This is a genomic window from Methylobacterium sp. CM6257 (genome assembly GCF_054611515.1).
This window is the reverse complement of the sequence record NZ_CM137735.1, coordinates 2134303-2243359: the sequence shown is the minus strand read 5'-3', so window position 1 is coordinate 2243359 and position 109057 is coordinate 2134303. Positions and strand designations below refer to the sequence as shown.

Sequence of the window (109057 nt, the reverse complement as noted above, 5' to 3'; positions counted from 1 at the left end):
ACCCGCACTGCGTGCTCCTGCTCGACGAGATCGAGAAGGCGCATCCGGACCTGTTCAACATCCTGCTGCAGGTCATGGACCATGGGAAGCTGACCGACCACAACGGCAAGCAGGTCGATTTCCGCAACGTCATCATCATCATGACGTCGAATGCGGGTGCCTCGGATCTGGCGAAGGCGGCCTACGGCTTCACCCAGACCAAGCGTTCCGGCGACGACGTCGAGGCGATCAACCGGCTGTTCGCGCCGGAATTCCGCAACCGCCTCGACGCGATCATCTCCTTCGGCCACCTGCCGAAGGACGTGGTGGCGAAGGTGGTGGACAAGTTCGTCCTCCAGCTCGAGGCGCAGCTCGCTGACCGCAACGTCACGATCGAGCTGTCGGACGAGGCCCGCGACTGGCTGGTGGAGCACGGCTACGACGACGCGATGGGCGCCCGCCCGATGGCGCGGCTCATCCAGTCGACGATCAAGACGCCGCTCGCCGACGAGGTGCTGTTTGGGAAGCTGAAGGACGGCGGCGCGGTCCGCGTGGTCGTGCGCAAGCCCGAGGACGGCGAGGCCAAGACCGGTGCCAAGGACAGCCTGGGCTTCGACTTTCCGGCCGGCCCGGTCACGCCCAAGCCTGAGAAGGACGTGACCAACGCCGCCAAGCGCCACAAACGTGCCAAGCCCCGCACCGCTTCGCGGAAGAAGGCGCCGAAGGACAACAAGGGTGGCGGTGGCAGCTCGGGCGGCGGCGTCCGGACCGTGCCGAAGGTGCCACTCGTGCGCGCCTAATGGTGTGCATGCCGGCCGGCGGCCTTCCGGACTCGGGGGCCGCCGGTCTATGACCGCCGCGACGCGCATGCGCCGCGGCGAGGAGGCGCCCGATGACTGACAACCTGCACGAGGGACCTCTGTCCCCCGTCGCGCAGCCGGCGCCCCCCAAGAAACTCACCCGGCGCGAGGAGCGGCGCCGGCGTCGCCAGCGGCGCCGCCGCGGCGAGGAGGTGCTCGCCTGGGTGCTCGTGCCGTTCATCTGCTTCGGCATCTACTGGGGCATCAACGCCGGCTTCGACTTCTTCGGCACCTCGCCGGGACAGGTCTGGGACCAGCTGATGCAGGTCAAGACCATGATGGAGAAGCGCTCGAGCAGCCAGGGCGCGCGCGGCTAGCGCTCTGCGCGGTCCGGCGCGCCGGGATGGCGGGTCACGGACGGTTCCGAGCGGGTGCGCCATGAAACCGACCCGACGTTCGATCCTCGCCTCGGCCCTCCTGGCAGCGCCGGCGTTCCGCGTGGGCGCCTGTGGCGGAACCGTTGTGATCGTCGGCGCCGGATCGGCCGGACTGGCGGCCGCGGCCGCCTTGCGGGCGGCTGGACAGGGCTTCACCCTGGTCGAGGCGCGGGACCGGATCGGCGGACGCGCCTTCACCGACAGGGCCCTCGGTCCGGATTGTCCGTTCGATGCCGGCGCCGAGTACATCCACTGGGCTGAGCACAATCCCTGGGCGCCGATTGCCCGGGCGGCAGGTGCTCGCTTTGCCCGCGAGGATGGCTGGGCGCGCACACTCACGATCGACGGCCGCCCTGCTACGGAGGCCGAGAGAGCCAGCCGGCGCGCCGGTTTCTCGGGGCTCGACGCACTCCTGGCTCCGAAGGGCGGTGACACCTCCCTGGCCGAGGCGGCCCGGGCCGGCGGACCGAATGCCGAGCAGGCGGCGGCGGGCCTGAGCCGGCTCTCCCTGGGCGAGGATCCCGAGCGGATTTCGGCTGTCGACTACGATCGGCTGTGGTCCGGCACTGACCTCTGGGTCGACGGCTACGGCGATTTGGTCGCGCGGCATTTCTCCGACCTGCCGGTCAGCCTCGGCTGCCCGGTGCGCGCGATCGACTGGTCCGGCCGGGATGTCCGCGTCGAGACGGCCCGCGGCACGCTGTCGGCGGCGGCCGTCATCGTCACGGTGCCGGTCGGGGTCCTGAAATCCGGGGCGGTGACGTTCGCGCCGGGGCTGCCCGATGCGACCCGGACCGCCCTCGATGGGCTGCGGATGGGCGCCTACACGAAGATCGGCCTCCGCCTGGATCCCGCGAAGGTCGATCTGGTCGCCCTTGGCGACGCGGTGTCGGTCGCGACCGGCGGTCCGACGCTCTACTTCGAGATGGGACCGTTCGGCCGTTCCCTGGCCGTGGCCAATCTCGGCGGCGACCTCGCGCGGGACCTGTGCCGTGCCGGTGAGGCGGCGGCCGTCGCTCTCGCGACCGAGCGCCTCGCCGCGATCCTGGGTACGAAGGCTCGGGGCGCCGTGCTGGCAGGGCGGCTCGCGGGCTGGTGGACGGATCCGCACGCCCTCGGATCCTATTCCATCGTGGGGCCGGGGCATGCCGCGGCCCGCGACCGTCTGCGCGAGCCGGTGGGCGGCCGGGTGTTCTTCGCCGGCGAGGCGCTGGCAGGCGGCGGGGCGATGACGGTCGGCGGGGCGACGCTCGACGGCGCGCGCGCCGCCCGCGATGTGCTGAAGGCGCTCGGCGCCTGATTGGCCCGCCCTGCGCCGAGCGGGGTTCGGGTCGCAGCGACACGCGCTTACCCGGGGACCGCGCCGCTCGGAACGGTCAGCGTCGGCGCCCTGACGGCTGCACGGCGCCGGATCGAGGCCACCGCCAGGGGCTCCTCGCGCCCCCGCAGGCTGTGGGCGCCGAGATCCTCCATCACGAGATCCTCCGGCAAGGGGCCGAGCCGCCGGAGGAGATCGGCCGACACCAGAACCTGGACGCCGAGAGTCTTCGACAGCGCCTCCAGCCGTGCAGTCGTGTTCACGGCATCGCCGAAATACGCGATCTTGTGCCGCTCCAGCCCGATCTCGGCGGTAACCACGGGGCCGCAATGCAGTGCGGCTCGAAACTCCGGCACCTGCCCGAAGCGCCTCCGCCAAGCCTCGGCGTCTTCGGTGAGCCGCGCGGCGAAATCGAAGACGCAGCGAAGGCAGGCGGCATCGCGGAGGCCTCGCTCCATCGTCCAGGTCACCAGCGCCAAATCGCCGATATAGTCGTCGATCGATCCCCGCGCGCGCGAGACCGGCAGGGCCAACGCGTTGAAGATCTGCCCGAGGTAGGCCTGTGCCTCCCGGTCGCCGTGCCGGTCGGCGAAGCGCGTCGAGCCGGTCACGTCGAGGAACAGGAAGATCCGCTCCTCGCTGATCGGGCGATGGTATCGGCCGATCAGCAGGTTGGCGAAGACGCCCGGACCGATCAGGTCGCGGACCCGGAAGACGAAGACCGCGAGGGCCGAGATGCCGAGCGCGTAGAGCAGGCCCGTATCGGACATCAGCATTGCGTTGCGCTCGCTGTACATGAACCGGAACAGGCGGTTCAGCACGGTGCTGGCGATCGCGTTACTCACGACGATCGTCACGATGTAGAGCGCCACGGTGGCGAGCAGAAACAGCGGCGTGGCGAGCTGCCGGATCCGCTCGCGCAGGTCCGGGACCAGGAGTCGGCGCTCATAGAGCAGGATCGGCGTGCCGATGATCGCGCCGCGGATCGCCGAACCCGTCAGCGGGCCGACCTCGAAGATCGTCCCGTAGAGCAGGCCGGCCAGGGCTCCCAGAGCGGGCGCCACGAGGTAGAACCAGGGTGGGCTGAAACGCATGGACGCGTCCTTCACCCTCTCGCGTGAGCCGGCCGCTCGGCGACCGTCTAATCCAGCCGGAGGGCGTGGACCGAGAACAGCCCCTCCGGATCGGTCCAGACCTTCAGCCATGTCCAGCCGGCGCGTTCCGCGAGCGCCCGGAAGGTCTCGACTGTGTACTTGTAGCTGCTTTCAGTGTGGATCGTCTCGCCTTCCGCAAAGGCGAACGTGTCGGAACCTACCCGCACGGCGTGCGCATCCCGGGCGACGAGGTGCATCTCGATGCGCGACGCCTGCCTGTTGAACACGGCCCGGTGGGTGAAGGCGTCCAGGTCGAAGCGGCCGGCGAGCTCCCGGTTGATCCGGGTGAGGAGATTGAGGTTGAACGCCGCCGTGACGCCGGCGGAATCGTCGTAGGCCTGCTCCAGGGTCGCGGTGTCCTTCACGAGGTCGACGCCCACGATCATATGGGCGCCCTCCCCCAGGATCCGCCCGAAGCGGCGCAGCAGATCCTCGGCCTCGGCGGGCTCGAAATTGCCGATGGTCGAGCCCGGGAAGAACCCCGCCCGAGGCAGGCCGTCGAGGCTGTCGGGGAGGTCGAAATCGCGCGTGAAGTCGGCCACGACCGGCTCGACCCGAAGCTGCGGCAGGTCCGCCTTCAGGGCCTCCGCCTGCGCGCGCAGGAACGCGCCGGAGACGTCCACCGGCACGTAGGCGGCGAGCGTATCCAGGTGTCGGAGCAGGCGGCGGAGCTTCGCCGTCGAGCCGCTGCCGAACTCCACCAGGGCGGCTTTCGCCGGCAGCAGGGCCGCGATCCCCGGCCCGCTCCGGTCGAGGATGCCGATCTCCGTACGGGTCGGGTAGTATTCCGGAAGCCGCGTGATCGCCTCGAACAGGTCGGATCCGGCGGCGTCGTAGAAGTATTTCGGCGAGAGCGCCTTCTGGGGTTTCGATAGCCCCTCTCGGACATCGTCGAGGAAGGCCAGCGCGGCCGTTTCCAGCGCGACCGGAGTCGCGTCGGGGAAGGTAGGCTTGATGGTCAAGGCGGACTCCGGGGCGCGTCAGGCGGTGTCGGCGAGGCGCAGGCCCGTGAACTGCCAGCGCTGGTGCGGATAGAAGAAGTTGCGGTACGGCAGCCGGGCATGGCCTTCGGGTGTGGCGACCGACGAGCCGCGCAGCACGAACTGATTGGCCATGAACTTGCCGTTGTACTCGCCGAGCGCCCCCGGGAGCGGACGATAGCCCGGATAGGGCACGTAGGCGCTGCGGGTCCATTGCCAGACGAGACCGAACGCGTCCGGCAATCCGCCGTCCCGGGCCGCAACCTCCCACTCGAACTCGGTCGGCAGGAAGCGGCCCGTCCAGCGGGCGTAGGCGTCGGCCTCGTAGTAGCTGATGTGGGTGACGGGTGCGTCGAGATCCACCGGGCGCTGGCCGCCGAGGGTCATCGTGGCCCAGCCGTCACGGTCCCGGCGCCAGTAGCCCGGCGCCTCCCAGCCCTCGGCCGGTCCGGCATACCAGCCGTCCGAGAGCCACAGCTCGGGCTTGGCGTAGCCGCCATCCTCCATGAAGGCGAGCCACTGCCGGTTCGTCACCAGGGCCTTGTCGATCCGCCCGGCCGGGATCAGCGTCTCGTGACGCGGCGACTCGTTGTCGAACGAGAACCCCTCCCCCGCATGGCCGATCCACGCGATGCCCCGGTCCAGGCGGGCCTGGCCGGCCTGCGCGGTGGCGCTCGGGAAGCGCCAAGCCGGGTCGTAGGCGGGGCTGAGCGGGTTCTGCGCGAAGGCGTGCAGGATGTCGGTGAGGAGAAGTTCCTGGTGCTGCTGCTCGTGGTAGAGCCCGATCTCGAGGATCGGCAGCACGGCTCCCAGCGCACTTTCGGAAGCCTGGCCCAGCAGGGTCTCCACTGCCCGGTCCACATGCGCCCGGTAGGCCGTGACCTCCGCCATGGTCGGCCGGGTGATCAGGCCCCGCTGGATGCGCGGCTGACGCGGGCCGGCCGCCACGTAGTACGAGTTGAACAGGTAGTGCAGCCGCTCGTCGTAGATGGCGTAGCCCGGCAGGTGCTCGCGGAGCATGAACTGCTCGAAGAACCACGTCACATGCGCCCGGTGCCACTTGGTCGGGCTGGCGTCGGCCATGGACTGGACCTGCTGGTCCTCGGGGGAGAGCTGCGCGGCACGGCGCTCCGTCTCGCTCCGCACATGGCGGTAGGCGGCGATCCAGGCTGCCCGGTCGATCGGCCGGGCCGTCACAGGGGGCGGCGGGAAGGCCGGCGCTCCCCGATCTCGTCCTTCGTCCGGACGCAGTGCGGCCGTCGCTGCCATGACGATTATCCCTTTTTCGGGCGTGCCCCGGAACGGTTTCCTCAGTCCAGGGCCAGCGCGCAGAAGATATGTCCCGGCCGTGGTCCGACAACCTCCGCCGGAGATTGTCCGGACCGACGGCTGCGCCGGCTCCTTCGCGCGGGAGGCGTGGCGGTTAACGGGAACGGTTGGGGATCGCGGGTCTTTCTCTCGCCGCAGTGAGATCGCCTTAACCCTCGACGCAGAGATTCGGGATGCTCATGAGGAGTCCGGGGTTCCCATGCGGATCGATCTGATGGCCGGGGCCAGCCTGTCCGCCGCCGCGCTGCGCGTCTCGCCCGAACCGACCATCCTGGTTTTCGATTCTGGGCTCGGCGGCCTCACCGTCCTCGACGCGGTCCGGCGCGCCCGGCCGGATGCCCGCTACGTCTATGTCGGCGACGACGCCGCCTTCCCGTATGGCCGACTCGGCGAGGCGACCCTCGTCGCCCGCGTGCTCGCCGTCATGGAGAGGTGCGTCGCGACGCACCGCCCCGACCTCGTGGTCATCGCCTGCAACACCGCCTCGACCCTGGTCCTGCCGGCGCTGCGCCAGCGCTTCACCACGCCGTTCGTCGGTGTCGTGCCGCCGATCAAACCGGCCGCGGAGGCCACGCGCTCACGGCTCGTCTCCTTGCTGGCCACGCCCGGCACGGTGGCCCGTTCCTACACGCGCGATCTGATCGCGACCTATGCCAGAGCCTGCGCGGTGACCCTGGTCGGCTCTCAGAACCTCGCTTCCTTTGCCGAGGCCGAACTCGCCGGCACCCCCGTGGACGATTCCGCGCTCGCGGCCGAGGTCGCCCCCTGCTTCGTGATCGAACCGGATGGCCGGCGCACTGACGTGGTCTGCCTGGCTTGCACCCATTATCCCCTCCTGCTGCCGCGCCTGGAGGCTCTCGCCCCCTGGCCGGTCACCTGGATCGATCCGGCTCCCGCGATCGCTCGGCGCGTCGTGCAGCTGATCGGTCCCGTCCCGCGCGATGCGGACCGGAACGGGGCCGTGCTCGGCGCCTTCACGGCCGGGACCTGCCTGACCGAGCCCCTGCGCACCGCCCTGGCGGCCCGCGGGGTCGGCGAGATCGCCGTCGAGGCGATCCCGCTACCGATGCAGTAGGGGTTCGGCTTCAGAGCCTCCGCGGACGCATGCGTGGCAACCCGCTCAGCGGGCGCGCACGGTCGCCTCGATCGGGCCGGCGCCGGCGTCGGCCTCGCTCGGGGCGATCAGGTGGACGAACAGCATCCCGGCCGCCACGATCAGCGCGAGCGCGAGGATGCGCCACAGTTCCAGGACGGGTGGCTCGGCCGGCTTGTTCGTCTCGCTCGACATCGCGTCCGCATCCTCGCTTCCGGGCCCGCGGATGGGACACCCGGAGGATGAACGGTTCGTAAATCACGCCTCCGAGCCCGCCGGCTTCGGCGGTCGCGTCACGCGGCCACATCCGCCACGACGGCGACCTCGCAACTGTCGGCGCGCAGGCGCCAATCGATGACGCACGCGCGCTCGCACAGCAGCGCCTTGGCCTGCCACTCGGCGGAGACGTCAGAGTAGGCGCGGATCAGGATCTTCCCTTGTGGAACCCTGTGATCGTGACCGGCGTCGTCGCAGACGATCTTGTAGAAGGTGACGAGATAGGCACGCATCGGTAGGGCTCCGCACAGGTGCAGGCGACCTTTCGCGCGCGCCGCGCCGGACGCCTTGATCCGGCGCAAAGACGTCCCTCGTCGTTCGTGATGTGCCTCGCAATCCCACTCCGATGCGGCCTGCATCGGCTCGGCAGCGTCGCCGGCTGTTTGGTCCGGGCATCGGGGCACACGACACGCCTTCCCGGACATGCTCGATGCCGAGCAGTCCGACCGCCGTTGGATCGCGGGTCTTCAACATGTGGTGTCGGTGACGAGGTCGGCCTCTGAGCGCCGGGCAATCGCCCGGGCCGGCACGCGGACGGCTGGCGCTTGAGGTCGGCCATTCACAGTTGAAATCCACGCGATACCAAACATTGGGCATAAGGGCTGAAACGGTCTAGCTTTGGCCGTAATCTCCGGCAGTATTGGATTCTGAAGTTGGTGGTCCCTGGTCAGGGGGTGCCCGATGTTCGAGAATCTGTTCTGGGGGGCGTCGCTCGTCGCGCTGATCGGGTCTGCGGCGCTGGTTGCAATCGGAGCCACCCTGCAGCCGCGCATCGATCGGCGGGATGACGCGGATCGCTACCTTCCCGATCCACGCCGGATCTTCGGACGCAAGCGGCGCTGGCGTCGAGCCCCGCGCATCGCGCGACGCATCGGATCGCTCCCTCTGCGGTGAACCGCAGGATCTACGCCGCCGGGCGAACGGCACCGTCGCACCAAAGACGTACATCTCCGGGTGCGTCCCTCGCGGGTAGGGTCGGACCGACTGCAAAACGGCGGTTGTTATGCCGTACGAGAGGACCCGGAACTGATGAGCGTGCGTCAGATTTGCGATCAGGTCAGAGTCACCGAGCAGGCGTTCACGGCGGCGCTCGGCAACATGCGGGCAGCCGGTCTCCGCGAGGCGCTGACCCGCGAACTCCAGGAGATGGAAGCGGCGGAGATTGAAGGCGGACAGGACGAGGCCTCGGCGCGGTCGGCCTCGTGGAAGCGCGTCAAGATGCTTCATGGTCTCGGCTATCCGGTCGATTTCGGCTGGCTCCACGCCGCCGCCGGTCGCCCCCGCTAAGCCGGGGACCGCAAGGGACGATCCTTCCAAGTCCCGCGGACCGGCACCCCGCTCGCCGCCGGGCCGTTAGCAGTTTCGGCCGGTGAGGCCCGGTCCGCCTCGAACACTGCCTCCGCCGTGCCGCGCAGAGGCAGCGCTTCCCAAAGACCGCTGTTTCGAGGAACACCTCCAGAAAGTTCCGGCTCCAGGAGCGGCGGGTCCCACCTCCTTCCTGCCCCCTTCACGGCGACGCGCGGCCAAAATGCGCCGCCGCGGCTGGATCAGGTCGGCCCGTTCGTCCGTTGTGCCTGCCAGGCGCCGCAATGCTTTGCCGGCACAACTCTTCTCTGGAGCGGGACACGACATGCTGGCTTGGTTCCGGGCCCTGATGCCGAAGGAGGATCGGTTCTTCGACCTCTTCGAGCGTCATGCCGCGACGCTGGTCGACGGTGCGGCGGCGCTCCGCACGCTCCTTGACGGCACGCAGGACGTCCCCACCGCGTGCTCCGCCATCGCGGCGCACGAGAACGAGGCCGATGCCATCACCCGCGACGCGCTCCTCGCGGTGCGCAGAACCTTCATCACGCCCTTCGACCGCGGCGACATCCAGGCTCTGGTCGGCTCGCTCGACGACGCCATCGACCAGATGCTCAAGACGGCCAAGGCCGTCCAGCTCTTCGAGGTGACGGTCTTCCAGCCTGAGATGCGCGAGATGGGCGCGATCATCCAGGAGGCGGCGCGCGTGACCGCGGAGGCGCTTCCGAAGCTGCGGGCGCTCGGCGAGAATGCCGCCGCCCTGAACAGCCTGACCGAGCGCGTGATCGAACTCGAAGGCCGCGCTGACGATCTGCACAATGCGGGATTGAAGGCGCTGTTCAAGGCATCGCGTCAGGACCCCATGGCCTTCCTGGTCGGGTCCGAACTCTACGATCATCTGGAGAAAGTCATGGACCGGTTCGAGGACGTGGCGAACCAGATCAGCAGTATCGTCGTCGAGCACGTCTGAGCCGACGAGCTGAACGCATGACGCTCCTCGTCATCCTCATCGTCCTCGCGCTGGTCTTCGATTTCCTGAACGGCCTGCACGACGCCGCCAACTCCATCGCGACCATCGTGTCGACCCGGGTGCTAGCACCCCGCTACGCCGTGTTCTGGGCGGCGTTCTTCAACTTCGTGGCTTTCCTAGTCTTCGGCCTGCACGTCGCCGGCACGGTCGGGTCCGGCATTATCGACGTCACGGCGGTGGACGACCGGGTGATCCTGGGCGCGCTTGGCGGCGCCATCACCTGGAACCTGCTCACTTGGTATGCCGGCATCCCGTCATCGAGCTCGCATGCCCTCATCGGCGGCCTGCTCGGTGCAGGAATCGCCAAGGCCGGGACGGGGGTGATCGTCTGGCATGGCGTCATCGCCACGAGCGCCGCCATCGTGCTCTCGCCGGCGCTGGGCTTCGTCCTCGGGCTGCTGCTCATGCTCGCGGTGTCGTGGCTCTTCGTCCGCTCTACTCCGACTGCCGTCGACAGGCTGTTCCGGAGCCTGCAGTTCGTCTCGGCCTCGCTCTACTCCCTCGGGCACGGCGGCAACGACGCGCAGAAGACCATGGGCATCATCGCGGCGCTGCTCTACGCCCATGGCGAGACCGGGGCGTTCCACGTGCCGCTCTGGGTGGTGCTGTCCTGCCAGACCGCCATGGCGCTCGGGACCCTGTTTGGCGGCTGGCGCATCGTGCACACGATGGGCTCGAAGATCACGCGCCTGTCGCCCATACAGGGGTTCTGTGCCGAGACCGGCGGCGCCGCGACCCTCTTCGCCGCGACGGCCTTCGGCATTCCGGTCTCGACCACCCACACGATCACCGGGGCGATCGTGGGCGTCGGCGCGGCCCGCCGGGTCTCGGCGGTGCGCTGGAACGTGGCCCAGGGGATCGTGGTCGCCTGGGTGATCACGATGCCCGCCGCCGCCCTCGTCGCGGCCCTCACCTACGCGGTATCCGGCTTCCTCTTGCCGTAACGGCCGGACCCGGGCTGGGCTCACCCGCGAAGGTGCCAGCCCGCGTGCCGGAAGCCGCCCCGGCGATAGCCGCCGCGCCACGCGAACCGGCGGCGCCAGCCGTAATGGTCGATGATCCTGTCGAAGGCGTCGGCCGTCCGGCCGCGGGTCAGGGTGCCAGGCGGCGGGCGAAGATCATCGGATGTTGGTGGATCGTGCGAAAGCCGAGCGCGGTGAGCGTATCGACGATGTCCTGCGCGCTGCGTCCGTCGATCTGATGAACCTCCATCGCGATCTGGCCGATCCTGGCCGGGGCTGCCTCGATCCCGTCGACGATCTCGTACTCCGACCCCTCGCAATGGATCTTCAGCAGATCGACCGGCCGGCCGATCGCCGCGAGAGCCGAAGCGATGGAGACCGCGCGCACGCGGATCTTGGCGGTCGTCGCGACGGGCCGATGATCCACCCGTTGGAACAGCGTGTTGAGGTGCGAGCGCTCCTGCAGGAAGAGGTCGACCTCGCCGTCGGCGCCGCCGACGGCAGCGTTGATCACGCGAACGTTGCGCAGCCTGTTGCGCTCTGCATTTCGCGCGATGCGGGTGCAGGCGGCGGGGTCCGGTTCGTAGGCGACGACAAGACCGTCAGAGCCGGCCTTCCTCGCCGCCATCACGGCGAACGACCCGAAGCCAGCTCCGATGTCGAGGACGGTGTCTCCGGGCCTGATCACGATGCCATGCCGGAGATAGTCTTCCTGAATGACGTTCTCGAACACGGCATACCACTCGTGCCGATGTGCGCGGAGTGCGAATTCCAAGCCCTTGCAATCCGCCACATAGTCTCGGCGTTTGAGCCGAAGCAGATCGATCACCATCGGAAGCGGATGCGGGCTGTGTCGCGAGATGCTGATAACCTGTTGTAGCTTCCGGCGCAGATCCATGATCTATTCCTGGGCTCGACGAGCTGCTCCGCGGCGCGCGCGTCACTCCCAAACGCTCCGTTCCCGAATCCGCGCGCGCGGGTGCGGCCTGATAGCCGGGGGCGAAGTTTGCGTCGCGGATCGCGGCCCGCATCGCCGCGTAAGCGTCGTTGACGAGCGACGTGCGCTTCTCGCCCTCCTCTGACGCGGCCTGCCCGCGCGACCCTGCCTGGAGCTGCCCCGCATCATCTGCACGCTCCCTTATTCCGGAAAGCCTGTCACCGTCCCTGCGCTTGGCAGAGCGCGTTGACCGAGCCTCGATCGGTGATAACTCGGCATGCAAGCTTGCATGGAAGATGGCGCACTAGAAGGGAGTGGATTTCTGTGATTGCGCCATCATGGCTGCCGGGGCGCTGTCTCGGGCCGTGCCGGCCATGTCCTGCTCCGGTTCAGCGGTGCCTGTCCGGCTGCGGGCGATCTGATCGGCCGTCTCGGGCTCGCTCTGGGCGTTGCGGTGGATCAAGGGTTGGACCGGTAGCCGCGCAGGCGGTCCGGCCTCCTTGGCCGGGCAGCTGGTCCGCTCCGCCTTCGTCCCTTTGCCGCCTCCCCGCACACTGTCCCGTTCTCACGCCCACGGAAAATTTCCATGAAGACCTACATTATCGCCGCCATCCCCGCGGACGGCATCGGCGTCGAAGTCATCGCGGCCGGTGTCGAGGTGCTCGACGTCCTTGCCGATAAGACCGGATCCTTCCGCTTCAGGTTCGATCACTTCGACTGGGGCTCGGACTACTACAAGACGCATGGCGTGATGATGCCCGCGGACGGCCGCGAGCAGATCAGGAATCACGATGCGATCTTCTTCGGCGCGGTCGGCGCGCCGGACGTGCCCGACCACATCAGCCTCTGGGGCCTTCGGCTCGCGATCTGCCAGCCCTTCGACCAGTACGCCAACGTCCGTCCGACGCGCATCCTGCCGGGCATCACCAGCCCGCTGCGCCACGTCTCGGGCCCGGAACTCGACTGGGTGATCGTGCGCGAGAACTCGGAAGGCGAATATGCGGGTGTGGGCGGCCGGGTCCACCAGGGTCATCCCAATGAGGTCGCCACCGACGTGTCGATGATGACCCGCAATGGTGTCGATCGCATCATCCGCTACGCATTCAATCTCGCCCGGAGCCGTCCACGTAAGCTCCTGACCGTGGTCACGAAGTCGAACGCCCAGCGCCACGCGATGGTGATGTGGGACGAGATCGCCGCCGAGGTCGCCAGAGATTTCCCCGACGTGACCTGGGACAAGATGCTGGTCGACGCGATGACCATGCGCATGGTGATGAAGCCCGAGACGCTCGACACCATCGTGGCGACCAATCTGCACGCCGACATCCTGTCGGACCTTGCGGCGGCCCTGGCGGGATCGCTCGGCATCGCCCCGACCGCCAACATCAATCCGGAGCGGACCTTCCCGTCGATGTTCGAGCCGATCCACGGTTCGGCCTTCGACATCACCGGCAAGGGCATCGCCAACCCGATCGCGACCTTCTGGACGGCCTGCCAGATGCTGGAGCATCTGGGCGAGAAGCCGGCGGCCGACCGGCTGATGCGCGCGGTCGAGCGGGTGACCGCGGATCCGAGCCTGCACACGCCCGACCTGGGCGGCACCGCGACGACCCGGCAGGTCACCGATGCGGTCATCGCGGCGATCCGGGGGGACAACGCGTAAGACGCGGATCCGGTGGGATCGGAAGGATTCGCGGAGCCCGGGTCGGTCGGCCAATTCTCGCGCCCGGCGCGAACCGTCGGCTGTGTCTCCGGTTGGATCTTCGACAGGTTTGGAGGTCCGATGGCTGATCCGTCCGACGTGAAACGCGCCCCGGTCCGAACCAATCGCTATGGCCTGATCGTCGCCGCTCTCCTAATCGCGGCGCTCGTCGCCTACGGGATCTACTTCATGATGATCCCGGCCCCACTGCCGCCCGGCGCCCATTGATGCGCCCGGTGCGAGCCTGGCTGCCGCTATGGCCCGCACCGCGCTTCACCGCCGACGGCAGGGCTGGCGATCCTGGCCAGTGCGCAATCGGGCCACCGATGGCGTGAGGCTCGGTGGTGTGCGTCACGACCGGCTCTTGGCCGACCCGCGTTAGAGGTCAGCCCATCAATGTTCCGATGAGGACGTTGCCGCAGGCCAATTCCGAGAAGGCGGCCGCATCCAGAGACGTGAGGAATTTCGCCCATGCCGAATGACCCGGGCCGGGCTGCAGGCGCAGGACATCCAGCCGTCACGGACGTGGCGCAAGCTAGAGGGCTATGCCCCGTTCAACTCAGCCGTGATGGGCGCGCCCGTGCCGCGCGGGCTTTCGAGAAGGAGCGTCTGCGCGCCCGCGAACAGCGCGCACGCGTCCCAGATCGGCCATGCCGATCGGCCGCGGCGCCTCCTCATCCGTGAATGGCATGTGTGAGTGGGTATCGCCGTAGTAGTCCGCCCCGCTCATCCCGAAGCTTCCGGCGGCCACAGGGCCGTCCGCCAGCGGCTCACCGGCTGAGGCGGCCGTGCTGAGGCAAGCGAGGAACGCGGTGGCGAGGATCAAACGCATGCGTGGACTCCTATAGCAATGGTGAGCCGTAGTGCGAGCGCGGGAATCGCCTTGGTGCGGGTGCGAGGCCCATCAAGCGCGCGGTTCCGCCTCGATCCGGTCACGGGGCGGGGCGCGTCCGATCTCACCAGCGATGAGCCGAGCGGATGCGCAACGCGGCCCGGCGGAAAGATGGTTGGCGGTGGTTACCGGGCCGTGTGGTCGCCGGGCGCGCTTCTGTTCGTCTGCGGGACTCCGACCGTGCGCCAGGCCCGCGCCGCTGGACAGGGTGCTCCCTTTTCAGGGCTGCGCTTCAGGGGAGAGAAGCCGACTCCGCATGGAGCGTGGCGCAGCGGCGGCCACGAAAAAGCCCCGCGCGGCAGCGGCCGGCGGGGCTGAAGGAATAGGACGCGCGGTGCGTTACGCCGAGCGACTGTTTGCAGGATAACAGTTTTTCGCGTGATGGGAAGCTGTCGCGGTGACAGCATGAGTGAAATATCATCCGGGTATTCTCAAATTTACACCAATGCCCGCCTCAGCGTAGCTGGGCGGGCTTGAATTCGATGAGTGCGGCGCGAAAAGTCTGTTTTCTGCCAAATCGGCCGATGGTGTAGACTTAAGATTGCGTCTTGAGGTAGGCGATCACGTCGTTGATCTTCTTGTCGTCGGGGTAGCCCTGGAAGATCATTTTGTTGCCGGGCACCTTGGCCTTCGGGTTCTTCAGCCACTCGTGAAGGTTGGCCTCGTCCCAGGTGATGCCGGAATTCTTCAGCGCGGCGGAGTAGTTGTAGCCCTCGTAGGTGCCGGCCTTGCGACCGACGACGCCCTTCAGGTCCGGACCCACGCCGTTCTTCTGGAAGTTGTGGCACGCCTTGCAGGGCGCGAACGCCTTCTCGCCGGCGGCCGCATCTCCGGCCTCCTGGGCCTGCGCGGAGAGCGGGATCAGGACGGCGAGGACGGCGCCGAGAACGAGTGAACGCATGTAAACTTCCTGTTGTCTTTGATACGCTTCGCGCTTTTGACAGGACAAATGCTTGATGCAGGCGGGGAATGTGGGCGGCCGGGTAAGTTATACTATTGGGCGCATCAAGCTATTTAAGGCGCCGTCCCCGACCACGGGATGCTCTATCCCGCAGAGGCTCGGCAGCCATCCGATGCTCGACCGCGACACTTGCAGTGCCGGGGCGAACCCGTCGCGGGCCCGGAAGGCGGCGGAACGCAGAATGCATTCAAGCTTGGCATGTCGAAGTGTTGACGTCCGCCGTGGCGCGGTAATCCGCCTCCCGTAAAAAAATGGAGCTTGACGCCCGGCTGAGCGCGGAGCGCACGAAGAGAACCGCCACGGCGTCTAAGGTGAGCTGTGCACGTCTCCGCACAGGTGCTGCGTCGCGACTACGCTGCCAGCGGAAGCCAGATCGCCGTTTGGCGCATCTCCAAGACCTTTGTCGGCCGGCGCCATCGCTGGGCGGGCCTCTCACTGCCAGTGCAGCAATCCGACCGGCGAGGATCAGCGTCGTCAGGCTGAAGCGAGCTGTGTCGTCGGCTGCGGGGCATCGCCCGTCATCGGCTGTGCACCAAGCCTCCGGCTGCGTCTGCTGCGAGCCGATGCGCCCGAACGGCGACCGTGAGGCCTCTGTGGGGGGCACGCGCGGACGTGAGGCACGAAGATTTCCGCACGAAAACGCCCCCGCACGCCAGCAGGGCGACCCAGGCCAGCCCCGAGCGGGTCCTGCGCAAATCCCCTCAGAAACAACAAAGCCCGCCAACGACTTGGCGGGCTGCTGTCAGGCAATTGGCGCCCAGGAGAGATGCGCACGGAGTGAGCAAGATCAATGACTCGCTCGCGGGTGGGACAGTCCGCGTTCCGACGGGATCATGACGTTTTTCGAACGCGTGTCCCACCGTCTGAGGCCACCCACACGGCCGGCAGATCGGTTGCCCCTCCCCCGCCATGCCTCAATCGCAGGTGCGGGGCGGCCCTTAGGCCCGTTGCATCTCCGCTCGGGGGCTCAATCGCAGAAGCTCGGATCGGCGAGCATAGGCGACACCGCCCAGCAGGATCAGGAGCACAAAAGCGGGAAGCGGCATCAGGGCCGGGTCACCAGCAAGCAGATGGCTGCCGACCGCGCCGACCATCAGGACCGAGAGCAACAGCGCGCCGTACCCCGCACAGCCGCGCGTCCAGAGCAGGATGGCGCCGATGAGCTGCACGGCGCCAACTGCGTACATGAACCACACCGGGTAGCCGAAGTGGGTGAAGCCTGCGACTTCGAACGGCACGGCGGCGAATTTCATGCCGGCTGCTGCCAGAAATACGGCCGTCAGCAGGCCGCGCAGCAACACGCTACCGATACGTCGCCGATCCCAGACTTGAACCATCGTCATCCCCTCGTCCCTGCCAGTGCGGGTCACCTGTGACAGCTCACACGATGTGCGCCGGCAGCGCCGCTGTCTGTGCGCACTGGAGGAGGGCAAGGGCCAAGCCCGACATTATGGACCAGGCCATGATGTGGCCGGTCGCGGTCGTGCCCTTGGTCACCATCTTGGTGGCCATTGGTTGTCCCCTCGGTCGTGTGGCTGTGAATCAGCCGTCCTGGGGCGACCGTATGGCTAAGCTGGATTGCGTCCGCATTGCTTCGATTGTTGCGTCACAAGTTAGCGCGTTCGAGAATAACGATCTCGGCTTGGGCCAGTCTGCCCTTGATGACGAACGGGAGGGTGCAGCCATGAGCCTCCTCACTCAGCTCGCCGTCGCTCGTGAGATTGCCCGGGCCGAGGAGGCCATCTTTCGCCTTCTCGGCAGTATCGAGACTGGCGTCGCGACCGGGCGAACAGCAGAGGCCTACAGGGCGGCCATGCGCCGTCACGGGCGCACGATCCTCGACGCCGGCGGCCCGGACGCCCTTGCGGCCGCCCTGAACCGGATCAGCAAGGCTCCGGGCCGTGAGGCTGAGCGCCGCGCCCTGCTCACCGAGCTGTGGGCCGGTCTCGACGGTGCGCGGGAATGACATCCGACCTTCCGATCCACGGCCTGAAGGGCCACCACGTCCCGCAAGCCTGATGCTGAGCTGATCGTGGAGGTTGGCGGCCAAATCCGTCGCGACGCGCTCGGATCCTGTCGGGTGCCGGCCTCCGCCATGCCGATCCCGGGGAGGCCTTTGCGGCCTCAGGGCGTCCCGTCGGTCGGCTATCAGATCGTCTCGTAGGCGAACAGGATCGCAATCACCGACAGGCTGACCAGCCCGAGGACAAAGCAGACGTCGGCGCAGCGCTCCAGGCTGACCGCAGGGCCGTTTTCGGCCTCAAGGCGGATCGAAAGGTAGGATGCGATGGCGCTCACCAGAAACAGGATGGCGGTCAGGGCGGCGGCCTCGTCGACGTGGCTCGGCCCAATCCATCCCTCGGCGATCTTCACCAGCCCTATCAGTGTGGTGCAGACGCCGACCATCGTTCCCGCATTGGGCAGGATGTGGCGCGAGAGGCTGTCCTCGCCGGATCTGCGTGTCCCCTGCCCTCTGGTCATGCGCCCCCGCCGCTGTGCACCGGTCGATTATCGGCTCATCTTATCCGCCTGAGGAGGATCGCTATGAAGCGCCCGCTGACCACAAACTTCGCCGCGCCGCCTCCGAGCCAGCCGCCTCAGGTGGTGCCGGAGCAGACGCCGGTGCCGACCTGGCGCGAGGTCGCCCCTATCGTGGCTGCCCTGATTTCGACCTTGGAGGCCGTCGAGACAGGGCCGAAGGCTGGGCCAGCGATGAGGGTTCACCGCTCTGCCATGCGCCGCCAGGGTGAGGCCGCCGCAGCGCTGGGTGGCCTCGAGGCGATGGAGGCGGTTCTGCAGCAGGTTGCGGGCGCCGACCCTACTCGTGCCGAGCGGCGTCTCGCCTTCATCCGCGAGGCTTGGGTCGGTCTAGCAGGAGAGCGCCCATGATGGATCGCGCTGCCCACGCGGACCGGAGACCGCTAGCGCTTCGGTCCGCGCCCTTCTCGATGACATCGAGCGCCCCGGCCGCCATCGCTTTCCGGTCCGCTCTCAAGCGCAAGGGAGCCGAGGCTGCCGGCGCGGGTGGCGAGCGTGTGCGAAGCTTAGGGTGACCCGCCAGGATGGTGCCCATGACCCCGCGCGCGCCGCCTGCAACGCTGGGATCGAGGCCGACCGTCAGATGGCGCTGATCGCGACCAAGACGATTGAGTCCCGCGATGGTTCGGGGATCGTGTGCGACCGGGCTGCGGTTGCTGCGCTTCAGGGCTCCCGCAGATGGCCCCGAGGTGGTGTTCCTCGACCCCCGGCCGGACACGTGCAATGCCTCGTCGCGACGATTGCGGCCGAGGTGCGGAGCTACTTCGTCCTCTTGAGGGTTTCGAGAAGGACCTTGGCTGTCGGACCTGACGAGGCTGGGTTCTGTCCTGTGATCAGCCGGCCATCAATGGCTGTGTGAACGCCCCAGTTCCTGACTTTGGAGAAGATTGCGCCGAGCCTCATAAGTTCGTCCTCGACCAGGAAGGGGACAACCTTGGTCAATCCGACCTCTTCCTCCTCGCCATTGGTGAAGCCGGTCACAGTCTTGCCCTCGACGAAGGGCTTGCCGTCTGGTCCTTTAACGTGACGTAATGTTCCCGGGGCATGACAGACCAACGCGAAGGTCTTGCCGGAGGCAGCCAGAGCTTCTAATAGCCTGATCGAGTTCTTGTCTTCCGCCAAATCCCACATCGGTCCATGGCCGCCGGGATAGAAGACGGTATCGAAGTCTTCCTGTGTGACGCTCTCAAGGGGAACCGTCGATGCGAGCTGCGCAGTCGCGGCTGCATCGGCTTCGAAGCGATGCGTAATCTCGGTTTGGAAGCTGGGCTCGTTGCTCTTCGGATCAAGCGGAGGCTGGCCCCCCTTCGGGGAAGCGAGCACGATCTCGGCACCGGCATCCTTGAACACGAAGTACGGCGCCGCCAGTTCCTCAAGCCAAAAACCTGTCTTTCGGCCTGTGTTTCCCAGCTGATCGTGAGAGGTCAGAACCATAAGGATCTTCATGATCAAGGCCTTTCTTCTGAGATGCAGGGCGAGGCTGACGGCTCTCCGTGTTTGGGATGAAAGAATTCAATAGGATGCGACCGTGCTCGGTGGCTTTATGTCTATCTCATCATCTGCTCTGTGTCCTGCGGGCGGCGCTATTGGCGACACTGGACTGTGCAGTAACGGTTGGGGCGTTCTGGGGGTGATTTCAGCGTCCTGCGCCGTCGGGTCGGGTCAGAACTCGCAATCTCGCCGGAAACTATACCGCCCCATTTTCGCATGCAATTGATGCCTGCATTCGGGCGGACGCACTGAAGTGGACACTGAACACAGCGCTGAAACGATGCCGCAAATCGCTTCCGCGCGCTCCTCGCGCGCGTACTGCTCCGGAGGCCGTGCCGCCCGAACCGCCGCGGCATCGCCCAGTGCAGCGCCTCGGTTTCCCGCGCCCTCCGTGGCAACCCTACCACGTCGCGCATCTGAACGACGGTTGCGCCCCTGGCGTAGTACGACGTGCTCAGACAGCGCCAAGCATACACCGCCGGATTGCGCGACGCGCTCCGGTTGTGGGTAGAAGCTGAGCAGCTACTAGGTTGTGCGGCTTCAAAGTGCCGGGGGTAGGTCTGGGCGTGGCGTGCGATCTACGACAGCTCAGTTTCGATGTATTCTTGGGTATTGGCTGTTCTGGGCCGCTTGGCGGTGGGGATTTTCGCCAACATTTTGGCAATATGCGAGCGCAATCTTTCTTTATTTGGATCCCCGGATATATCGGCGAGTGCCGACAGCTGCTCAATCGTCGCAAGCATTGCAGCCCCCTCAAAATTCCGGCCAACAACTCAGCACATAGCCGCTAATCTCGCGTGATGTGGGGACATCAAACCGCGTTGGTACTGAATAGGGCATTTTTTAAGGGTGTTGACAAGTCGGAATACCTACCCGAAGCGGCCGAACGGATATCTTTATTCCGTTCGGGAGCCCCCCTAGCATGAGGTCGAACTACGTAGGCGGTCGCACCAGCCGCCCTTTGTGACGACCGTGCATCAGGAGGCGGCATTGTTCCCACGCTTCTTCTTCGATGTGTCGAACGGCGAGGACGGGATCTCGGATGAGGAGGGCGTCGAGGCTGCGGACCTCGGTGAGGCGCTTACTGAAGCGCAAAACGTCATCGCCGAGATGGCGGATGATGTGATCAAAGCTGGTCCGGGCCGGTCTTGGACGCTGATCGTGCGGGATGAAGCGGGATCGATTGTGGGTCGCCTGCCGATCAACCGTTGAAACGGCTACTGGCCCGACGAAGAAGGTGGCGCCGTCTGCCGAACCTTCTCCGTGGTTTGTGGTGAGGGTACGCGCTCGTGCGGTTGCCTTACGGCAGAGCAGCGATGGGCCATTCGGCCCTGGCCGCGGCGGGCCTCGTGTTGGTCCAGGTCCTGCAGACCCTCAACATCGTCGGCCCGGTCGGCGATGTCGAGGACCACCGGTATGGAGCGGCGGAAGGCTCCTGCGAACCCGACGGCCAGCGGAGCCCGGTCCTGCTTCCCCGTTGGAGTGTCCGGAGTCCGCATCAGCAGGGGAGCGAGGATGTCGGCGGTCGCTACGGCCTTCTGGAATGGCCGGGTACCGATGGGGCCACAGCGGATCCTGTGGGGACAGCCGCGAGCCTCCGCCGCTCCGCCGCTGTTCGGAACGCCTCGTAGACCAGTAGGCCAAAGCCAGCGGCAATCAGCAATGCCGGCACGGGGTTGGCCCGCACGTCGGTGATGAACCGCTCGATTGTCTGGCTTGCGGCCTGCCCTGACTGTCGCAGGTCAGTGAAGTTGCGCGGTATCCCCGGCCGGTTCAGTCGTGCCTGCAGATCGGCCAAGGTTTGGTCCAGTCGCCCACGGCTCGCCTCAACGTCCCGCTCCAGATCATCGGGGGAGGTGCTCATGCGTCCCTGCTCTCCGTGAGAATCTGTGCGTCCTGCTTGATCTGCCGCTCCGTGCGCGTGGGCTCAAGCGTGGAAAGTGAAGCCTTGCTGCGCCCAAACAGTCCCAGCCCAAGCGCGAGCAGGAGGAAGATGCCACCTACGATCAGCGCTGCAAGGGCATCCGATTGTACGAGGACGGCGACGCCCTTTACCAGGGCTAAAAGCAGCGTAAACAGGCCCGCGATGGCGAACACTGCCGCCATGAGCATTATGCTGAGACCAAGGGACAAGCGATGAACGCCCTGCGCCATCTCGGTGCGAAACAGCGTAATCTCACTGCCGACAAGGTCACGAAACTCACGGATCACATCGCCGACCAAGGCTGGGATGCCGCGTACTCCTGGCTCGACCATCCCGGCCTCTCAGAGGTCTGGCGTTGGAAGGACGTCGACCGGCACCACGGCATGGGAGCGTGGGATCGGTCGGCCACCCTGAGCGTTCAGGGTGCGAAACAGCGCGAAGCCAGCCAGAACAGCCGCGGCGGTGGCCAGAGCAGGCCGGCGTCGGACTGCGGCGTGGACCTCGTCGTACATCTCCGCAAAGGAGCGGCGGGAGATGCCCTCGGCGAACTCGTCGACGCCGAGCGCAGCCTGATCGAAGAACTCTTTCAGCTGCGACAGCCCTTCGAAGCTGGTGCCAGTATCACGGATGGCGCCACCAACATCCGACACGAGTCGCGCCGCGTCGGCTCTGCGCTTCTCGACATAACCCTGCGCCTGATTGCGCAGCACATCTGTAAAGCTTCGCGCTTCGTCGGGTTTCGGACCGGCGGTGCGTGGCCGACGATCCTGAGCACCGTTTGGCATCGATCAGTTCCTCTGGGGTACTCCGGACCAGAGGGAACCGTAGCTAGCCCATACAGTTCCGCCCAACCTTTCACCCAACTTCATCCCTCGGGTTGAAAACCGGCCCTCCCGATTAGGCCTCAGCAATCGCGTCTGGCAGACGCATTGCTTCCGGGAATGGATGGCTGTGTTCCACCTCGAATGCTCCATCCACCGCCGCTGCGTGAGCGGACTCTCGGTCGCGAGCGAGCAGATCGTTGCCCCGACGGCTGTTGAGGCGATAGCTGGCGCCGATGCCCGGTTTGCACGCCTACTCGCCAATCGAGCGGGATGCGCGACCTTGAGAGACGATGCCGGGCGGATCATCTGGACCAAGCGGCGGACGAGCGGACTCAAGACGTAGCCGCTGCTCCTTCGCAGCGCTGGCCAACGGCGGGCAAGAGGGGAGTCGCGGATCCCTTGATGAGGTCCGCGTTGCCCCATACTTTAGTCTGCGGCGGACTGACGCAGGTTAAGGATAGCGGACGCCCAATGCGGCATACACCCACGATTATGGTCGGGCGCTTCAATCAAGGTCTTCGTGTCGAAGCTCAGCTTTGTGGGAAGGGCCCAAGACCGTGGGCATGGGCGATCTACGGGGCAAACCCATGGATTGCCATTGAGCGCTCGGAGGCGATGTTTCCCAGTCCTGAAGCAGCTAAACGGGTCGGCACCTTGGTGGCCGCGCAACTTGAGCTAGGATCGAAGGAGCGGCGCCCCAGTCTCCACTGAAGCGATACAGCTCGGACCGAATGGGCTATGCTGGCTGGATGAGCGCCGGGGAAACCAAGATCGAAATGCTTCGGCGGCATGTGCGCGAGGGCGCGGAGCATGTCACCAAACAGCGCGCGCTCGTTGCTCAACTGAGAGCGGACGGGCTGCCTGTCGAGGAGGCTGAGGCCCTTCTCGCCACCTTTGAAGAGCTTCAGCGCCAGCACGAGACTCATCTCGCTGCAGCTGAAGGGGCGTAGCGCATACCGGCAGGATAGCTGCCGAGGTGAGAATGTCGAAATACCTGCCCGCCTTCGCGATGGGGTCAGCAACGGGGCGACGTGAGGAGCGCTGAAGCGGCAGCGGTGACATGCACCGAGACGCCCAAATTGCATCAGGCCGAACCTGCGCGCCGAGATCCCGAAGACAGCCGTCAGCTGCCGGACGGCGAGTTACGGGACACCAATGCTCCAGTTGCCGCCCGCATCGTCATTGGCAGGCCGGGCGCGACGCCTTGGTCAGCCACGTGGCTCGCGAAGCTCTCGCAATATGTAGCTGTCCTACGGCTGCTTCACGTCAGCGCCTATTCCACAACCCCTCGGGCAGTTTGGGAGTAGGACGGTCGCCCGCTGCTTCAAAGGCCTTCAGCGGCACGCCGGTTCTGAACCGATCGTACCGGCGGCCGATGGCGTCAAGCTCAGTTCCAGTCGCCCTCTCGACAGAGGGGCGAAGCTCCTCGCTGACGACACGGAACAACCGTTCTCGAAAAATGGCATCTGGCTCCGGGTCGCTCATGCATCACCTATGGTTGCTTCGCTCTCAACGCCTCTTCCAAAAGGCAGCGGATCGGTTCGACAGTCCCCTTCAGGAAGGGTCAACCAAGACAAAGCTTTGGGGTTTGGCTGGCTCCGCCGGCTTGGCAGCAGCCTCCCGGAGGGTCAGTTGGGTGAAGGGTTTAATCTCCCAGGTCTCGCCGTTCTTAAACAGCATCGCGACCGGGTGCCGATCCTTCACCTCGAGGATTGGCAAGGTCGCTTCCGGCTGGATACGGGTGCCAACCTTCACGGCTGGATCATGGTCGGCTGAGCGGATCCACAAGATCTCGTCCATCGCTGCGACCCCTCCGTTGGAATCAGCCGGACAACCCTATCCTAAAATCCGGCTTTCTATGTCAGATAATCCTACATCTCAGTGCTCAGTCAGAAGAGCATCCACGCCCACCCGCTCAGCATCGGGGGGATGAGCCGCGTAGCGGGCGTGGAGGCCGACCGAAGCCGACCTGTCCAAGGTAACGTCGGGCAAATCGGCTGGTCACTAACCTGTGATGGTGGCGCCCCTCACGAACGCCGCTCGCGCATTCGGTGCGAGCGAGCAGACCGAGCGCCGTCACGAAGCGCTCGGCTGGATCATGTCGCACATCTGGCAGACCCGCGTTCAATCGTTCGGAACGCAGCCGCCCCAGAAATTGCTGTAGTGTGCGCCATAGCCGCAGGTGCTGCCGACGTAGACGAGGCGACGGGGTCCCCACCAGCGATATCCGCCGAAGCCACCGCCGAAGTGACGGCCTCCGAAGCCGCGGCCTCCGAAGCCGCCACCACCGAAGTGGCCGCCACCGAAGCCGCCGCCACCGAAGCCGCCGCCACCGAAGTGACCGCCCCCGCCACCGAAATGGCCGCCAAAAGCAAGCGCGTCGGTCGCCGCGAACATGCCGACTGGAGCCGCCAGGGCGGCGGCAGCGAGCACAGTTTTGAGTGTCTTACTGATCATCACGCTCTCCGATATATTGCCGAGCGGCTCATCCGCTTGGGTGATTAAAGGCATAGAGATCGGTGCAAATACTTATGTGATCCGCCTCACACGCGAACAAATTCGAAGCTTGGCTATGCATGATGCGTCGCTTCGCATGAGGACGGGCACGTCAGCCAAGTCCATGATTGCGCGGCAGCGATAAGGGCCGCGTGTTGACGGCCTTCGTGTAGAGGTACGGGTCCCGCTTTGTGATGCGGGCGACAAGCTCAGTCGATCAGGGAAGCGAGGCGGCAGGGCCGTGGCTCGGTGGCCAGGTACGGCACCCCGCCAACCCCCCGGCGTTGGCTGATCCGTACCGCCCGGCCGACATGCCGTGTTCGACACGCACCATTTCGCGCCGGCGTCTTGGCGTTGATCCGCACTGTGCGACCTGCCGAAGAGGCGCCGAGGCGTTGCGGGCGACCTCGGCCGACCAGCGTGGGCGAGAGGCCTCGCGGGTGGTAGGGCGGGTCGAGCCATGCGCAGGCGGTTTGCGGCCCTGCGCCGATCCGACGGGACGCTCGACGCGCCCGTGCACAAGGCGACCGTCAAGGCTCAGAGCGGGGCAGAGACCCTCGAAGCGGTCAGGCGCATTCAGGTCGGCATGAGCGGCTCGGATGCAAGCCCGATCTACCTGACGGATCCGAACGGGGACCTGATCTGGTCGCTGCGCCGGGGCGGCGTCTGAATCTAGCGCGGCACTGCGGATCTGCCGCGTCCTCTGCGAGTTGGCGGCCTATAGACCGCAGGAGGCTCGCCCATGCCACAGATGTTCGACTGGATCTTCTTCGCCATCGTGCTCCCGTTCCCCGCCTTCCTGCTCTGGGACTGGTTCCGGACCAACGGGACATCCAAGCGCGCCAAGCAGCTCTGAACCTGATCGCCGGTCCTGAGGATCGCCTTCGTCGCTGGCTCGTTTTTCCCATGCGCCATTCCGAGCGCGACAGGGAGGCTGGCCATGGTAGACAACCTCTTTAGCCAGACCGGCGGAGCATCCGGCGGCAGTGCTGGCGCTGCCGATCACGCCAGGGACACGTTGCGAAGAGCGACCGGCAGGGCATCAGATGCGTGGGACAATGCCGCGCGGTACGGCTCCCGCTACTATCGGGAAGGCAGTCGCGCAGTCGGTAACATGGACACCGGCACGATGACGGGCCTGTTCATCGCGGGCGCAATCGGCTTCGGTCTCGCTTGGCTGGTGTTCGGCCAGCACTCGTTCTCAAGCGACTACGTCGCAAGGCGCATGAGCGCGAGCAGCGAACGGGACTACTAGAAGCGGTCTGGTCGGCATTACCGGCGGAGGGCCCATGCTGTCGCGCCTACTGCTCATCACCGCCGTGCTGGTCGCGGCGTCAGAACCGGTGCCCTCGAGCGCCCAGGACGGCCCTGCGCCACGCCCGGAGGGCATGGCACTGACGCCGCCCTGGACCGGCATGGCCCTGACCTCGGCGCCTGCCCGGGCTGTGGCGGCTCTACCGCCGGCCGTGGCGGCCCAACCGGTTGCTCATCGCGTTGACGGGCTGCCCCGGCGCCAACCGAGACGGCTCCTCGGCGGTGCGTTCCGGAGCTTGGACGGCCAACTCCCCAACCAGCGGACCGGGCCGATGCATCAGCACGTCGTTCACGACATCTGCATCGGCTGCTGAAGACCCCCGACGCGGAAAGGCCCCCAGGACGGATACGGGGAGCGGACCTCGTGCGACGTCGACCAAACTGGCCGACCGCGATCGCGATGGACTTCGGACGTCCGGCAGGATCAGAATACGAGCGCGAAGCAGGTCGTGCTGAAGCTGCCCGAGATCGAGGTGCAGACGGCGCCGGGAAAGAATTTGGCGCTGGCCTGCAAGGAGTCGGAGATCGACGAGCAGAATTGCTGCCGTCGGCGTAAGGAGTATGGCGGCCTCAATGCCGTTATGAGCTGACGGTCTGCCTCGGTTAAGGCCCGCAACAATCATGCGCGGAAGACGACGTCACGTTATGGATTCCTCATGCTTCAACTGTGTTCGCGTCGCTCTCCGGCCTTCCGTGAGCGAGGCGGGCGCCTGCGGTACGCTGCGCTCAGCCCTCGGCCTCTCCACCGCCTGAGACCGCTTTAGCGGCTTCCATTCGGTCCGCGAGCTTGCTCATGGCCTCTTTCACGATGGGCGGCCATGACACGTTGTTGTCATGGAGGAACTGAGCAGCGCTTATCAGGACCTTGATCCTCGCGGGGGAGACCGAGCTCTCAGCGAGCTGAGACGTCATCAGCTGCTCTGCGAGCGCCGTCACGAGTCGGAGGGTTTCGTCGAGATCTGCGGGCTCGGCGTCGTTCATCTCAGCTACCCCTTCGCCTTCTCGGTGAGGATCTGGGTCACGGCAACAACTCGGTTATGTTTAGCGCAAAGCCGAAGATGAGGCTCGCCGCCCCGAACATCGCGACCGTGAGCCACCACGCCACTCGGTCGAACAGACTGGGCTTGGGTCCACTGGCAGGCTCTGGCTTGATCCGGTCTCTGGAATCAATGAGCAGCCGTGTCAGGCATTCGGGAAGGGGGCGCGCTGACCGATCAGAGGTGTGTTGATCCTCGTCCGCCACAACCCGCTCCCTCAGTTCGCTCCGTCGTGATCCTCGCGATGCCCTGCGTGGCCCTTGTGAGTGTGGCAGAGACCTTACCGAGGCGCAAAGATCGTCATGTTGTTGTTGATCTGGTACGCGGCCGTTGGCGGCGTGTTGACGAACCGCAGATAGATCGGGCTCTCGCCGAGGATCGCGCCGAACGCTGCTGTCACCTTGAGGGGGAAGCAGCGCGACAATGCAGCGGATGCTGCCTCCTCGTAGCGCTGCTGCGTGTCTCGGTCGCCGACCAGGCGGCGTGCGGTGACGAGGGGCTTGCCGCGGATGGCCCCCGTCTTGTCGAGACCGAACCGGTAGGCGATCAAGGAACCCTCGGTGCCGGGCGGCACCGTCCAACATGCGGCCATCGCGTTGCGGAATTCGGCCCAGTTGTTCACGGGCGCGGGCTGAGATTGTGTCGACGGCGCCGCCATCGTGATCGGCGCCGCGAAGAACAGCATCGCTAACCTGCTTGCCATTGGCGCCTCTACAAGGACTGTTCCCGCTTCGGGACTTCTACTGCGAGGCAGCGGACCGGGTGTGCGGGCAGACGATAGCAGCCCCGAATTGTAACCAGCTGAACCGTGCCAACCCGAACTCGCCAGTTGGCGAGGCATTCGATTCAGGCGCGGCAAGCGCGCAGCCGGACTGGCTCGACACTCAAAGAAGCCGGACTGCGAGGAGAACGCCCATGGCCACGAAGCCTGAACGGATCGAGTTCGCCCAAACTGCCCTCGACGCCTACATCCATGCCGAGGGCGCCGCCCGGCGCTGGGTAGGCGGCGTGCCGGCCTGTGATGTCGTGGATCTCATCACGGATCTCCTGCTCCTCGCGAAGGCCAAGGGCCACGACCCCTGCTCAGTGCTTAACAGGGCCAAGAGGCACCTGGAGGCTGAGGCCGCAGAGCGCTGCTGAGCGAGGCCAGCAGCACCTCTTAGCCGGAAGGCCGATCATGAGCCCTTCCGAACCTGATCGCCTGATCTACGCCAGTCCGAATGGCGACCACTGACATCTGCTGTTCGATCCCACGGCCGGGCACAGCTTCGTTCGGCATACCGGCAACGTGGCCTCGGGCGGGCATGTGATGGATTTCAGTCTTGTGACTTTCCTCGCATCTGGCCGCAACTGGCTGTCAGCTTCCGAAACGATGGAGCTTACAGAGGGCGAATGAAGTTCAAGACATTCGGGACCGTGCATTTGAACAGGCGTTGCTCGGAGCCGCTTTCATGCCGTTCGGGAGCGGGATGGTAGCGATGGTGAGCGGGCTGCTGAAGTAGATTGTCCGTCGCGAGCGCGAGCCATCGCCTTATGGAACAGGCGACTTGGGTGAGGCGCTAAGTCTGACGTGTGGGCCTTGACCGAGCTTCAATGGCGCAGTCGGCCCCGTCGTATGAGCACAAAAAAGACAGCCAGAGCTACAGCGTTCACGGCCAAGCCCCAGCCATAACTTTGGAGCGACTGAGCGTAGATCGGGTGGCCGAGCTGTCCGAGTCCTACGAGCGCGCCAACAACGGCCAAGGCGGCAAACAGAAGGGCAAAGACCAGCATGACTCTCCCCCTCCGAAGCACGTCAGGATCATAAATCAAGACGGTCAATCGGCCTCTGGTTCCAGTGGGTCGCGCCTTTCCGCCGCTGGCCGCCATCGCGTAGGCCCGACTATGCCGAGAGCTGCCGTAGCGATCACTGTCGTACGTGCCCCTCGCCGGGCCAGCCCGCGAAGCGATCGCGGTTCTACACGGTATCGCGGATGAGGCTACCGGACAGGCGATCCCAGCCGCGTCGGTGGAGCGCGACCAGCCAAGGGTGGTGTTCCCGAGCACGCCGCGGATTGGCTCCTGGTGACCAATCATCCTCCGCACCGTGATCGCCGTCGTGATTTATAGAGGCGCAGGTGGTGGAGAGTCTTCACCATGCTGGCTCGCACCGCCATCAGCGTCACCGCCCCGGCTCTCCTCATCGCCTGATGGGCTACGCCGTCCCTGGCTCAGCCCGCTGCCAACGGTGGGCCGAAGCTTCTCATTCATGGCAACTCTTGCGGCCCGGGCAACAGCGCCCCCCTGCCGCCGAACCCCCGCCAGCCGAACGATGTGCGCTCCCTGGCGGCCCTCGTGGCAGCCTTTGCTGCATCCAATCCGTCGAGTGCGGCTCCTGTGGTAGAGCGTCCCGGCCAGCCCGTGGTCAGATCGGCGGCGGGGCTGAGCTGGCCGATGTCCTGCGCTCGGCCGAAGTTCCGCATTACGAGAGGCTCATCCCGGGGCGGACGGATCCCTGCGGGTTGAGATCTCAGCGGGCACCCTGCGAGCAACGCGATGCCAACCAACGTGGCCGACCCTGTGAAGGCTACGGCGGTGCACCACCAGAACAGGACATCAAGCATGGCTGGGCACGGTGCTCCGGTTCCGTGCCGATGCTTCTGGGCGCATGGTAAACGGCCCGTTGAGTGACGGTGACCCGCCCCGGTACATGCCTGGGGCGGGTTCCCTTCGGATCTCTGGAGTGTCCAAGCTGCAGCCGATCTCGCGACCGCAGCTCAGGTACGTGAGCCCGTTTCGGCGGGGCTTGTTCTCAGTGGTGCCGCTTGATGATGACGGTCTTGCCGTGATGATGGTGGTGATGGTGGAACATCCCGTGGTGGTGACCGCCCCTCTTGATAATGACCGTTCGGGCTGAGGCAGGCGCTGCCGAAATGACGGCAGCGAGGGCCAGGGCAGGGACCAGTGCGGTAAAGGCCTTGAGCATGGATTTCTCCGGTTTGGCGCCCCGCAAACGCTCTTAAGGCTAAGCTTGTTCCATGCGCACGGCGGCCTTGGTGGGCTCCTGGCCTTGCTGCAGACGGGCATCCAGCGATCTCCGGATCACGCCCGGGTCGGTCACCTCGGTGTCGCGCAGCTGTCGGGCCTCTTGGGTTGCGAGAAGATCGCTGCCCCTGCTCTCCCGCTTGTCGCCGGAACCGCGCCCGAGCGGACCGGCTGCCTCGATAACCTCAGGAAGGTTCCTGCCGAGAGGCAGATGGATCGCGTTCTCCGCAGCAGTCAAGCAGCTGAAATATGCGTGACCAGCACGCGACACTTGAATCGTGTCATCTAGCGGACAAAGGCTTGTGTTGCGCTCTAGAGTTCCGAGCAGACCACTTGACTTCTGGAAGTAACTATCCCGTTCGTACGTACTATACGTAAAGGGGTGTCAAATGAGCGAGACCACAGCCATCTCACGGAACACTCGCATCGAACGGGCTGTCGAGGTCGCGGCCGCCTACGTGGCGAACAACAGCGTTCCGGCCGCTGAGTTGCCAGTTTTGATCGCCAACATCTACTCTGCACTATCCGGCCTCGACCAGGGTGGAGCATCCGAAGCTCCGGCAATCGAGAAGCCGACACCAGCTCAGATCCGGAAGTCGATCACGCCCGATGCGCTGATCAGCTTCATCGACGGCAGGCCCTACAAGACGCTCAGGCGCCACCTTGGCGCGCATGGGCTGACCTTCCAACAATATCGCGAGCGCTACGGCCTGCCTCGGGATTACCCCTCAGTGGCCGCCAGCTACTCCGAGCAGCGCTCCGCAATGGCTCGCAGTATCGGCCTGGGCCAGCCGCGCCAGAAGACGGCTGCGAAATCCGCACGCCCGGTCGAGACCGTCGCCGGGGCCTCGGAGGCGCGCCGGCGCAGGAAGGCCGCTTGAGGCTCTCGGCCCGACTGAGCTGGCGATGGCTGTGCCGTCCCTGCTACAGCGGTAGCTCCCCTTGCTGATGCGCCCGGGGTGTTCGCGACCCCCACGGCGCTGTTGCGGGCGGACACGCGGCGACAGGCGGTGTGCGGGCCAGTTCCCCGCGCGCCGCCCGCGATGCCTCGGCCGAGCGGTCGCGTGAGGGTCGGCGTGGCGGGGGAACTGGACACCGCAAGCGCCGGCCCATGGCCTGTCACTGCAGCTGTCGCGTGACGGCGTTGGCGCGGATCCAGCCGGGCGCCAGGATGTCGCCGGCTTCGGTGATGATCCACGGCTGGGCGTCGCCAGCAGCCATAGCCTCGGTCGCGGCCGCAAGCGCCGCGCGCAGGGTCGGAAAAGAGTGACCTTGCGCAGTATGGGCCGGATTGCGACTGGACCAGAGGGTGAGTTCGGCGGGCTTGTTGAGGTCGGACGATGTCATGGGCGTGCTCCGCTCGGTCAGAGCGAGGCCTGTGTTGTGCGTGTCAAGGGCGGGCTACGGCTCGTAGGCGAATGCGCCCGGCCTATGGCACGGTGAGGTACGCTCGCAGCCCACAAGACATGGGTGTAAGCTGCTGGAGACTCAAGCTCTCTTGGGCTGTGGCCGGGGCACGATAATCTCGACACTCTGGCCGGTCATAGGATTGAGGATCGGCATGGCGGCCGTCTCCGGTGAGTGTGCCGGCAGAACGTTGGGAGGTGCCGGCGGGATCACGGCGGCCCGTGCAAGTGCGCACAATTGGTGAACGGTCCGTTCACCTTGGTTCCTTGTCGGCTGCCGAGCCCTCCGTTGCTCGAACGGCCGAGTTAGCGCCGCAGTGCCTCGATCCAGGCTTTCACCGGATCTACGACAAACGCCACATACGCCGCCCACGTCCGCGCCCAACCACCCAAGGGCAGGTCGGCATCTGGCCGGGCCGCCATCAGGGCTGCCACGTAGGCATCCTCGTGCGGCTTGCACTCGTCCAGGGCGTTGCGTTCGCGTCCCGCCCGGCTGCCGTGCTCGGGCTGACGATCGTACGCTTGGCGCACGCAACCGTGCCAAGCCCGCTCGAGAGCCGGCAGGCCGGCCGGCTCAGCCGCCAGGGCCGAGACCGGCCCACTACCGGTGAGCGCGACGACCAAGGCCAAGCCCCGGATGTGAGCCGACCGGCTACTCATCGTGGGAAGCGCCGGCCGACTGCGCGTCGATCGAGGCAGAGGCCAAGAATGTATCGCCTGTGGCCTGACGCAGCTCGTGACGGGCCACGCCATCCGCCAGTGCCGCCAAGGCAGCCATCAACACCAGGGCGAGGGCAACTCGGATCAGGATCGGACGGGTCTGCATAGGCGGCATCCAGGGACACCACTGCGTAGCAGAGGCACGTCAGCCCGGCTGCCGCGCCCAGGGCACACCGGGTACGGAATGCGAACACCCCGCCCTGCTGCCTAGGAACGGAAACACCCTTTTTCACACCAGAATCGTGTCCGCACGCCCAATTGTCCGCCGAACAGATCCTCGGAAGCGGAGCAGTTCGTCCGGGTATTCGCTTCGCCGTCCGCGGCCTCACAGGATGTGGCGTAGATCTGTTCCACGGTATCGAGGACCGAGTTTCGATACAGCGGAAGGTGCTGGCGTCCTGCCCCTGGCAGGCGGTCAGCATGCTTCACAGGGCGGCCAGCGCCAGTAGGGTCTTGAGGCGTATGGCGAACCGTCAGGTCGCGGTGCCGCTCCAGGCTGCCGCTGGCCGGAGGCGGCGACGGCTGCAACATCTGCCGATCGGGCCCGAGCGGCCGCTGTCGCAGGGGCAATTGCGACTGAGCTGGCGCGTGCAGTCCACCAGCTCGGCGAACGAGGGCAGGCCGTAACCGCTGAAGCGCTCTACCCGCAGGCATGCCACAACTGCATCGAGGCGCTCCAGCTGCGCGCTGCAGCCGGCGCCGAGCGATACCTCAGGACCGAAGGACGGGCCGGATCAGATGATCTTCTCGTTTCCTGAGCGACAAGCCGCGACTGCCGCGGTCGAGGGGAACGCCTCGACTCCGCCCTAACCGGCCTCCATCTTGCGCGCATGCCCGGGCAGCAAGGCCGAACATACGAGCCGTCTACGTCCGCAGGGGGTTCCTGGCGTAGCGACTTGCAGGCTCGGCGCCCCCTGTCTCTGATGGAGACCGGCTTCGAGCGGCGACGCGGCTTCGGCCCGAGCTCGGCATTCCAGAGGAGAGGCCCATGAAGAGATTTCTCGTCCTGTATCTCGTGCCTTCCTCGGTCGTCGAGAAGTGGAAGAGAACGGATCCGGAGTCGCGTGGGCCGGCCGAGGAGAAGATGCGGGCGGCGTGGGACGATTGGATGCGCGAGCATTCCGGGACGGTGAGCGGCACCGAAGCCGGCGGCAAGACGAAGCGCATCTCGTCTGACGGCATCTCGGACACCAAGAACGACATCATGCTGTACGCGTTCGCCGAAGCGGAGTCGCACGAGGCGGCTGCGCGGATGTTCGAGCAACATCCGCACCTGCAGATCCCCAATGCCTCCATCGAGGTGATGGAGGTCAGGGCGATGACCGGCACGTGAGCGGTGAGCGTGCGGCTGACGCTCCGACCTAAGGCACGCCATCCCGGCCCGGCCTGAAGAGGGCTTAGCTGCGTCGCCGCAGCGCCCGCCCGAGGATCCGGACGTCGGAGGCCCGGTCAGGGCCGACGTCGTCCCCCGGCGCGGGCCCAACTAGGGGGGGCGGCTCGCTGCGTTGGGATCAGCGCTCCCGGGTTCGATGAGGTGGTCAGAGAGGGGCAAAAGACCTCAGCCTTTGCGAATTGCCGCGCGGGTCGTCTGTGACCTTTGACAGCTGGACCTTGATCAGGGGATGGCACGGCAAATCGTCGGGAGAGTCCTTGCCGACATGCCGATCCGCACGGTCTAGGAGCGCTTGACGGAGGCGCGCGCTCGGATGGCTGTGGCGTCGGCTTCCCAGAGTGATTGCCGTCACAGTACGCACCGGCCCCCCGGTTCAGAGTGCCCCCTCGCCCCCAAGTCGTCTCGGCACGGGACGACAGAGCAGGGAGCCCGATCATGGACCCGTTCGCTCTTATCGATGCCATGCTGGAGCGCCCCGCGCGTTCTCACCTCGTCTCGGCTCTGGACCTGTTCGATGCCGTTCGGCAGGCTTTGATGGACACGCCCGGATACGATCGGCACATGCGGTTGGCGGAGCAGTTTCGATCCGCCGACGGCTGCTTTACGGCCTTCTGCATCCGCGACGAGGCGCTCGGGAGCGCCAGCAAGACCGGCGTCAGTTTCGTGCTGGCCGACATGGAAAGCCTGTCGGAGAGCAGATTGCGGGACGGCTTGGCCGCCGTCATGACGAAGCTTGTCGGCAGGTTGCTGCATGAGCGCGGTTTCGGCGGTGGGACCGCCATCGCCTGAGACCGGGCGGGCGCACCTCAGCAGCTTCATCGTGCGGCTCATAGGGTTGGCGGGCATATCACCGCGACCGCGGGCGGGCATCCGATCCACTTGGGCGCGTTCGTTCGGCGCGAGGAGGCCCGCCGCGGGAGCGATGTGCTGGCCGCGTAGGCGATGTCACGGCCGAACCGGACCACCACGATCAGGGTGATCAGGGCAGTGCCATGGGGCCAACACGCTGACACACCTTGTGCTCCCCCGAGAACGTATCAGCCGCTCTTCGCCGCGAACTCCCAGACCGGCACGCCCCATTGCTGGCCCGGTCCGTTCCGATAGGCCGAGGTTCGCTCGAACAGGATCCGGTTGGCCTCGACGCTGCGCACCGGCTCGGCACCGATCATCAGCGCGCCGCAATAGTCCACCCGGATCGTGCCGTGCTGCGGGTGGACGCCGAACAGCTGCGGCGCTGTCCAGCCGAGCCGGTACGCCTCGGCACCGAACTGGTCGCAGAAGCCCAGCGCGCTCTCACGGATCCCGGCCCACTTGGTCGGCGCGAGATGCCGGCATGGCGAGGCGTGCGGGGACAGGCGCTCGATCTGGTCGCGCCACGAGGCGACGGCGGGCGGGAGGTCGGACATGCCGGACGCCGTACGGCCGAACGGTTGCCGAAGCGGAAATCCCGCCGCGGCCAACCGGGCGGGCGGAGTGGGTGCGGCTCTGGGTCTGGGTTGGATGTGCTCGAAGCTGCGCAGTTCTCGATGACAGTCTAATTCGCACTATCTCGACTTGTCAGCGGCTGAAAGGTCTATAAGATCTGTGCAGTTCGACCACGGGCGGATTCATAATGCGAATTCTGCCGACGCGCGATGGCTCTTGGACTGTCCATCGGGGTGCCATCGCAGTCATCACCGGTTTGATCCAGCTGCTCGAAAGGGGCCGACAGCGGGCTGTTGATTGTCCTGTTGCCCAGGATGCTGTGGCAGCCCTGCACGCCAACGGGATCATGGTGACTCCATGCGGGGACGAGTTTCAGCACTGGCAGATGGGCGACTTCATCATGACGGATGCCGATCTGGTCCGATTTGCCGTGAGCAGGGGGCTCATAGCCGGCGATTAGGTAGCCGCGTTTGTCCTCTCCAGGAGGTACCTCTATGAGCGCAAACACGCCGGCCCACCGCCGTCAGGGCGAGGACGTCGACACAACGGATCAGCTCAGCAGCCCGGTCCTGCTTGGCATGGCGGTGGCCAGCTCGGTCGTGGCCGCCCTGCTGATCCGGCTGGTGATCGGGTAGAGACGAGAGCGCATACGAAAAAGCCCGCTGCGGTGAACCGGGCGGGCAGAAGGTGGAGTCTCGCGAGGAACGTCGCGTGACTCGGACCAGCGCCAAGCGGTTCCATCAGGTGAGCCCACGGCGCCGGGGCCGGATCTGCCGCCCTGAACTGGCGCACCGTCGAGTAGCGGCGTCCAGAGTAGCCCGCCGCGGGATTTCGCGGGCGCGGCGGCTTACGTGGGTCGACCCAAGGTGCATCGTAAGGGGGGTAACAAGCACCTTCCCCGATCCAACTACCAATCCAGCATGACGCCTCCCTGCGGGTCGATGTTGATCTAGCGCAAGCAGGTCTGCCGATTGGATGGTGGCGCATCACCAAATTGCGCGCCGGGCCGGGTTCCGGGCAATCAAAAACCCGCCGCAGCGAGGCCGGGCGGGTTGAGGTGGCGCCGGGTCTAGAGCACCAATTCTAGAATACCATATCCAAGCATATCGGTGCCAGCATACAGAGCTGCTAAGCCTGACGGGCGCAACAGATTGTCAGGAACTAACCCACATCACTGTCGTTGAAACAGGCCTAGACAAGAAAACGGCCACCCAGGTGAGCGGCCGAAAGTCTAGGGAGGAAATGCCCAGTGACAGGGCCGCGATGCCGCACGCGTATCGCACCGCAGTACAGTAAACGCCGGCCGGGCGCTTCGTTCCCGGCTGGCGAACTCTGTATTGATGCAAGTTGAGGCCGGATTATGGCCCGGCGGGCTCACGGCCAGCCTGCCCAAATCCTGACATCGCATTCCGCTGGGCGATGTACGCCCTATTGATGCGTGCGACGGCGATTCGGTTCGGGCCTGCGGCAAGAGATCTGCTGCCGTGACTGGTGGTGCCCGATCCACTAATCCCAAGAGGCCACGCGGCGGCTCAGCGCCCTGGCGATCCCTTGCCGTCCCCGCGGTACCCGGCGCAGCGACGTACGCTCCAGAGCGGCGACAGCAAGCCCGATCCCGGCGGATACGCCCGACAGGCTGATGAGAAAGCCCGCGGTGATCATTCGGCCCCCGGCCCACTGACAGCGCCGGCCGCAGCGGCGCCCAGTGCGGCTGCCACGGCGGCGAGGATGGCGGCTTCGATCATGGCTGAGGCCCTGGCTGATCCTGGCCAGCTGCAGGTCCAAGCCCGCGCGGCACCGGCAATAGCTTGCTGGCCGACGGTTAACGGATCGTTAAATCTGGTTTGCTGCGTCCCCAGTGAGCCAGCTCCGCTGTCCATGAGGGAGTCGGCTCTTCCTCCCGGTTGCGGTGCGGGGACCGTTCTGCGTCATGAGGATGAAGGCGGTGTTCATAACCGCCGGGCCCGATCTGCTTCTCCGGCCGCGACTGCCTCGACCTCGACTGCAGCAATGATGTTCTCCCGTTCCGCGACCTGACGAAGGGCACTCCCGGCGGGCATGCCGTCGTGCTCGGCCATCGCCGGCATGAGATCGCGCCGGTACGCTTCAGGCGCTCAAGGGGGATGTGGAGCTATTCGGACATGGTCGGACTCAGCCCGGCGCGCCGGTCGCGGCCGAGAAATGCGCGTCCGAGTGGCAGTTGATGGCGATATCTGGCTAAGCCGACGGAAGCCACGAGAGCGCAACTTGTACGCGGACTGCAGGCCGGTCTCGGATGGCCCGCGAGGTACAGACAAATCCCGCACCTCAGAAACAACAAAGCCCGCCAACGACTTGGCGGGCTGCTGTCAGGCAATTGGTGCCCAGGAAAGGACTCGAACCTTCACCTCTCGCGAGACTGGTACCTGAAACCAGCGCGTCTACCAATTCCGCCACCTGGGCTCGCCGTCGGCCATCGGCCGGCGACGGCTCCGTTTAGGCAACGGAGCCGTCGCCGTCAATCGGGATTTCAGCCTCTCGGCCACTCCCGGATGTCGACGAAGCGCCCGGCCACCGCCGCCGCCGCCGCCATGGCGGGGGAAACGAGGTGCGTGCGCCCGCGCGGACCCTGCCGGCCTTCGAAGTTGCGGTTCGACGTGGAGGCGCAACGCTCGCCCGGCCGCAGCTTGTCCGGGTTCATGCCGAGGCACATGGAACAGCCCGGCTCCCGCCAGTCGAAGCCAGCTGCCTTCAAGATCCTGTCAAGACCCTCGGCTTCCGCCTGCGCCTTCACGAGGCCGGAGCCCGGCACGATCATCGCCGAGACGCCCTCGTGCACCTTGCGGTCGCCGACGATGCGCGCGACCTCGCGCAGGTCCTCGATGCGCCCGTTCGTGCAGGAACCGATGAAGATCCGATCGAGGGTGATGTCGGTGATCTTGGTGCCTGGCGTGAGCCCCATATAGGCCAGCGCCTTCTCCTTTGACTGCCGCTTGTTCTCGTCGGTGATCTCGGACGGGTCCGGAATGCGGCCCTGGACCGAGATCACGTCCTCGGGGCTCGTCCCCCAGCTCACCAGCGGCGGGAGGTTCGCGGCGTCGAGGCGCACTTCACGGTCGAAATCGGCGCCCGCATCGGTGACGAGGCTCTCCCAGTACCGGCGCGCCGCGTCGAAAGCCGCGCCCTTGGGGGCCTTCGGCCGGTCCTTCACGTACGCGAAGGTGGTCGCGTCGGGCGCGACCATGCCGGCCCGGGCGCCGCCCTCGATGGACATGTTGCAGATCGTCATCCGCCCCTCCATCGAGAGGGCGCGGATCGCCTCGCCGGCATATTCGATGACGTGGCCGGTTCCGCCCGCGGTGCCGATCTCGCCGATGATCGCCAGGATGATGTCCTTCGCGGTCACCCCCGGCGGCAGCGTGCCGTCGACGGTGACGCGCATGTTCTTGGCCTTCCGCTGCACCAGCGTCTGGGTGGCGAGGACGTGCTCGACCTCCGAGGTGCCGATGCCATGCGCCAGCGCCCCGAAGGCGCCATGCGTCGAGGTATGCGAATCACCGCACACGATGGTCTGGCCGGGCAGCGTGAAGCCCTGCTCGGGGCCGATGATGTGGACGATGCCCTGGCGCCGGTCGAGGGCGTCGTAGAACTCGATGCCGAAATCGCGCACGTTCTCGGCGAGCGCCTCCAGCTGGGTGCGGCTCTCGGGGTCGTCGATGCCCTTCGTGCGGTCCGAGGTCTGGACGTTGTGGTCGACCACCGCCAGCGTCTTCTCCGGATGGCGCACCTTGCGGCCGGCCGCGCGAAGTCCCTCGAACGCCTGCGGGCTCGTCACTTCGTGAACGAGGTGCCGGTCGATGTAGAGGAGGCTGGAGCCGTCCGGCTGGACATCGACGACGTGGTCGTCCCAGATCTTGTCGTAGAGGGTGCGCGGGCTGGTCATCGGTTTTCGTCTTCAGGGATGGGGCGGTGCATGGCTCTCGCGATGATGCGTCGTCCTTAGTAGGCATCGCGCGCGGTTTTCGAAAGGGGCGAGCCCTGTTCCGGTCAAATGGCCGCCCGGTGCCGGCGGCCGGATGTCACCGCCGCGCCGCCGCCCCGACTGGCGCCGCACCCTGCGCAGGCCGTATGCCGGGAACGGGAGCCGGCCGCACCGGCGGCCGGCCGAGAGAGGCCGCGCAACGGCCTGATGTGGGAGTGAACGATGCCTGATGCACCGGCCGAGATCCTGATCCTGCGAAAGATGCACCCGCTCGTCGAGACCGCCTTCGAGGGACGGCTCACCGTGCATCGACTGGCGGGAGCCGTGGACCCGGAGGCGATGCTGGCCGAGATCGGCCCGCGGATCCGCGGCCTGTGCGTCGGCGGCCAGGTCGGCGTCGATGCGGCCCTGATGGACCGGCTGCCGAACCTCGAACTCATCGCGAATTTCGGGGTCGGCTACGACGCCGTCGACGCCGTGGCGGCGCATCGGCGCGGCATCATCGTCACCAATACCCCGGACGTGCTCACCGACGAGGTCGCCGACCTCGCGGTGGGACTGGTGCTCGCGACCCTGCGGCGGCTCCCGCAGGCTGACCGCTACCTGCGTGCCGGCCACTGGCCCAAAGCCCCTTTCCCGCTCACGGCCTCCCTGCGGGGGCGGCGGGTCGGCATCCTCGGGCTCGGCCGGATCGGCCGTGCGGTCGCGATGCGCCTCGAGAGCTTCGGCGTCGAGATCGACTATCATGGCCGCCGCCGGCAGGCGGATGTGCCCTACACCTATCACGACAGCCTGATCGGTCTCGCGCGGGCGGTCCACATCCTGATCGTGGTGGCGCCCGGGGGCGCCGATACGCGGGGCCTGGTAGATCGAGCTGTGCTGGAAGCGCTCGGCCCCGAGGGCATCCTGATCAACGTCGCCCGCGGCAGCCTCGTCGACGAGGCTGCGCTTATCGCCGCGCTGAAGGCGGGCACCATCCTGGGGGCCGGCCTCGACGTGTTCGAGAACGAGCCGCATGTGCCGGAAGCCTTGGCCGCCCTCGACAACACGGTCCTTCTCCCGCATGTCGGTTCGGCCTCGGAGCACACCCGTGCCGCGATGGCGCAGCTCGTCGTCGACAACGTCGTCTCGTGGTTCGAGGGGCGGGGCCCGCTGACGCCCGTCACCGAGACGCCCTGGAGACCGACCGCGTGAGACCGTCACAGGCCGCCCTGCTGGCCACCCTGGCCCTGATCCCATGGCCGGCGGCGGCCCAGGACACGTTTACGCCAATTCCCGATCCGGGTACCCCGGCGGAGGCGCCCGCGCCGCTCGCCGCTCCTCCGGCCCCGCCCAGCCTGCCCGAGAAGCTCGGGGAGGTGCCCGGAACCTGGGATCTGTCCCGCGACGGCACGAACCGTCGCTGCGTGATGACGCTCACCCTCGACAACGGCGAGGCCGGCCGGCGGGTCAATTTTCCGGCGGGCTGCCGGCGTGCCCTGCCGGTCATGAACGGAGTCGCCGGATGGCTCTTCGTCGACGGGGCGGTGCGCCTCGTCGACCGCAACGTGCGTCCGATCCTCGATTTCGCCCGACGGCCGGACCAGCGCAGCCTCGTCGCCCGGGCGGAGAGCGGCGAACACTACAGCCTCGTTCCCCTCGACATCGCGGCGATGCGTCCGGGTGGCGCGACGGCGGACGCCCTCGGGATCGGGACCGAGCCGGCCCCGGCAGCCGCCGCGAGCCCGACCCAGCTGAAGGCTGCGGCTCCGGTTCCGGCCGAGCTGCAGCCCGCCTCGACGGCGACGGCCGGTCCAGCACCGGGCGTCTACGCCCTGGATCGGTTCCAGGCGCGCGATACCTGCCGGATCACCCTCGACGGGACCGGCGGCGGCGTCCGCATCGTCCCCGGCTGTCACGACGGCGGCCTGGAGGTGTTCGATCCGATCCGCTGGCGCTACGCCAACGGCCGCATCACGCTCACCGCCAAGCGCGGCCACAGCCTCGACCTGGTCCCGAACGGCGACGGCCGCTGGCGGCGCGACCCGGAGGTGGGGACCACCTTCATCCTGCGCCGCGTCGACTGAGCGCGGCGCAAAGCGGCTAGCGGGATCCTCCGCGGCCGTCCTGGACCGGCAGCATCCGCTCCAGCAGGCCGTCGCGGCGGATCACGAGGTGCCACGCCGTGCCGGCGATGTGCAGGAGCACCAGGGCGTAGACGAACCACTGCCCGACGACGTGGATCGCCTCGGCCACATTCTGGGCCGCGTCGTCCTTCGGCAGGCCCGGGACGGTGAACAGCCAGAAATACGGGGTGTCGCGGCCCGAGAACGCGCTCAGCAAGTAGCCGCTGACCGGCATGATCAGGAAGATTGCGTAGAGCAGGTAGTGGTTGATGCGGCCGATCAGCGTCAGGAGCCGCGGCGCCTGAGGATCCGGGGGCGCGGGCCGGATCATCCGCCAGACGATCCGCAGCACGACGATCGCCAGGATGGTAAGGCCGACCGATTTGTGCAGCACGAACATGCTGCCCTTGGCCGGCGAAGGCGGCAGGCTGATCGCCACCCAGGCCAGCGGTAGAATGGCCAGCACCAGGGCCGCATTCAGCCAGTGCAGCACCTGCGAGACGGGATGATAGCGCGGCAGCCCGGAGGCCGTGACGTAGGTGGCGGGATGCGGCGCGGGCGCAACCTTGCCGGCCGTGATCGGAGAACCTGACATGATCCCTCGCGGGTAAGCGTGGCCCGCGCGGGGATCTAGGGCTGCCGACCGCTCGGGGGAGTATACCGCTACTCGGGTGGCCGGGCCTCGCCCGCGCCCCGCACCCCGAGCAGGGCCGCCAATTCGCTTGCCGCCGCGCCGAGCCGGGCCGCGACGGTCTCGTCGATGATCCGCCCGTCCACCATGTCGTCGGACCCCGCATAGACGGATGTCGGTGCCACATGGGCCGCGAAGAACCCGAACAGCGGCCGCAATCCGTGCTCGACCACCAGGGCGTGGCGCAATCCGCCGCCGGTGGCAGTCAGCGCCACCGGCATTCCGGCCATCCGAGCGGGGTCGACGAAGTCAAAGACGTGCTTGAACAGCCCGGCATAGCCGCCTTGGTACACCGGCGTTCCGACGATCAGGGCGTCCGCGCCTTCGATGGCCTCGATGAGCTGGCGGGCCGGCTCGGACAGCGCGTCGCGCTGCGTGGCGCCGAGGCCGGGACCGGCGTCGAGCAGGTCGTAGACCGCGAGATCGATCCGGCGCAGGCGCCCGAGCTCGGCGCCGAGCGCCTCCACCAGGATGCGGGTGCGCGAAGGCCGCTTGGAGCTGCCGGAAAAGGCGACGACGCGGGGACGGCTCGGCGCAACGCTCGACTCGACACTCACCAGAAAACCTTCCGCCGCAGCACGCCCCGACGCGGGACATCGAACACCCTGGCGCATGCCCGGCACGCGACCCGAACCGCGCCGAGGGTAGCGCATTCCGGCCCCGGATGAACCCTCGGCCGTGCGCGTGCCGCGGCCGCGACGATCGGTCGGCCCGCCGCCTCAGGCCCGCAGCCGCCAGACATGGCTGCGCTTGATCTCGGCATCCTCCAGGGACCGCGAGACCGGCACCGCGTAGGTCGCCAGGCAGTCCAGCCGCTCGTGCGGCAGGTAGGTGCGGCCCGGATCGCCGATCAGCACCGTGACGCCCCGCGCCTGCAGGCCGGAAAGCCAGCCGGTCACAGCCTCCGCCAGATCGCGCTCATAGAAGACATCGGCCGCCAGCACGAGATCGGCCTGCGGCTCGGTGCCGAGGAGATCGGTCGAGACCGGATCGATGAGCCCGGCGACGCCGTTGGCGGCGGCGTTCAGGCGGATCGCCGCCATGGCGAACGGGTCCAGGTCGCTGGCGGTTACGTGCCGCGCCCCCGCATGGGCCGCCGCGATCGCCACGAGACCGGATCCCGATGCGAAATCCACGACCCGGGCGCCGCCGGCAATCGCGGGATGGTCCAGGATGTAGCGGGCGAGCGCCTGTCCGCCCGCCCAGGCGAAGGCCCAGAACGGCGGCGGCAGCCCGATCGCCTGCAGCTCATCCTCGGTCTTCTGCCACAGTTCAGTCGCCTCGTCGGCGACGTGCAGATGGATCTCGGGCGCGTGAGGGACAGGCCGCAGGCGGGTATTGGCCCGGATGAAGCCGGCGGGATCGTCGGGGGCGCGCATGTCAGGCCTCCAGCAGGTCGCGCCAGACGGCGCGGACGCCGTCGGAGACCGCAGCCTCGGTGAAGCCGCCGGTTTCGATCCGCGCCCGCGCCGCCGCTCCGAGGCCGGCCACGAGCCCGGGGTCGCCGCTGAGGCGCACCAGGGCGTGCGCCAGGGCCGGCGCGTCGCCCGGCGGGACGAGCAGCCCTTCGACCCCCTCGCGCACCAGGCTGCGGCAGCCCGGAACATCTGACGCGACCAGCGCCCGGCCGCAGGACGCCGCTTCCAGCAGCGTCCGCGGGAGCCCCTCCCCGCCTCGGGACGGCAGGCACGCCACGTGATGGTCGGCCCAGACCGCGGCGACGTCGGTGGTAGGCCCGTGCCAAGCGACGCCGTCACGGCTCCAGTCCCGCAGCGTCGCCTCGGCGATGGCGCGGCGGTTCGACGGGTCCGGTGCGCCGTACAGGGCGAGTTCCACCGGTGCCCCCTGCGCGCGGGCGAGGCGCACCGCCTCCACGGCGACATCGATCCCCTTCGACCAGAGCATGCGGGAGACCACCGCGACCCGGAGCGGCGGCATGGCCGGCAGTGGCTGCGGCCGGTAGGCCGTGGGGTCGACCCCGGCGCCCCCCACCACGGTCACCGACTGCTCCAGGGGATCGAGGCCGAGGGCGCGCGCGTCGTCCGGGTTCTCGAACAGGAAGCGGGTGCGCGTCGAGGCGAGCGGGCCCCGGATCAGGGCCCGCAGGGCGAGCCGAGCGGCGCGCCCGATCCGGTCGCTCCGGGCACCCATGAGACCGAGACCGGTCAGCGCGTAGACGCGGGCCGGGATACCGGCCAGCGCGGCCGCCGTGCCGCCGACGAGGATCCCACGCAGGGCGATGCAGTGGACGATATCGGCGCGCAGCGCCTTCAGGATCGCGGCGAGCTGCCCGGCCGCGTAGCCGGCGGCCATCGGGTTGAGGCTCGCCCGCTCGGCCTCGAGGGGCACGACCCGCGCGCCCGTCGCCTCGATGGCGGCGCGGTGCGCCCGCACCCGGGTCACGACGGCGACCGAGAGTCCCATGGCGATCGCGGCCCGCGCCAGCGGCAGGAAGTGTGAGGCGAAGAACCAATCCTCGGTCACCACGAAGACGAGGCGACGCATCGGTACGGGCAGGGTTTCGCGGGCGATGTCGGCGTCCATGGGCTCCCTCTAACACGCCGCCGCGAATCGTCCTGCGACTGATGCGCTGGCCCGGAACGGCACTCCCGCGCGGCCGGTTGACCAAGGCCTTCCCGCCGGGTGCCGAGCCCGGCGGCGTACACGGGAGCGGCGGGTCATGGCGTGTGACGAGACGGCAGTGAGCGGCGGAAACCTGCGCGCCGCGGCCGAGGAGGCGGGGCTGGTCTATGTCGACGACAGCCGGCCGGGCCTGACGCGCAGGCGCAGCGGCACCGGATTCCGCTACCTCGACGCGAAGGGCGCCCCGGTCCGGGATAAGGCCGTGCTGGATCGCATCCGGTCGCTGGCGATCCCGCCGGCCTACACGGATGTCTGGATCTGCCCCCGGAGCAACGGCCATATCCAGGCGACCGGCCGGGACGCCAAGGGCCGGAAGCAGTATCGCTACCACCCGGAGTTCCGGCAGGCCCGGGAGGCGAACAAGTTCTCGCGCATCATGGCCTTCGCGAACGCGCTGCCGGGCATCCGCCAGCAGGTCGACGCCGACATGCGGCGCCCGGGCCTGTCGCGGGAGAAGGTGCTCGCCACGGTGGTCCATCTCCTCGAGACCACGCTGATCCGCGTCGGCAACGACGATTATGCCCGCACCAACAAGAGCTACGGCCTGACCACCCTGCGCGATCCCCATGTCCGGATCGAGGGTGCGGCCCTGTCGTTCCGCTTCAAGGGCAAGAGCGGCAAGACCTGGGATGTGTCCCTGAAGGACCGGCGGGTTGCCCGGATCGTGAAGGCCTGTCAGGACCTGCCCGGACAGGAACTCTTCCAGTACCTGGATGCGGACGGCGCGCAGCGCGACGTCACCTCCTCGGACGTGAACGCGTATCTGCGCGAGATCACCGGCGAGGATTTCACCGCCAAGGACTTCCGGACCTGGGCCGGCACGGTTCTGGCGGCCCTGGCGCTGCGCGAGTTCGAGAGCTTCGACAGCGAGGCGGGGGCCAAGCGCAACATCCGGGCGGCGATCGAGAGCGTCGCGGGCCGCCTCGGCAACACGCCGACGATCTGCCGCAAGTGCTACATCCACCCGCAGGTGCTCGACTGCTACCTGGAGGGCGGCCTGCTGTTGCAGGTGAAGGACGCGGTCGAATCGGAGCTGAGCGAGGACCTGTCACGCCTCCGGCCGGAGGAGGCGGCGGTTCTCGGCCTGCTCCAGGCGCGGCTCGCGGCGGCCGAGGACGGCGAGCGGATCAAACCGGCGCCGGGACGCGGCCGGAGCAAGGATAAGGCGCGGGGCAAGCCGTCAGCCAAGGCACCGGCCAAAAAGGTCGAGCGTGCCGGGAAGAAGAGGCGTGCTTCGGCACCCCCGCGGGCTGGCGCCGAGGCGCAGGTCGAAGCCGCCTGACCGGGGGCGGCCCCGCGCGGGGCCGCTCGGAACGCAGGGTCAGTGCCGGGACTGGTTGTCGTTACCCGACGGGGAGCGGCTGTCGGTGCCGCGTCGGGCCTGATCGCCGCTGTCCACCACCGGCGCCAGCCCGAGCTGGCGGGCGAGCGATACCAAGTCCTTCAGCCGCCCGGTCTGGGTCTTCCGGCGCAGGTTGAGCCGATGGGTCTCCACCGTGCGCACGCTCAGCGCCAGGCGCCGGGCCACCTCCTTGTTGCTGAAGCCCGAGCTGAGGAACCGCAGCACCTCGGCCTCGCGCGGCGTGAGCCCGAGACCGTCCCCCTGCTCGGCCGGCATCCCGGCCGGCTGCTCAGGCGGAACCAGGCAGTCCGATCCTTCCGCGAGGGCGAGCAGCGCAGCCCCGAGTTCCCGCGGGGATTTCGAGCGCGCCACGAAGGCGTCGGCGCCAGCGGCCAGGAGCGCACGCAGGTCGTCGGCGGTCAGGGCTCCGAAGGCCACGAGCGTCCGGAGTTCGGGCTGGCGCTCCTTCAGGCCGGCGATCCGGGCGATCCCGTCCGCGAGCCGGATCTCGTCGAGGAAGACCAGGGCAACCGCGTTCCCGGCGCTCGCCTGATCCAAGTCCTCTTCGCCGATCGTGTGGAACTCCGGCATGTGCTCCAGAGTGGCGCGAACAGTCGCGCTCAGGTCCTGCGGTTCATCCAGGATCAGGACGCCAACGGCCGTACTCATGACCTCGCACCTCTTTACTCCCGGCTTGATACAGGGGGCCGGGATCGGGAGCGAAGTTCCAAGATCCATTCCAGGAACCTGTGGTGAATATTAATCTTTATATTGGCAAAATTGCGAGATTTCCGGCACTATTCTGCCTTGCGGTGCTCCGGACTGGGACAAGCCGTGATTCGGCGAATCTGAGGTGTGTCGATACGGGGCAGCGCGGCTGTTTCAGCGCGCGACAGTGAAGGCCCCGCCCTGGTACGGAACGACGCGGTTGCGGCCGCCGCTCTTGGCCGCATACAGGGCGATGTCCGCGCGCTTGATCAGGTCCTCGATGCTGTCGTCGTCGATCCAGGTGCTGACGCCGAGGCTGCAGCTCAACCCGATCATGCCCATGCTGCCGCGGATTCGCAGGGCCTGGACGTTCGCGCGCATTCGCTCGGCCCGTGCGGCCGCTTCGGAAAGACAGCAGCCCGGAAGCACGATGCCGAATTCTTCTCCGCCGAGCCGGCCGGCAATGCCCTCCCCGGCGATCAGGTCGGCCACCGCCTTGATCGCCACGTCGCCGACATCGTGTCCATGCTCATCGTTGATCCGTTTGAAATGGTCGATGTCGAGCAGGATTGCCGAGATCCTGCCGGGGTGCCGATTCTGATCGGCCGCGCTGCGCGCCCGGTTGAAGAACGCGCGGCGGTTATAGGAACCGGTGAGCGGATCCGTTTCGGCGAGACGGATCAGTTCCTCCTGCATCGTGGTGAGGCGCTCGGCCGCGCGCAGCCGGGCGTTCAGTTCCTGGGCGCTGGGCGGCTTCTCGATGAAGTCGTCGGCCCCGCTGTCGAGGGCTTCGGCGAGGCTGCGGACATTGCGGGCTGACGACATCGTGATAACGTGCAGCGGTCCCCGTTCCTCCGAGAGCAGCCGCGCGGACCAGCAGAGTTCCAGCCCGCAGAGCGGACGCACCTCAAGGCTCGTGATCAGGACGCGGACCGAGGGGGTTGCGGCGAGAAATTGCAGCGCCTGCTCGGAATCCGTGAAAGCGTGCACGGCATGGCCCCGCGGCTCGATCAACGAGGCGATGATCTGAAGCACGACGCGGCTCGAATCGACGATGACGATCTGCATGACGCGGCTCGGAAGCGATGTCCATCGTGTACGCCGGAAGACTTAACTCACCCACAACGGGCCAAATTCCAGCATGAGCGTGGTGATAACCACTCCAGATCAGCGCTATATCGTCGTCCGTGGCCGTTTGTGGCGGCGCGCCAATCCTGGCCTGACGCCGGAAAGCCGGCAGGCGCTGGTCACCCGGCTGATGGCGGCGCGCCGGGCCGTGAAGGCGGCCAAACGGGCTGAGCGGGCCGGCGAGGCGGGCGCCGCGGACGCGCTCGCCACCGCCCGGGACGCGGTGGACGCGGTCAAGACCGCTCTGGGTGAGCGCGGTCCGGTCTGGTGGCAGGACGGCGCGCCCGACCTCAACCGGCGGCTGGTCCGCAATACGCCCTATGCCGAATGGTATGCCGCGCTCAGCGCCGGGGAACCTGAACAGCGATGACGCGCGCTCCTGTGGCACGGCTGTCCCCGGCCGCGCCGCGGCGTCGCCTCTCCGGGCTGGTGGCGTTGATGACCGTGAGCGTGGGCTGCGCCGCCGGTGGCGACGCGATGCCCGACACGGTCGGAATCCCGTAGGTGCCGTAGCTCCAGGGCGCCGGGACGATCTGGGTCGGGCGGGGCACCCGCGTCAGAGGCGCGCCGATATAGGTTCCGCGCACGAACTCCCCGGCGAAACCGTCATCGCCCGCATAGGCCGGCACGTAGACCTCGCCACCGCGGAAAGTCTGCGCCGAGGCCGGGGTGACCAGGGTGAGGGCGAGGAGCGTCAGAAGTGTCCGGGTCGCCATGGGACGGGCTCCGATGCGCGTCGGCGCGACCGGGTCGCGCAGGAAACAGGGGAACAGACCGGACCACCCGTCGTTCCGGGCCTCCAGCCGCGCAGACTGCGTAAGCGCCGCGCTATGCCCAGCCGGCTTGCCGCGGGGTGGTCCTCGGGGCCCTGCAGGGTCAGCGGCAGGTGGTGATCCGCCGGACGACCCAGCCCTCGCCCTCGATCCAGAGGCGGCGCCGCGCCCTGCTGCAGGTTGTGTCGTCCTCCCGCTCCACCGCGGCGGCCGGATGGACCTGGGAGCCGGCGTCGGCGACCTTGGTCTCGCTCGGTCCGGCCGCGGCCTGCGCAGCGAGGGGGGCGAGAAGGAGGACGGCGCTGGCCACGCCGGCTGCAATCATACGGATCTTCATAGCGGGTCAGAACGCTCTGCGGCCGTGCTTGGGGGATCGCTCCTTGAATGCGCGGGCGGCCGCTTCGGTTTCATCGGCGACCGTCGATGGTGTGGGCCGTCTTATCGCTGACCGGGGCCGCCGCGGCGCGGCGGCAGGTTCGGCGCGCGGCGCTTAGCTTTCCCGGCTTTCGCGGTTAAGGAGGAACAAACCCGGACACGACGGCGCCCGGAGGCCCCTGATCGGGGGCTGCGAGGTCCGGTCCACGAAGCAAGGGTTCATGAGCAAGCCGAAGCCTCCGACCAACGCGCTCCTGACTCCGGAGAAGCGCGCCGAGGACGTGGATCAGACGATCCGTCCGCTGAGCCTGTCCGAGTTTATCGGGCAGCGTGCGGCGCGGGCCAACATGCAGATCTTCATCGAGGCGGCGAAGAAGACCGGGCAGGCGCTGGACCACGTGCTGTTTGTCGGCCCGCCGGGTCTGGGCAAGACCACGCTCGCCCAGATTGTGGCGCGCGAGCTTGGGGTGAACTTCCGCTCGACCTCCGGGCCGGTGATTGCCAAGGCCGGGGATCTGGCCGCGCAGCTCACCAACCTGGAAGAGCGCGACGTGCTGTTCATCGACGAGATCCACCGGCTCAACCCGGCGGTCGAGGAGATCCTCTACCCGGCCATGGAGGATTACCAGCTCGACCTGATCATCGGCGAAGGGCCGGCGGCGCGCTCGGTCAAGATCGAGCTGCCCAAGTTCACGCTGGTGGGCGCCACCACCCGGGCGGGGCTGCTGACCACGCCGTTGCGCGACCGGTTCGGCATTCCGATCCGGCTGGAATTCTACGAGATCGACGAGCTGGAGCAGATCGTGGCGCGCGGGGCGCGGGTGCTGGGCCTGGGCATGTCGGCGGAGGGCGCCAACGAGATCGCCCGGCGCGCGCGCGGCACGCCGCGGATCGCCGGGCGTCTGCTGCGGCGGGTGCGGGACTTTGCCGTGGTGGCCGAGGCCGAGACGGTGACGCGGGCGATCGCCGACCGGGCGCTGCAGCTGCTCGACGTGGACGGGGCGGGTCTGGACGTGATGGACCGCAAGTACCTGAGCCTGATCGCGACCGCGTTCGGGGGCGGACCGGTGGGGATCGAGACGATCGGGGCGGCCTTGTCGGAGCCGCGGGATGCGATCGAGGACATCATCGAGCCCTATCTCATCCAGCGCGGCTTCGTGCAGCGCACCCCCCGCGGCCGCGTCCTCACCCGCCACGCCTACCGCCACATGCGCTTGCCCGAGCCTAAGCGGGATCCGAATGGCCAGTTCGGCTTCTTAAACGGGGACGAAGACTGACGTTGCCCGGTCCACTCTCTATGCGCAGGATTCAAGTCTGGATTTCGCGGCGGTCATAAGTCGTTGAGGTTGCTCCTGGGGGCGGCCGATGCGTGATTGTGCGCTGCGTCATGAGCAAGACCCTGTCGGCGCTGCAATTTTCTGCGGCTGTCGCGATACTATAGCCACGCTTGATCGCGCGGCGCGAACGAGATCTGGCGGTGAAAAATCGCCTCCCATCGTGGAACAGCGCCAAAACGCGCCAGTTGTGGAGGCGACCGCGCCAAGTCCGCGCGGCGCTGGCGAGGCTGTCGGGATCGAGGCCCTGCCCCTCGGCTCGCGACAGATCTTCGAGCCATCAAGAACAACGTCAGGGATAAACTTCCGCCATGAAGAAGATTACGCTTGCCGTCCTCGGCCTGTCAGCTGCCGCGTTGTCGGCGCCAGCCTTCGCGCAGGACGCCCTTCCGATCCGCGTGTCGCCCTTCGCCAATCAGGAAGGCGTCGGGGCCGCCGCGACCGAGACCCCCGCGTTCCGCGCCGAGGCTCTGCGGTCGGACGCTGCCAGCATCGAGGCGAGCCGCATCGCCCTCCAGCGTTCGCGCAACCCGCGGGTCCGCAACTACGCCAACCGCGTCCTCGTCGAGCGCAGGGCAACCACCGACGCGCTGCTGCCCCCCAACACCTCCCTGTCGCGCAACGGCTCCGTGGTCTCGGACAATCAGGGCATCCGGACCGACCTGAGCAACCCGGTCGGCCTTGTGCTTGCCCCGGTGACTGTCGCCGCCAACATCGGCACCGGGATCGTGGGCGGGGCCCTGGGCGCCGTCGGCCTCGTCGACAACAGCCCGGCCGAGCCCGGCCGCCGCGTGGCTCTGGGCGAGCGGGGGCAGGCTCGCCTGGCGCAGCTCCAGTCAGCGCCGAACGGTCGCGCCTTCGACCGCACCTACATCGACCAGCAGGCGCGCTCCGACGCCCGCACCCTCGCTCTGTACGATGCCTACGCGAAGTCCGGCGACAACGCTCAGGGCCGCCGGTTCGCCACCGAGGCCCTGCCCTACATCGCCGACGAGCACGCTCATTCGGCGAGCCTGGCGGCCCGCATCGGCGGCTGATCGCCGACGCAGACCCGACCACACGAGGGCCGCCTCGGCGGCCCTCGTCGTGTTGCGTCCGATCTCGGCGGGCCGCTAAAGGACCCGCATGAGCGCGTCCGAGCCCGTGATCAGTGACCCGGCGGAAGGTGGCGGCCCGCCGCATCGGCTGGGGGTACGCGTCTACTACGAAGACACTGATTTCTCGGGCTTCGTGTACCACGCCAGCTACCTGAGGTTCCTGGAGCGCGGCCGGACAGAGCTGCTCCGCGAACTCGCCGGCGACCAGTCCGACCTGCACCGCGAGGCCAGCGGACTCGTCTTCGTGGTGCGCCGGATGAGCCTCGACTTCATCCGCCCGGCTCGAATGGACGATCTGCTGATGGTCCTCACCCGCACGCGCGCTCTGCGCGGCGCTTCGATGCAACTGGATCAAGAGGTCCGCCGCGGCGATGAGCTTCTGGTTGCGGCGGAGGTCACGGTCGCCTGCGTTCGCGACGGTCGCGCGGTCCGCCTGCCGGATGCCCTGCGGCAGCGCTTCGCCTCCGCTCCGGCCGGTGAGCCGTCAGCCGGCCCGTGACGGATCGGTCTCGCGGATGACCCGGGCGAACGCGTTGACGATCGTCATCGCATCGTACTCGATCGAGACGAGCTGGTAGCCCATTCCGACCATCTCCCGTGCCCGTGCGGGCGACGGCGCGAAGGCGCAGGGAATCTTGCCCGCTGCCCGCGTCTTGCGCGCGATCTCGGCGATCGCGGCGCTGACGGCGGCACCGAGCGGATCGAAGGCCGCGCCCTTCGAAAGGGCGATCGATAGGTCGGCAGGACCCACCAGCACACCGTCGATGCCCGGCACGGCAAGGATCGCCTCGAGCTCCGCGATCGCCCCCTCCGTCTCGCACATGGCGATCGTCAGGGCGCGCCCGTTGGCCTCCGCGAGGTACTCGGAGCTGTCCCGGAGGCTCGATAGCCACATGGCACGGTCTGGGCCCCAGCTCCTCTGGCCGATCGGCGGGAACTTCGCGGCCGCGGCGAGGGCCCGGGCGTCCGCCACCGTGTTGATCATGGGGGCCACGACGCCGGCGGCTCCCGCATCGAGCATGCGCGAGACCATGGCGAAGTCGCCCACCGGCACGCGCACCAGAGCCGACTTTCCGGCGAGGGCCACCTCGGTAATCGCAGCGCAGCAGGATCGATAGTCGTAGGCTCCGTGCTGCTGGTCCAAGAGAACCGCGTCGAAGCCCGCCCGCGCCAGGGCGCCGGCCACCATCGGGTCCGCGATCATGGACCAGCCGAGGAACCGCGCCGGGCCGGTGGGCAGCAGGTCAGGCAGGCTGGGAACGGGGAGGGTCATGCGCGTCCTGTGTGCCTCGCAGGGCTCGCGACTCGGCGCCGCTGGGGGGACCATAAGGGAGCCGGTTTCGGCAGGTCCAGCCCGCTGCCCCCGTTCGAACAGCCGGATGCCTCAGGATCGCCGGGATCGAAACCGATCCTTAACCCTGCCGCGGCCTTAACGGAGCCGATGCCATGGCGGGGCGCGGGGGCCGCCGACGGCCCTTACTTTCGACAGATTCGCGGGCGACAGCGTTGAAATCGCTCACGGATCCGGCGGACGCGGGCCTCGCCCGGCGCATCGCGATCCGGAGCAGGAGACCTCGACGGATGAACCCAGCCGACGCGATGCAGGCCGCGCCTGTCGCCGACATGACGCTGCTCGGGCTGTTCCTGCAGGCCCACTTCGTCGTCAAGATCGTGATGATCGGGCTGCTCAGCGCCTCGATCTGGTGCTGGTCGATCATCGTCGACAAGACGCTCCTCTTCCGCCGGACCCGGGCCGAGATGGACGCGTTCGAGGACGCGTTCTGGTCCGGCCGCTCCCTGGAGGAGCTGTTCCGCTCGTTCAACGACCGGCCGGCCACGGGCCTCGCCGCCGTGTTCGTGGCGGCCATGCGGGAGTGGAAGCGCTCCTTCGAGGGCTCGGGCCGGCAGATCCAGTCTCTGTCGCAGCGCATCGAGAAGCAGCTCGACGTGACCATCCACCGCGAGGTCGAGCGGCTGGAATCGCGCCTCCTGTTCCTCGCCTCGATCGGCTCGGCGGGTCCGTATATCGGCCTGTTTGGCACGGTCTGGGGCATCATGACCGCGTTCACGTCGATCGCGGCCTCGAAGAACACATCTCTTGCGGTCGTCGCCCCCGGCATCGCCGAGGCACTGTTCGCCACCGCGATCGGCCTGTTCGCGGCGATCCCGGCCGTGCTCGCCTACAACAAGCTCCAGGCCGAGGTGGCGAAGTCGCAGTCGCGGCTGGAGGGCTTCGCCGACGAATTCTCCGCCATCCTCTCCCGCCAGATCGATGAGCGGCTCCCGCTCGCCGCCTGACGCTGATCCAGAGGAGACCGATCCATGGGCATGGCAGCGGGCGCGTCGCAGGGCGGCAAGCGGCGTCGGCGCAGGGGCCGGCGCGGTGGCGCCATCAATGAGATCAACATGACGCCGTTCATCGACGTCGTGCTGGTGCTCCTGATCATCTTCATGGTCGCGGCGCCGATGATGACCGTGGGCGTGCCCCTCGATCTGCCGCAATCCAAGGCCTCCCCGCTCAATTCCGACGTGAAGCCGATCACCCTTTCGATCCGCCAGACCGGACAGGTCTTCCTCGGTGAGGACGAGCTCACCGACGACATGATCGTCCCGAAGCTCACCGAGACCGCCAAGACCGGCACCGAGGAGCGGGTCTTCGTGCGCGGCGACAAGCGGGTCGATTATGGCCGCGTGGCGCAGGTGATGGCGATCGTGACCGGCGGCGGCTTCAAGAAGGTCGCCCTCGTCACCGAGCCCGAGCATCAGTAGGGCCGCGCCGTGGAGTTCCGCTTCGACCGCAAGGAACCGGGTGTCTGGATCTCCGCCGGCACCCACGTGGCGCTCCTCGCGCTGGCGCTGTTCAGCGTCGCGGCCCCGGCCCTGCCCGAGGCCCAGGAGGGCGTGCCCGTCGAGGTGATCACCGAGAATCAGTTCTCCGAGATCACGAAGGGCGAGCGGCAGGCCGACAAGCCGATGCCGAACGCCACCTCGCGCGCCGACCGCAAGGCCGAGAAGTTCGAGGATCGCGAGCCCGAGAACGCCAAGACCGACGCGCCCACCGCCCCCACCCGCACGGCCGAGATGAAGCTCGCCAATGCGGAGGAGATGCCGCTGCGCGGTGAACCGGACCCGCAAGAGGCCGCGCAGGCCGCCAAGGCCGCCGAGAAGGCCGCGCAGGAGAGGCGCGACGCCGAGAAGGCGGCCGCCAAGGCCGCGGAGAAGGCGGCCGAGAAGGCCGCGGCGGAGAAGGCTGCCGCCGCCAAGGCCGAGGCCGAGAAGCGCGAGCAGCTCGAGAAGCTGATCGAGAAGCAGGAGGCCGAGGCCGCGGCGGCCGCCCAGAAGGCCGCCGCCGCGAAGAAGGCCGAAGCCGCCAAAGAAGCGGCCAAGAAGGCCGCCGACGCGAAGGCCAAGGCCGAGGCGGAAGCCGAACGCCAGAAGGAGATCGCGGAGGCCAAGGCCGAAGCCGAGCGCGAGAAGGCGGAGGCCGCCGCCAAGGCGAAGGCTGAGGCCGCGAAGGCCGAGGCGGCCGCTAAAGCCGAGGCCGCCGCCAAGGCGAAGGCCAAGGCCATGGCGGACGCGAAGGCCAAGGCCGACGCCGAGGCCAAGGCGCGCAAGCAGGCCGAACTCGCCGACAAGTTCAACGCGGGCGACATCCGCTCGATGCTCGCCTCGAAGGCGCCGTCACAATCGACCGGCGCCACCGGCCACACGGTGCAGAAGGTGGCGGCGCTCGGCGCCGCGACCGGCAACGCGCAGCGCCTCTCGCCGTCCTTGCGGGATGCTCTCGTCGGCCTGCTCCAGCAGCAGATCGAGCGCTGCTACTCGGCGCCTCCCGGGGCGGCTCAGGGCGTGGTGCTACCGGTTCTCGACATCCGCCTGAACCCGAACGGTTCGCTGAGCACGGAGCCGCGGATCATGCGCGGGGGGGCCAGCGCGGTGGACCAGTCGATCGCGCAAGCTGCGCTCCGGGCGGTCCGCCGCTGTGCGCCGTACAACATACCGGCCACCTACGCGCCGTATTACAACGACTGGAAGGCCATCAACGCGGAGTTCGAGTTCACGGCGACCTGAGGCCGCCCAGCCCGTCCCCTGCCCTCACCCGAATCCTCGTCTGATCGTCACTCGGATCCGACCCACCATGCTGCACATGCCCTCCGTCGGGCGCGTCCCGACGTCCTTTGCCGCGCGTCTGATCGCGGCCATCGCCCTGCTGACCGCGTTCCTGGCAGCCCCGGCTCAGGCGCAGCTGCAGCTGCGCATCGGCGGCGGCAACTTCCAGCCCATGCCGATCGCCATCGCGGATTTCGGCGGCGACCCGAGCCTCGGCGGTCTCGTCTCCGGCGTGGTCACCAACAACCTGCGCCGCTCAGGTTACTTCACGCCCCTCGATCACGCCCGCTTCCCCGAGCAGCCGAACTTCGACGCGGCCCCGAACTTCGAGAAGTGGCGGGCCACCGGAGTCCAGGGCCTCGTCACCGGCCGCGTGGTTCGCGAGGGTGGCCGGCTCAAGGTCGAGTTCCGGCTCTGGGACGTGACCTCCGGTCAGCAGATGACCGGCCAGCAATACGGCACCGATGCCGCGAATGCCCGGCGCACCGGCCACCTGATCTCCGACGCGGTCTATACCAAGATCACCGGCCTCGGGCCCTGGTTCGACAGCCGCATCGCCTTCGTGGACGAGACCGGCCCGAAGGAGAACCGCCGCAAGCGCCTGATGGTCATGGATCAGGACGGCGCCAATGTCCGGGCGATCACCACCGGCGAGATGTCGATCGTGGCACCGCGCTACTCGCCCGCCACACAGGATATTGCCTTCATGGCGCAGGCCACCGGCCATCAGCCACGGGTCCAGGTGATCAATCTGGAGACCGGTTCGCGGCAGGCGCTGGGCAACGTGGACTCCATGAGCGCGAGCCCGCGCTTCTCGCCGGATGGGCGCAAGCTCGTCATGAGCGTGCAGCAGGGCGGCAACGCCGACATCGTGACGATGGACATCGCCTCGAAGGCCCAGCATTCGATCACCAACGGCATGGCGATCGACACCTCGCCGACCTACTCGCCGGATGGGTCGCAGATCGCCTTCGAATCCGACCGCGGCGGCTCTCAGCAGGTCTACGTGATGGGCGCGGACGGCTCGAACCCGCACCGCATCACCTTTGGTCCGGGCTCGGCCTCGCAGCCGGCCTGGTCACCGCGGGGTGACCTGATCGCCTATACCCGCCAGCGCAACGGCGGCTTCGCCATCTGCGTGTCGAAGCCCGACGGGACCGGCGAGCGCGTCCTCACCGAGGGCTTCCACAACGAGGGGCCGACCTTCGCGCCGAACGGGCAGTACGTGCTGTTCTTCCGCGATCCCGGCGGCCAGGGTGGCGGCAAGCTGTTCATGGTCGACATCACCGGCCGCGTTGAGCAGCCGGTCCCGACCCCCGCCTACGCCTCCGACCCGACCTGGTCGCCGCTCCTGGCGGGGCGTTGAGCGCGGGCGGTCCGACGTTCCGGCGGCGGCCGCCTGCCCCATCAGACTCGCTCATGATGAGGTGCGAGGCTCGCACGAGGCTTCCAGCCAGCCGCGCATCCCCGGAGCCTCCTGCGAGCCTCGCACCGCTCGCGCCTCAGGATGAGGACTTGCGCAGGATCATCCCGGCTTCACCTCTGCACCATCAGCCGGTCGCGCGCACGCAGCGCCGGGAACAGCCAACCCCAGAGCAGCGCGACGCCAATCGTCGCCGCGCCGCCGGCCACGACCGCCGGGACCGCACCGATCGCGGCGGCGAGCACCCCGGATTCGAACTCTCCGAGTTCGTTCGAGGCCCCGATGAACACCGTGTTCACCGCCGAGACCCGGCCGCGCATGGCGTCGGGCGTCTCGCCCTGCACGAAGGTCTGGCGCACGTAGACCGAGATCATGTCGGCCGCGCCCGTGACGAACAGGCAGGCCATCGACAGCGGCAGCGAGGTCGAGAGGCCGAAGGCCACAGTGGCGGCGCCGAACACCGCGGCGGCCCGGAGCATGCGTAGGCCGGCGTGCCGGCGGAGCGGGCGGTTGGCCAGGAGCACCGCCATGGCGACCGCCCCGAAGGCCGGCATGCTGCGGAGCGCGCCGAGGCCGAGGGGCCCGACATGCAACACCTCCCCGGCGTAGATCGGAAGCAGAGCCGTCGCGCCCCCGAGGAGGACCGTGAACAGATCCAGGCTGATCGCCCCGAGGACCACCGGCTGCGACCGGATGTAGTCGATGCCGGCCGAGAGCGCCGCCCAGGTGATTCGCGGCCGCTCGCCGACCGGCGCAGGCCGGAAGCGGATGAGCCCTGTCAGGACGCTGGCCAGGGCAAAGCTCGCCCCGGCGCTGCCGAACACCACGGACGGTCCCAGCGCGTAGAGCAGGCCGCCGAGGGCCGGGCCCATCACCGAGGCGCTCTGCCAGAGGGAGGCGTTCCACGCGATGGCCGAGCTGAATTGCAGGCCCGGCACGAGCGTCGGCAGCAGCGCCTGCAGGGCCGGGTTGGCGAAGGCCCGGGCCGTGCCGACGAGGATCACAAGGGCGTAGATCGGCCAGACCTCCTGGAAGCCTGCCAGTGCGTAGGCGAGGAGGCCGAAGCTCGCCGCGCTCTGAAGCGCGAAGGCCGCAGCGCCGACCAGGCGGCGGTCATAGGCATCCGCGACATGGCCGGTGATCAGCGCACAGAGAACCGCCGGCAGGAAGCCCGCCAGACCCACGAGGCCGAGCGCCAGGGCGGAATGGGTCAGGTCGTAGACGAACCAGCCGATCGCCACCGCCTGCATCTGATAGGCGAGGCCCGTGAGAAAGCGGGCCGCCCCGAACAGCCGGAAATCGCCGATGCCGAAGACGGCCCAGCCGGAGCGATCATGTGCGGACATACCCCCTGCTGCGCGGGACAGGCGGAAGAATCAAGCCTGACGGTAAGGGGTGCGCGGCGGATGTCGGTTGTCCCGCGATGTCCTAATGCAGCACCAATCCGGGCTTGCGCGGCGTCGCCACGGCCGACGGTCCGGACGGCCGGGTCTCCGGGAAGGAGTCGCGCCGAGGCTCTTCGGCTAGATCGATCGGGAAGGTGCAGGTGACGCAGGTTCCGCTGCCCGGCGCCGTCTCCAGCAGGACCCTGCCGCCGTGCAGCTCGACGAAGGACCGCACGATCGACAGGCCGAGGCCGACCCCCCGGTGGCGCGTGCCGAGGGTGTGGCTCTCGAAGCGGTTGAAAACCGAATCGGCGATCTCCGGCGGCATGCCGCGGCCGTAATCGCGTACACTCAGGAGAAGCTCCTGGGCATCCCGCCGGGCATGGACCTCCACGCGCTGCCCGGCATCCGAGAAGCCGACGGCATTCGAGAGCAGGTTGAACAGGATCTGGCGGACCCGCTTCCCGTCTGCGTGGACGCTGCCGATATCCTCCGGCACGTCGAGCGCGAGGGTGATGTGCGACTCGGCGAGCCGGTCCTCGATGCCCCGCACGGCCGCCTCGACGGTCGCCTGGACGTCGACCTCTTCCCGCTGCAGCTCCAGCGAGCCGGCATCGATCGAGGCGAGGTCGAGGATGTCGTTGATGATGACGAGCAAAGCCGCCGAGGAGCGCATGATGTGGTCGGCGTATTCGCGCTGGCGCTCGTTGAGCGCGCCCACCGTCTCGTCGCCGAGGAGCTGGGTGAAGCCGATGATGTTGGTGAGCGGGGAGCGCAACTCGTAGGAGACGTGGTGCACGAAGGTATCGCGCAGCTGCGCGGCCTTCTCCAGCGCGTCGTTCTTCTCGGTGAGCGCACGCTCGACGTTCACGCTCGCGGTGATGTCGATCAGGGTGAGGAGCGTCGCGCCCTCCGGGAGAGGCTGGGCGGCACAGTCCAGAACGGTCCCGTCCACGACTTCCAGGCGGCACGACCGGGCGCTACGCGATTCCAGTCCGACCACCGCGTCGCGGATATCGAGCCACGGTTCCTCCGCCGGGGCCAGTGACCGGCAGGCGGCGATGACGGCATCGACGTGCGGGCGCTCCTCCACCATGGCGGGATCGAGCCGCCACACGGTGCAGAAGGCGCGGTTGGCGAGCGTCAGCCGCCCGTCGGCTCCGAACACGGCGACCGGCTCGGCGAGGGTGTCCAGCGTCTCCGCCTGGAGCCGACGCAGAGCGTTGTAGCGGGACTCGGCGTTCAGGCGATCCGAGACATCGTCGAACAGATAGGTGAGGCCCCCCTGCGGGTTCGGGTCCGCAACGACGCGCAGCGTCCGGCCGTCCGGCAGGTACCACCAGGTCTGGTTCGCTTCCGCGGCGCGGTAGGCGGCGAGCACCCCCTGCTTCCAGCCGCGAAAATCCGCGTGCTCCTCGAGCTTCCGCTCCGCCCGCAGGTGATCCAGGATCTCGCCGTCGGAGGGGCGGCTGTCGAGGAAGGCCTGATCGAGGTCCCAGAGCTGGCGATAGGCGGCGTTGTGGAAGATCAGCCGCTGCGACACGTCGAACATCGCCACCGCGGTGGGCAGCTGGTCCAGGGTGCGGACATTGGCGTTCATCTGCCGCTGCAGGTCGGCGCGGACGCTCTCCAGCTCGGACACGTCGATGGCGATGCCGACCCGGCCGCTGTCGAGACTCGTCTCGAACACGTCGAGCATGCGCCGGCTGCCGGCCACGATGGCCGAGAGGCGCGGGACGCTCCGGGTCAGGCCGGCGGAGCGGGCGGCCTCCTCACGGGCGATGGATTCCCGGGCCGGGCGGTCGAACAGCTCGATGCCGGAATCGAGCGCGTCCTCGCGGCTCTCGGCCTCAACGGCGGCCACGTAGGCGGCGTTGACCCAGCTCAGGCCCCCCTCGCGGTTGCGCCGCCAAACCGGCTGCGGGATCGCGTCAAGGAGGCCGGAGAGGGCCGACAGGCCCCTGCGGGTCTCGTCCAGGGTCGCGCGCAGATCGGCGATCTCGCAGCGCTCCTGGCTGGTCTCGCGCAGGCGCAGGAGCGCGCGGCCCGCCACCGCCTGACCGTGCGCGTCGATGCTGCGGCCGGTCTGCGTCTGGAGGCTCAACGCGAAGCTCGTGCCGCGCGCCCGAAGGGTCTCCACCGCGGCCTCGATGGCGGCAGCGTCGGAGGGGACGAGCCACGTCCCGAAGGCGAGCACGCGACGGGCATAGCCCGAAGTCGGCCGCTCGCCGTAGATGGCCAGGCTGATGTCGCCCTCCACCACCGGCTCGCTGCGCCTGTCCCAGGTGACGATGATCTGCCGCTCGGCGTTGAGCAGCATCTCGGCGCGGTCGTGGGCGCCGCGCAGGACGTCGAGGGCGCTGGCGAGTTCGCGCTCACGACGGGTCCAGCGCGCGCGCTCGTACAGATGGAGCAGCGAGAGGATCACCGCGAAGACGACGAGGCCCGCGAAGATAGCCAGCGCCGCCACGCTGTGGATCTCGCGCGCCGGACGGGCCGCCGCTGCCTCGGGCAGTTCGGCCAGCGCCGCGCTCGCTGTAGTCAGGGCGAGCGCACCCACGCAGATTCGAACGTGTGTCGCACGACCGACACCCATGGCTTGCCCTGCCCCCGCCCCCGATGCCGGCCCGAGCGGCGCGCGTCTTCGCGCAGCGCAGAACGCACCGTTCCCGCGGCGATTCTTCCGAACCGGCGCGGCCCCATCGATCTAAGATTCGCCAGCACTCTACCGTGCGGCGGAATCGCCCCGGAAGGGGAACGAAGCGTGGCAATAGGTCGGCCAGGTACAATCGCTCGTTAACGACACACAGAAGACACAGTTCGAACCCGCATCCTCCGCTTGACAAACGAAGTGGCCCGACGCAGCGCGCCGGGCCTCGAAGGGTCTGTCGGATCGCCGGTCCGGGCCGGGACCGGCCTGGAGAGATTACAACTCACAGTTCGGCGCGGGACCGCGCCGAACCCAGGCTGTTCCGTCCTCAGTAGCGGTAGTGCTCGGGCTTGAACGGGCCGCTCTCGGAGACGCCGATATAGGCGGCCTGATCGGGGCGCAGCTTCGACAGCTTGGCGCCGATCTTCTCCAGGTGCAGCGCCGCGACCTTCTCGTCGAGCGCCTTCGGCAGGGTGTAGACCTGCTTCTGGTACTTGCCCGGGTTGGTCCAGAGCTCGATCTGGGCGAGCGTCTGGTTGGTGAACGAGGCCGACATCACGAAGGACGGGTGTCCGGTGGCGTTGCCGAGGTTCACCAGGCGACCCTCCGACAGGAGGATGATGCGGTGGCCGTCGGCGAACTCGATCTCGTCGACCTGCGGCTTGATGTTGGTCCACTTCAGGTTCTTCAGGCCGGCGACCTGGATCTCGTTGTCGAAGTGGCCGATGTTGCAGACGATGGCCCGGTCCTTCATCGCCCGCATGTGCTCGATGGTGATGATGTCCTTGTTGCCGGTGGCGGTCACGAAGATGTCGGCGCGCGGGGCGGCATCCTCCATGGTGACGACCTCGTAGCCTTCCATCGCGGCCTGCAGGGCGCAGATCGGATCGACCTCAGAGACGAGCACGCGGCATCCGGCGTGGCGCAGCGACGAGGCCGAGCCCTTGCCCACATCGCCGAAGCCCGCGACCATGGCGACCTTGCCGGCCATCATCACGTCGGTGCCGCGGCGGATGCCGTCCACCAGCGACTCGCGGCAGCCGTAGAGGTTGTCGAACTTCGACTTGGTGACCGAGTCGTTCACATTGATGGCCGGGAAGAGCAGCTTGCCCTCCTTGGCCAGCACGTAGAGGCGGTGGACGCCCGTGGTGGTCTCCTCGGAGACGCCCTTGATGCTGTCGGCGAGGCCGGCGAACCAGCCCTTCGGCTTCTCGGCGAGCTTCCTCTTGAGGAGCGCGAAGAAGATCTCCTCCTCCTCGCTGCCCGGCTTGTCGAGGAAGGCGGTGTCGCCGCGCTCGGCGCGCAGGCCGAGATGCACGAACATGGTGGCGTCGCCCCCGTCGTCGAGGATCATGTTCGGCATGCCGCCGTCATGCCAGTCGAACAGGCGCGAGGTGTAGTCCCAGTACTCCTCCAGGGTCTCGCCCTTCACGGCGAAGACCGGGATGCCGGCGGCCGCGATGGCGGCGGCGGCGTGGTCCTGGGTCGAGTAGATGTTGCAGGAGACCCAGCGGATGTCGGCGCCGAGCGCCTTCAGGGTCTCGATCAGCACCGCGGTCTGGATCGTCATGTGGAGCGAGCCGGCGATCTTGGCGCCCTTCAGGGGCTGCGCCGCGCCGTACTCCTCGCGGACCGCCATCAGGCCCGGCATCTCCGTCTCGGCGATCGAGATCTCCTTGCGGCCATAATCGGCCAGCCCGATGTCCTTGACGATGTAATCCTTGGCCATGAGTCGATGGCTCCGTGTTCGCGTTGCGGTTCGGGGCCAGCCCCTACCACCTCGCGGGTTATGAAGCAATCAAGACATAAAGATGTCTTTATGCGTTCCGCTCGGCGGAGCGGCCGCGGAACCGTCAGCCCCGCTTCGGCCCTGAGGCCGCGTGGACTCGGTCGGCGGCTCGGCCGCGCAGGTGGCGAATGCGGCCCTCGAAATAGTCCCTGTTCATGGTTTCCCTCCGATCCACCGAGCACCGCAGGGGCGCATCGCGTGCGTTGGGGCGCGACGATGCCGGAAGGCCACGGTTCCAGGGCGGCGTGACGGCGCCCGGTCCCGGGTGGCGATGCGCGCGCGTGACTCTGCTCCGTCTCGCGACCCGTCAGATCTCGATCTCAGTACCTACTTCGACCACCTGCCGGGTCGGCACGCCGAAGAAGGCGCCCGTGCGCTCGGCGTTGCGCTGCATGAAGGCGAACAGGTTCTCGCGCCAGGGCGACATGCCCCGCTTGTCGTTCTTGGGGATTACCGTCTCGTGCCCGACGAACACGGTCATGTCGTCGAGCACGTGGGCCGGCAGATGGCGGGCCTCCACGGCGCTGGCGAGCCCCTCAAGGATCGACGCTTCCTCCATGAAGCCGTAGCGGAGGATCACGCGGTAGAAGTCGGGCGCCAGGATCGTCACGTGCGCGCGCTGTTCCGCCGGGACGGTGGGCGTCTCCTCGTAGAGTGCCGTGATGATCAGGATGCGTTCCATCAGGGCATGATTGCGCTCGACGAAGCGCGAGAGGTGCAGCGGGATCCCGTGCTCCGCCGCCGACAGGAACGCTGCCGTGCCTGGCAGCCGCAGCAGGTCGCGGTGCTGTAGGCCGGTCAGGAAGACATCCTCCGGCAGCCGCAGGGCGACCCGCGCCGCCTCCACCAGCTCGTTGCCCTTCTTCCACGTCAGCATCATCAGCGCGACGGCGCCGGCGAGCAGCAGCGGAAACCATCCGCCCTCCGTGATCTTCACGCTGTTGGCCGCGAAGAACACGGTGTCGATGACGAGGAAGAAGCCGTTGACCGCACAGACCAGGAGCGGGTTGTAGCCCCAGCGCAGGGCGATCAGCGCCGCCAGGATCGTGGTGATGCCCATGAGCATGGAAACCGCGATGCCGTAGGCGCCGGCCAGCGCGTCGGACGAGCCGAACATCAGGACTGCCGCGAGGGTTGCGACGGCGAGCAACCAGTTCACCATCGGCACGTAGATCTGGCCGCGCTCCTCCCGCGCCGTCTGGACGATGCGCATGGCCGGCAGGAAGCCGAGCTGGATGGATTGCTGGGTCAGCGAGAACACGCCCGAGATGATCGCCTGCGACGCGATGATCGTGGCCATCGTGGCCAGCGCGATGAGCGGCAGGTGGCCCCAGGCGGGCGACAGGCGGAAGAACGGGTTCTCGATCGCGTCCGGCGCGGAGAGCAGCAGCGCACCCTGACCGAAATAGTTGAGCACAAGCGCGGGCAGCACGAGGCCGAACCAAGCCGTGCGGATCGGTCTGGCGCCGAAATGGCCGAGATCGGAGTACATGGCCTCGCCGCCGGTCACCGCTAGGAAGGCGGCGCCCAGCATCGCGAAGCTCACGTGCCAGCCCGCATGCAGCATGAAGTCCGCGGCCCGGAACGGGTTCAGGGCCGCGAGCACGTCGGGATCGGCAATGATGCCGGCGATCCCCAGAAGGCCGAGCACGACGAACCAGACGAGCATGACGGGTCCGAAGACGCGGCCGATGGCGGCCACGCCCTTGTGCTGGACCAGGAACAGCGCCAGCAGGATCGCGATGGTGATCGGCACCACGTAGGGCCCGAGCGCCGGGGCATCGACCTTCAGGCCCTCGATGGCCGAGAGCACCGAGATGGCCGGCGTGATCGCCCCGTCGCCGTAGAGCAGCGCCGCCCCGACCAGCCCGACCACCAGGAGCAGCGCCTTCCAGGTCCCCGGCCGCGCCTGCCGGGCGCCGAGCAGCGCCAGCATGGCGACGATGCCGCCCTCGCCGCGGTTGTCGGCCCGCAGGATCAGCACGGCGTATTTGAGCGAGACGATCAGGATCAGCGACCACAGGATCAGCGACACCGCCCCAATGGCCGCCGCCGGCACCGCCGCCCCGCCCGCAGTCGCGGCCTTCACCGCCTCCTTGAACGCGTAGAGCGGGCTCGTGCCGATGTCCCCGTAGACCACACCCAGCGCGCCGAGGATCAGGGCAGGCCTCAGCCTGCCACGCGCCAGCTCGCCTGTTTCGGTCCCGGCCTTGGAGGCGGGCCGTGCTGCGGGGGCAAGGGACTGACTCAACACATGGCTCCCGCAGGACGCTCCCAGAGCAGGGCGCGCCATACCCGGCAAGACTTGGCGACTGCAGCCAACCCGTCCAGCGGCCCGTCAGCTTCGTCGGACCGATGCCGGCCAGCCGACGTCAGACCAGATCCGCGAGGCCCGCGGGACAGGCGTCACCGCGTTTCAGGCAGAAGACCGGCGCATCGGCATGGCGGGCGATCGACGCCGCCACAGTGCTGGCCGGCGCCGGCGCGCCTTCGCTCTCGCTGACCGCCACCGCGAGCAGCGTCACACCGTGCAGGCGCAGGGTCTCGCGGGCGGTGAGCGCGTGGCTGATCGCCCCGAGGTAGCTGCCGGAGACGAGAATCGCCGGCAGGCCGAGCGCCCGGAGCCAGTCGAGGCCGGTCGCCGTCTCAGTCACTGGGCTCATCAATCCGCCGACGCCCTCGATCAGCAGCGTCCCATCCGTGCAGGCGATCTGCGCGCGACACCATGCGACGAGGTCCGCGAGTGCCACGGAGCGGCCCTCCAGCACTGCGGCCTGGTCGGGCGAGAGCGGCGCGGAGAACCGCCAGGGTGAGCAGCTCTCGACGGTGTCCGCATCGACCGGAAGGGCCTGCGCATCCAGAAGGCGGGCGGTGTCGCTCTCGGCGAAACCGGGATCGCTCAGCGGCGGCACGCCGCTCGCGAGCGGCTTCAGGGTCCGGACGGGCCGACCCCGTTCCCGCAGGCGCCGGGTCAGCGCCGCGGTGACGTAGGTTTTGCCGATCTCGGTCCCGGCCCCGGCGATGAAGACCGCCCGCGCGGGCATGCCGGCCTCAGGCCTGGAGGCTGCCGTGGCAGTGCTTGTACTTCTTGCCCGAGCCGCATGGGCACGGCTCGTTGCGCCCGACGCGGCCCCAGGTGGTGGCATCGTTCGGGTCGCGTTCCAGCACGGCCCCATCTGCCGCCAGCCCCTGCGCCGCGAAGCCAAAGGCCGGGCCGCCGCCGCCGTCGCTGCCCGAGCCGCGCCCGGCGTAATCCATCTCGTTCTCGCCGGTGACCGGGTCGAGATGCTGGGCGAACATCGGGGGCAGTTCTGGAGCCGCGCCCGGGAAGTCTCCCTGTTGCGGCTCCTGGTACATGATCTCGACCCGCGAGAGCTGTGCCGTGACCTGCTCGCGCAGCGCCGTCACGAGACCGTTGAAGAGGTCGAACGCCTCGGACTTGTACTCGTTGAGCGGGTCGCGCTGGGCGAAGCCGCGCCAGCCGATCACCTGCCGCAGGTGGTCGAGCGTCACGAGGTGCTCGCGCCAGAGATGGTCGAGGGTCTGGAGCAGCACCTGCTTCTCGATATAGGCGGTGACCTCGGCGCCGTTCTTCTCGGTCCGGGCCGCGTAGGCCTCCTCGGCCGCCTTGAGCAGGCGCTCGCGCATCTCCTCGTCGGCGATGCCCTCTTCCTTGGCCCAATCCTCCACCGGGACGTCGAGATTGAGAATCTCCTTCACCTGCTCGCGCAGACCGGCGACGTCCCACTGCTCCGCGTAGGCGTTCTCCGGGATGTGGCGGGCCACGAGGTCGTCGATCACGCCCTCACGCATCTCGTCGACGGTCTCGCGGACGCTCTCCTGGCCCATGAAGTCGCGGCGCTGCTCGAAGACGACCTTGCGCTGGTCGTTCATGACGTTGTCGTACTTGAGCACGTTCTTGCGCATGTCGAAGTTGCGCGCCTCGACCTTCTGCTGCGCCTTCTCGATGGCCTTGTTGATCCAGGGGTGGATGATCGCCTCGCCCTGCTCCAGGCCGAGCTTCTGCAGCATCCCGTCCATGCGGTCGGAGCCGAAGATGCGCATCAGGTCGTCCTGAAGCGACAGGTAGAACTTCGAGCGGCCCGGATCGCCCTGGCGGCCGGAGCGGCCGCGGAGCTGGTTGTCGATGCGCCGCGATTCGTGGCGCTCGGTGCCGATGATGTAGAGGCCGCCCGGCAGGTCCTTCTTGCGGCCCGCCGCAGGATCGGCCGGCTCGCCCGAGGCCAGCACCTTGGCGCGGTTCTCGGCGATCTCCGCCTTGATCGCCTCGATGGCAGCGTTCCTCTCGGGACCGTCGGCGAGGTGCCCCAGCTCCTTCTCGATGCGCATCTCGAGATTGCCGCCGAGTTTGATGTCGGTGCCGCGGCCGGCCATGTTGGTGGCGATGGTGATCGCGCCCGGCACGCCGGCCTCGGCCACGATGTAGGCCTCCTGCTCGTGGAAGCGGGCGTTCAGCACGGCGAAGCGCTTGGTGACGCGGCCCTCGCGGGCGGCGGCGTAGACGTCGGTCAGCGCGTTCGGGTCGGAATAGTCGAGCAGCGTGTAGCCATGCTTCTTCAGCAGCTCGGCGAGGTGCTCGGACTTCTCGATCGAGCCGGTGCCCACCAGGATCGGCTGGTGGCGGGCATGGGCCTTGTCGATCTCCGCGATGATTCCCGCGTACTTCTCCTCGACCGTCCGGTAGACCTCGTCGTCCTCGTCGACACGCTCGACTTCCTTGTTGGTCGGGATGTCGACCACGTCGAGCTTGTAGATTTCGGCAAACTCGTCCGCCTCGGTGGAGGCCGTGCCGGTCATGCCGGCGAGCTTCTTGTAGAGGCGGAAGTAGTTCTGGAAGGTGATCGAGGCGAGCGTCTGGTTCTCGGGCTGGATCGTGACCCGCTCCTTGGCCTCGAGCGCCTGATGCAGGCCCTCCGAGTAGCGCCGGCCCTGCATCATGCGGCCGGTGAACTCGTCGATGATCACCACCTCGTCGTTCTTGACGATGTAGTCCTTGTCCCGGGTGAACAGCGTGTGGGCGCGCAGGGCCTGGTTCACGTGGTGGACCAAGGTGACGTTGTGCGCGTCGTAGAGATCGCCCTCCTTCAGGAGGCCGGCCTCCCGCATCGCTTCCTCGACGAACTCATTGCCCTCCTCGGTGAGCGAGACGGTGCGCTGCTTCTCGTCGAGGTCGTAATATTCCTTGCGCAGCCGCGGCATCAGCGCATCGACGGCGACGTAGAGTTCCGAACGGTCGTCCACCGGGCCGGAGATGATGAGCGGCGTGCGCGCCTCGTCGATCAGGATCGAGTCGACCTCGTCCACGATCGCGAAGTTGTGTCCCCGCTGCGTCAGCTGGGACATCTCGTACTTCATGTTGTCGCGAAGGTAGTCGAATCCGAACTCGTTGTTGGTGCCGTACGTGATGTCGCAGGCATAGGCGTCCTTGCGCTGCGCATCGTCGAGCCCGTGCACGATGGTGCCCACGGAAAGGCCCAGGAATCGGTAGATCCGGCCCATCCACTCCGCGTCGCGCGAGGCGAGATAGTCGTTCACCGTGACGACGTGGACGCCCTTGCCGTCGAGCGCGTTGAGGTAGACCGGCAGCGTGGCCACCAGGGTCTTACCCTCGCCGGTCTTCATCTCGGAGATGCCGCCCTCGTGCAGCACCATGCCGCCGATGAGCTGCACGTCGAAGTGGCGCTGGCCCAGCACGCGCTTGGCGGCCTCACGCACCGTCGCGAAGGCCGGCACGAGGATGTCGTCGAGGCTCTTGCCGGCCGCGAGTTCGGCCTTCAGCATGTCGGTTCGGGCGCGCAGGGCCTCGTCCGACAGGGCCTGGATCTCCGGTTCCAGTGCGTTGATCTGCGCCACGCGCGGGCGATAGCCCTTGACGCGGCGGTCGTTGGAGGAGCCGAAAATCTTCTTGGCGATTGAGCCGAGCATCGTTGACCTGCGGACGCGCAAGCCCGTCCACGGGTGAGCGTGGCGGGCCGGCCTTGGCGGAGTTGGCCGGGCTTATAGAGGTAAACATCGGCCCGCGCACCTGAAAGAGGCAGCCCTCAACGCCGAACGGTGCGGTCACGGTTCCGGGATGAGCGGAACGGCAGCGCTTGCCTTCTCGCGCGACGCGGGCCACCTGTGCCGCGGCCTGCCGCCCGGCCCGATCAGGGGCGGCACGAGACGTCAGTCGAGGACTTCGCCCGCATGCCGAACACTGCCCTCCTCCGGCGCGCCAGCGCGCTCGCCGTCATGCTCGCGATCCCGGGACTCGCACTGGCGCAGACGCCGCAGAAGGCCCCGACCCAGACGGCGACGCCGGCGGCGGGTACGCCCGCCGCCGCGCCGGGATCCGATTCGGTGGTGGCGAGCGTCAACGGTAAGCCGATCACGCAGGGCGACCTCGCCATCGCGGCCGACGATCCGGCCCTGTCGCTGCCCGGCGTCGACGAGGCGCAGAAGAAGAACCTGCTCGTCGACTACATGGTCGACCTCCGCGTGGGCGCGCAGGCGGCCGAGGCCGCCAAGATCGGCGATACGCCAGACTTCAAGCGCAAGCTCGCCTATTTCCGCGACAAGCTCCTGCTCGACGACTACCTGGAGCAGGAGGCCAAGCGCGCGGTGACGCCCGAGGCCGAGCACGCGATCTACGACCAGACGGTCAAGCTGATGAAGCCCGAGGAGGAGGTGCATGCCCGCCACATCCTCGTGGACAACGAGGCCGAGGCGAAGAAGATCGCAGGCCGCATCAAGGGCGGCGAGGATTTCGCCAAGGTCGCGGCCGAGACCTCGAAGGATCCGGGTTCGAAGGCCGAGGGCGGCGATCTGGGTTGGTTCACCAAGGAGCGGATGGTCCCGGATTTCGCCACCGCCGCCTTCGCGATGAAGCCCGGTCAGGTCTCCGATCCGGTGAAGACGCAGTTCGGCTGGCACGTCATCAAGGTCGAGGAGAGGCGGACGAAGCCGCAGCCGACCTTCGACGAGCTGAAGGAGCAGATCGACCAGCACCTGATCCGCAAGGCGCAGCAGGACCTGATCCTGAAGCTCCGCTCGGAGGCGAAGATCGAGCGCACCGATGCGCCCCCGGCCGCGACCGAGACTGCGCCTGAGCCGAAGAAGCCCTGAGGGCCCGGTTCAAACGACTATCCTGGCAGACCCGCCGGCCTGGGCGGGTCTGTCTGGCGCGTACCTCGCGGCATAGCGGCCACGACGCTCGCGTCGAGGCCGATGCCCTGTTCCTTCCGAGCCGCCCCGGTGAAGAGGCGCGCGGTCGAGGCTCCTCGCTCTCAGTACGGCCGATCCGGGATCAGGTAGCTCGACCGCTCCGGCGCGGCCTGCGGCACCACCCCGAGCGCAGCGAGTTCGTCGCTGCGGCGGCCCTCGGCGATCCGGTCGAGCACCGCGATCAGGAGCCAGGGGCACGCGATGCCGATGAAGAACGCCATGTGATCCTCCCACGCCGGATCGCTGCCCGTCCGGCCTAGGAAAATAATAGGGGGGCCGGGCCCGTCCGCAACTGGCGTCCCGGCCCGGATCCTCGGATCTGCTTGGCCCCGTGATGTCGATCGCACGACGCCCGACGCGACGGAGATCGAAACCTCCCCCTCATCCCAGGGGCGGAGCGCGGCGAAGGCCTCGAAGGAGCCCTTCAGCCGGCAGCGCGATCCCTGGAGCCCTCCTTCGAAGCTGCTTCGCAGCACCTCAGGACGAGGGCGAGGATAGAATTTCTCGGATGCAACAGGCTCTCAGACCCAGCCCTGCAGCTCGCGGCGCACGACGTGCTCGATGACCTTCATGCCGAGATCACTGTCGTTCAGGCACGGGATGTAGGCGAACTTCTCGCCGCCATTCTCCTCGAAATAGTGGCGGTTCTCACCGTCGAGTTCTTCGAGGGTTTCCAGGCAATCCGCCGTGAAGCCCGGGGCCACGATCGCCATGCGCTTCACGCCGGATTTCGCCAGCTCCATCACGGTCTCGTCCGTATAGGGTTTCAGCCACTCCTCGTTGCCGAAGCGCGACTGGAAGGTCACCCGCATCTTGTCCGGTGACAGACCCAGAGCCTCGCGGATCAGCCGACCGGTCTTGTGGCACTGGCAATGGTAGGGATCGCCCTTGAGCAGGTAGCTCCGCGGCACCCCGTGGAACGAGGTGAGGATCACCTCCGGCTCGAAATCGAGCTTCGCCAGCCCCTCGCGGATCGAATCGGCCATGGCGGCGATGTAGACCGGGTCGTCGTGGTAGGGTGGCGACACCCGCACCGTCGGCTGCCAGCGCATGTCCATCAGCGCCCGGAACGCTTGGTCACAGGCGGTGGCCGAGGTGGCGGCGGCGTATTGCGGATAGAGCGGCACCAGCAGGATGCGGTCGCAGCCCTGGTCGAGCAGCGCCTGGAGGCGGCCGGCGACCTCGGGCTTACCGTAGCGCATCGCCCAGTCGACCACGACGGAATCGCCCATCGCCGCCTGGAGGCGCTCGCATTGGCCCCGGGTGATGGTCTTCAGCGGACCCTCGTTCAGCGCATTGTTCCACACGCTGGCATAGTCGCGGCCCTTCGGACCGGGGCGCTTCGTCAGGATGATCAGGTTGAGCAGCGGCCACCAGATGAGCCGCGGCACCTCGATGACCCGCCGGTCCGACAGGAATTCCTTGAGGTACCGGCGCATCGGCCAATAGGTCGTACCCTCCGGCGTGCCGAGATTCATCAGCAGCACGCCGACGCGGCCCCACGCCACTTTCGGGTGGTCAGCCGGCAGGGAACCAGCGGCGGGCTTGAGGGTCGCGAGGGGCCGGCCATTCGCCAGCGCGGCGGGTTCGACGCGTTCGTTCATGGCAGCGTTCCGGCGCCGCGCGCCGAGTCCTTCCTATGGTTCCAAATATCCGGGGCCGGCGCACGCGCTTGGGCCTTGACCGGAGGCTTAACCCGTCGGGTGCGCTTCCATGTAGGGTGCCTTGGCGCCCGGCGAAGACCGGATGCGACATGCCGCACCGCGGCGGACCGCACGCGCGACCGATTTCCCTAAAAACACGGGCCGCCCCGAGCCGCAACCGGCACTTTGATGACGGCGGCCCGAGACCCCCTATCTCGGCCCGAGACCTCACCGCGAGACACCATGACCGACACGCCCGTGGCCGCTTCCCTCGCCGCCTTCCGCGCCTCCGGCTCGCCCTGGCTGGCGCTCCCGTTCTTCGCCGGCGGACAGGCCGACGCGGTGGCGGCCCGCATCGATGCACGGATTGCCGCGGGCGCCCGCATCCTGCCGGCGCCGGCCCAGATCTTCCGCGCCCTGACCGAGACGCCGCTGCCGGAGGTCCGGGCGGTGATCCTCGGGCAGGATCCCTACCCGACACCGGGCGATGCCAACGGCCTGGCCTTCTCGTTCGTCGGATCGGGCCGCCTACCGGCCTCGCTGAAGGTGATCCTGGACGAGGCCGGTTCCGACCGCAGCGCCGGCGGCGACCTGACCCCCTGGGCGCGACAGGGTGTCCTCCTGCTCAACGCCGCGCTGACCGTCGAGGCCGGGAAGGCCGGGGCGCATCTGCGCTACGGCTGGTCGGCGCTGACCGATGACGCAGTGGCCGCGGTCTCAGCCCGCCCGGAACCCTCGGTCTTCCTCCTCTGGGGAGCCCAGGCCCGTGCCCGTGCCGGCTTGATCGACACGGCGTGCCACGGCGTGTTCGAGAGCGGGCATCCTTCCCCGCTCAACCGAGCCCGGGATTTCCCGGGCTCGGACCCGTTCGGCCGGGCCAACCGCTGGCTCGCCGAGCACGGCGGCCGCCCAATCGAGTGGCGCCTCGGTTGATCGCGGCGCGCCTCAGGGCTTGGCGGGCTCGGCAGGCTTGGCCGGAGGCCCTGAACCCTGGCCGGCCGGCAGCAGCACGTTCTTGGCGACGGTGCCCTCTGGGCCGTACTCGCCGGCCACGGCGATGCAGGCCTGATCGCGGTTCTGCGCCATCTGGTTCGACATCAGGGTGAACATGGTCTGCACGCGGTTGCCGAACGGCCCCCGTGGCTGGACATCCGCGATCTGCACGTTCTGCTTGGCCAGCAGCGCCTCGAACTGGTCGCTGCCGATCCGGTAGCCGCAGACATTCGAGGCGGCAAAGATGTAGGCGGCGAATTCGAGGGCGCGCGGCGCCGGTGCGTTCCGGATCTGCGCCTGTGCCGGAAGAGCCGCGAGCGTCAGGGCGACAAGGGGGGCGAAGGGGCGCATGCGAAACGGTTTCCTCGATCACGGGCGGCCTCTGGCGGGCCGCCTCCGGCCGGCGGGAGATAGACCGGCCCGCGCCTTCCGCCAATGCGACGGAAGTTGCACGCAAAGTGACTCCGGCCGTTCATGACCTATTGGGCATAGGAGCAGTCCCGGCCCGCGGAGCGGCCGAAAATGGGTCCGTATTTCGGCGATGAGTGAACGGGAGAGAGAGTGTTAACCTGCCCACGTCACGGCTGGGTCACGGTTTATCCAGGTCCAGGCGGTCTGCAGCGCATGGTCAGCGTCAACTCCTCTGTCGCATCTATCCCGGACCCGACGACCCGGGGCTCCGACCGGCATTTTCGGTGGCCCGGGCTCGCTGTCGCGGACCGGCGCCCGGTCCAGGCCGCATCTGTCCCCATCTGTCCGCACCGCGTCGCCCGCTGGGCGTCCGGTGAGGGCCTTCGGACGGGCGACGCCGTGGCGCTGCTGGTGCGGGACCTCGGACAGACCGAGGCGATGCGTCTGGGCCTGACCCGTATCGGCCTGCGCGTCACCTGCCTCGACGGCGATTGCCGCGGCGAGGCGCTGGCCGACTGGCTCGCTCTGTCGGGCGCCAGGCTGGCGATCGTCGATACGGCGCTGGCGGAGACCTATGCCGGTGTGATGGGTCGGCTCGCCACCTATCCGAGCGTGTGGTGGAACGGGCCGGGTGCCGACTTCGCCAGCCTCGATCTCGCGCTCGCCGAACAGGTCTGAGGGCGCGCCGTCCCTACGGATGGGGGCGCCCGGAACTTCGGGAGGCCCGATGCCGCTCTCGGGCCGCACCCGTTCGTCCGGTCGGCCGAGAGGAGGAACGAGATCGCTGAAGCCCGGACCGCATGCTACCCTGCGGCCCTGAACCGGCCCCGTCAGTCATGGTGGCCGGCACCGGGAGACGCGCCTCATGACCGCAGCCCTGTCCACGGCCCCGTCCGCCCCGATGGCTGACCAGGCGCCAGTCCTGCTGCGCAGCGACGCCGACGGGATCGCGACCCTGACCCTCAACCGTCCGCATGCGCGCAACGCTTTGTCGATGGGCCTGATGGGGGCCCTCCAGGATGAGCTCGACGCGATCCGCGAGAATCCCGGGGTGCGCGTCGTGGTCCTGCGGGGCGCGGGCCCCGCTTTCTGCGCCGGCCACGATCTGAAGGAGATGCGGGGCGACCCGTCGCGGGAAGCCACGGCGGCGGTGTTCCGCACCTGCGCGCGGGTGATGCTGAGCATCGCGCGTCTGCCGCAGCCGGTGATCGCCCAGGTTCACGGGGTCGCCACCGCCGCAGGCTGCCAGCTTGTCGCCACCTGCGATCTTGCCGTCTGCGCCGAGGAGGCCCGCTTCGCCACCCCGGGGGTGCAGATCGGCCTGTTCTGCTCGACCCCCATGGTCGCCCTGTCGCGCGCCGTCTCGCGCAAGGCCGCGATGGAGATGCTGCTGATCGGCGAGCCGGTCGACCCCGCGGAGGCGCTGCGGATCGGTCTGGTGAACCGCGTGGTCCCGGCCCCGGACCTCGACGCGGCGGTGGGCGCCCTGGCCTCCCGGATCGCCTCGAAGGCGCGGCGCGTCTTGGCGATCGGCAAGGAGGCGTTCGGCCGTCAGATCGAGATGGACCTGGAGGAGGCCTACGGCTACGCCGCCGAGGTGATGACCCGGAACATGATGATGGCCGACGCCCATGAGGGCATCGATGCCTTCCTGGGAAAGCGGCCGCCGCGCTGGGAGCCTTGACACCGGCGCAATACGACGCAGGCCCGACGGCGCCGCTCGCGTAGGTTATAGCGTCGGGGTGTCCTAGGATTGAGGATACGTCCCATCCTGCCGGGATCGAGGCCCCAACGCGGAACGGCTGATGAGCACCATCGACCTGTTCGGTCTGACGCTGGCCTTCTACGGTGCGATGCCGCCTCCACGGCCGCCGCGCCCGCAGCGGAATGGCGCGACCTGGGCCGCCGCCGTCGTGTTCGGCGGCGTCTGCCTCGCCACGGTCGGGCCGATGATCACGATCTGGACTTTTCACCGGCCTTACGCGGAAGCCAAGGCGCGCTGCATCGAGTCGGGCGGCCGCGTCCTCTACGCCGCGCTCGACGGCAGCGGCCCCTATCGCTGCGAGCGCCCGGTCGGAGCCGACGTGGCGCGTACGGCGAAAACCGTGGATTAATCCGCGCCGGCGCGCATCCTTCAGGTATATCCGGCGCCTGCTGACGCGAACCGGACGCCGAAACCTTGGATAACGCGCTCTACCGATGGGTCCAGTCGACCGCCCTGCTGCGGTCGGATGTCGAGGCGCTCATCGGCTTCGCGCTGGCGATCGGCGTCACCCTGCATGCTCTACTGCGCAAGCGGCGGGTGAGCGTCGCCGTGGGATGGATCGGCCTGGCTTGGCTGTCGCCGATCTTCGGAACGGCGCTCTACCTGACCTTCGGCATCAACCGCGTCTCGCGCCGCGCCCGGCGGCTGCGGACCAAGCCCTCCGACGCGACGCAGCTCCCCGACACGGACGATGCCGTGGTGCCGGAAGCCTTGTGGCCGCTCGACCGGGCGATCCGGCAGATCACCGGCCTTCCGGCCTTCTCGGGCAATGCGGTGCGGATGTTCCGAAACGGCGACGAGGCCTATCCTGTCATGCTGGAGGCGATCCGGGGCGCGCGGGCCAGCATCGGCCTGTCGAGCTACATCTTCCGCGACGATCCAACCGGCGGCGAGTTCTGCGACGCTCTGGTGGAGGCCAGGGCCCGCGGCGTGAACGTCCGGGTCATCATCGATGGGATCGGGGGCGGCTACTTCCGCGCGCCCGCCTACCATCGTCTGACCCGCGCCGGGGTGCCGGCGGCCCTGTTCATGCACTCCGCCCTGCCCTGGCGGATGCCTTTCCTGAACCTGCGCTCGCACAAGAAGCTGCTGATCCTCGACGGGCGCACCGCCTTCACGGGCGGCCTCAACATCTCGCACCCGAACCGCGTCGCGCTGAGGCCCGATCACCCGATCCGCGACACGCATTTCCGGCTGAACGGGCCGGTGGTCGAGCAGCTCGCCGCCGCCTTCGCGGCCGATTGGGCCTTCGTGGCCGGCGAGAACCTCGATGCCGAGCCGTGGTTCACCGACCTCGAGCCCGCCGGAACCAGCGTCGCCCGGGCGGTCACGTCGGGGCCGGACGCGGATGTGGAGAAGATCGAGCAGGTCATCCTCCAGGCGCTCGCCTGCGCGCGCCGGACGGTCCGCTTCGTCACGCCTTATTTCCTGCCCGACGAGCTGGTGACGGGGGCTCTCGCCCAGGCCGCGACCCGCGGGATCGTCGTCGATCTGATCATCCCGCGGGTCAGCGATCACCCCTTCATCGATTGGGCGACGCGGGCGCATCTCGATCCGCTGCTCGCGGCCGGGGTGCGGGTCTGGCTCGACGAGCCGCCCTTCGATCACTCGAAGGCAATGGTGGTCGACGACGTCTGGTGCTTCGTCGGCAGCGCGAACTGGGACATGCGTAGCTTCAGGCTCAACTTCGAGCTGAACGTCGAGATCATCGACGCGGACTTGGCCGCGCAGCTCGACCGGTTCATGCGCGGCAAGATGCAGGCGCGCCTCAGCCGGGAGGATCTCGGCGCGCGCGCCCTGCCGATCCGTTTACGCGACGCAGGCGTGCGACTGCTGCTGCCATACCTTTGAAACGGCCGGGCGCGTGCGCCTCGGGCGCCGGCCCGAGATGGACGACGATCGGCCGGTGATCGGACGGTCCCCGGGGAAGGACGGCGTGCTCGTGGCAGACGAGGCCGCGGGCCAGGCAGCGGTCGAGCCGCAGCGGCAGGACGTCCACCATCGCGTGGGTCGGCTGGCGCGGGCCGACGTCGCGGAAGCCCGGAATCAGCGCGGGTCCGACGATGTTGTAGTCGCCGAGCACGGCGGCGCGGGGCGGCAGCTCGGCGACGATGCGGCGGAGCTGCCGCCGATTCAGCATCTGTCCGTGCGACAGGTGGACGTTGGCGACGCCGAACTCCCCCAGGTCGAGGATCTGGCAGACCCGATGCACCAGGGCACCGGACGGCAGCGTGATCACCCGCGGGGGCGCCGACCAAGACTTGGGACTCCACATGGCCAGCCCGTGGATCCGTCCCGGCAGGGGGGCCCAGGCATAATGGCCGCCGATCCGGTCTAGGAGGAATCCGATGGCCCGGGTCGCCTCCTGCATCAGCAAGAGGTCGGGCTTCTCCTGGGCGACGAGAGCCGCCACGTCGTCCACGGCTGCGCCGGTGCGCCGCAGCAGGTTCCAGCTCACGATCTTGAAAGGCTCGTGCGGCCGATCCGCCGGCCGGATCGGCGGGGCGTGGACAGGGACGTGACCGGAGCGAGCCGGACGTGCAGCGATGGTCATCGGGCCGGTCTCGTACCTCAACTCGCGGCTCTCCCGCCACCGCCACGCTGTAACGCACCCGAAGCCGGTGCGTTCGATCAGATCCGGCCTTTGGGGGATCTCAATCGGGCTGCGGACCCGCCGCGCAGCAGCTCCGCATGGTGACCTGCCCAAACCAGCCATTCCGCACGCGCCCCACAAGCCTGCGGCCGCCTCCGCTTGAGGCGAACCATGCCGGCAGCCTAAGACCGCCCCGCGACGCCGATGCTCACGGAGATCCGGCGCGCGTCCCGAACGCTCCACCGATCCCCTCGAAGGTCGATGTCAGGCTTCAGCTTCATTCACGCAGCGGACCTGCATCTCGGCAGCCCCCTGTCGGGCCTTGCCACGCGCGACGCTGACCTCGCGCGCCGCCTCGCCTCGGCCGGGCGGCAGGCTTTCGAGGATCTGGTGACCCAGGCGATCGAGCGCTCGGTCGCCTTCGTGGTGGTGGCCGGCGACATCTATGACGGCGACTGGGCCGACAACACGATCGGCCTTTTCTTCGCCCGGCAGGTGGCGCGCCTCGACCGCGCCGGCATCCCGACGATCTTGGTGCGCGGCAATCACGACGCGGAGAGCGTGATCACCCGCTCGATCACCCTGCCGCCCTCGGTGCACGTATTCCCGGCGTCCCGCCCCGGCACCCTGCGCCTCGACGCCCTGCGGGTCGCCCTGCACGGCCGCAGCTTCCAGGCCCGGGCCGTCGAGGAGAACCTGTCGCTGACCTACCCGGCCGCCGTGCCGGGTTGGTTCAATCTCGGGATCCTCCACACATCGTGCACCGGCCACGCGGCCCATGAGACCTACGCGCCCTGCTCGGTCGCCGACCTCACGGCGCGGGGCTACGATTACTGGGCCCTCGGCCACATCCACGAATACGCCGAGCTGTCCCGGGATCCCTGGATCGTATTTCCCGGCAACATCCAGGGCCGGAGCGTGCGCGAATGTGGCGAGAAGGGCGCCGTGGTGGTGACTGTCGCTGACGGACGGGTGACCGGCGTCAGCCGCCTGCCCCTCGACCGGGCGCGGTTCGAGCAGGTCTCGGTCGATCTCGCCGATGCGGCGGATACCCGCGCCGCCGTCGAGGCCGTGGAGGCGACCCTGAAGCCCCTCGCAGAGATCGCGGCACGCCGCCTGATCCTGGTGCGCGTTCACCTCACCGGCATCACGACCGCCCACGACGCACTCGCGGCCGACCGGGAGACGCTTACGGCCGAGATCCAGGCCGCCGCCCACCGGCTCCACGAGGATATCTGGCTGGAGCGCCTGAAGATCGAGACGCGCCGACCGCGCGCGTTGATCGAGCCCTCCGGCGCGGCCATCGACCCTGCCGCCCTGCTGGCCGACCTCGACCGCGATCCGGAGTTCCGGGCGCGGGCCAAGGCCGCGCTGGCCGAGATCGGCGGCCGGATGCCGGCGACCGCCGCGTCGGAAGCGGATTTCGAGGCGGAGTTCGACGCCCTCTGCGCCGAGGCCGAGGCGCTGATCCTCGGCCGCCTCGGCGGTCGGCATTGCTGAGAGCCCGGGAATGCGCCTGATCCGCCTCGCCCTGGAGCGCTACGGGGCCTTCACGGACCGCACCGTCGCCTTCCGGCCCGACGCGCGCCTGCACGTCGTGCTGGGCGCCAACGAGGCCGGCAAGAGCACGGCGCTGGCCGCGGTGACAGACCTGCTGTTCGGGTTCGAGAAGACGACCCGCTACGCCTTTCTGCACGACATGCCTCAGCTGCGGCTCGGCGCGGAGATCGCGTCGGGCGACGGACGCCGGCTGACCTTCCGGCGCCGAAAGGGCAACAGCCGAACCCTCATCGACGCCGCCGAGGCGCCGCTGCCCGACGACGTGCTGGCACCGTTCCTCGGTGGCATCTCGCGCACGGTGTTCTGCCGCGCCTTCGGCCTCGACGCACAAAGTCTGCGGGCGGGCGGGCGCGAGATGGTCGATGTCGAGGGCGAGGTCGGCGCGAGCCTGTTCGCGGCGGGCTCTGGCCTGCGCGGCCTCACGGAGCTGCAATCTACCCTCGACGCGGAGGCCGAGGAAATCTTCGCGCCGCGTCAAGCCAAGCACCGGACCTTCTACCAAGCCCTTGAGCGCCACGAGAGCGCCCGCAAGGCGATCCGCGAGAAGGGCCTGCGCGCGGGCGACTGGCGCGCCCTGAACGAGGAGATCGCCACGGCGGCCCAGCAGCTCGACGCCCTCCGGGCCGAGCGCGAGCGCGTTGCGACCGAGCGCGCGCGGCTGGAGCGGCTCAAGCGCGCCCGCCCGATCCTGTCGGAGATCGACGCGCTGGAGCGGCGCATCGCCGCCGAGGACGGTCTGATCGACGCCGACGCGGCCTGGATCGAACGCCTCGGTGCGGCCCTCGAACGCTGCCGCGCCGCGGAGGCCGAGGCCGGGCGGGCCGAGAATGCCCGCGATCGGGCACGGAGCGAGGCCGAATCCGTGCCGGTCGAGCGGGGGCTCACGCTCCGCGCCGACGAGATCCTGGCCGCCTTCAGCGGCACCAAGGAGTTCGAGAAGGGCGGCACCGACCTGCCCCGGATCGAAGGCGACGCCCACAAGGTCGGGCTGGAGCTGGAGCGGCTGCGCATTCGGATCGGCGCGGCCGATCTCGCGGCGCTGGAAGCCCGACAGCCCACGGACGCCGCCCGTGCTCGGATCGAGCGGCTGATCCGCGATTACCGGACCCTGATCGCCGCCGAGGAGCAGATCGCCCGCGACCTCGCCGCCGCCCGGGCCGAGCGGGACCGGCTCGCCCGAGAGGTGGAGGCGGCGGACGCGACCCGCGACCCCACGCCCCTGCGCGAGGCGTTGAAGCCGCTCGCGCGCCTGCACGAGCGGATCGCCGCCCACGAGACCCTTGAGGCCGCGATCCGGCGCGAGACGGCGCTGCTGCGCAATCAGGCCGGTCGGCTGTCGCCGCCGGTCTCGGATCTGGCGGGCCTAATCCGGACTCCCCTGCCCGGCCCTGAGACTGTGGCGCGCTACCGCACCCTCCTCGACTCCAAGACCCGCGAGCAGGAGCGGGCCACCGACCGTCGCGAGGCGGCCCACCGCCAGGTTGCCGCCACCCGGGAGCGGCTGCGCGAGCGCGAGGCGGGCCGTCCGGTCGCGACCCGGGAGCGGCTCGATGCCCTCAGGGCCGCCCGAGATGCGGCCTTCGGTCCCCTGCGCGACGCCCTCGCGGCCGGGCGCCCTGCCGGGCTCGCGGAGATCGCGGCCTTCGAGCGGGCACTCCTCGACGCCGACCGCCTCGCCGACGAGCGCGCCGCCGATGCCGCCCGAGTCGCCGCCCACGCGGCTGACCTAGAGCGCCTCGCTGCCGAGGAGGCGGATGTCGCGACCGTCGACGGTGTCCTGGCCGGGATCGCTGCCGAGATCGCCGAAGGCCAAGCGGCATGGCGCGCGGCGTGGCGGCCAGCCGGGGTTGCTCCGGGCACGCCGGCCGAGATGGCTGCGTGGCTCGCCGAGGTGGAGAGCCTGATCGAGGCCGAGCAGCGGCTCGCCGAGCAGCGGATCGAGCGGGACCGGCTCCAGGCACGGATCGAGGACGCCCGGGCGCCGCTGGCCGATCTCTGCACCCGCGCGGGGCTGGAGCCGGTGCCGGATTTCGAGATCGGCCCGACCCTCGAACGCCTCGAAGAGCGCGTCGCCACCCTGGCGAGCCGCTGGGAAGCGAATCTCCAGACCGGCGGCCTGCTGCGCGCCGCGCGTGCCGCGACGGAGCGGCTAAAGGCGGCCCTGGCCGAGGCCGGGAGCCGCCGCGCCGGGTGGCAGGCCGAGTGGGGATCGGCGCTGCTGCCCCTCGGCCTCGACGCAACGGCCCTCCCGGAGGAGGCCGAGGGCGCGCTGGAGGCATGGCGCACCGTGCCCGACCGGCTGGCGGAGCGCGCGGCCCTGCACCGCCGCTCGGCCGGGATCCGCCGCGACATGGACGCCTTCCGGGCGAACGCGTCCGCCCTTGTCGAGGCCCTGGCGCCCGATCTCGCGGACGGCCCGCCCACCGGCGCGGTCCGAACCCTGCACGCGCGCCTCGTTGCCGCCCAGGCTCGCGAGGCCCGGCGCGCCGAGCTGGATCGCCGCTTGGAGGAGGCCGAGGCGGCCCGCCGCGCCGCCGCCGATCTGCGCGACGCGGCCCGGGCGGCGCTGACCCGGCAAGTCGCCGAGGCGCTGCCGGACTTGGCGGAGGCGTCGACCCCGGACATCGAGGTTTTGTTCGGCCGGCTGAATGCGCGGGAGACGCTCCAGGCCGAGCTTCTGCGCCTGCGCGGCAGCCTCGCCGGAGCCGCAGACGGATTGCCTGAGGCCGAGCTGCGTGGCGGCCTCGAAGCGCTTCCGCCGGAGGCGATCGAGGCCGAGCTGGCCCGTCTGGCCATGGAGGCTGAGGAGCAGGAGGATCGCGGCCGGGTCATCTTCGCCGACCGCGACCGCGCCGAGCGGCGCCGCGCGGAACTGGAGGGCGGCACCGGCGCCGAGCTGGCGCTCGCCGAGCGCAAGGCCGCGGAGGCGGATCTCCAGGCGGCGGCGCGCTCCTGGGCGGTGCTGCGCTTGGCCGGGATGATGCTCGGGCAGGCCGTCGCCCGGCACCGGGCCGGACAGCAGGATCCGCTGGTGGCCCGGGCGGGCGCCCTGTTCCGGGCCCTGACCGGCGGGGCCTTTTCGGGTCTCGCCCAGATCTACGACGAAGCCGATACGCCCAGGCTCGCCGGGCAGCGCGCGGGCGGCGGGCTGGTGGCGATCGAGGGCATGAGCGAGGGCACCCGCGACCAGCTCTACCTCGCCCTGCGGCTGGCCTATCTGGAGGATTACGCCGGACGCGCCGAGCCGGCGCCCTTCATCGGCGACGACCTGTTCTCGACCTTCGACGAAGCTCGCACCGGCTACGGCCTGGACACGCTGGCCGAGATCGGCGCCAGCGTCCAGCCGATCCTGTTCACCCACCACCGCCACGTCGCCGACATCGCCCGCGACCGGCTCGGGGCGGCGGTGGACGTGGTGGCGCTGTAGCGGGCGCCGGTCCGGGCGCGCGGGGATCTGCGCTCTTCAGTCTCCGAGATACCGCGTCTCCAGATGCGCCCGGAACGCCGCCGTGCCCAGCGGCGCGCCGGTGGCGCGGGTGAGCAGATCATCGGTGCCCAGCAGGCTTCCGACTTCGTGGACATGCGCCCGCAGCCAGCCCCGCAGCGGCGCGAAGTCACCCTGCGCGAGGCAGCCCGGCAGCGCCGGTTCGGCGGTCCGTGCAGCCCGGAACAGCTGCGCCGCCGCCAGGGCGCCGAGCGTGTAGGTCGGGAAGTAGCCGAAGGCCCCGCTCGGCCAGTGGATGTCCTGGAGGCAGCCCACCCGGTCGTCGGGCACGGCGAGGCCGAGGAGCTCCCGCATCCCGTCGTTGAAGGCGCCCGGCAGATCCGCCACCGCGAGGTCGCCCGCGATCATCGCGGTTTCCAGCCTGTAGCGGAGCAGGATATGGGCCGGGTAGGTCGCCTCGTCGGCGTCCACCCGGATGTAGCCCGGTGCGACCCGGGTGTTGAGCGCGTGCAGGTTCTCCGGAGACCATTCCGGCCCCGACCGCCCGAAGGCCTCCCGCAGCAGCGGCGCGAGATAGGTGAAGAACTGCCGGCTCCGGCAGGCCTGCATCTCCACGATGAGCGACTGGCTCTCGTGCAGGCTCATGCCGCGGGCCGCGCCCACCGGCTGGTGCCGCCAGCCCGCCGGCCGGCCCTGCTCGTAGAGGGCGTGACCGGTCTCGTGCAGCACGCCCATCAGGGCACGGCCAAAATCGGCCGCATCGTACCGGGTCGTGATGCGCACGTCGTCCGTCGCGCCCCCGCAGAACGGGTGCAGGCTGATGTCGAGCCGCCCGCGGGTGAAGTCGAAGCCCACCGCCTCCATCAGCTTGAGGCCGAGCGCCCGCTGCACGTCCACGTCGAAGGGGCCGGCCAGCGGTAGCGGCGCCGGGCGGGAGGCCTGGATCTCCCGGGCGCGGGCGATCAGATCCGGCAGCCAGCCGGTGAGATCGGCGAAGAGCGGGTCGATCACCGAGCGGCGCATGCCGGGATCGTAGCTGTCGAGCAGGGCGTCGTAGGGGGCGAGCCCCAGGGCCGCGCCCTTCGCCTGACCGATCTCCCGCTGCAGCCGCAGCACCTCGGCGAGGTGCGGGGCCAGCCTGGCGAAGTCCGCATCGCGCCGCGCCTCGCGCCAGACCATCTCGGAGCGCGAGACCGCGCGGGAACTGGCCTCCACGAGGTCGCGGGGCACCGCCGTGGCATGGGCCTGGGCGCGGCGCATCTCGCGGAGGTTGGCGGCGGCCCAGGGATCGAGGCTCCCGGACCGCTCGGCGGCATCGAGGTCCTCGGCCGCCTCGGGGGCCGTCAGGATCTCGTGCGCCAGGCCCCGCAGGATCGCGAGCTGGTCACCCCGCGCCTCCGCGGCCCCGTCCGGCATCAGCGTCTGTGCGTCCCAGCCGAGGATACCGGCGGCGCCTTCGAGGGCCGCGAGGCGGGCGAAGCGCTGTTCGAGGGTCTGGTAGGCGGTCATTCGATCTCCGATCCGGGATGTCGCGCTGATCGTTCGGGCGGCCGTCACCCCGCCTGCAGCATCTCCAGCTCCAGCCAGCGGTCCTCCGCCTGCGACAGCTCGGTCTCGGCCTGCGCCAGCATGGATGAGGCCTTGTCGAAGCGGGCCGGGTCGCGGGCGTAGAGGTCGGGATCCTCCAGGATCGTCTTGAGCTGACGGATCGCCGCCTCCAGCTTCTCGATGCGGGTCGGCAGCGTCTTCAACTCATGCTGGTCCTTGAAGCCGAGCTTGGGCTTGCCGGCCGGCTGGGGAGCCGGGGCGGTGGCGCGCGCCTTGGGTTCCTTGGCCTTCGGCGCGACGGCCCGCGCCTCGATGCCTTGCCCGCGCTGGATGATCATGTCGCTGTAGCCGCCGGCATACTCGACCCAGCGGCCCGCCCCTTCGGACACGAGCACGCTACCGACCACGCGGTCGAGGAAGTCGCGGTCGTGGCTCACCAGGATCAGCGTGCCCTCGTAGTCGCCCAGCATCTCCTGGAGCAGGTCGAGAGTCTCCAGATCGAGGTCGTTGGTGGGCTCGTCCAGCACCAGGAGGTTGGCCGGCTGGGCCAGGGCGCGGGCGATCAGCAGCCGGTTGCGCTCGCCGCCCGACAACACAGAGACCGGGGTCCGGGCTTGCTCGGGGGTGAACAGGAAGTCCTTGAGGTAGCCGATCACGTGGCGGCTCTGGCCATTCACGGTCACGCTGTCGCCCCGGCCGCCGGTGAGCACGTCGGTGACGGTCATCCCCGGCTCCAGCACGGCGCGGGCCTGATCGAGCACCACCGGCATCAGGTTGGTGCCGAGCACGACCTCGCCGGCATCGGGGGCGAGCCGGCCCATGAGCAGGTTGATGAGCGTGCTCTTGCCGGCGCCGTTGGCCCCGACGATGCCGAGGCGGTCGCCCCGCATCACCCGAAGGGACAGGCCGTCGACGATCCTGCGCTCGCCAAAGGCCTTGGCGATGTCGCGGGCCTCGACCACGAGGCTGCCCGAGGATTCCGCGTCCGAGGCCTGCATGCTGACGCTGCCCACAGGGCGGCGCACCTCGCGGCGGTTCTTGCGCAGCTCGTGCAGGTTGCCCAGCCGGCGGACATTGCGCTTGCGCCGGGCGGTGACGCCGTAGCGCAGCCAGTGCTCCTCGGCGGCGATCTTGCGGTCGAGCTTGTGCTGGTCGCGCTCCTCCTCCTCGAAGAAGGCGTCGCGCCACGCCTCGAACCCCGAGAAGCCCTGCTCGATCCGGCGAGTCTCGCCGCGGTCGAGCCAGATCGTGGCGCGCGACAGAGCCGAGAGGAAGCGCCGGTCGTGGCTGATCAGCACCAGAGCGGCGCGGGTGCCCTTCAATTCAGATTCGAGCCACTCGATCGCCGGGAGGTCGAGGTGGTTGGTCGGCTCGTCGAGCAGGAGCACGTCGGGCTCGGGGGCGAGCGCCTGCGCCAGCGCAGTGCGACGCCCCTCACCGCCCGAGAGCTTCCTGGGATCCTCCTCGCCGGTCAGGCCCAGGCTCTCCAGCAGGTAGCGGGCGCGATGGGTGGACTCGCCCGGCGGCAGCCCGGCCTCGACGAAGTCGAGGGTTGTGGTGAAGCCGGAGAAATCGGGCTCCTGCGCGAGATAGCGGATCGTGGTTCCGGGCTGAAGAAATCGGCGTCCCTTGTCGGGCTCGACGAGGCCTGCGGCGATCTTCATCAGGGTCGACTTGCCGGACCCGTTCCGTCCGACGAGGCAGGTCCGCTCGCCTGGGGCGATGGTCAGGTCGGCCCGGGTGATCAGCGGCGTGCCGCCGAAGGTGAGCGCGACGTCCTGAAGGGTGAGGAGTGGAGGAGCGGCCATGCGCGGGCTTATGGCAGCGCGCGGCGGGCTGTTCAAACGGCGCGGCTGCCGCGTCACAGGCTAGGCGCGCGACGCGCTTCCTGTTTCGGCAGGGAAGGGAGCCGCGCCCGGCGCTGAGTCGCCGGACCCGGTGTGTGGTGAGGCGGCCGATCAGGCGGTCGGATTGGCCGGGCCGGTGGGCGGGCTGATCTCCGGAGCTCCGGGATTGCCGACCGGAATCTCGGGCGGCTGGATGCCGGGCGACTCGGACGGCGTCTGGCCGGGGATCTCCGGGCCGGGCGGCTGCGTGGGCACCTGCGGCGGCTCGTAAGGAGTATCGGGAGCCGGGGCCGGCTGCGGCGGAACCTCCGGCGGCGAGACCGGGGGCTGCCCCGGGTCGGCGAGCGTGAACTGGGACACGGCTGTCCTCCGGTTGACCATCGGTGCGAACCTGCACCGTTCGGGCGGCAACGGGATCTCGCCGCTCCGGTTCCGGAGCGCTACTTCTTGGTGAGCATCAGCGTGCCTTCCTTGCTCGCCACCTTCTGGATCTTCTCGGCGAACAGGGCGAGCAGGAACGGCAGCTTCACCTCCAGGCGCACGCTCTCCGCGCCTACGTCGATCGTGCCGGCGACCTTTTGGGCGAGCGCCGACACGCCGAAATCGAGCCGGTCGCCGGTCCAGGCGAGCTGGTCCACCGTGATGCCGCTCTTGGCCAGGAAGGCTCGCGCCTGCTCGGTGCCGTGCTCGAGGCGCCGCTTGGCTTCCTCGCGGCCGAGGTCGTGCGGGATGTCGACGATGAGAGGCTTGGGCATGGGGCGGCTGATCCGGGCTGACTGGGCAGCAGATGGGGCCTCCCGGTGCCGCAGACAACGCCGGGGGCCACCCTGTCTTCTCGGGACAGGAGCGGCCCGGATCGGGTGCCGTCAGTTCAGGACGTGCAGGGAGACGTAGGTCGTGCCGCCCATGCCGAGGGCGCGGGCAGAGCCGCGCGACAGGTCGATGATGCGGCCGCGCACGAAGGGGCCGCGATCATTGATGCGCACGACGACCGAGCGGCCGGTCCGCTTGTTCTCGACACGGACCCGGGTGCCGAACGGCAGGCTGCGATGGGCGGCGGTCATTCCGTTGGGGTTGAAACGCTCGCCGTTCGCAGTGCGGTGTCCGCTGCCGTACCAAGAGGCCGCACCGCTCTGAGCGGCGGCCGGGAGGCTTGTTCCGATGACGGTGGACAGCATTCCGAGCGAGACGACGAACTTTCCGAAACCAAACGACATTCTCAGCGCATTCCCTTTGTTTTTTTCGGGAAGGCGCCAGTCGTTTCGGAAATCGGCCGGATTATGGCACGCTTTCGCGTATGGCCAAGGTCACATTTTGGCCGGTTTTTGCCTGGTCATTCTGTTTACATGACGATTTGTTGCGGCTTATTTCCGCTTTTATAGCGAAATACATACAGGTCAGTCGGTCCACGTATTCGGCAAGGTTTCCTCAGGCTTGGCTCCAGCCGCTCGTGGTAAGTCTTAATTCCTAAGCCCTGCGCTGGATGTGACCCTGCGTCCCGCTGGTGTGGAAGCAGACGACGAGTGCTGGGTCATGCACGGCCGAATGTCATGATCGGCAGTACGGCAAGGACAGGCCGCTGAAGCGCTCGGTCGACCGCAGACGACCCGGCTCATTGCCACGTCGCTCGCGCTGAAGTCGGCGCGTAACCGTTGCTTAATCTATGGAATGACTGGCCGGTTCCGCGCTCGGCAAAAACTGCAGCCCCAGAACGGGACGCGCGCCCGCGAAAATCGACAACGCGACCTTTACCGTATCCGGGGCATGGTCTGCCGGTCAGTCGCGTAACCGGTGTTTGCCATGGCTTCCCCGCGTACCGTGGCTGCCGACGCCGTCGCCCGGAAACAGGTCTCGCGTGCCGGGCGGCCCGCGTCGGCGCCACGGATGGGTCTCGTACCCGCCCAGCGTTCCCTACCCCTCGACCAAGTCCTCGTCGGGGATTGCATTGCGGCCATGAACGCCCTGCCGGCGTCGAGCGTCGACTGCGTCTTCGCCGATCCGCCCTACAACCTGCAGCTCGGCGAGGCCGGCCTCCTGCGCCCGGACCAGAGCCGCGTCGACGCGGTCGACGACGACTGGGACAAGTTCGCGACCTTCGAGGCCTACGACGCCTTCACCCGGGACTGGCTCGCGGCCTGCCGCCGCGTGATGAAGCCGAACGCGACCCTTTGGGTGATCGGGTCATACCACAACATCTTCCGGGTCGGGAGCGCGTTGCAGGATCTCGGTTACTGGATCCTCAACGACATCGTCTGGCGCAAGGCCAACCCGATGCCGAACTTCCGCGGCAAGCGCTTCACCAACGCCCATGAGACCCTGATCTGGGCCTCGCGTTCGGCGGAGTCGAAGGGCTACACCTTCCATTACGAGGCGCTGAAAGGAGGCAACGAGGACCTCCAGATGCGCTCGGACTGGTTCATCCCGCTCTGCACCGGCGAGGAGCGTCTGAAGGATCCGGAGGGCCGCAAGATCCATCCGACGCAGAAGCCCGAGGCCCTGCTCGCCCGGACGCTGCTGGCGGCAACCAATCCCGGCGACGTGGTGCTCGACCCGTTCTTCGGCACCGGCACAACCGGCGCCGTCGCAAAGCGTCTCGGCCGCCGCTTCATCGGCATCGAGCGCGAGGCCACCTACGCCGAAGCCGCCCGGGAGCGGATCGCCGCAGTGGAGCCCCTGTCGAAGGCCGCCCTCATGGTGGCCCCGACCAAGCGTGCCGAGCCGCGGGTGCCGTTCCTCTCGGTGATCGAGGCCGGGCATATCCGCCCGGGCGAGACCGTGACCGACGAGCGCCGCCGCTTCCGCGCGACGGTGCGTCCGGACGGCCAGCTCGACAATGGCCTCGTCATCGGCTCAATCCACAAGATCGGCGCCCTGGTCCAGGGTCTGCCGGCCTGCAACGGCTGGACGTTCTGGCACGTGGAGCGCGGCGGAAAGCCGGTGGTGATCGACACCTACCGGGCCGGACTCCGGCAGGCCATGGCGAACGGCTGACAAAGCCGGAAAGACCGCCGTCTTTGTGAGGGAGTGAAGCAACCCAGTCAGCGCCTCGCCGGCCGGCGTCGCGCTGCCTTGGGGCGCGGCGCCGTGCTCGCGATGACGGAGCGGCTAGCGCTTCCGAACCGAGCCCGGCCGCCGCGCCGAGGTTCTCGTGCGCACGGGGGCGGGCTGCAGCTCGGCCTCACCCTCAAGCAGAGCGTCCGCCTCCCGCGGCGGCGCGGGCGCGGGTTTCGGCTGGGGCTTCGGCACGGCGCGCACGCGCGGGCGCGGCTCGGGATCCGGCATCGACGCCGGTGCCTCCATGGCGGCGAGCAGCGGCATGGGCGGCGGCTCCTTCTTCGGGCGGCCACGCGGCTTCTTTTCGGGCTCAGGCCTCGGGTCGAAGGCGTGGGCCAGCACCTTCCGCATTAGGCCGGGCAGCGGCTCGTCGTCGAGGGCGGCGCGCGGTGTGAAACGCATGCCGGAGGGTGCCGGCGTCGACAGGGCCACACGGGCTACGAACACCGTCAGCTCCAGCGGGAAATGCGTGAAGCCGTGCCGGACGAGGCCCGGCAGACGCTTCCAGCGGGCGTCGAGCGGCGCATCCAGCAGGGCAGCGGCGACGTCGTAGTCCGGCTCCCATGTGCTGCCTGGCGGCTCGGCCATGTTGCCGAGCAGCCCCTCCGGTGTCCGCGTCCGCAGCAGCACCGCCTCGTCGCCGCTGCGGATCGCCACGAAGGCTGCGCCGCGGCGCAGCGCTCCCTTCGCCACCTTGATCTTGCGCGGGAACGTCTCCTGCGTGCCGAGCGCCCGGGCCCGGCATGGCTCCATCCACGGACAGAGTGCGCAGGCGGGACGCTTGGGCGTGCAGATCGTCGCGCCGAGATCCATGAGCGCCTGGGCGAAGTCGCCCGGCCTGTCCTCCGGGACCAGCGCTTGCGTCAGGCGGCGGATCTCCGGCCGGCTGCCCGGCAGCGGCGCCTCGAGCGCGAAGGCCCGGCTCAGAACCCGCTCGACGTTGCCGTCGACGGCGGCCTCCGGTCGGTCGAACGCGATCGCGGCGATCGCGCCTGCTGTGTAGGCGCCGATCCCCGGAAGCTTGCGCAGGCCGTCGGCCGTGTCGGGGAAGCGCCCGCCCGCAGCCGCGACGGCCTTCGCGCAGGCGTGGAGGTTGCGGGCGCGGGAATAGTAGCCGAGCCCGGCCCAGGCCGACATCACCGCCTCCTCCGGGGCGTCGGCCAGGGCGAAGATGTCGGGGAAGCGCGTCAGGAAGCGATCGAAATACGGACGGACCGCCGCGATCGTCGTCTGCTGAAGCATCACCTCCGAAAGCCAGACCCGGTAGGGATCGGGCACCTCGCCGGCCAGCGCCCGCCATGGCAGGACACGGCGATGCCGGTCGTACCAGGCGAGCAGGTCGTCGGCGCGCGGTCCGGGACCGGGCTTGGCATCCGTGGCGGTGCGGGTCGGCATGAGTCCGGGCTGCATAGCCGCAGGGCAGCGGCGATCATAGGGCGGTGAAAGCGCGGCCGCGTGCTCCCTTCGTCAACCATCCTGCGCTAACCCTACAGGATCCACAGGGGCGGGGCCGGAACCACCATGGCGCGCGTCAAACCGCTGGCCGAGCTGATCGAGGGCTGCATCGGGCCCGCCTTCGCGGCGCAGGGATTCGCCTCGACCGACATCCTCGCCGCCTGGCCGGAGATCGTGGGCGAGCGGCTGGCCCGCTACTGCCGCCCATCCAAGCTCGAATGGCCGAAGCGCCGCCGCAAGGGGGCCGAGGCGCCGGAATCCGGCACGCTGGTGGTGCGGGTCGAGGGCGTGTTCGCCATCGAGTTGCAGCATCTCGCGCCGGTGGTGATCCAGCGGATCAACGCCCATTACGGCTGGGCCTGCGTCTCCCGCATCGTGCTCCAGCAGGACCGGGTCGGGCGCGGCGGGCCGAAGGCGGCTCCGGCCAAGATCGATCCGGTGCGCGCCGTCGAGGTCCAGCGCGCCGTGGCGGGGATCGCCGATGACGGCTTGCGCGCCGCCCTCGACCGACTCGGCACGGCCGCCGTCGCCACGCGCTCGGACCGGTGAACGGGACGATTCGGTCACCTTGCCAGGACGGCTGTGCCCGAGTACCGGCTTTCGGACGCCAAGACCGACCCAATTCGGCGGAGCCTGCCCGATGACGACGCGACGCGACGCTCTCAAGATCTCCGGCCTCGCGCTCGGCGCCGGCCTCGCCCTGCCCTACCTGTCCCGCGCCGCGCGCGCGCAGAATGCCGAGGTGGCGGCGCTGATGCAGCCGGGGCCCCTCGGCGATGTCTGGCTCGGCCCGGCGGACGCCAAGTGCACGATCATCGAGTACGCCTCGATGACCTGCTCGCACTGCGCGGCCTTCCACCGGAACACATGGCCGACCCTGAAGGAGCGCTACATCGATACCGGCAAGGTGCGCTTCACCCTGCGCGAGTTCCCCCTCGATCCCCTCGCCACGGCGGCCTTCATGCTGGCGCGCTGCCAGGGCGATTCCAAGTACTACCCGATCACCGACCTGCTGTTCGACCAGCAGCCGGCCTGGGCCTTCACCCAGAAGCCCGTCGATGCGCTGGAGCAGATGCTGCGCCAAGCCGGCTACAACAAGCAGACCTTCGAGGCCTGTCTGAAGGATCAGAAGATCTACGCGGGGGTCAACGCCGTGAAGCAGCGCGGGCTCGACGTCTTCAAGGTCGATTCCACCCCGACCTTCTTCATCAACGGCGAGCGCTACACCGGCGAGATGACGGTCGAGGGTATGGAGAAGGTGATCAAGCCGATCCTGGGTGCCTGATCGCCCGTCCGGAGCCGCGTGCGAAGCGCCGCTCCGGCGGTCCGGCCTGACCTGAAATACCAATCGAAAATCAAAGACTTACCATGTATGGGCTTCGCCTTGACACTCAAGATAGGCGAAACTATGGTGCGCCCCGCTTGCTGGGGGCGTCCAGCCGGTTCCAGATCCTCCCGCCCTGTGAGTTTTGAGCCGTGAACGGCGACGACGCGAGGGACGGGAAGGGGACCGAGGGGACGCCGACGGACAGCGAACTCTCCGCGAGGCTCAGACGTCTCGAGACGCAGATCGAACGGAAGCGGCCGAAGGCTGCTGCCGATCCTTCCACGCGCCCTCGGAACGGTGGGCCCTCCCCGCTGGGCCAGGCCATGACGCTCTCCACGGAGTTCGTCGCGGGTGTGATCGCGGGGGGCATACTCGGCTGGATCGTCGATCATGTCTTCGGGACGAAGCCCTGGGGATTGATCGTCCTCCTGATGCTGGGGTTCGTGGCGGGGGTCTACAACGTGATGCGGGTGTCGGGTTTCGCCGGCGCGCGTCCCGGACGACGCGACCGGCAGGAGCCATAAGGCGCGCCGGTCAGTGGAAATTCGAGGCGGCCGACGCGGTCGGTGCGCCGGACAAGAAGGGCGGAAGCGGGAATGGCGGTCACGATCGACCCGATCGAGCAGTTCGAGCTGAAGCCGCTCGTCTCGCTCGGCCATATCGGCCATCAGGAACTCGCGTTCACGCAGTCCGCCCTCTACATGTTCGCCGCGGTCGGGGTGATCGCGCTGATCACCATCGTGGCGACCGCGTCGCGCTCGGTGGTGCCGGGCCGCATGCAGTCGCTGGCCGAGGTCTTCTACGAATTCATCGCCGACACGCTGCACCAGGCGACCGGTGAGGGCGGCAAGCGGTTCATGCCGCTCGTGTTCTCGCTGTTCATGTTCGTGCTGATCCTGAACCTGTTCGGGATGATCCCCTACGCCTTCGCGGTGACCAGCCACCTGATCGTCACCTTCGGGCTGGCGGCGCTGGTGATTTCCACCGTGGTGATCTTCGGCGTGATGAAGCACGGCACCCACTTCTTCGGCCTGTTCGTGCCGTCGGGCGTGCCGAAGCCGCTGCTCGCGATCCTGGTGCCGATCGAGGTCATCTCGTTCATCTCGCGCCCGATCAGCCTGTCGGTCCGTCTGTTCGCCAACATGCTGGCCGGCCACATCGCGATGAAGATCTTCGCGTTCTTTGTGGTCCAGCTTCTTCTCGCGGGCGCCTGGAGCGTGCTATCGCCGCTCCCGCTGTTCCTGACGATCGCGCTGACCGCTCTCGAGTTCCTCGTTGCGGCGCTTCAGGCCTACGTCTTCGCGACGCTGACGGCGATCTACCTCAACGATGCCCTTCACCCCGGCCACTAATCCCGGCCGGCTCCACCCGCCGCAAACGTCACCGCACGTTTCGTTCTGAAGAGACCTCAGGAGTTACCATGGATCCCGTCGCTGCGAAGTACATCGGCGCCGGCCTCGCCTGCCTCGGCATGGCGGGTGCGGGCATCGGCCTCGGCAACCTGTTCGGTCAGTTCCTCGCCGGCGCCCTTCGCAACCCGTCCGCGGCCGACGGCCAGCGCGCCACCCTGCTCCTGGGCTTCGCCCTCACCGAGGCGCTCGGCATCTTCTCGCTGCTGATCGCGCTGCTGCTGCTCTTCGCCGTCTGATCGGCGTGCCGGAGCCCGCGGTCGCCGCGGTCTCCACCGGGCAGCTGCCCGACAAACGGGTGGGCGCTCCCTGGATGGGGCGTCCGCCTTCTTCCGTCACCGCCCCGCGGTGACCCTGCGAACGGTGTCAGTGTAGCGGTCTCATGGCGCAGCCCAATTCCCTTACCACGCCGCCTCCGGGCGCCGACACGCAGATCGTGCCGGGCCATACCGAGCACACGGAGGCGCATACCGGCGCCTTCCCGCCCTTCGAGAGCTCCGGCTTCCTGGCGCAGTTGATCTGGCTCGCGCTGGCCTTCGGGCTCCTCTATTACCTGATGGACAAGATCGCGCTGCCGCGGATCCAGTCGATCCTGCACGCCCGCGCCGAGCGCCTGCGTTCGGACCTGGATCAGGCACAGGCGATGAAGGCCGAGGCGGATGCCGCCGGCGTCGCGTTCGAGGCCGCCCTCCGGGACGCCCAGGGCAAGGCCCGCGACATCGCGCAGACGACCCGGAACGAACTGGCCGCCGAAGCCGAGACCAAGCGCAAGGCGCTGGAGGAGGAGCTGAACGCCAAGCTCTCCGCCTCCGAGGCGACGATCCGCGCCCGGACCGAGGCCGCCATGGGCAACGTCCGCTCCATTGCGGGTGAGGCTGCCTCGGCGATCGTCGAGCGCCTGACGGGCCAGGCGCCCGACCGGGCCAGCCTCGACCGCGCTCTCGACGCCACCGCACACTAGACGGGAACCCACGATGCTGCTCGAAGCCGAATTCTGGGTCGCCGTCGCGTTCGTCATCTTCATGGGCATCGCCTGGAAGGTCGGCGGCTTCTCGGCGATGACCAAGGGCCTGGACGGCCGCGCCAACCGCGTCCGCCACGAACTCGACGAGGCCAGGCGCCTCCGTGAGGAGGCGGCCGCCGTCCTCGCCGATTACAAGCGCCGCCGCGCCGAGGCCGAGAAGGAGGCCGAGTCGATCGTCGCCAGCGCCCGCGAGGAGGCCAAGCGCGCCGCCGAGGAGGGGCATCGCAAGCTCGACGACTTCCTGGCCCGCCGCACCAAGGCCGCCGAGACCAAGATCACCCAGGCCGAGGCCCAGGCCGAGGCCCAGGTCCGCGCCGCCGCGGCGGAAGCCGCCGTGAAGGTGTCGGAGGCGATCCTGCGCGAGCGGATGCAGGGTGAGGCCGCCCAGAGCCTGATCCGCGCGAGCCTTGGCGAGGTCCGGACCCGCATGCGGTCCTGAAGCGTCGGAAGGCACAGCCTTTCGAGAAGCCGCCCTCGGGCGGCTTCTTTCGTTTCAGGAGGTGCCGTCGCGAACATCGGCCCCTCCGTCCGTGTTCTCCGAGGACTTCAATCCGGAGACGGCATGGCGGACGGGGCGCGGATCGTGATCGTCGGTGGCGGCGTCGCCGGCATCGAGGTGGCCACCAGCCTCGGTCGCGGCGGCCGGGCCGACGTGATCCTGGCTGACCGCAGCCTGTCTCACGTCTGGAAGCCGATGCTGCACACCTTCGCGGCCGGCACCGCCAGGGCCGACCGGCAGAAGATCGACTTCTTCGCACAGGCGCGCCGCAACGGCTTTCGCTTCCAGCCCGGCGCCCTGGTGGGGATCGACCGCCAAGCGAAGCGCGTGCACCTCGCCGTCGAAGCAGCGGAAGGGCAGCCCGAGGTGGATCTCGCCTACGACCTGCTCGTGCTCGCCATCGGCAGTCGGGCCAACGATTTCGGCACGTCGGGCGTCGCCGAGCATTGCCTCACCATCGACGACCTGACCGAGGCCGAGCATTTCCATCGGCAATTGCGGTGTCATCTCCTGGCGCGCCTCGACCGCGGCGGCATGTTGGAGATCGCCATCGTGGGCGGCGGCGCCACCGGCGTCGAGCTGGCTGCCGAGTTGAAGCACGCGATCAACCTGCTCTCGGCCTATGGCTCGCCGGACCTGCCGCAGCGGCTGCGCCTCATCCTCATCGAGAGCGGGCCGCGCCTGCTGCCGGCCTTTCCGGAGCGGGTCTCCCGCGCCGCGGCCCGCACCCTGTCCGACCTCGCCGTCGAGGTCCGCACCGGCGCAATGGTGACCGGAGCCGATGCGGCCGGCTTCATCCTGAAGGACGGCAGCCGCATCCAGGCCAGCCTGAAAGTCTGGGCCGCCGGCGTGAAGGCGCCGGACGTGCTCGCCGGCCTCGACGGCCTGGAGCGCTCCCGAACCGGCCAGCTCGTGATCGGCCCCGACCTGCGCACGACCCGGGATCCCGCGATCATCGCGCTCGGCGATTGCGCCAGCCAGGCCGATCGCGACACCGGCAGGTCCGTGCCCGCCACGGCCCAGGCGGCCCGGCAGCAGGCCCAGCACCTCGCCCGTCATCTCGGCCGCGCCCTGGCGCGCGGCGACACGGTCGAGACCGCGCTTCCGCCGTTCCGCTACGTCGAGAAGGGCGCCATCGTCTCGCTGGCGGACTTCAACGGCTGGGGCACTCTGGGCCGCTACACGTTCGGGGGCGGCCGCCTTAACGGCCTTTCAGCCCGGCTGACCCACGACCTGCTGTACCGGCAGCACCAGATGGGCCTGTACGGCCCCCTGCGCGGAACCATGACATGGGTCTTGGATGACCTCGACCATCTGATCAGCCCGCCCGTGCGGCTGGACTGACGGGCTCGGCGTCAGTCGGGCCGTTCGCCCTCGACCGCCTTTGTCTCCTCGACCTCCGGCGCAACCTGCCCGTAGTTCAGCACCGCCACCAGGGCGGCGCCCCCGAAGGTGTTGCCGAGCAGTGTCGGCAGGAAGAATTTCAGCGCGTAGTCGTTCATCGTCGCGGCGCCCGTGACCACGAGGTAGAAGGCCTCCACCGAGCCGGCCACGATATGGGCGAGGCTGCAGAGCGAGACCAGCCAGGTCATCAGGAGGATGACGAAGGGGGCCGCGCTGGCGGTGGCCGGCAGGAACCAGACCATCAGGGCGATCATCCAGCCGGCGAAGACCGCCTTCACGAACGTCGACCAGAACCCGTGCGCGATGGCGTCGTGGCTGATCTCCGCGAAGGCCTTGAGCACCGGCGGCTCGAAGGCTCCGGAATGGGCCATCACCGCGGCGATCGCCAGCGTTCCCAGGATGTTGCCGCACAGGACGATGAGCCAGAGCCGCACCACCCGGAACGCGGTCTTCGCCGACCGGTCGTGCAGCAGCGGCAGGACCGGCGTGATGGTGTTCTCGGTGAACAGCTGCTGGCGTCCCAGGACCACGACCAGGAAGCCCACCGCGTAGCCCATCGAGCCCACGATCTTGGCCCAGTCCGCCTCGGGCAGATGGCTTCTCAGGACGCCCGGAACGATCAGCGACAGGGCGATGCTCAAGCCGGCCGCGAAGGCCGAGAGGAACAGCGCGCCGCCATGGCGCCGCAACTCCTCGTCGCCTTCCAGCCGGATCACCTCGTGCAGCACGTAGGCATCCGGCCGGCCGATCTCGGAGACCTCCTTCAGCAGCTCGTCGCGCCGAGCCTCCGGGTCGGCCCGCTTGTCCTTGTCCCGAACCATCCGTTCAGCTCCGCTACGCAACCCGATCCGATCGGATGTCAGACTGTCAGGCCGAGAGCCTCGCCAGCAGCGCCTCGACCGCGCTCCGCGCCTCCGCGAGCGCCTGCGCATCCCGGCTGCGTACGACGATCCGATTTCGGAACCCCTCCGGCGTCATGGCTGGATACGAGCCGATGGAGACCGCTGGCCGCGCCTTCGCGATCTCGCCGAGTCCGCTGGCGTAGCTGCCCTCGGGAAGGCCCGCCGCCTCGATCGTCTCGGAGAGCATCGCAGCGGCACCCTTGAGGGTCGGGGCGATCGAGTCGAGCATGGCCTGCATGATGCTCGGCACGCCGGCCATGACGTGGACGTTGCCGATGCGGAAGCCGGGCGCCTTGGAGACCGGGTTGGCGATCAGGTCCGCCCCGAACGGGATCCGCGCCATGCGCAGGCGCGCCTCGTTCAGGTCCTCGGGCTTGTGCCGCTCCAGCAGCATCGCCCGCGCACGCTCGTCGACGTCGATGCCGACTCCGAAGGCCTGGGCCACGCAATCGGCCGTGATGTCGTCGTGCGTGGGGCCGATGCCCCCGGTGGTGAACAGGTAGGTGTAGCGTGCGCGCAGGGCGTTCACCGCCTCGACGATCATGGCGGCCTCGTCCGGCACGATTCGCACCTCGCGCAGGTCGATCCCGGCGGCGGTGAGGAAATCCGCGATGGTGCCGATGTTCTTGTCCTTGGTGCGACCCGAGAGGATCTCATCGCCGATCACGAGGATGGCGGCGGTGACGGAGTCGGAAGGCTGGTCCATGGGTCTCTGGCGTCGGGCGGGCGTCGCAGGCAGATAGCGCAGCCGCAGCCCACGACTACGTGAACCCCGAGGAACCGATGCAGTTCGCCGCGCCGCTCGTGCCGGGACGGCTCGTGCAACGCTACAAGCGTTTCCTGGCTGATATCGACACCGGTGACGGCTGCGTCACGGCGCACTGCCCCAACCCCGGTGCGATGCTCGGGTTGAATAAGCCCGGCGCGCGCGTGCTGCTCTCCTGTTCGACCAACCCGGCGCGCAAGCTGCCGTTGACCTGGGAGCTGGTCGAGGCCGATCTGCCCGGCGGCCCGCAATGGGTCGGCATCAACACCCAGCGCCCGAACGCCCTGGTCGCCGAGGCTTTCCGGTCCGGCGCGATCGCGGCGCTCGCCGGCCACGACGTGCTGAAGCCGGAGGTCCGTTACGCGCAGGCGAGCCGGGTCGACTTCCTGGCGAGCGGCGCTGCATCCGGCCCCTGTCACGTCGAAGTCAAGAACTGCCACATGATGCGCCGGGCCGGCCTCGCGGAGTTCCCGGATTGCAAGGCCGCCCGCAGCGCCCGGCACATGCGCGCCCTCGCCCAGGTCGTGGCCGAGGGCGGCCGCGCGCTGGTGGTCATCGTCGTGCAGATGCAGGCCGGGGCCTTCGACGTGGCGCGGGATATCGACCCGGCCTTCGACCGCGCCTTCCGCGCGGCCCGCGCCGCGGGCGTGGAGGTGCGCGCCTACCGCTGTGCGGTGGGACCCGAGTGCGTCGCCATCGCGGACGAGATCCCGGTGGTCACGCCGCCCTGATGGCGGGGCGCTCGAACATCAGGTTCAGCCGGGAGCGCGAGATCTCGCGATAGCCGTAGCTCTCCAGGTGCTTCGGCAGGTCGAGCTGCCACTGCCCGGTGCCGTTCTCGATCAGCAGGATGCGCGGCAGCAGCGCTTCCGGCGCCTCGCGCAGGAACGGCTCGAGGATCAGGTCCTCCGCGCCCTCTACGTCGAGCTTTATGGCGTCGACGCGGGTCAGGCCCTCGCTGCGCAGGAGGTCGAGGAGCGTCACCGCCGGCACGGTGATCCGCGCGCCCTCGTTGGTGCCCACGATCCGCAGGCTCGATTCGCCGCGGTTGCGGGGATCGATGAACAGGGTCAGCTCGCCCGCCTTGTCGGCCACCGCGCAGGCGACCGCCTTCACCGTGTGAAACGGGTTCTGGGCGATGTTGTAGGTCAGTCGGTCGAACACGTCGGGCTGCGGCTCGACGGCGACGATCCGCGCCGCCGGACCCGAGAAGGCCGCCACGCACAGGGCGTAGGCGCCGATATTGGCGCCGATATCGAGGAACACGCAGTCCTTCGGCAGGCGTTCCCGCAGCAGGGCGCGCTCCTCGGGGTCGAAGAACTGCGGGGTGAAGAGCACCTTCTTCTCGCAGTTGTTGTTGTAGGGATGCAGCCGCATCCGGGCGCCGTAGCGGGTCACGTCGAGGGGCTTGCCCCCGAGCCGCGAGATCGCGATCCGGCGCAGGAGCAGCGCGAGGCGCCGCCCGTACCAGGATTCGGCCGGGATCCGGTTCGTGCGGCGGGTGATCGCCGCCACGAGGCCGGCCGGTTCGTAGGTGCCGTAGGGCTGCGTGTCCGTCATGACCGGGGCGGTTTGCCAGCCGGCGCCCTGCCCCGCAAGCGGATCGATGCGCGTTGCCCCGGCAAGCCCGCGTGGTCTAAGCGGAAGCCGAGCTGACAGAGCACGGGTTGCGCGGCATGGACTCCTTCAATTCCGATGGTGTGCGGATCGCCTATATCGACGTCCCGCCGGCGGAGGGGGCCGGCAAACCGATCCTGCTCATCCACGGTTTCGCGTCCAACCACGCGGTCAACTGGGTCAATACCCAGTGGGTGAAGGCGCTCACCCAGGCCGGCTACCGGGCGATCGCCCTGGACAATCGCGGCCATGGCGAGAGCGAGAAGCTCTACGACCCGGCCGCCTACAGTTCCGAGGCGATGGCGGGCGACGCAGTACGGCTCCTCGACCATCTCGGCATCGAGCGCGCCCACATCATGGGCTATTCCATGGGCGGCCGGATCACCGCCCATATCGCCCTGGACCATGCGGACCGGGTCCGTTCGGCGCTGATCGGCGGCCTCGGGATGCACCTCGTCGAGGGCCGGGGCCTGCCCTCCGGCATCGCCGAGGCCCTGGAGGCGCCCGCCGGGACCCCCGCCCCGAACCCGACCGCTGCGGCCTTCCGCACCTTCGCCGAGCAGACCCGGAGCGACCTGCGGGCGCTCGCCGCCTGCATGCGCGGCTCGCGTCAGACCCTGAGCCGGGCGGAACTCGGGCAGATCGAGGTGCCGGTGCTGGTCTCGGTCGGAACCCTCGACACGGTGGCGGGCTCCGGCCCGGCGCTGGCGGCCCTGATCCCGGACGCGCGGGCGCTGGAGATCGAGGGCAAGGACCATTCGACCGCCGTCGGCGCCAAGCCGCACCGGGACGGGGTGCTGGCCTTCCTGACCGCCCAGCCCTGAGGCCTCAGCTCTTCAGCCGGTAGCCCGTCCGGAAGATGTAGGTGACGAGGCCGAGGCAGACGCACAGGAACAGCGCGGTCATGCCCAGGCTGATCGCGATGCTCACGTCGGCGCTGCCGAAAAACGCCCAGCGGAAGCCGCTGATCAGGTACACGACCGGGTTGAGCAGGCTCACCGCGTGCCAGAACGGCGGCAGCATGCCGATGGCGTAGAAGCTGCCGCCGAGGAAGGTCAGCGGCGTCACCACGAGGAGCGGCACGAGCTGCAGCTTCTCGAACCCGTCGGCCCAGAGGCCGATCACGAAGCCGAACAGGCTGAACGTCACCGCGGTGAGCAGCAGGAAGCCGATCATCCAGAGCGGGTGATCGATCCGCAGCGGCACGAACAGCGCCGATGTCGCCAGGATGATCAGGCCGATCAGGATCGACTTGGAGGCCGCCGCGCCGACGAAGCCCAGCACCACCTCGAGCGGCGAGATCGGTGCCGAGAGGATCTCGTAGATCGTCCCGGCGAAGCGCGGGAAGTAGATGCCGAACGAGGCGTTCGAGATGCTCTGGGTGAGCAGCGACAGCATGATCAGGCCTGGCACGATGAACAGCCCGTAGGGCACGCCGTCAACCGCCGAGACCCGCGAGCCGATCGCCGCGCCGAACACCACAAAGTACAGGGTCGTCGAGATCACCGGGGCCAGGATGCTCTGACCGGCGGTGCGCCAGAAGCGGCCCATCTCGAACCGGTAGATCGCCCGGACCGCCGGCCAGTTCATGGTGAAGGCCGCATTCATGCCCGTGCTCCTTCCTCACGCACGAGGCCGACGAAGATATCTTCCAGCGAGCTCTGCTCGGTATGGAGGTCGTTGAAGCGGACGCCCGCCGCCGCGAGCCCGGTGAGCAGCCCGGTGATGCCGGTGCGCTCGGCCCGCGTATCGTACGTGTAGACCAGTTCGCTTCCGCCCCCGGCGAGCGCCAGTTCGTAGTCGGCAAGCTCCGACGGCACGGACGCGATCGGCTGCTGGAGATGCAGGGTGAGCTGCTTGCGCCCGAGCTTGCGCATCAGGGCGGCCTTCTCCTCCACGAGGATGATCTCGCCCCGGCGGATCACGCCGATGCGGTCGGCCATCTCCTCGGCCTCCTCGATGTAGTGGGTGGTGAGGATCACGGTGACGCCCTGCTGGCGCAGGTCGCGCACGAGGCGCCACATGTCCTGGCGCAGTTCCACATCGACACCCGCAGTGGGCTCATCGAGGAACAGCACCCGGGGTTCGTGCGACAGGGCCTTGGCGATCAGGACCCGGCGCTTCATGCCGCCCGAGAGTGTCATCAGGCGGCTGTCGCGCTTGTCCCACAGGGACAGCGCCCGCAGGATCCGCTCGATATGAGCCGGATCGGGCCGTAGCCCGAAAAGACCGCGGGAGAAGCTCACGGTGTTCAGCACCGTCTCGAAGGCGTCCGTGGTCAGTTCCTGCGGCACGAGGCCGATGGCCCGGCGGGCGGCGCGGTAATCGGCAGCGATGTCGTGGCCGTCGACCAGCACCGTACCGGCACTCGGCGTGACGATGCCGCAGACGATGTTGATGAGCGTCGACTTGCCGGCGCCGTTCGGGCCGAGCAGCGCGAAGATCTCACCGCGCTCGATGGCGAGGTCGATGTCGCGCAGGGCTGTGAAGCCGGATTTGTAGGTCTTCGACAGCTTCGAGATGGAGATGATCGGCATCAGGGCCTGAAACGTGCTGAGGCATTCACGGCGCCGGCCGCTGTCGTCCCGGCCGGACATGCAGTCGGCCGACGCAGCGCTCCGCCTCTGGAAGGGGGCTCCTATAGCACGGCGTTCCGGCGGCTCTCACCGATCCCATGTGTGCGGGCGCACCGCGATGCAGAGTCCATGCTCAAGCGTTGCCGTAGCGTTCCACCATCGCCAGGCATTCTTTGCGGACATTGGGATCGTCGATGCGCGAGAAGGCCGCCAGCAGGGCTGCACATTCCGATGCTGTCGGGCCGCAGACCTGTGCGGCCGAGCGTCCCCGACGGAAGGTGGAGACAGGGACAGCCAACGCCTCCGCGATCTGGCCGAGCAGCCGTTCCCGCTCCTCTACGCGGGAACCGGCGTCGGTGACATCGAGTCCTCCCGCGTCCGTCATGATGCCTTCAACCCTCAGCCAGACGCGCGAACACGCATCCTCGCAGGACTGCGCCGCGCGAAGGCGGTGCACCGCGCGACCATTCACAAATTCTCGCTTGGTGCAACCTATCGTTATGTTTCTACCATGCGCGGATGATCCGAGAGAGGAATCCTTCAATAGCGGGCGCCGGTCAGCAACGTCTCGCCGGAGCCAGACCGAAGTCGGAGCGGGCCGAATGTCGCATCTATTCGCTGAAACAGACATCCGACTGCTAGGAGCGCAAATAAAAAGACGAAAGTCTAAGCTGATCGCCGAAGCGTGATCAGCGCAACAAGGCCGATCAGTGTCGCGGCCCCAAGAAGTCGGCGCCACGGATTCACGCCGCGGAGGAGTTCGTCGGCTGCCCACCACACCAGGGCAAGATCTGCTCCGACCGACAGCCGAGATGCGAGGGCGGCGCTCCCCTGTGCCCACCACGTGCCCAGCGTGAGGCCGCCAAACAACCAGAGCGGCAGGTTCGGCCATTGACCGATGGTGATGGCGCCGGTCTTCCGGTCGCGGAACAACCAATCGATCGCCCGCCCGACGGTGCCGGAGCGTCGCTGGATCATTGCCTGCACCTTCCCCGCCGATCGCGCCGGTGCTGCGCCGCACCGCCAGAGCGCACGCGCATTCCTTGACGAACTAATGCGCGCGCCGCCGATCTTTACCGATCGCTAACCTTACTGAATGGAAACCGCGTGCAAATCCCTAACGGAAGCTGAAAGGACTCGCAGAAATTTTGTTAATCTGTCGGTAATGCGGCGTCACATCAGCAACGTAGCTGCCGAACACCGAGGATCGACCATGAGCGCACGTCTCGAAGACCTGAAGTTCATGCTGACGCTCAGCGCTGTCGTGCTCTGCGGCAGCGGCCTCGACATCATCCTGCGCTGACGGGCGCACACATGGCGGGCCGCAGATCTTGGCCGCTGCGCACGATGGCGCGTCGGAGGGCAGAGCGGGCAGCCGAGTCCGGAGTCGAACCTGCACTTCGGCTGCACCTCTCGAACGGAACCGCCATCAAGCGCGCACTAGATGCGGTCGGCCGGCGAAGTCCGGCCGGTTCCAAGGTCGATAGCGAGGTCTGGCCCGAGCGGAGAAAGCCCCGTAACTCTGCGGCCTTCGCCAACTTCTCGGCCCGCATCCTGAAGACGGCAATCACAAGGCCGATCAGCCCGGCCGCCTCCAAGAAAGCCGCGACCACATAGCCCGAAGCCATCCGATTCCACCATCCATATGCGGGAAGGCCCTACGAGTAAGGCCTTCCCTGCTCTGGGCGGTCGTGGTTAGCGGGGTCTTAACGGCTACGTACTGCGCCGCAATTTCGGTGCGTGCCGAGGAGCGACATCTACGAGGTTTCCGGATGATCCATCACCTGAGGGCGGGCTACCACATGTCGAGGGCGACGCGGGCCTCGTCCGACATGCGGCTCTGGTCCCACGGCGGATCGAACACCATCGTCACCGAGCAGGACTGGACGCCCGGCACGGCGCTCACCGCGTTCTCGACCCATCCGGGCATTTCGCCCGCTACCGGGCAGCCGGGAGCCGTGAGCGTCATGTCGATGGCGACATTCCGGTCGTCACCGATATCGACCTTGTAGATCAGGCCGAGCTCGTAGATGTCGGCCGGAATCTCGGGATCGTAGACGGTCTTCAGCGCCGCAACGATGTCGTCGGTCAGGCGGTCCAGCTCCGCCTGCGGGATCGCGGAGGCGCCGGCGACTGCGGGGGCGTTCATGCCGCCGGTGATGGTGGCGTCGGTGGTCATCGCTTCACTCTCCCCGGGCCCGCGCTGACGGGACCAGCCTCAACTCAGAAGATCAGGTGAACAGCATTTCTGCTCTGCCGAGCGCCTCGGCAAGGGCATCGATTTCGGCCGTCGTGTTGTAGAGGCCGAAGGAGGCGCGGCAGGTGGAAGTAACGCCGAACCGATTGAGCAGTGGCATGGCGCAATGCGTGCCGGCCCGCACCGCCACCCCCTGCCGGTCGATCACGGTGGCGATGTCGTGGGCATGCGCGCCCTTCATCTCGAAGGCGATCACGCCCCCTTTACCGGGCGCGGTGCCGATGAGGCGCAGGGAATTCATCGCCCCGAGCCGCTCCTGCGCGTAGGCCGTCAGCTTCGCCTCGTGGGCCGCGATGGCGTCGCGCCCGAGATTCATCATGTATTCGAGCGCAGCCCCGAGGCCCACGGCCTCGATGATCGCCGGGGTGCCGGCCTCGAACTTGTGCGGCGGATCGTTGTAGGTGATCGCGTCCTCGGTCACCGTCCGGATCATCTCACCCCCGCCCTGATAGGGCGGCAGGCGTTCCAGCCATTCCTTCTTGCCGTAGAGCACGCCGATGCCGGTCGGTCCGTAGACCTTGTGGCCGGTGAAGACGAAAAAGTCGCAGTCGAGGGCGCGCACGTCGACGGGCCGGTGCACCGCGCTCTGCGCCCCGTCGAGCAGGACCGGCACGCCGTGGGCATGGGCGATGCGCACGATCTCCTCGGCGGGGGTCACCGTGCCCAGCACGTTCGACATGTGGGTGATCGCCACCATCTTGGTGCGGGGCGAGAACAGCTTCTCGTATTCCTCGACCAGGAAGTTGCCCTGGTCGTCCACCGGTGCCCACTTGATCACGGCGCCGCGGCGCTCGCGCAGGAAGTGCCAGGGAACGATGTTGGAGTGGTGCTCCATGATCGAGAGGATGATCTCGTCCCCCTCCCCGATCAGGCCGCCCCAGCCCATCGCCGAGGCCACAAGGTTGTAGGCCTCGGTGGCGTTGCGGGTGAAGATGATCTCGTCCGTGGAGGCCGCGTTGAGGAACTGGCGGGTCGTCTCCCGGGCGCCCTCGAAGCCTTCGGTGGCGGCGTTCGCCATGAAGTGCAGGCCGCGGTGGACGTTGGCATAGCCGGTCTCCATGCAGGCGACCATCGCGTCGATCACCTGACGCGGCTTCTGCGCCGAGGCGGCGTTGTCGAGATAGACCAGCGGCTTGCCGTAGACCTGCTGCGCCAGGATCGGGAAATCCTTGCGGATTGCCTCGACGTCGTAGCCGGGGGTGAGGACGGGTGCGTTCATGGTCGCGATCTTCCGAAGACTTCGCCGATCCCGAAAAACCACCTCATCCTGAGGCGCCGGAGCGAAGCGGAGACCTCGGAGGAGAGGCCTCCAGCTGGCATTGCGATCCCTGGAGCCCCTCTGCGAGGCGGCTTTCGCCGCACCTCAGGAGGAGGTTCAGGTCAAGACGACCGGCCGGTTCCGGGGCGAGACCGGCCGGGATATCAGCCTCGCGCCTTCAGCCAGGCCTCGATCTCGCCGATCAGCGCCGCACGGGCGCCCTCGTGCGTGACCGCTTCCACGGCCTCGCCCACGAAGGCCTGGACCAGCAGGCTCTCGGCGACGGGGCGCGGCAGACCGCGGGCCATGAGGTAGAACAGCAGGTCCTCGTCCGGCGCGCCGCAGGTGGCACCATGACCGCAGGCCACGTCGTCGGCGAAGATCTCCAGCTCCGGCTTGTTCATCATCTGCCCCTCGTCGGTGAGAAGCAGGCAGTCGGACTTCATCTTGCCGTCGGTCTTCTGAGCGACCTGCCGGACGATGATCTTGCCCTGGAACACGCCGGTGGCGTCGCCGTCGATCACCGTCTTGAACTGCTCGCGGCCGACGCCGCCCACGGCGGCATGGTCGGCGAGCAGCGTCGAGTCGGCGAGCTGGCCTTTCCGCAGCATGGCCGCGCCGTTGACGATGACGTTGGTGTCCTCGCCCGCGATGTGGACGTAGATCTGGTGGCGCGACAGGACGGCACCGGTCACGAGGTTTACGGTCTCGACCTGACCCTCGGCCTCGACCCTCAGCGACAGGGTCGAGAGCGCGATGGTGGCATGCCCCTCCTTGTTCAGGCGGGTGTGCCGGAAGGCCGCCTTAGGGCCCACCACCACGTCGAGGGCGTCGTTCGGCTGGCAGGTCAGTCCGTCCGGGCCCTCGTGGCTCTCCAGCAGGCTGAACTCCGCGCCCTCAGCGATCTGAACCAGCACGCGGGTGGCCGTCGAGAACGGCTTGTCGCCGGTGCCGATGAACCGCAAATGCAGCGGCCGCTCGGGCTTCACGCCGGCGGCGACCGCAATCACCGCGCCGTCCGCCAGGAAGGCAGTGTTGAGCTGGTAGACCGGATTCTCTCGGGCCTGGGTCACAGGCGCGAGCTGCGTCAGGGCGGCATCGCCCTTGGACAGCGCCTCGGTCATCGGCACGACCGTGACACCCGCGGGCAGCCGGTCGAGGTCGGACAGCTCGCGGACGAGATGGCCGTTGACGAAGGTCAGGCGCGCGGCCTCGACCCCGGCAAAGCCCTCCGCCTGAGCGACGGCCGCCTTGGCGGTGTCGAGGCTCGGCGCCTCGGCCGGGGGCGCCGCCTCGGTGATGGCGGCGCGCAGGTCGGTGTACTTGAAGGCCTCGACCCGGCGGCTCGGCAGGCCGGTCGCCTCGAAGAAGCGGAAGGCCTCCTCGCGGGCGATCGCCTTCTCACTGGCGAAGCTCTGGCGGGCCGCCTCGAACAGCTTCGACAGGCTGGCCTCGGCGGGGGAGCGGAGGTTGGTGACGTCTGCCATGGCTTAAGCCGCCTCGCTGGCGCGGTACTCGGCGTAGCCGGAGGCCTCGAGCTCGAGGGCGAGCTCCTTGCCGCCGGTCTTCACGATCCGGCCCTTCGACATGACGTGCACGACGTCGGGCACGATGTGGTTCAGCAGGCGCTGGTAATGGGTGATCACGAGGAAGGACCGGCCCTTGTCGCGGAGCGCATTCACGCCCTCGGAGACGATGCGCAGCGCGTCGATGTCCAAGCCGGAATCGGTCTCGTCGAGGACGCAGAACTTCGGCTCCAGCAGCGCCATCTGGAGGATCTCCATGCGCTTCTTCTCGCCGCCGGAGAAGCCGACGTTGAGGGCGCGCTTGAGCATGTCCCTGTTGATCTCGAGCCGGTCCGCGGCGCTGTTGACCGCGCGGATGAAGTCGGGGGTCGAGATCTCGCCCTCGCCGCGGGCCTTGCGCTGTGCGTTCAGGCAGGCCTTGAGGAAGGTCATGGTGCCGACGCCCGGGATCTCCAGCGGGTACTGGAAGGCCAGGAACACGCCGGCCGCGGCGCGCTCGTCGGGCTCCATCTCCAGCAGGTTGTGGCCGTCGAGCAGGATCTCGCCGTCGAGGACCTCGTAATCTTCCTTGCCGGCGATGACGTAGGAGAGCGTCGACTTGCCCGAACCGTTCGGGCCCATGATGGCGGCGACCTCGCCGTCCTTCACGGTGAGGTCGAGGCCGTTGAGGATGCGGTTGTCCTCGATCTGCACGACGAGGTTCTTGATTTCCAGCATAGGTCGGTAGTCCTGTTGGGTTCCGAAGCCCCTCCCCTTCTGCGGGAGAGGGTGGCCCTCGCGTCAGCGAGGGTCGGGAGAGGGGGCGCGGCCGCCGGAGAGGGCGCGGGAGGCGCCATGTCCCGACGCGTCGCGCTGCCCCTCTCCCGCCTGCTGCGCAAGCGCCCTCCCCCCGCAGAGGGGGGAGGGAAAAGTCGTCGCGTCGGTCAGGCGGTCAGCCCACCGAGCCCTCGAGGCTGATCGAGATCAGCTTCTGGGCCTCGACGGCAAACTCCATGGGCAGTTGCTGCAGCACGTCCCGGACGAAGCCGTTGACGATCAGCGCGGTCGCCTCCTCCTCGGAGAGGCCACGCTGCTGGCAGTAGAACATCTGCTCCTCGGAGATCTTCGAGGTGGTCGCCTCGTGCTCGAACACCGCCGAGGCGTTCTTCGACTCGATGTAGGGCACCGTGTGCGCGCCGCACTGATCGCCGATCAGGAGCGAGTCGCAGTTCGTGAAGTTGCGCGCGCCCTTGGCCTTCCTGTGGGCCGAGACAAGGCCTCGGTAGGTGTTCTGCGAGCGGCCCGCCGAGATGCCCTTCGAGATGATCCGGCTCGTGGTGTTCTTGCCGAGGTGGATCATCTTGGTGCCGGAATCGACCTGCTGCATGCCGTTCGACACCGCGATCGAGTAGAACTCGCCGCGGGATTCGTCGCCGCGCAGGATGCAGGACGGGTACTTCCAGGTGATCGCCGAGCCGGTCTCGACCTGGGTCCAGGAGATCTTCGAGCGGGCGCCGCGGCAATCGCCACGCTTCGTGACGAAGTTGTAGATGCCGCCCTTGCCCTCATTGTCGCCCGGGTACCAGTTCTGGACGGTTGAGTACTTGATCTCGGCATCCTCAAGGGCGACGAGCTCGACCACGGCGGCGTGGAGCTGGTTGTCGTCGCGCTTCGGAGCGGTGCAGCCCTCGAGGTACGAGACGTAGGAGCCCTTGTCGGCGATGATCAGCGTACGTTCGAACTGGCCGGTGTCGCGCTCGTTGATGCGGAAATAGGTCGACAGTTCCATCGGGCAGCGCACGCCCGGCGGGATGTAGACGAACGACCCGTCCGAGAACACGGCCGAGTTCAGCGTCGCGAAGAAGTTGTCGGTCACCGGTACGACCGAGCCGAGGTACTTCTGCACCAGCTCGGGATGCTCGCGCACGGCCTCGGAAATCGGCATGAAGATCACGCCCGCCTTCTCCAGCTCCTTCTTGAAGGTGGTGGCCACCGAGACGGAGTCGAACACGGCGTCGACCGCGACGCGGCGCTCCGGCGCGATGCCTTCCAGCACCTCGACCTCGCGCAGCGGGATGCCGAGCTTCTCGTAGGTCTTCAGGATCTCGGGATCGATCTCGTCGAGAGATTCCGGGCCTTTCCGCTTCGGGGCGGCGTAGTAGTAGATGTCGTTGTAGTCGACCTTGTCGTAGGTGACGCGCGCCCACTCCGGCTCCTTCATGGTCAGCCAGCGCCGATAGGCGTCGAGGCGCCACTCCAGCAGCCACGCGGGCTCATTCTTCTTGGCCGAGATGAAGCGGATCACGTCCTCGGAGATGCCCTTCTCGGACTTCTCCATCTCGATGGTGGTCTCGAACCCGTACTTGTACTGATCGAGGTCGATCGAGCGGACCCGGTCAATGGTTTCCTGCACAGCAGGCATCAGCGTCTCCTAGGCATCTCCGGCGTCAAGGACCGGGAAGCGTCTGTCGGAAAGCGGGGGTTGCGGCGCTCAGGCCGCATGACCTCGCCGTTTATATAGGGGCTCTAAAGCCCGTTCGAAGGCGTCGAGGAAGCATGCCACCTCCTCGTCCACCGTGTTCCAGCCGAGGCTGACGCGCAGCGCCCCCCCGGCGAGGTCCGGACCGACACCCATCGCGGCGAGCGTCGCCGAGCGCGCGACCTTGCCCGAGGAGCAGGCCGAGCCCGACGACACCGCCACGCCGGCGAGGTCGAGG

117 protein-coding genes, 1 tRNA gene and 1 pseudogene (2 of these 119 running past the window's edge) are annotated in these 109057 nt (G+C 68.4%); 54 read left to right on the top strand and 65 right to left on the bottom strand.

Annotated elements, in window-relative coordinates:
• The 3 genes from clpA to ACYCO6_RS11085 form a co-directional block, all read left to right on the top strand.
• Nucleotides 1–779, top strand: partial view of an ATP-dependent Clp protease ATP-binding subunit ClpA gene (gene clpA / locus ACYCO6_RS11095; RefSeq protein WP_459771823.1) — the 3' portion only. Its footprint begins 1708 nt before the window's first position; only the last 779 of its 2487 coding nucleotides appear in the window; the start codon falls outside the window, past its left edge; the stop codon is at nt 777–779.
• 92 nt (nt 780–871) lie between these two features.
• The gene (locus ACYCO6_RS11090; RefSeq protein ID WP_459771822.1) at nt 872–1156 is read left to right on the top strand and encodes a hypothetical protein; all 285 of its coding nucleotides are present in this window, start codon (nt 872–874) and stop codon (nt 1154–1156) included.
• 61 nt (nt 1157–1217) lie between these two features.
• Nucleotides 1218–2516 carry a flavin monoamine oxidase family protein gene (locus ACYCO6_RS11085; protein ID WP_459771821.1) on the top strand — a complete coding sequence of 433 codons (1299 nt, stop codon included), beginning with the start codon at nt 1218–1220 and terminating at the stop codon, nt 2514–2516.
• A 47-nt stretch (nt 2517–2563) separates the two neighbouring features.
• Here the strand turns inward: ACYCO6_RS11085 and ACYCO6_RS11080 are convergent, their stop codons facing one another.
• Genes ACYCO6_RS11080 through egtB form a run of 3 tightly spaced genes read right to left on the bottom strand, consistent with a single transcriptional unit; the run spans nt 2564 to nt 5937 of the window.
• Complete coding sequence (locus ACYCO6_RS11080; RefSeq protein ID WP_459771820.1) at nt 2564–3628, bottom strand: adenylate/guanylate cyclase domain-containing protein; 1065 nt, start codon at nt 3626–3628, stop codon at nt 2564–2566.
• 47 nt (nt 3629–3675) lie between these two features.
• The gene (gene egtD, locus ACYCO6_RS11075) at nt 3676–4650 is read right to left on the bottom strand and encodes an L-histidine N(alpha)-methyltransferase (protein WP_459771819.1); all 975 of its coding nucleotides are present in this window, start codon (nt 4648–4650) and stop codon (nt 3676–3678) included.
• An 18-nt stretch (nt 4651–4668) separates the two neighbouring features.
• Nucleotides 4669–5937 carry an ergothioneine biosynthesis protein EgtB gene (gene egtB, locus ACYCO6_RS11070; protein ID WP_459771818.1) on the bottom strand — a complete coding sequence of 423 codons (1269 nt, stop codon included), beginning with the start codon at nt 5935–5937 and terminating at the stop codon, nt 4669–4671.
• Nucleotides 5938–6196: 259 nt separating this feature from the next.
• Between egtB and murI the strand changes: the two genes are divergently transcribed.
• Nucleotides 6197–7072: a glutamate racemase gene (murI, locus tag ACYCO6_RS11065; RefSeq protein ID WP_459771817.1), complete on the top strand. Its 876-nt coding sequence runs from the start codon at nt 6197–6199 to the stop codon at nt 7070–7072.
• Between the two features lie 45 nt (nt 7073–7117).
• On the opposite strand, the gene ACYCO6_RS11060 is transcribed toward murI, so the two are convergent.
• Both ACYCO6_RS11060 and ACYCO6_RS11055 read right to left on the bottom strand, forming a co-directional pair.
• Nucleotides 7118–7285, bottom strand: a complete 168-nt coding sequence (locus tag ACYCO6_RS11060; RefSeq protein WP_459771816.1) for a hypothetical protein — start codon at nt 7283–7285, stop codon at nt 7118–7120.
• 98 nt (nt 7286–7383) lie between these two features.
• A complete protein-coding gene (locus ACYCO6_RS11055; protein ID WP_459771815.1) occupies nt 7384–7668 on the bottom strand; it encodes a hypothetical protein in 285 nt (94 codons plus the stop codon).
• Nucleotides 7669–8395: 727 nt separating this feature from the next.
• Between ACYCO6_RS11055 and ACYCO6_RS11050 the strand changes: the two genes are divergently transcribed.
• The 3 genes from ACYCO6_RS11050 (at nt 8396) to ACYCO6_RS11040 (ending at nt 10642) form a co-directional block, all read left to right on the top strand.
• Complete coding sequence (locus ACYCO6_RS11050) at nt 8396–8653, top strand: hypothetical protein (protein WP_459771814.1); 258 nt, start codon at nt 8396–8398, stop codon at nt 8651–8653.
• A gap of 343 nt (nt 8654–8996) precedes the next feature.
• Nucleotides 8997–9638, top strand: coding sequence for a DUF47 domain-containing protein (locus ACYCO6_RS11045; RefSeq protein ID WP_459771813.1), 642 nt, complete (start codon nt 8997–8999; stop codon nt 9636–9638).
• 17 nt (nt 9639–9655) lie between these two features.
• Nucleotides 9656–10642, top strand: a complete 987-nt coding sequence (locus ACYCO6_RS11040; RefSeq protein WP_459771812.1) for an inorganic phosphate transporter — start codon at nt 9656–9658, stop codon at nt 10640–10642.
• Between the two features lie 148 nt (nt 10643–10790).
• Here the strand turns inward: ACYCO6_RS11040 and ACYCO6_RS11035 are convergent, their stop codons facing one another.
• Complete coding sequence (locus tag ACYCO6_RS11035; RefSeq protein ID WP_459771811.1) at nt 10791–11558, bottom strand: FkbM family methyltransferase; 768 nt, start codon at nt 11556–11558, stop codon at nt 10791–10793.
• A gap of 625 nt (nt 11559–12183) precedes the next feature.
• Between ACYCO6_RS11035 and ACYCO6_RS11030 the strand changes: the two genes are divergently transcribed.
• Complete coding sequence (locus ACYCO6_RS11030; RefSeq protein WP_459771810.1) at nt 12184–13260, top strand: tartrate dehydrogenase; 1077 nt, start codon at nt 12184–12186, stop codon at nt 13258–13260.
• A 120-nt stretch (nt 13261–13380) separates the two neighbouring features.
• Nucleotides 13381–13527 carry a hypothetical protein gene (locus ACYCO6_RS11025; RefSeq protein WP_459771809.1) on the top strand — a complete coding sequence of 49 codons (147 nt, stop codon included), beginning with the start codon at nt 13381–13383 and terminating at the stop codon, nt 13525–13527.
• Nucleotides 13528–13858: 331 nt separating this feature from the next.
• On the opposite strand, the gene ACYCO6_RS11020 is transcribed toward ACYCO6_RS11025, so the two are convergent.
• The 4 genes from ACYCO6_RS11020 to ACYCO6_RS11005 form a co-directional block, all read right to left on the bottom strand.
• Nucleotides 13859–14131: a hypothetical protein gene (locus tag ACYCO6_RS11020; RefSeq protein ID WP_459771808.1), complete on the bottom strand. Its 273-nt coding sequence runs from the start codon at nt 14129–14131 to the stop codon at nt 13859–13861.
• A gap of 595 nt (nt 14132–14726) precedes the next feature.
• Nucleotides 14727–15092, bottom strand: a complete 366-nt coding sequence (locus ACYCO6_RS11015; protein WP_459771807.1) for a c-type cytochrome — start codon at nt 15090–15092, stop codon at nt 14727–14729.
• A 998-nt stretch (nt 15093–16090) separates the two neighbouring features.
• On the bottom strand, nt 16091–16495 hold the full coding sequence (locus tag ACYCO6_RS11010) for a DoxX family protein (protein WP_459771806.1): 405 nt from the start codon (nt 16493–16495) through the stop codon (nt 16091–16093).
• 37 nt (nt 16496–16532) lie between these two features.
• Nucleotides 16533–16664: a hypothetical protein gene (locus ACYCO6_RS11005; protein ID WP_459771805.1), complete on the bottom strand. Its 132-nt coding sequence runs from the start codon at nt 16662–16664 to the stop codon at nt 16533–16535.
• Between the two features lie 172 nt (nt 16665–16836).
• Between ACYCO6_RS11005 and ACYCO6_RS11000 the strand changes: the two genes are divergently transcribed.
• Nucleotides 16837–17118: a hypothetical protein gene (locus tag ACYCO6_RS11000; RefSeq protein ID WP_459771804.1), complete on the top strand. Its 282-nt coding sequence runs from the start codon at nt 16837–16839 to the stop codon at nt 17116–17118.
• Nucleotides 17119–17300: 182 nt separating this feature from the next.
• Here the strand turns inward: ACYCO6_RS11000 and ACYCO6_RS10995 are convergent, their stop codons facing one another.
• Nucleotides 17301–17633, bottom strand: a complete 333-nt coding sequence (locus ACYCO6_RS10995) for a hypothetical protein (RefSeq protein ID WP_459771803.1) — start codon at nt 17631–17633, stop codon at nt 17301–17303.
• 63 nt (nt 17634–17696) lie between these two features.
• On the opposite strand from ACYCO6_RS10995, the gene ACYCO6_RS10990 reads away from it, so the two are divergent.
• Nucleotides 17697–18041 (top strand): hypothetical protein, encoded by a 345-nt coding sequence (locus tag ACYCO6_RS10990; protein ID WP_459771802.1) that lies wholly within the window; start codon nt 17697–17699, stop codon nt 18039–18041.
• A gap of 408 nt (nt 18042–18449) precedes the next feature.
• Here the strand turns inward: ACYCO6_RS10990 and ACYCO6_RS10985 are convergent, their stop codons facing one another.
• Together ACYCO6_RS10985 and ACYCO6_RS10980 are read right to left on the bottom strand one after the other, a co-directional pair.
• Nucleotides 18450–19136 (bottom strand): type 1 glutamine amidotransferase domain-containing protein, encoded by a 687-nt coding sequence (locus tag ACYCO6_RS10985; RefSeq protein WP_459773524.1) that lies wholly within the window; start codon nt 19134–19136, stop codon nt 18450–18452.
• A 623-nt stretch (nt 19137–19759) separates the two neighbouring features.
• Nucleotides 19760–19924: a hypothetical protein gene (locus ACYCO6_RS10980; RefSeq protein WP_459771801.1), complete on the bottom strand. Its 165-nt coding sequence runs from the start codon at nt 19922–19924 to the stop codon at nt 19760–19762.
• Nucleotides 19925–20144: 220 nt separating this feature from the next.
• Here ACYCO6_RS10980 and ACYCO6_RS10975 point away from each other — a divergent pair, with 220 nt between their 5' ends.
• A complete protein-coding gene (locus tag ACYCO6_RS10975) occupies nt 20145–20393 on the top strand; it encodes a DUF6894 family protein (protein WP_459771800.1) in 249 nt (82 codons plus the stop codon).
• A 316-nt stretch (nt 20394–20709) separates the two neighbouring features.
• On the opposite strand, the gene ACYCO6_RS10970 is transcribed toward ACYCO6_RS10975, so the two are convergent.
• From ACYCO6_RS10970 to ACYCO6_RS10960, 3 genes are read right to left on the bottom strand one after another with little or no spacing between them, the layout of a single operon-like run.
• Nucleotides 20710–21045: a DUF3618 domain-containing protein gene (locus tag ACYCO6_RS10970; protein WP_459771799.1), complete on the bottom strand. Its 336-nt coding sequence runs from the start codon at nt 21043–21045 to the stop codon at nt 20710–20712.
• Nucleotides 21042–21437, bottom strand: a complete 396-nt coding sequence (locus ACYCO6_RS10965) for a phage holin family protein (protein ID WP_459771798.1) — start codon at nt 21435–21437, stop codon at nt 21042–21044. The genes ACYCO6_RS10970 and ACYCO6_RS10965 overlap by 4 nt, the downstream gene beginning before the upstream one ends.
• Nucleotides 21438–21446: 9 nt before the next feature.
• The gene (locus ACYCO6_RS10960; protein WP_459771797.1) at nt 21447–21815 is read right to left on the bottom strand and encodes a hypothetical protein; all 369 of its coding nucleotides are present in this window, start codon (nt 21813–21815) and stop codon (nt 21447–21449) included.
• An 845-nt stretch (nt 21816–22660) separates the two neighbouring features.
• Here ACYCO6_RS10960 and ACYCO6_RS10955 point away from each other — a divergent pair.
• Nucleotides 22661–22879, top strand: coding sequence for a hypothetical protein (locus ACYCO6_RS10955; protein WP_459771796.1), 219 nt, complete (start codon nt 22661–22663; stop codon nt 22877–22879).
• A gap of 604 nt (nt 22880–23483) precedes the next feature.
• Here the strand turns inward: ACYCO6_RS10955 and ACYCO6_RS10950 are convergent.
• A complete protein-coding gene (locus ACYCO6_RS10950) occupies nt 23484–23729 on the bottom strand; it encodes a hypothetical protein (protein WP_459771795.1) in 246 nt (81 codons plus the stop codon).
• Nucleotides 23730–24053: 324 nt separating this feature from the next.
• A complete protein-coding gene (locus ACYCO6_RS10945) occupies nt 24054–24386 on the bottom strand; it encodes a hypothetical protein (RefSeq protein WP_459771794.1) in 333 nt (110 codons plus the stop codon).
• A gap of 499 nt (nt 24387–24885) precedes the next feature.
• On the opposite strand from ACYCO6_RS10945, the gene ACYCO6_RS10940 reads away from it, so the two are divergent.
• The 4 genes and pseudogenes from ACYCO6_RS10940 to ACYCO6_RS10925 form a co-directional block, all read left to right on the top strand.
• On the top strand, nt 24886–25095 hold the full coding sequence (locus ACYCO6_RS10940; protein WP_459771793.1) for a hypothetical protein: 210 nt from the start codon (nt 24886–24888) through the stop codon (nt 25093–25095).
• Between the two features lie 270 nt (nt 25096–25365).
• The gene (locus tag ACYCO6_RS10935; protein WP_459771792.1) at nt 25366–25680 is read left to right on the top strand and encodes a hypothetical protein; all 315 of its coding nucleotides are present in this window, start codon (nt 25366–25368) and stop codon (nt 25678–25680) included.
• A 34-nt stretch (nt 25681–25714) separates the two neighbouring features.
• Nucleotides 25715–26053, top strand: a complete 339-nt coding sequence (locus ACYCO6_RS10930) for a hypothetical protein (RefSeq protein ID WP_459771791.1) — start codon at nt 25715–25717, stop codon at nt 26051–26053.
• 135 nt (nt 26054–26188) lie between these two features.
• A pseudogene (locus ACYCO6_RS10925) lies at nt 26189–26311 on the top strand (IS3 family transposase); the annotation flags it as partial.
• Nucleotides 26312–26465: 154 nt separating this feature from the next.
• Here the strand turns inward: ACYCO6_RS10925 and ACYCO6_RS10920 are convergent.
• Nucleotides 26466–26720, bottom strand: a complete 255-nt coding sequence (locus ACYCO6_RS10920) for a hypothetical protein (protein WP_459771790.1) — start codon at nt 26718–26720, stop codon at nt 26466–26468.
• Nucleotides 26721–27056: 336 nt separating this feature from the next.
• Entirely contained in the window at nt 27057–27479 is a 423-nt protein-coding gene (locus tag ACYCO6_RS10915) for a hypothetical protein (protein ID WP_459771789.1), read from the bottom strand.
• 212 nt (nt 27480–27691) lie between these two features.
• Between ACYCO6_RS10915 and ACYCO6_RS10910 the strand changes: the two genes are divergently transcribed.
• Both ACYCO6_RS10910 and ACYCO6_RS10905 read left to right on the top strand, forming a co-directional pair.
• Complete coding sequence (locus ACYCO6_RS10910; protein ID WP_459771788.1) at nt 27692–27916, top strand: hypothetical protein; 225 nt, start codon at nt 27692–27694, stop codon at nt 27914–27916.
• A 1582-nt stretch (nt 27917–29498) separates the two neighbouring features.
• Nucleotides 29499–29672 carry a hypothetical protein gene (locus ACYCO6_RS10905; protein ID WP_459771787.1) on the top strand — a complete coding sequence of 58 codons (174 nt, stop codon included), beginning with the start codon at nt 29499–29501 and terminating at the stop codon, nt 29670–29672.
• A gap of 108 nt (nt 29673–29780) precedes the next feature.
• Here ACYCO6_RS10905 and ACYCO6_RS10900 read toward each other — a convergent pair whose 3' ends face one another.
• Nucleotides 29781–30038 carry a hypothetical protein gene (locus ACYCO6_RS10900; protein ID WP_459771786.1) on the bottom strand — a complete coding sequence of 86 codons (258 nt, stop codon included), beginning with the start codon at nt 30036–30038 and terminating at the stop codon, nt 29781–29783.
• A gap of 151 nt (nt 30039–30189) precedes the next feature.
• On the opposite strand from ACYCO6_RS10900, the gene ACYCO6_RS10895 reads away from it, so the two are divergent.
• On the top strand, nt 30190–30681 hold the full coding sequence (locus tag ACYCO6_RS10895; RefSeq protein WP_459771785.1) for a Ros/MucR family transcriptional regulator: 492 nt from the start codon (nt 30190–30192) through the stop codon (nt 30679–30681).
• Between the two features lie 238 nt (nt 30682–30919).
• Here ACYCO6_RS10895 and ACYCO6_RS10890 read toward each other — a convergent pair whose 3' ends face one another.
• The 3 genes from ACYCO6_RS10890 to ACYCO6_RS10880 form a co-directional block, all read right to left on the bottom strand.
• Nucleotides 30920–31147 carry a hypothetical protein gene (locus ACYCO6_RS10890; RefSeq protein WP_459771784.1) on the bottom strand — a complete coding sequence of 76 codons (228 nt, stop codon included), beginning with the start codon at nt 31145–31147 and terminating at the stop codon, nt 30920–30922.
• A 365-nt stretch (nt 31148–31512) separates the two neighbouring features.
• The gene (locus tag ACYCO6_RS10885) at nt 31513–31866 is read right to left on the bottom strand and encodes a hypothetical protein (RefSeq protein ID WP_459771783.1); all 354 of its coding nucleotides are present in this window, start codon (nt 31864–31866) and stop codon (nt 31513–31515) included.
• Nucleotides 31859–32032 carry a hypothetical protein gene (locus tag ACYCO6_RS10880; protein WP_459771782.1) on the bottom strand — a complete coding sequence of 58 codons (174 nt, stop codon included), beginning with the start codon at nt 32030–32032 and terminating at the stop codon, nt 31859–31861. Before ACYCO6_RS10880 ends, ACYCO6_RS10885 begins: the two co-directional genes overlap by 8 nt.
• A gap of 882 nt (nt 32033–32914) precedes the next feature.
• Here ACYCO6_RS10880 and ACYCO6_RS10875 point away from each other — a divergent pair.
• Together ACYCO6_RS10875 and ACYCO6_RS10870 are read left to right on the top strand one after the other, a co-directional pair.
• Nucleotides 32915–33259 (top strand): hypothetical protein, encoded by a 345-nt coding sequence (locus ACYCO6_RS10875; RefSeq protein ID WP_459771781.1) that lies wholly within the window; start codon nt 32915–32917, stop codon nt 33257–33259.
• 495 nt (nt 33260–33754) lie between these two features.
• Nucleotides 33755–34108 (top strand): hypothetical protein, encoded by a 354-nt coding sequence (locus tag ACYCO6_RS10870; protein ID WP_459771780.1) that lies wholly within the window; start codon nt 33755–33757, stop codon nt 34106–34108.
• Nucleotides 34109–34356: 248 nt separating this feature from the next.
• Here the strand turns inward: ACYCO6_RS10870 and ACYCO6_RS10865 are convergent, their stop codons facing one another.
• Nucleotides 34357–34725, bottom strand: coding sequence for a hypothetical protein (locus ACYCO6_RS10865; RefSeq protein WP_459771779.1), 369 nt, complete (start codon nt 34723–34725; stop codon nt 34357–34359).
• Between the two features lie 206 nt (nt 34726–34931).
• Here ACYCO6_RS10865 and ACYCO6_RS10860 point away from each other — a divergent pair, with 206 nt between their 5' ends.
• Entirely contained in the window at nt 34932–35204 is a 273-nt protein-coding gene (locus ACYCO6_RS10860; RefSeq protein ID WP_459771778.1) for a hypothetical protein, read from the top strand.
• Between the two features lie 34 nt (nt 35205–35238).
• Nucleotides 35239–35379 (top strand): hypothetical protein, encoded by a 141-nt coding sequence (locus ACYCO6_RS10855; RefSeq protein WP_459771777.1) that lies wholly within the window; start codon nt 35239–35241, stop codon nt 35377–35379.
• A gap of 1722 nt (nt 35380–37101) precedes the next feature.
• Here ACYCO6_RS10855 and ACYCO6_RS10850 read toward each other — a convergent pair.
• Nucleotides 37102–37186 (bottom strand) — tRNA-Leu (locus ACYCO6_RS10850).
• 67 nt (nt 37187–37253) lie between these two features.
• A complete protein-coding gene (gene leuC, locus ACYCO6_RS10845) occupies nt 37254–38666 on the bottom strand; it encodes a 3-isopropylmalate dehydratase large subunit (protein WP_459771776.1) in 1413 nt (470 codons plus the stop codon).
• A 261-nt stretch (nt 38667–38927) separates the two neighbouring features.
• On the opposite strand from leuC, the gene ACYCO6_RS10840 reads away from it, so the two are divergent.
• Nucleotides 38928–39899, top strand: coding sequence for a 2-hydroxyacid dehydrogenase (locus tag ACYCO6_RS10840; RefSeq protein ID WP_459771775.1), 972 nt, complete (start codon nt 38928–38930; stop codon nt 39897–39899).
• Nucleotides 39896–40771: an AprI/Inh family metalloprotease inhibitor gene (locus ACYCO6_RS10835; RefSeq protein ID WP_459771774.1), complete on the top strand. Its 876-nt coding sequence runs from the start codon at nt 39896–39898 to the stop codon at nt 40769–40771. The genes ACYCO6_RS10840 and ACYCO6_RS10835 overlap by 4 nt, the downstream gene beginning before the upstream one ends.
• A 16-nt stretch (nt 40772–40787) precedes the next feature.
• On the opposite strand, the gene ACYCO6_RS10830 is transcribed toward ACYCO6_RS10835, so the two are convergent.
• The 4 genes from ACYCO6_RS10830 to ACYCO6_RS10815 all read right to left on the bottom strand — a co-directional run bounded on the left by ACYCO6_RS10830 (nt 40788) and on the right by ACYCO6_RS10815 (nt 44045).
• Nucleotides 40788–41405, bottom strand: coding sequence for a cytochrome b (locus ACYCO6_RS10830; RefSeq protein WP_459771773.1), 618 nt, complete (start codon nt 41403–41405; stop codon nt 40788–40790).
• A 68-nt stretch (nt 41406–41473) separates the two neighbouring features.
• On the bottom strand, nt 41474–42058 hold the full coding sequence (locus tag ACYCO6_RS10825; RefSeq protein WP_459771772.1) for an NAD(P)H-dependent oxidoreductase: 585 nt from the start codon (nt 42056–42058) through the stop codon (nt 41474–41476).
• 162 nt (nt 42059–42220) lie between these two features.
• Nucleotides 42221–42880, bottom strand: coding sequence for a class I SAM-dependent methyltransferase (locus ACYCO6_RS10820; RefSeq protein ID WP_459771771.1), 660 nt, complete (start codon nt 42878–42880; stop codon nt 42221–42223).
• 1 nt (nt 42881) lies between these two features.
• Entirely contained in the window at nt 42882–44045 is a 1164-nt protein-coding gene (locus ACYCO6_RS10815; RefSeq protein WP_459771770.1) for a glycosyltransferase family 4 protein, read from the bottom strand.
• Between the two features lie 136 nt (nt 44046–44181).
• On the opposite strand from ACYCO6_RS10815, the gene ACYCO6_RS10810 reads away from it, so the two are divergent.
• Nucleotides 44182–45426 carry a DNA topoisomerase IB gene (locus ACYCO6_RS10810; RefSeq protein WP_459771769.1) on the top strand — a complete coding sequence of 415 codons (1245 nt, stop codon included), beginning with the start codon at nt 44182–44184 and terminating at the stop codon, nt 45424–45426.
• Between the two features lie 39 nt (nt 45427–45465).
• Here the strand turns inward: ACYCO6_RS10810 and ACYCO6_RS10805 are convergent, their stop codons facing one another.
• A complete protein-coding gene (locus tag ACYCO6_RS10805) occupies nt 45466–46155 on the bottom strand; it encodes a LuxR C-terminal-related transcriptional regulator (protein WP_459771768.1) in 690 nt (229 codons plus the stop codon).
• 213 nt (nt 46156–46368) lie between these two features.
• On the bottom strand, nt 46369–47262 hold the full coding sequence (locus ACYCO6_RS10800; protein WP_459771767.1) for a GGDEF domain-containing protein: 894 nt from the start codon (nt 47260–47262) through the stop codon (nt 46369–46371).
• A 73-nt stretch (nt 47263–47335) separates the two neighbouring features.
• Between ACYCO6_RS10800 and ACYCO6_RS10795 the strand changes: the two genes are divergently transcribed.
• Nucleotides 47336–47692 (top strand): hypothetical protein, encoded by a 357-nt coding sequence (locus tag ACYCO6_RS10795; protein ID WP_459771766.1) that lies wholly within the window; start codon nt 47336–47338, stop codon nt 47690–47692.
• On the opposite strand, the gene ACYCO6_RS10790 is transcribed toward ACYCO6_RS10795, so the two are convergent.
• Together ACYCO6_RS10790 and ACYCO6_RS10785 are read right to left on the bottom strand one after the other, a co-directional pair.
• The gene (locus tag ACYCO6_RS10790) at nt 47664–48038 is read right to left on the bottom strand and encodes a hypothetical protein (protein ID WP_459771765.1); all 375 of its coding nucleotides are present in this window, start codon (nt 48036–48038) and stop codon (nt 47664–47666) included. The two genes, ACYCO6_RS10795 and ACYCO6_RS10790, sit on opposite strands and share 29 nt — an antisense overlap.
• Nucleotides 48039–48198: 160 nt before the next feature.
• Nucleotides 48199–48420 (bottom strand): hypothetical protein, encoded by a 222-nt coding sequence (locus ACYCO6_RS10785; RefSeq protein ID WP_459771764.1) that lies wholly within the window; start codon nt 48418–48420, stop codon nt 48199–48201.
• A gap of 271 nt (nt 48421–48691) precedes the next feature.
• Between ACYCO6_RS10785 and ruvB the strand changes: the two genes are divergently transcribed.
• The 3 genes from ruvB (at nt 48692) to ybgC (ending at nt 51400) form a co-directional block, all read left to right on the top strand.
• A complete protein-coding gene (ruvB, locus tag ACYCO6_RS10780) occupies nt 48692–49747 on the top strand; it encodes a Holliday junction branch migration DNA helicase RuvB (protein ID WP_459771763.1) in 1056 nt (351 codons plus the stop codon).
• 368 nt (nt 49748–50115) lie between these two features.
• Nucleotides 50116–50841, top strand: a complete 726-nt coding sequence (locus tag ACYCO6_RS10775) for a DUF4142 domain-containing protein (protein WP_459771762.1) — start codon at nt 50116–50118, stop codon at nt 50839–50841.
• A gap of 88 nt (nt 50842–50929) precedes the next feature.
• Nucleotides 50930–51400: a tol-pal system-associated acyl-CoA thioesterase gene (ybgC, locus tag ACYCO6_RS10770; RefSeq protein WP_459771761.1), complete on the top strand. Its 471-nt coding sequence runs from the start codon at nt 50930–50932 to the stop codon at nt 51398–51400.
• Here ybgC and ACYCO6_RS10765 read toward each other — a convergent pair.
• Nucleotides 51386–52174, bottom strand: a complete 789-nt coding sequence (locus ACYCO6_RS10765) for an HpcH/HpaI aldolase family protein (protein ID WP_459771760.1) — start codon at nt 52172–52174, stop codon at nt 51386–51388. The genes ybgC and ACYCO6_RS10765 overlap by 15 nt on opposite strands.
• Before the next feature lie 308 nt (nt 52175–52482).
• Here ACYCO6_RS10765 and tolQ point away from each other — a divergent pair, with 308 nt between their 5' ends.
• From tolQ to tolB, 4 genes are all read left to right on the top strand, one after another.
• The gene (gene tolQ, locus ACYCO6_RS10760; RefSeq protein WP_459771759.1) at nt 52483–53199 is read left to right on the top strand and encodes a protein TolQ; all 717 of its coding nucleotides are present in this window, start codon (nt 52483–52485) and stop codon (nt 53197–53199) included.
• A 24-nt stretch (nt 53200–53223) separates the two neighbouring features.
• Nucleotides 53224–53670: an ExbD/TolR family protein gene (locus ACYCO6_RS10755; protein WP_459771758.1), complete on the top strand. Its 447-nt coding sequence runs from the start codon at nt 53224–53226 to the stop codon at nt 53668–53670.
• A gap of 9 nt (nt 53671–53679) precedes the next feature.
• On the top strand, nt 53680–54972 hold the full coding sequence (gene tolA, locus ACYCO6_RS10750) for a cell envelope integrity protein TolA (RefSeq protein ID WP_459771757.1): 1293 nt from the start codon (nt 53680–53682) through the stop codon (nt 54970–54972).
• Between the two features lie 67 nt (nt 54973–55039).
• Nucleotides 55040–56377 carry a Tol-Pal system beta propeller repeat protein TolB gene (gene tolB, locus ACYCO6_RS10745; RefSeq protein WP_459771756.1) on the top strand — a complete coding sequence of 446 codons (1338 nt, stop codon included), beginning with the start codon at nt 55040–55042 and terminating at the stop codon, nt 56375–56377.
• Between the two features lie 170 nt (nt 56378–56547).
• On the opposite strand, the gene ACYCO6_RS10740 is transcribed toward tolB, so the two are convergent.
• The 6 genes from ACYCO6_RS10740 to secA all read right to left on the bottom strand — a co-directional run bounded on the left by ACYCO6_RS10740 (nt 56548) and on the right by secA (nt 68204).
• The gene (locus tag ACYCO6_RS10740; protein WP_459771755.1) at nt 56548–57780 is read right to left on the bottom strand and encodes an MFS transporter; all 1233 of its coding nucleotides are present in this window, start codon (nt 57778–57780) and stop codon (nt 56548–56550) included.
• Between the two features lie 82 nt (nt 57781–57862).
• Nucleotides 57863–60415: a sensor histidine kinase gene (locus ACYCO6_RS10735; protein ID WP_459771754.1), complete on the bottom strand. Its 2553-nt coding sequence runs from the start codon at nt 60413–60415 to the stop codon at nt 57863–57865.
• 382 nt (nt 60416–60797) lie between these two features.
• Entirely contained in the window at nt 60798–62198 is a 1401-nt protein-coding gene (gene ahcY / locus ACYCO6_RS10730; protein WP_459771753.1) for an adenosylhomocysteinase, read from the bottom strand.
• Between the two features lie 367 nt (nt 62199–62565).
• Nucleotides 62566–64509, bottom strand: coding sequence for a potassium transporter Kup (locus ACYCO6_RS10725; RefSeq protein WP_459771752.1), 1944 nt, complete (start codon nt 64507–64509; stop codon nt 62566–62568).
• A 121-nt stretch (nt 64510–64630) separates the two neighbouring features.
• Nucleotides 64631–65302, bottom strand: coding sequence for a dethiobiotin synthase (gene bioD / locus ACYCO6_RS10720; protein ID WP_459771751.1), 672 nt, complete (start codon nt 65300–65302; stop codon nt 64631–64633).
• 7 nt (nt 65303–65309) lie between these two features.
• Nucleotides 65310–68204, bottom strand: coding sequence for a preprotein translocase subunit SecA (gene secA, locus ACYCO6_RS10715; protein WP_459771750.1), 2895 nt, complete (start codon nt 68202–68204; stop codon nt 65310–65312).
• A 261-nt stretch (nt 68205–68465) separates the two neighbouring features.
• Between secA and ACYCO6_RS10710 the strand changes: the two genes are divergently transcribed.
• Entirely contained in the window at nt 68466–69383 is a 918-nt protein-coding gene (locus ACYCO6_RS10710; RefSeq protein WP_459771749.1) for a peptidylprolyl isomerase, read from the top strand.
• Nucleotides 69384–69544: 161 nt separating this feature from the next.
• On the opposite strand, the gene ACYCO6_RS10705 is transcribed toward ACYCO6_RS10710, so the two are convergent.
• Nucleotides 69545–69703: a hypothetical protein gene (locus ACYCO6_RS10705; protein WP_459771748.1), complete on the bottom strand. Its 159-nt coding sequence runs from the start codon at nt 69701–69703 to the stop codon at nt 69545–69547.
• A gap of 300 nt (nt 69704–70003) precedes the next feature.
• On the bottom strand, nt 70004–71086 hold the full coding sequence (hemH, locus tag ACYCO6_RS10700; protein WP_459771747.1) for a ferrochelatase: 1083 nt from the start codon (nt 71084–71086) through the stop codon (nt 70004–70006).
• Between the two features lie 282 nt (nt 71087–71368).
• Here hemH and ACYCO6_RS10695 point away from each other — a divergent pair, with 282 nt between their 5' ends.
• Nucleotides 71369–72058: a uracil-DNA glycosylase gene (locus ACYCO6_RS10695; protein WP_459771746.1), complete on the top strand. Its 690-nt coding sequence runs from the start codon at nt 71369–71371 to the stop codon at nt 72056–72058.
• A gap of 12 nt (nt 72059–72070) precedes the next feature.
• Here the strand turns inward: ACYCO6_RS10695 and ACYCO6_RS10690 are convergent, their stop codons facing one another.
• Nucleotides 72071–72469 carry a hypothetical protein gene (locus ACYCO6_RS10690; protein WP_459771745.1) on the bottom strand — a complete coding sequence of 133 codons (399 nt, stop codon included), beginning with the start codon at nt 72467–72469 and terminating at the stop codon, nt 72071–72073.
• Between the two features lie 459 nt (nt 72470–72928).
• Between ACYCO6_RS10690 and ACYCO6_RS10685 the strand changes: the two genes are divergently transcribed.
• From ACYCO6_RS10685 to ACYCO6_RS10670, 4 genes are all read left to right on the top strand, one after another.
• On the top strand, nt 72929–73207 hold the full coding sequence (locus tag ACYCO6_RS10685) for a hypothetical protein (protein WP_459771744.1): 279 nt from the start codon (nt 72929–72931) through the stop codon (nt 73205–73207).
• 187 nt (nt 73208–73394) lie between these two features.
• Nucleotides 73395–74213, top strand: a complete 819-nt coding sequence (locus ACYCO6_RS10680; protein ID WP_459771743.1) for an enoyl-CoA hydratase — start codon at nt 73395–73397, stop codon at nt 74211–74213.
• A gap of 121 nt (nt 74214–74334) precedes the next feature.
• Nucleotides 74335–74643 carry a hypothetical protein gene (locus ACYCO6_RS10675; protein ID WP_459771742.1) on the top strand — a complete coding sequence of 103 codons (309 nt, stop codon included), beginning with the start codon at nt 74335–74337 and terminating at the stop codon, nt 74641–74643.
• A 65-nt stretch (nt 74644–74708) separates the two neighbouring features.
• On the top strand, nt 74709–76145 hold the full coding sequence (locus ACYCO6_RS10670; protein WP_459771741.1) for a phospholipase D-like domain-containing protein: 1437 nt from the start codon (nt 74709–74711) through the stop codon (nt 76143–76145).
• On the opposite strand, the gene ACYCO6_RS10665 is transcribed toward ACYCO6_RS10670, so the two are convergent.
• Nucleotides 76063–76848 (bottom strand): endonuclease/exonuclease/phosphatase family protein, encoded by a 786-nt coding sequence (locus tag ACYCO6_RS10665; RefSeq protein ID WP_459773522.1) that lies wholly within the window; start codon nt 76846–76848, stop codon nt 76063–76065. The genes ACYCO6_RS10670 and ACYCO6_RS10665 overlap by 83 nt on opposite strands.
• 300 nt (nt 76849–77148) lie before the next feature.
• On the opposite strand from ACYCO6_RS10665, the gene ACYCO6_RS10660 reads away from it, so the two are divergent.
• Nucleotides 77149–78387, top strand: coding sequence for a metallophosphoesterase family protein (locus ACYCO6_RS10660; protein ID WP_459771740.1), 1239 nt, complete (start codon nt 77149–77151; stop codon nt 78385–78387).
• A 10-nt stretch (nt 78388–78397) separates the two neighbouring features.
• Complete coding sequence (locus ACYCO6_RS10655; RefSeq protein ID WP_459771739.1) at nt 78398–81874, top strand: ATP-binding protein; 3477 nt, start codon at nt 78398–78400, stop codon at nt 81872–81874.
• A gap of 36 nt (nt 81875–81910) precedes the next feature.
• Here ACYCO6_RS10655 and ACYCO6_RS10650 read toward each other — a convergent pair whose 3' ends face one another.
• The 5 genes from ACYCO6_RS10650 to ACYCO6_RS10630 all read right to left on the bottom strand — a co-directional run bounded on the left by ACYCO6_RS10650 (nt 81911) and on the right by ACYCO6_RS10630 (nt 86504).
• Complete coding sequence (locus ACYCO6_RS10650; RefSeq protein ID WP_459771738.1) at nt 81911–83401, bottom strand: carboxypeptidase M32; 1491 nt, start codon at nt 83399–83401, stop codon at nt 81911–81913.
• A gap of 44 nt (nt 83402–83445) precedes the next feature.
• The gene (locus ACYCO6_RS10645) at nt 83446–85248 is read right to left on the bottom strand and encodes an ATP-binding cassette domain-containing protein (protein ID WP_459771737.1); all 1803 of its coding nucleotides are present in this window, start codon (nt 85246–85248) and stop codon (nt 83446–83448) included.
• A 150-nt stretch (nt 85249–85398) separates the two neighbouring features.
• Nucleotides 85399–85647 (bottom strand): hypothetical protein, encoded by a 249-nt coding sequence (locus ACYCO6_RS10640; protein WP_459771736.1) that lies wholly within the window; start codon nt 85645–85647, stop codon nt 85399–85401.
• Nucleotides 85648–85727: 80 nt separating this feature from the next.
• Nucleotides 85728–86042 (bottom strand): polyhydroxyalkanoic acid system family protein, encoded by a 315-nt coding sequence (locus ACYCO6_RS10635; RefSeq protein ID WP_459771735.1) that lies wholly within the window; start codon nt 86040–86042, stop codon nt 85728–85730.
• Nucleotides 86043–86153: 111 nt separating this feature from the next.
• On the bottom strand, nt 86154–86504 hold the full coding sequence (locus ACYCO6_RS10630) for a septal ring lytic transglycosylase RlpA family protein (RefSeq protein WP_459771734.1): 351 nt from the start codon (nt 86502–86504) through the stop codon (nt 86154–86156).
• A 583-nt stretch (nt 86505–87087) separates the two neighbouring features.
• Between ACYCO6_RS10630 and ACYCO6_RS10625 the strand changes: the two genes are divergently transcribed.
• Entirely contained in the window at nt 87088–88278 is a 1191-nt protein-coding gene (locus tag ACYCO6_RS10625; RefSeq protein WP_459771733.1) for a DNA methyltransferase, read from the top strand.
• Between the two features lie 114 nt (nt 88279–88392).
• Here ACYCO6_RS10625 and mutY read toward each other — a convergent pair whose 3' ends face one another.
• Nucleotides 88393–89736, bottom strand: coding sequence for an A/G-specific adenine glycosylase (mutY, locus tag ACYCO6_RS10620; RefSeq protein ID WP_459771732.1), 1344 nt, complete (start codon nt 89734–89736; stop codon nt 88393–88395).
• A 126-nt stretch (nt 89737–89862) separates the two neighbouring features.
• Here mutY and ACYCO6_RS10615 point away from each other — a divergent pair, with 126 nt between their 5' ends.
• The 8 genes from ACYCO6_RS10615 to ACYCO6_RS10580 all read left to right on the top strand — a co-directional run bounded on the left by ACYCO6_RS10615 (nt 89863) and on the right by ACYCO6_RS10580 (nt 95399).
• Nucleotides 89863–90345: a DUF721 domain-containing protein gene (locus ACYCO6_RS10615; protein ID WP_459771731.1), complete on the top strand. Its 483-nt coding sequence runs from the start codon at nt 89863–89865 to the stop codon at nt 90343–90345.
• A 91-nt stretch (nt 90346–90436) separates the two neighbouring features.
• Nucleotides 90437–91081: a DsbA family protein gene (locus ACYCO6_RS10610; protein WP_459771730.1), complete on the top strand. Its 645-nt coding sequence runs from the start codon at nt 90437–90439 to the stop codon at nt 91079–91081.
• A 191-nt stretch (nt 91082–91272) separates the two neighbouring features.
• Nucleotides 91273–91647 carry an AtpZ/AtpI family protein gene (locus tag ACYCO6_RS10605; protein ID WP_459771729.1) on the top strand — a complete coding sequence of 125 codons (375 nt, stop codon included), beginning with the start codon at nt 91273–91275 and terminating at the stop codon, nt 91645–91647.
• Nucleotides 91648–91719: 72 nt separating this feature from the next.
• Nucleotides 91720–92475 (top strand): F0F1 ATP synthase subunit A, encoded by a 756-nt coding sequence (locus tag ACYCO6_RS10600; RefSeq protein ID WP_459771728.1) that lies wholly within the window; start codon nt 91720–91722, stop codon nt 92473–92475.
• Nucleotides 92476–92543: 68 nt separating this feature from the next.
• Nucleotides 92544–92771, top strand: a complete 228-nt coding sequence (locus tag ACYCO6_RS10595; RefSeq protein WP_007566773.1) for a F0F1 ATP synthase subunit C — start codon at nt 92544–92546, stop codon at nt 92769–92771.
• A gap of 143 nt (nt 92772–92914) precedes the next feature.
• A complete protein-coding gene (locus ACYCO6_RS10590; protein ID WP_459771727.1) occupies nt 92915–93493 on the top strand; it encodes a F0F1 ATP synthase subunit B family protein in 579 nt (192 codons plus the stop codon).
• 16 nt (nt 93494–93509) lie between these two features.
• Nucleotides 93510–93995, top strand: coding sequence for a F0F1 ATP synthase subunit B family protein (locus tag ACYCO6_RS10585; RefSeq protein ID WP_459773520.1), 486 nt, complete (start codon nt 93510–93512; stop codon nt 93993–93995).
• 123 nt (nt 93996–94118) lie between these two features.
• Nucleotides 94119–95399 carry an NAD(P)/FAD-dependent oxidoreductase gene (locus ACYCO6_RS10580; RefSeq protein WP_459771726.1) on the top strand — a complete coding sequence of 427 codons (1281 nt, stop codon included), beginning with the start codon at nt 94119–94121 and terminating at the stop codon, nt 95397–95399.
• 11 nt (nt 95400–95410) lie between these two features.
• On the opposite strand, the gene ACYCO6_RS10575 is transcribed toward ACYCO6_RS10580, so the two are convergent.
• Together ACYCO6_RS10575 and ACYCO6_RS10570 are read right to left on the bottom strand one after the other, a co-directional pair.
• Nucleotides 95411–96280 (bottom strand): formate/nitrite transporter family protein, encoded by an 870-nt coding sequence (locus ACYCO6_RS10575; protein ID WP_459771725.1) that lies wholly within the window; start codon nt 96278–96280, stop codon nt 95411–95413.
• A gap of 46 nt (nt 96281–96326) precedes the next feature.
• A complete protein-coding gene (locus tag ACYCO6_RS10570) occupies nt 96327–97067 on the bottom strand; it encodes a competence/damage-inducible protein A (protein ID WP_459771724.1) in 741 nt (246 codons plus the stop codon).
• Between the two features lie 77 nt (nt 97068–97144).
• Between ACYCO6_RS10570 and sfsA the strand changes: the two genes are divergently transcribed.
• Entirely contained in the window at nt 97145–97858 is a 714-nt protein-coding gene (sfsA, locus tag ACYCO6_RS10565; RefSeq protein ID WP_459771723.1) for a DNA/RNA nuclease SfsA, read from the top strand.
• Here sfsA and ACYCO6_RS10560 read toward each other — a convergent pair.
• On the bottom strand, nt 97845–98687 hold the full coding sequence (locus ACYCO6_RS10560; RefSeq protein ID WP_459771722.1) for an FkbM family methyltransferase: 843 nt from the start codon (nt 98685–98687) through the stop codon (nt 97845–97847). The two genes, sfsA and ACYCO6_RS10560, sit on opposite strands and share 14 nt — an antisense overlap.
• A 116-nt stretch (nt 98688–98803) precedes the next feature.
• Between ACYCO6_RS10560 and ACYCO6_RS10555 the strand changes: the two genes are divergently transcribed.
• A complete protein-coding gene (locus ACYCO6_RS10555) occupies nt 98804–99568 on the top strand; it encodes an alpha/beta fold hydrolase (protein ID WP_459771721.1) in 765 nt (254 codons plus the stop codon).
• Nucleotides 99569–99572: 4 nt separating this feature from the next.
• On the opposite strand, the gene ACYCO6_RS10550 is transcribed toward ACYCO6_RS10555, so the two are convergent.
• The 10 genes from ACYCO6_RS10550 to ACYCO6_RS10505 all read right to left on the bottom strand — a co-directional run.
• Nucleotides 99573–100334 (bottom strand): ABC transporter permease, encoded by a 762-nt coding sequence (locus tag ACYCO6_RS10550; protein WP_459773518.1) that lies wholly within the window; start codon nt 100332–100334, stop codon nt 99573–99575.
• Nucleotides 100335–100348: 14 nt separating this feature from the next.
• Complete coding sequence (locus ACYCO6_RS10545; RefSeq protein ID WP_459773516.1) at nt 100349–101284, bottom strand: ABC transporter ATP-binding protein; 936 nt, start codon at nt 101282–101284, stop codon at nt 100349–100351.
• A 169-nt stretch (nt 101285–101453) separates the two neighbouring features.
• Nucleotides 101454–101792: a hypothetical protein gene (locus ACYCO6_RS10540; RefSeq protein ID WP_459771720.1), complete on the bottom strand. Its 339-nt coding sequence runs from the start codon at nt 101790–101792 to the stop codon at nt 101454–101456.
• Nucleotides 101793–101986: 194 nt separating this feature from the next.
• Nucleotides 101987–102298 carry a hypothetical protein gene (locus tag ACYCO6_RS10535; RefSeq protein WP_459773514.1) on the bottom strand — a complete coding sequence of 104 codons (312 nt, stop codon included), beginning with the start codon at nt 102296–102298 and terminating at the stop codon, nt 101987–101989.
• A gap of 817 nt (nt 102299–103115) precedes the next feature.
• Nucleotides 103116–103499 carry an SUF system Fe-S cluster assembly protein gene (locus ACYCO6_RS10530; RefSeq protein ID WP_459771719.1) on the bottom strand — a complete coding sequence of 128 codons (384 nt, stop codon included), beginning with the start codon at nt 103497–103499 and terminating at the stop codon, nt 103116–103118.
• A gap of 52 nt (nt 103500–103551) precedes the next feature.
• Nucleotides 103552–104796, bottom strand: coding sequence for a cysteine desulfurase (locus ACYCO6_RS10525; protein WP_459771718.1), 1245 nt, complete (start codon nt 104794–104796; stop codon nt 103552–103554).
• Nucleotides 104797–104999: 203 nt separating this feature from the next.
• Complete coding sequence (locus ACYCO6_RS10520; protein WP_459771717.1) at nt 105000–106322, bottom strand: SufB/SufD family protein; 1323 nt, start codon at nt 106320–106322, stop codon at nt 105000–105002.
• A 3-nt stretch (nt 106323–106325) separates the two neighbouring features.
• Nucleotides 106326–107078 carry a Fe-S cluster assembly ATPase SufC gene (gene sufC, locus ACYCO6_RS10515; RefSeq protein WP_459771716.1) on the bottom strand — a complete coding sequence of 251 codons (753 nt, stop codon included), beginning with the start codon at nt 107076–107078 and terminating at the stop codon, nt 106326–106328.
• Between the two features lie 214 nt (nt 107079–107292).
• Entirely contained in the window at nt 107293–108762 is a 1470-nt protein-coding gene (gene sufB / locus ACYCO6_RS10510; protein WP_459771715.1) for a Fe-S cluster assembly protein SufB, read from the bottom strand.
• Nucleotides 108763–108831: 69 nt separating this feature from the next.
• A protein-coding gene (locus ACYCO6_RS10505; protein WP_459771714.1) for a cysteine desulfurase family protein crosses the window boundary here: on the bottom strand, nt 108832–109057 show its final stretch. The gene runs 944 nt beyond the window's last position; the window shows 226 of its 1170 coding nt (coding positions 945–1170); the start codon falls outside the window, past its right edge; its stop codon occupies nt 108832–108834.

Coding starts and splice junctions, on each gene's coding strand:
- ACYCO6_RS11090 (WP_459771822.1), top strand. CDS start 872: ATGACTGACAACCTGCACGAGGGACCTCTGTCCCCCGTCGCGCAGCCG.
- ACYCO6_RS11085 (WP_459771821.1), top strand. CDS start 1,218: ATGAAACCGACCCGACGTTCGATCCTCGCCTCGGCCCTCCTGGCAGCG.
- ACYCO6_RS11080 (WP_459771820.1), bottom strand. CDS start 3,628: ATGCGTTTCAGCCCACCCTGGTTCTACCTCGTGGCGCCCGCTCTGGGA.
- egtB (WP_459771818.1), bottom strand. CDS start 5,937: ATGGCAGCGACGGCCGCACTGCGTCCGGACGAAGGACGAGATCGGGGA.
- murI (WP_459771817.1), top strand. CDS start 6,197: ATGCGGATCGATCTGATGGCCGGGGCCAGCCTGTCCGCCGCCGCGCTG.
- ACYCO6_RS11060 (WP_459771816.1), bottom strand. CDS start 7,285: ATGTCGAGCGAGACGAACAAGCCGGCCGAGCCACCCGTCCTGGAACTG.
- ACYCO6_RS11050 (WP_459771814.1), top strand. CDS start 8,396: ATGAGCGTGCGTCAGATTTGCGATCAGGTCAGAGTCACCGAGCAGGCG.
- ACYCO6_RS11045 (WP_459771813.1), top strand. CDS start 8,997: ATGCTGGCTTGGTTCCGGGCCCTGATGCCGAAGGAGGATCGGTTCTTC.
- ACYCO6_RS11040 (WP_459771812.1), top strand. CDS start 9,656: ATGACGCTCCTCGTCATCCTCATCGTCCTCGCGCTGGTCTTCGATTTC.
- ACYCO6_RS11035 (WP_459771811.1), bottom strand. CDS start 11,558: ATGGATCTGCGCCGGAAGCTACAACAGGTTATCAGCATCTCGCGACAC.
- ACYCO6_RS11030 (WP_459771810.1), top strand. CDS start 12,184: ATGAAGACCTACATTATCGCCGCCATCCCCGCGGACGGCATCGGCGTC.
- ACYCO6_RS11025 (WP_459771809.1), top strand. CDS start 13,381: ATGGCTGATCCGTCCGACGTGAAACGCGCCCCGGTCCGAACCAATCGC.
- ACYCO6_RS11020 (WP_459771808.1), bottom strand. CDS start 14,131: ATGCGTTTGATCCTCGCCACCGCGTTCCTCGCTTGCCTCAGCACGGCC.
- ACYCO6_RS11015 (WP_459771807.1), bottom strand. CDS start 15,092: ATGCGTTCACTCGTTCTCGGCGCCGTCCTCGCCGTCCTGATCCCGCTC.
- ACYCO6_RS11010 (WP_459771806.1), bottom strand. CDS start 16,495: ATGACGATGGTTCAAGTCTGGGATCGGCGACGTATCGGTAGCGTGTTG.
- ACYCO6_RS11005 (WP_459771805.1), bottom strand. CDS start 16,664: ATGGCCACCAAGATGGTGACCAAGGGCACGACCGCGACCGGCCACATC.
- ACYCO6_RS11000 (WP_459771804.1), top strand. CDS start 16,837: ATGAGCCTCCTCACTCAGCTCGCCGTCGCTCGTGAGATTGCCCGGGCC.
- ACYCO6_RS10995 (WP_459771803.1), bottom strand. CDS start 17,633: ATGACCAGAGGGCAGGGGACACGCAGATCCGGCGAGGACAGCCTCTCG.
- ACYCO6_RS10990 (WP_459771802.1), top strand. CDS start 17,697: ATGAAGCGCCCGCTGACCACAAACTTCGCCGCGCCGCCTCCGAGCCAG.
- ACYCO6_RS10985 (WP_459773524.1), bottom strand. CDS start 19,136: ATGAAGATCCTTATGGTTCTGACCTCTCACGATCAGCTGGGAAACACA.
- ACYCO6_RS10980 (WP_459771801.1), bottom strand. CDS start 19,924: ATGCTTGCGACGATTGAGCAGCTGTCGGCACTCGCCGATATATCCGGG.
- ACYCO6_RS10970 (WP_459771799.1), bottom strand. CDS start 21,045: ATGAGCACCTCCCCCGATGATCTGGAGCGGGACGTTGAGGCGAGCCGT.
- ACYCO6_RS10965 (WP_459771798.1), bottom strand. CDS start 21,437: ATGGTCGAGCCAGGAGTACGCGGCATCCCAGCCTTGGTCGGCGATGTG.
- ACYCO6_RS10955 (WP_459771796.1), top strand. CDS start 22,661: ATGGGCTATGCTGGCTGGATGAGCGCCGGGGAAACCAAGATCGAAATG.
- ACYCO6_RS10950 (WP_459771795.1), bottom strand. CDS start 23,729: ATGGACGAGATCTTGTGGATCCGCTCAGCCGACCATGATCCAGCCGTG.
- ACYCO6_RS10945 (WP_459771794.1), bottom strand. CDS start 24,386: ATGATCAGTAAGACACTCAAAACTGTGCTCGCTGCCGCCGCCCTGGCG.
- ACYCO6_RS10940 (WP_459771793.1), top strand. CDS start 24,886: ATGCGCAGGCGGTTTGCGGCCCTGCGCCGATCCGACGGGACGCTCGAC.
- ACYCO6_RS10935 (WP_459771792.1), top strand. CDS start 25,366: ATGGTAGACAACCTCTTTAGCCAGACCGGCGGAGCATCCGGCGGCAGT.
- ACYCO6_RS10930 (WP_459771791.1), top strand. CDS start 25,715: ATGCTGTCGCGCCTACTGCTCATCACCGCCGTGCTGGTCGCGGCGTCA.
- ACYCO6_RS10920 (WP_459771790.1), bottom strand. CDS start 26,720: ATGAACGACGCCGAGCCCGCAGATCTCGACGAAACCCTCCGACTCGTG.
- ACYCO6_RS10915 (WP_459771789.1), bottom strand. CDS start 27,479: ATGGCAAGCAGGTTAGCGATGCTGTTCTTCGCGGCGCCGATCACGATG.
- ACYCO6_RS10910 (WP_459771788.1), top strand. CDS start 27,692: ATGGCCACGAAGCCTGAACGGATCGAGTTCGCCCAAACTGCCCTCGAC.
- ACYCO6_RS10895 (WP_459771785.1), top strand. CDS start 30,190: ATGAGCGAGACCACAGCCATCTCACGGAACACTCGCATCGAACGGGCT.
- ACYCO6_RS10890 (WP_459771784.1), bottom strand. CDS start 31,147: ATGACATCGTCCGACCTCAACAAGCCCGCCGAACTCACCCTCTGGTCC.
- ACYCO6_RS10885 (WP_459771783.1), bottom strand. CDS start 31,866: ATGAGTAGCCGGTCGGCTCACATCCGGGGCTTGGCCTTGGTCGTCGCG.
- ACYCO6_RS10880 (WP_459771782.1), bottom strand. CDS start 32,032: ATGCAGACCCGTCCGATCCTGATCCGAGTTGCCCTCGCCCTGGTGTTG.
- ACYCO6_RS10875 (WP_459771781.1), top strand. CDS start 32,915: ATGAAGAGATTTCTCGTCCTGTATCTCGTGCCTTCCTCGGTCGTCGAG.
- ACYCO6_RS10870 (WP_459771780.1), top strand. CDS start 33,755: ATGGACCCGTTCGCTCTTATCGATGCCATGCTGGAGCGCCCCGCGCGT.
- ACYCO6_RS10865 (WP_459771779.1), bottom strand. CDS start 34,725: ATGTCCGACCTCCCGCCCGCCGTCGCCTCGTGGCGCGACCAGATCGAG.
- ACYCO6_RS10860 (WP_459771778.1), top strand. CDS start 34,932: ATGCGAATTCTGCCGACGCGCGATGGCTCTTGGACTGTCCATCGGGGT.
- ACYCO6_RS10855 (WP_459771777.1), top strand. CDS start 35,239: ATGAGCGCAAACACGCCGGCCCACCGCCGTCAGGGCGAGGACGTCGAC.
- leuC (WP_459771776.1), bottom strand. CDS start 38,666: ATGACCAGCCCGCGCACCCTCTACGACAAGATCTGGGACGACCACGTC.
- ACYCO6_RS10840 (WP_459771775.1), top strand. CDS start 38,928: ATGCCTGATGCACCGGCCGAGATCCTGATCCTGCGAAAGATGCACCCG.
- ACYCO6_RS10830 (WP_459771773.1), bottom strand. CDS start 41,405: ATGTCAGGTTCTCCGATCACGGCCGGCAAGGTTGCGCCCGCGCCGCAT.
- ACYCO6_RS10820 (WP_459771771.1), bottom strand. CDS start 42,880: ATGCGCGCCCCCGACGATCCCGCCGGCTTCATCCGGGCCAATACCCGC.
- ACYCO6_RS10815 (WP_459771770.1), bottom strand. CDS start 44,045: ATGGACGCCGACATCGCCCGCGAAACCCTGCCCGTACCGATGCGTCGC.
- ACYCO6_RS10810 (WP_459771769.1), top strand. CDS start 44,182: ATGGCGTGTGACGAGACGGCAGTGAGCGGCGGAAACCTGCGCGCCGCG.
- ACYCO6_RS10805 (WP_459771768.1), bottom strand. CDS start 46,155: ATGAGTACGGCCGTTGGCGTCCTGATCCTGGATGAACCGCAGGACCTG.
- ACYCO6_RS10800 (WP_459771767.1), bottom strand. CDS start 47,262: ATGCAGATCGTCATCGTCGATTCGAGCCGCGTCGTGCTTCAGATCATC.
- ACYCO6_RS10795 (WP_459771766.1), top strand. CDS start 47,336: ATGAGCGTGGTGATAACCACTCCAGATCAGCGCTATATCGTCGTCCGT.
- ACYCO6_RS10790 (WP_459771765.1), bottom strand. CDS start 48,038: ATGGCGACCCGGACACTTCTGACGCTCCTCGCCCTCACCCTGGTCACC.
- ACYCO6_RS10785 (WP_459771764.1), bottom strand. CDS start 48,420: ATGATTGCAGCCGGCGTGGCCAGCGCCGTCCTCCTTCTCGCCCCCCTC.
- ruvB (WP_459771763.1), top strand. CDS start 48,692: ATGAGCAAGCCGAAGCCTCCGACCAACGCGCTCCTGACTCCGGAGAAG.
- ACYCO6_RS10775 (WP_459771762.1), top strand. CDS start 50,116: ATGAAGAAGATTACGCTTGCCGTCCTCGGCCTGTCAGCTGCCGCGTTG.
- ybgC (WP_459771761.1), top strand. CDS start 50,930: ATGAGCGCGTCCGAGCCCGTGATCAGTGACCCGGCGGAAGGTGGCGGC.
- ACYCO6_RS10765 (WP_459771760.1), bottom strand. CDS start 52,174: ATGACCCTCCCCGTTCCCAGCCTGCCTGACCTGCTGCCCACCGGCCCG.
- tolQ (WP_459771759.1), top strand. CDS start 52,483: ATGAACCCAGCCGACGCGATGCAGGCCGCGCCTGTCGCCGACATGACG.
- ACYCO6_RS10755 (WP_459771758.1), top strand. CDS start 53,224: ATGGGCATGGCAGCGGGCGCGTCGCAGGGCGGCAAGCGGCGTCGGCGC.
- tolB (WP_459771756.1), top strand. CDS start 55,040: ATGCTGCACATGCCCTCCGTCGGGCGCGTCCCGACGTCCTTTGCCGCG.
- ACYCO6_RS10740 (WP_459771755.1), bottom strand. CDS start 57,780: ATGTCCGCACATGATCGCTCCGGCTGGGCCGTCTTCGGCATCGGCGAT.
- ACYCO6_RS10735 (WP_459771754.1), bottom strand. CDS start 60,415: ATGGGTGTCGGTCGTGCGACACACGTTCGAATCTGCGTGGGTGCGCTC.
- ahcY (WP_459771753.1), bottom strand. CDS start 62,198: ATGGCCAAGGATTACATCGTCAAGGACATCGGGCTGGCCGATTATGGC.
- bioD (WP_459771751.1), bottom strand. CDS start 65,302: ATGCCCGCGCGGGCGGTCTTCATCGCCGGGGCCGGGACCGAGATCGGC.
- secA (WP_459771750.1), bottom strand. CDS start 68,204: ATGCTCGGCTCAATCGCCAAGAAGATTTTCGGCTCCTCCAACGACCGC.
- ACYCO6_RS10710 (WP_459771749.1), top strand. CDS start 68,466: ATGCCGAACACTGCCCTCCTCCGGCGCGCCAGCGCGCTCGCCGTCATG.
- ACYCO6_RS10705 (WP_459771748.1), bottom strand. CDS start 69,703: ATGGCGTTCTTCATCGGCATCGCGTGCCCCTGGCTCCTGATCGCGGTG.
- hemH (WP_459771747.1), bottom strand. CDS start 71,086: ATGAACGAACGCGTCGAACCCGCCGCGCTGGCGAATGGCCGGCCCCTC.
- ACYCO6_RS10695 (WP_459771746.1), top strand. CDS start 71,369: ATGACCGACACGCCCGTGGCCGCTTCCCTCGCCGCCTTCCGCGCCTCC.
- ACYCO6_RS10690 (WP_459771745.1), bottom strand. CDS start 72,469: ATGCGCCCCTTCGCCCCCCTTGTCGCCCTGACGCTCGCGGCTCTTCCG.
- ACYCO6_RS10680 (WP_459771743.1), top strand. CDS start 73,395: ATGACCGCAGCCCTGTCCACGGCCCCGTCCGCCCCGATGGCTGACCAG.
- ACYCO6_RS10675 (WP_459771742.1), top strand. CDS start 74,335: ATGAGCACCATCGACCTGTTCGGTCTGACGCTGGCCTTCTACGGTGCG.
- ACYCO6_RS10665 (WP_459773522.1), bottom strand. CDS start 76,848: ATGACCATCGCTGCACGTCCGGCTCGCTCCGGTCACGTCCCTGTCCAC.
- ACYCO6_RS10660 (WP_459771740.1), top strand. CDS start 77,149: ATGTCAGGCTTCAGCTTCATTCACGCAGCGGACCTGCATCTCGGCAGC.
- ACYCO6_RS10655 (WP_459771739.1), top strand. CDS start 78,398: ATGCGCCTGATCCGCCTCGCCCTGGAGCGCTACGGGGCCTTCACGGAC.
- ACYCO6_RS10650 (WP_459771738.1), bottom strand. CDS start 83,401: ATGACCGCCTACCAGACCCTCGAACAGCGCTTCGCCCGCCTCGCGGCC.
- ACYCO6_RS10645 (WP_459771737.1), bottom strand. CDS start 85,248: ATGGCCGCTCCTCCACTCCTCACCCTTCAGGACGTCGCGCTCACCTTC.
- ACYCO6_RS10635 (WP_459771735.1), bottom strand. CDS start 86,042: ATGCCCAAGCCTCTCATCGTCGACATCCCGCACGACCTCGGCCGCGAG.
- ACYCO6_RS10630 (WP_459771734.1), bottom strand. CDS start 86,504: ATGTCGTTTGGTTTCGGAAAGTTCGTCGTCTCGCTCGGAATGCTGTCC.
- ACYCO6_RS10625 (WP_459771733.1), top strand. CDS start 87,088: ATGGCTTCCCCGCGTACCGTGGCTGCCGACGCCGTCGCCCGGAAACAG.
- mutY (WP_459771732.1), bottom strand. CDS start 89,736: ATGCCGACCCGCACCGCCACGGATGCCAAGCCCGGTCCCGGACCGCGC.
- ACYCO6_RS10615 (WP_459771731.1), top strand. CDS start 89,863: ATGGCGCGCGTCAAACCGCTGGCCGAGCTGATCGAGGGCTGCATCGGG.
- ACYCO6_RS10610 (WP_459771730.1), top strand. CDS start 90,437: ATGACGACGCGACGCGACGCTCTCAAGATCTCCGGCCTCGCGCTCGGC.
- ACYCO6_RS10600 (WP_459771728.1), top strand. CDS start 91,720: ATGGCGGTCACGATCGACCCGATCGAGCAGTTCGAGCTGAAGCCGCTC.
- ACYCO6_RS10595 (WP_007566773.1), top strand. CDS start 92,544: ATGGATCCCGTCGCTGCGAAGTACATCGGCGCCGGCCTCGCCTGCCTC.
- ACYCO6_RS10590 (WP_459771727.1), top strand. CDS start 92,915: ATGGCGCAGCCCAATTCCCTTACCACGCCGCCTCCGGGCGCCGACACG.
- ACYCO6_RS10580 (WP_459771726.1), top strand. CDS start 94,119: ATGGCGGACGGGGCGCGGATCGTGATCGTCGGTGGCGGCGTCGCCGGC.
- ACYCO6_RS10575 (WP_459771725.1), bottom strand. CDS start 96,280: ATGGTTCGGGACAAGGACAAGCGGGCCGACCCGGAGGCTCGGCGCGAC.
- ACYCO6_RS10570 (WP_459771724.1), bottom strand. CDS start 97,067: ATGGACCAGCCTTCCGACTCCGTCACCGCCGCCATCCTCGTGATCGGC.
- sfsA (WP_459771723.1), top strand. CDS start 97,145: ATGCAGTTCGCCGCGCCGCTCGTGCCGGGACGGCTCGTGCAACGCTAC.
- ACYCO6_RS10560 (WP_459771722.1), bottom strand. CDS start 98,687: ATGACGGACACGCAGCCCTACGGCACCTACGAACCGGCCGGCCTCGTG.
- ACYCO6_RS10555 (WP_459771721.1), top strand. CDS start 98,804: ATGGACTCCTTCAATTCCGATGGTGTGCGGATCGCCTATATCGACGTC.
- ACYCO6_RS10550 (WP_459773518.1), bottom strand. CDS start 100,334: ATGAACTGGCCGGCGGTCCGGGCGATCTACCGGTTCGAGATGGGCCGC.
- ACYCO6_RS10535 (WP_459773514.1), bottom strand. CDS start 102,298: ATGATCCAGCGACGCTCCGGCACCGTCGGGCGGGCGATCGATTGGTTG.
- ACYCO6_RS10530 (WP_459771719.1), bottom strand. CDS start 103,499: ATGACCACCGACGCCACCATCACCGGCGGCATGAACGCCCCCGCAGTC.
- ACYCO6_RS10525 (WP_459771718.1), bottom strand. CDS start 104,796: ATGAACGCACCCGTCCTCACCCCCGGCTACGACGTCGAGGCAATCCGC.
- ACYCO6_RS10520 (WP_459771717.1), bottom strand. CDS start 106,322: ATGGCAGACGTCACCAACCTCCGCTCCCCCGCCGAGGCCAGCCTGTCG.
- sufC (WP_459771716.1), bottom strand. CDS start 107,078: ATGCTGGAAATCAAGAACCTCGTCGTGCAGATCGAGGACAACCGCATC.
- sufB (WP_459771715.1), bottom strand. CDS start 108,762: ATGCCTGCTGTGCAGGAAACCATTGACCGGGTCCGCTCGATCGACCTC.